The 100,763-nt window shown below is 65.8% G+C and carries 99 protein-coding genes and 1 tRNA gene; 50 read left to right on the plus strand and 50 right to left on the minus strand.

The window, feature by feature from the left end; all coding sequences use genetic code 11:
• Positions 1-112: 112 nt before the first annotated feature.
• From trhA to cyoA, 8 genes are all read right to left on the minus strand, one after another.
• On the minus strand, positions 113-799 hold the full coding sequence (gene trhA / locus J2X92_RS27205; RefSeq protein ID WP_307580789.1) for a PAQR family membrane homeostasis protein TrhA: 687 nt from the start codon (positions 797-799) through the stop codon (positions 113-115).
• An 81-nt stretch (positions 800-880) separates the two neighbouring features.
• The gene (locus J2X92_RS27210; protein ID WP_307580614.1) at positions 881-1,435 is read right to left on the minus strand and encodes a response regulator transcription factor; all 555 of its coding nucleotides are present in this window, start codon (positions 1,433-1,435) and stop codon (positions 881-883) included.
• Positions 1,419-2,828, minus strand: a complete 1,410-nt coding sequence (locus J2X92_RS27215; RefSeq protein ID WP_307580617.1) for an ATP-binding protein — start codon at positions 2,826-2,828, stop codon at positions 1,419-1,421. The genes J2X92_RS27210 and J2X92_RS27215 overlap by 17 nt, the downstream gene beginning before the upstream one ends.
• A complete protein-coding gene (locus J2X92_RS27220; RefSeq protein ID WP_307580619.1) occupies positions 2,812-3,657 on the minus strand; it encodes an SURF1 family protein in 846 nt (281 codons plus the stop codon). The genes J2X92_RS27215 and J2X92_RS27220 overlap by 17 nt, the downstream gene beginning before the upstream one ends.
• Positions 3,654-4,055, minus strand: a complete 402-nt coding sequence (gene cyoD / locus J2X92_RS27225; protein WP_307580620.1) for a cytochrome o ubiquinol oxidase subunit IV — start codon at positions 4,053-4,055, stop codon at positions 3,654-3,656. The genes J2X92_RS27220 and cyoD overlap by 4 nt, the downstream gene beginning before the upstream one ends.
• The gene (gene cyoC / locus J2X92_RS27230; RefSeq protein WP_028259420.1) at positions 4,052-4,717 is read right to left on the minus strand and encodes a cytochrome o ubiquinol oxidase subunit III; all 666 of its coding nucleotides are present in this window, start codon (positions 4,715-4,717) and stop codon (positions 4,052-4,054) included. The genes cyoD and cyoC overlap by 4 nt, the downstream gene beginning before the upstream one ends.
• Positions 4,710-6,722: a cytochrome o ubiquinol oxidase subunit I gene (cyoB, locus tag J2X92_RS27235; protein ID WP_370878367.1), complete on the minus strand. Its 2,013-nt coding sequence runs from the start codon at positions 6,720-6,722 to the stop codon at positions 4,710-4,712. The genes cyoC and cyoB overlap by 8 nt, the downstream gene beginning before the upstream one ends.
• The gene (cyoA, locus tag J2X92_RS27240) at positions 6,719-7,753 is read right to left on the minus strand and encodes a ubiquinol oxidase subunit II (RefSeq protein ID WP_307580625.1); all 1,035 of its coding nucleotides are present in this window, start codon (positions 7,751-7,753) and stop codon (positions 6,719-6,721) included. The genes cyoB and cyoA overlap by 4 nt, the downstream gene beginning before the upstream one ends.
• A 175-nt stretch (positions 7,754-7,928) precedes the next feature.
• Here cyoA and J2X92_RS27245 point away from each other — a divergent pair, with 175 nt between their 5' ends.
• From J2X92_RS27245 to J2X92_RS27255, 3 genes are all read left to right on the plus strand, one after another.
• Positions 7,929-9,269, plus strand: a complete 1,341-nt coding sequence (locus J2X92_RS27245) for an MFS transporter (RefSeq protein WP_307580627.1) — start codon at positions 7,929-7,931, stop codon at positions 9,267-9,269.
• 89 nt (positions 9,270-9,358) lie between these two features.
• Complete coding sequence (locus tag J2X92_RS27250; RefSeq protein ID WP_307580629.1) at positions 9,359-10,039, plus strand: HAD family hydrolase; 681 nt, start codon at positions 9,359-9,361, stop codon at positions 10,037-10,039.
• Positions 10,036-10,371: a hypothetical protein gene (locus tag J2X92_RS27255; protein ID WP_307580631.1), complete on the plus strand. Its 336-nt coding sequence runs from the start codon at positions 10,036-10,038 to the stop codon at positions 10,369-10,371. The genes J2X92_RS27250 and J2X92_RS27255 overlap by 4 nt, the downstream gene beginning before the upstream one ends.
• Here the strand turns inward: J2X92_RS27255 and J2X92_RS27260 are convergent.
• From J2X92_RS27260 to J2X92_RS27280, 5 genes are all read right to left on the minus strand, one after another.
• Positions 10,314-11,318 carry an isopenicillin N synthase family dioxygenase gene (locus J2X92_RS27260; protein WP_307580633.1) on the minus strand — a complete coding sequence of 335 codons (1,005 nt, stop codon included), beginning with the start codon at positions 11,316-11,318 and terminating at the stop codon, positions 10,314-10,316. The two genes, J2X92_RS27255 and J2X92_RS27260, sit on opposite strands and share 58 nt — an antisense overlap.
• Positions 11,319-11,334: 16 nt before the next feature.
• A complete protein-coding gene (locus J2X92_RS27265; protein WP_307580635.1) occupies positions 11,335-12,078 on the minus strand; it encodes an amino acid ABC transporter ATP-binding protein in 744 nt (247 codons plus the stop codon).
• Positions 12,075-12,797 carry an amino acid ABC transporter permease gene (locus J2X92_RS27270; protein WP_307580637.1) on the minus strand — a complete coding sequence of 241 codons (723 nt, stop codon included), beginning with the start codon at positions 12,795-12,797 and terminating at the stop codon, positions 12,075-12,077. Before J2X92_RS27270 ends, J2X92_RS27265 begins: the two co-directional genes overlap by 4 nt.
• A gap of 13 nt (positions 12,798-12,810) precedes the next feature.
• The gene (locus tag J2X92_RS27275; RefSeq protein ID WP_307580639.1) at positions 12,811-13,506 is read right to left on the minus strand and encodes an amino acid ABC transporter permease; all 696 of its coding nucleotides are present in this window, start codon (positions 13,504-13,506) and stop codon (positions 12,811-12,813) included.
• A gap of 161 nt (positions 13,507-13,667) precedes the next feature.
• Complete coding sequence (locus tag J2X92_RS27280) at positions 13,668-14,495, minus strand: ABC transporter substrate-binding protein (protein WP_307580641.1); 828 nt, start codon at positions 14,493-14,495, stop codon at positions 13,668-13,670.
• Between the two features lie 175 nt (positions 14,496-14,670).
• On the opposite strand from J2X92_RS27280, the gene J2X92_RS27285 reads away from it, so the two are divergent.
• Together J2X92_RS27285 and J2X92_RS27290 are read left to right on the plus strand one after the other, a co-directional pair.
• Positions 14,671-15,090, plus strand: coding sequence for a group II truncated hemoglobin (locus tag J2X92_RS27285; RefSeq protein WP_307580643.1), 420 nt, complete (start codon positions 14,671-14,673; stop codon positions 15,088-15,090).
• 139 nt (positions 15,091-15,229) lie between these two features.
• Positions 15,230-16,453, plus strand: a complete 1,224-nt coding sequence (locus J2X92_RS27290) for an NAD(P)/FAD-dependent oxidoreductase (protein ID WP_307580644.1) — start codon at positions 15,230-15,232, stop codon at positions 16,451-16,453.
• 214 nt (positions 16,454-16,667) lie between these two features.
• On the opposite strand, the gene J2X92_RS27295 is transcribed toward J2X92_RS27290, so the two are convergent.
• Together J2X92_RS27295 and radC are read right to left on the minus strand one after the other, a co-directional pair.
• Positions 16,668-17,324, minus strand: coding sequence for a Smr/MutS family protein (locus J2X92_RS27295; RefSeq protein ID WP_307580646.1), 657 nt, complete (start codon positions 17,322-17,324; stop codon positions 16,668-16,670).
• Positions 17,324-18,001: a RadC family protein gene (radC, locus tag J2X92_RS27300; protein WP_307580648.1), complete on the minus strand. Its 678-nt coding sequence runs from the start codon at positions 17,999-18,001 to the stop codon at positions 17,324-17,326. The genes J2X92_RS27295 and radC overlap by 1 nt, the downstream gene beginning before the upstream one ends.
• A 107-nt stretch (positions 18,002-18,108) precedes the next feature.
• Between radC and J2X92_RS27305 the strand changes: the two genes are divergently transcribed.
• The 3 genes from J2X92_RS27305 to J2X92_RS27315 are packed head-to-tail and all read left to right on the plus strand — an operon-like array spanning position 18,109 to position 20,476.
• Complete coding sequence (locus J2X92_RS27305) at positions 18,109-18,552, plus strand: FKBP-type peptidyl-prolyl cis-trans isomerase (RefSeq protein ID WP_307580650.1); 444 nt, start codon at positions 18,109-18,111, stop codon at positions 18,550-18,552.
• The gene (ispH, locus tag J2X92_RS27310; protein WP_307580652.1) at positions 18,549-19,517 is read left to right on the plus strand and encodes a 4-hydroxy-3-methylbut-2-enyl diphosphate reductase; all 969 of its coding nucleotides are present in this window, start codon (positions 18,549-18,551) and stop codon (positions 19,515-19,517) included. The genes J2X92_RS27305 and ispH overlap by 4 nt, the downstream gene beginning before the upstream one ends.
• The gene (locus J2X92_RS27315) at positions 19,514-20,476 is read left to right on the plus strand and encodes a threonine/serine dehydratase (RefSeq protein ID WP_307580654.1); all 963 of its coding nucleotides are present in this window, start codon (positions 19,514-19,516) and stop codon (positions 20,474-20,476) included. Before ispH ends, J2X92_RS27315 begins: the two co-directional genes overlap by 4 nt.
• 7 nt (positions 20,477-20,483) lie before the next feature.
• Here J2X92_RS27315 and J2X92_RS27320 read toward each other — a convergent pair whose 3' ends face one another.
• A complete protein-coding gene (locus J2X92_RS27320) occupies positions 20,484-20,885 on the minus strand; it encodes a VOC family protein (RefSeq protein ID WP_307580656.1) in 402 nt (133 codons plus the stop codon).
• A 61-nt stretch (positions 20,886-20,946) separates the two neighbouring features.
• Here J2X92_RS27320 and serS point away from each other — a divergent pair, with 61 nt between their 5' ends.
• The 3 genes from serS to shkS all read left to right on the plus strand — a co-directional run bounded on the left by serS (position 20,947) and on the right by shkS (position 24,101).
• Entirely contained in the window at positions 20,947-22,278 is a 1,332-nt protein-coding gene (gene serS / locus J2X92_RS27325; RefSeq protein WP_307580658.1) for a serine--tRNA ligase, read from the plus strand.
• 68 nt (positions 22,279-22,346) lie between these two features.
• Positions 22,347-22,436 (plus strand) — tRNA-Ser (locus tag J2X92_RS27330).
• A gap of 249 nt (positions 22,437-22,685) precedes the next feature.
• Positions 22,686-24,101 (plus strand): surface-behavior sensor histidine kinase ShkS, encoded by a 1,416-nt coding sequence (gene shkS, locus J2X92_RS27335; protein ID WP_307580660.1) that lies wholly within the window; start codon positions 22,686-22,688, stop codon positions 24,099-24,101.
• Between the two features lie 184 nt (positions 24,102-24,285).
• Here the strand turns inward: shkS and J2X92_RS27340 are convergent, their stop codons facing one another.
• From J2X92_RS27340 to J2X92_RS27370, 7 genes are all read right to left on the minus strand, one after another.
• Positions 24,286-24,888 (minus strand): response regulator transcription factor, encoded by a 603-nt coding sequence (locus tag J2X92_RS27340; RefSeq protein WP_055803034.1) that lies wholly within the window; start codon positions 24,886-24,888, stop codon positions 24,286-24,288.
• A 72-nt stretch (positions 24,889-24,960) separates the two neighbouring features.
• A complete protein-coding gene (locus J2X92_RS27345) occupies positions 24,961-26,289 on the minus strand; it encodes a tryptophan--tRNA ligase (RefSeq protein WP_307580662.1) in 1,329 nt (442 codons plus the stop codon).
• 12 nt (positions 26,290-26,301) lie between these two features.
• Complete coding sequence (locus J2X92_RS27350) at positions 26,302-26,973, minus strand: site-2 protease family protein (protein WP_307580664.1); 672 nt, start codon at positions 26,971-26,973, stop codon at positions 26,302-26,304.
• A 43-nt stretch (positions 26,974-27,016) separates the two neighbouring features.
• Positions 27,017-27,652 carry an L-threonylcarbamoyladenylate synthase gene (locus J2X92_RS27355; protein WP_307580666.1) on the minus strand — a complete coding sequence of 212 codons (636 nt, stop codon included), beginning with the start codon at positions 27,650-27,652 and terminating at the stop codon, positions 27,017-27,019.
• A gap of 18 nt (positions 27,653-27,670) precedes the next feature.
• Complete coding sequence (locus J2X92_RS27360; protein WP_307580668.1) at positions 27,671-28,648, minus strand: DMT family transporter; 978 nt, start codon at positions 28,646-28,648, stop codon at positions 27,671-27,673.
• Positions 28,645-29,502, minus strand: coding sequence for a 3',5'-nucleoside bisphosphate phosphatase (locus J2X92_RS27365; RefSeq protein WP_307580670.1), 858 nt, complete (start codon positions 29,500-29,502; stop codon positions 28,645-28,647). The genes J2X92_RS27360 and J2X92_RS27365 overlap by 4 nt, the downstream gene beginning before the upstream one ends.
• A 96-nt stretch (positions 29,503-29,598) precedes the next feature.
• Positions 29,599-30,660 (minus strand): transporter, encoded by a 1,062-nt coding sequence (locus tag J2X92_RS27370; RefSeq protein WP_307580672.1) that lies wholly within the window; start codon positions 30,658-30,660, stop codon positions 29,599-29,601.
• Positions 30,661-30,813: 153 nt separating this feature from the next.
• Between J2X92_RS27370 and ppk2 the strand changes: the two genes are divergently transcribed.
• Together ppk2 and J2X92_RS27380 are read left to right on the plus strand one after the other, a co-directional pair.
• The gene (gene ppk2, locus J2X92_RS27375) at positions 30,814-31,737 is read left to right on the plus strand and encodes a polyphosphate kinase 2 (RefSeq protein WP_307580674.1); all 924 of its coding nucleotides are present in this window, start codon (positions 30,814-30,816) and stop codon (positions 31,735-31,737) included.
• A gap of 49 nt (positions 31,738-31,786) precedes the next feature.
• A complete protein-coding gene (locus J2X92_RS27380; protein WP_307580675.1) occupies positions 31,787-32,830 on the plus strand; it encodes an extracellular catalytic domain type 1 short-chain-length polyhydroxyalkanoate depolymerase in 1,044 nt (347 codons plus the stop codon).
• A gap of 22 nt (positions 32,831-32,852) precedes the next feature.
• Here J2X92_RS27380 and J2X92_RS27385 read toward each other — a convergent pair whose 3' ends face one another.
• Positions 32,853-33,779 (minus strand): AraC family transcriptional regulator, encoded by a 927-nt coding sequence (locus J2X92_RS27385; protein WP_307580677.1) that lies wholly within the window; start codon positions 33,777-33,779, stop codon positions 32,853-32,855.
• 129 nt (positions 33,780-33,908) lie between these two features.
• Here J2X92_RS27385 and J2X92_RS27390 point away from each other — a divergent pair, with 129 nt between their 5' ends.
• A complete protein-coding gene (locus J2X92_RS27390) occupies positions 33,909-34,295 on the plus strand; it encodes a nuclear transport factor 2 family protein (protein WP_307580679.1) in 387 nt (128 codons plus the stop codon).
• Positions 34,296-34,359: 64 nt separating this feature from the next.
• Positions 34,360-35,832, plus strand: a complete 1,473-nt coding sequence (locus J2X92_RS27395; protein ID WP_307580681.1) for an MFS transporter — start codon at positions 34,360-34,362, stop codon at positions 35,830-35,832.
• A 22-nt stretch (positions 35,833-35,854) separates the two neighbouring features.
• Here J2X92_RS27395 and J2X92_RS27400 read toward each other — a convergent pair whose 3' ends face one another.
• Positions 35,855-36,283 (minus strand): hypothetical protein, encoded by a 429-nt coding sequence (locus J2X92_RS27400; protein ID WP_307580683.1) that lies wholly within the window; start codon positions 36,281-36,283, stop codon positions 35,855-35,857.
• On the minus strand, positions 36,267-36,881 hold the full coding sequence (locus J2X92_RS27405) for a nucleotidyltransferase domain-containing protein (protein ID WP_307580685.1): 615 nt from the start codon (positions 36,879-36,881) through the stop codon (positions 36,267-36,269). Before J2X92_RS27405 ends, J2X92_RS27400 begins: the two co-directional genes overlap by 17 nt.
• 224 nt (positions 36,882-37,105) lie before the next feature.
• On the opposite strand from J2X92_RS27405, the gene urtA reads away from it, so the two are divergent.
• The 11 genes from urtA (at position 37,106) to J2X92_RS27460 (ending at position 50,111) form a co-directional block, all read left to right on the plus strand.
• Positions 37,106-38,374, plus strand: a complete 1,269-nt coding sequence (gene urtA, locus J2X92_RS27410) for an urea ABC transporter substrate-binding protein (RefSeq protein ID WP_307580687.1) — start codon at positions 37,106-37,108, stop codon at positions 38,372-38,374.
• Positions 38,375-38,558: 184 nt separating this feature from the next.
• The gene (gene urtB, locus J2X92_RS27415) at positions 38,559-40,106 is read left to right on the plus strand and encodes an urea ABC transporter permease subunit UrtB (RefSeq protein WP_307580688.1); all 1,548 of its coding nucleotides are present in this window, start codon (positions 38,559-38,561) and stop codon (positions 40,104-40,106) included.
• A complete protein-coding gene (gene urtC, locus J2X92_RS27420) occupies positions 40,103-41,326 on the plus strand; it encodes an urea ABC transporter permease subunit UrtC (protein WP_307580690.1) in 1,224 nt (407 codons plus the stop codon). Before urtB ends, urtC begins: the two co-directional genes overlap by 4 nt.
• Positions 41,323-42,201: an urea ABC transporter ATP-binding protein UrtD gene (gene urtD, locus J2X92_RS27425; RefSeq protein WP_093015127.1), complete on the plus strand. Its 879-nt coding sequence runs from the start codon at positions 41,323-41,325 to the stop codon at positions 42,199-42,201. Before urtC ends, urtD begins: the two co-directional genes overlap by 4 nt.
• A gap of 12 nt (positions 42,202-42,213) precedes the next feature.
• Positions 42,214-42,906 (plus strand): urea ABC transporter ATP-binding subunit UrtE, encoded by a 693-nt coding sequence (urtE, locus tag J2X92_RS27430; RefSeq protein ID WP_093015129.1) that lies wholly within the window; start codon positions 42,214-42,216, stop codon positions 42,904-42,906.
• A gap of 120 nt (positions 42,907-43,026) precedes the next feature.
• Positions 43,027-44,283, plus strand: a complete 1,257-nt coding sequence (locus J2X92_RS27435) for an MFS transporter (protein ID WP_307580693.1) — start codon at positions 43,027-43,029, stop codon at positions 44,281-44,283.
• A 125-nt stretch (positions 44,284-44,408) separates the two neighbouring features.
• Complete coding sequence (locus tag J2X92_RS27440) at positions 44,409-45,965, plus strand: alkaline phosphatase D family protein (RefSeq protein ID WP_307580695.1); 1,557 nt, start codon at positions 44,409-44,411, stop codon at positions 45,963-45,965.
• 88 nt (positions 45,966-46,053) lie between these two features.
• Complete coding sequence (locus J2X92_RS27445) at positions 46,054-47,064, plus strand: aldo/keto reductase (protein WP_307580697.1); 1,011 nt, start codon at positions 46,054-46,056, stop codon at positions 47,062-47,064.
• 37 nt (positions 47,065-47,101) lie between these two features.
• On the plus strand, positions 47,102-48,040 hold the full coding sequence (locus J2X92_RS27450) for a VTT domain-containing protein (protein WP_093015137.1): 939 nt from the start codon (positions 47,102-47,104) through the stop codon (positions 48,038-48,040).
• Positions 48,041-48,097: 57 nt separating this feature from the next.
• Complete coding sequence (locus J2X92_RS27455; protein ID WP_093015139.1) at positions 48,098-49,462, plus strand: cache domain-containing protein; 1,365 nt, start codon at positions 48,098-48,100, stop codon at positions 49,460-49,462.
• Between the two features lie 4 nt (positions 49,463-49,466).
• Positions 49,467-50,111 (plus strand): response regulator transcription factor, encoded by a 645-nt coding sequence (locus J2X92_RS27460; RefSeq protein ID WP_307580700.1) that lies wholly within the window; start codon positions 49,467-49,469, stop codon positions 50,109-50,111.
• An 18-nt stretch (positions 50,112-50,129) separates the two neighbouring features.
• Here J2X92_RS27460 and J2X92_RS27465 read toward each other — a convergent pair whose 3' ends face one another.
• The gene (locus tag J2X92_RS27465; protein WP_307580701.1) at positions 50,130-51,110 is read right to left on the minus strand and encodes an MBL fold metallo-hydrolase; all 981 of its coding nucleotides are present in this window, start codon (positions 51,108-51,110) and stop codon (positions 50,130-50,132) included.
• Positions 51,111-51,202: 92 nt separating this feature from the next.
• Between J2X92_RS27465 and J2X92_RS27470 the strand changes: the two genes are divergently transcribed.
• The gene (locus tag J2X92_RS27470; protein ID WP_093015148.1) at positions 51,203-52,153 is read left to right on the plus strand and encodes a LysR family transcriptional regulator; all 951 of its coding nucleotides are present in this window, start codon (positions 51,203-51,205) and stop codon (positions 52,151-52,153) included.
• Here J2X92_RS27470 and J2X92_RS27475 read toward each other — a convergent pair.
• Entirely contained in the window at positions 52,137-54,281 is a 2,145-nt protein-coding gene (locus J2X92_RS27475) for a glycoside hydrolase family 3 N-terminal domain-containing protein (RefSeq protein WP_307580704.1), read from the minus strand. The genes J2X92_RS27470 and J2X92_RS27475 overlap by 17 nt on opposite strands.
• A 132-nt stretch (positions 54,282-54,413) precedes the next feature.
• Here J2X92_RS27475 and J2X92_RS27480 point away from each other — a divergent pair, with 132 nt between their 5' ends.
• The 4 genes from J2X92_RS27480 to J2X92_RS27495 are packed head-to-tail and all read left to right on the plus strand — an operon-like array spanning position 54,414 to position 61,154.
• A complete protein-coding gene (locus J2X92_RS27480; protein ID WP_307580706.1) occupies positions 54,414-55,709 on the plus strand; it encodes a glucoamylase family protein in 1,296 nt (431 codons plus the stop codon).
• Positions 55,706-57,124 carry a glycoside hydrolase family 15 protein gene (locus J2X92_RS27485; RefSeq protein ID WP_307580707.1) on the plus strand — a complete coding sequence of 473 codons (1,419 nt, stop codon included), beginning with the start codon at positions 55,706-55,708 and terminating at the stop codon, positions 57,122-57,124. The genes J2X92_RS27480 and J2X92_RS27485 overlap by 4 nt, the downstream gene beginning before the upstream one ends.
• A complete protein-coding gene (locus J2X92_RS27490; protein ID WP_307580710.1) occupies positions 57,121-58,881 on the plus strand; it encodes an ABC transporter ATP-binding protein/permease in 1,761 nt (586 codons plus the stop codon). Before J2X92_RS27485 ends, J2X92_RS27490 begins: the two co-directional genes overlap by 4 nt.
• Complete coding sequence (locus J2X92_RS27495; RefSeq protein WP_307580712.1) at positions 58,878-61,154, plus strand: CocE/NonD family hydrolase; 2,277 nt, start codon at positions 58,878-58,880, stop codon at positions 61,152-61,154. The genes J2X92_RS27490 and J2X92_RS27495 overlap by 4 nt, the downstream gene beginning before the upstream one ends.
• 4 nt (positions 61,155-61,158) lie before the next feature.
• Here the strand turns inward: J2X92_RS27495 and J2X92_RS27500 are convergent, their stop codons facing one another.
• Positions 61,159-62,796, minus strand: a complete 1,638-nt coding sequence (locus tag J2X92_RS27500) for an alpha-amylase family glycosyl hydrolase (RefSeq protein WP_307580713.1) — start codon at positions 62,794-62,796, stop codon at positions 61,159-61,161.
• A 205-nt stretch (positions 62,797-63,001) separates the two neighbouring features.
• Between J2X92_RS27500 and J2X92_RS27505 the strand changes: the two genes are divergently transcribed.
• Positions 63,002-63,622 (plus strand): DUF938 domain-containing protein, encoded by a 621-nt coding sequence (locus J2X92_RS27505; protein WP_307580714.1) that lies wholly within the window; start codon positions 63,002-63,004, stop codon positions 63,620-63,622.
• A 108-nt stretch (positions 63,623-63,730) separates the two neighbouring features.
• Positions 63,731-64,525, plus strand: coding sequence for an SDR family NAD(P)-dependent oxidoreductase (locus J2X92_RS27510; RefSeq protein ID WP_307580715.1), 795 nt, complete (start codon positions 63,731-63,733; stop codon positions 64,523-64,525).
• Between the two features lie 14 nt (positions 64,526-64,539).
• On the opposite strand, the gene J2X92_RS27515 is transcribed toward J2X92_RS27510, so the two are convergent.
• From J2X92_RS27515 to J2X92_RS27530, 4 genes are all read right to left on the minus strand, one after another.
• Positions 64,540-66,111: a serine hydrolase domain-containing protein gene (locus tag J2X92_RS27515; RefSeq protein ID WP_307580716.1), complete on the minus strand. Its 1,572-nt coding sequence runs from the start codon at positions 66,109-66,111 to the stop codon at positions 64,540-64,542.
• Between the two features lie 135 nt (positions 66,112-66,246).
• On the minus strand, positions 66,247-67,026 hold the full coding sequence (locus J2X92_RS27520) for an extensin-like domain-containing protein (protein ID WP_307580718.1): 780 nt from the start codon (positions 67,024-67,026) through the stop codon (positions 66,247-66,249).
• Between the two features lie 42 nt (positions 67,027-67,068).
• Positions 67,069-68,262, minus strand: a complete 1,194-nt coding sequence (locus tag J2X92_RS27525; RefSeq protein ID WP_307580719.1) for a PrsW family intramembrane metalloprotease — start codon at positions 68,260-68,262, stop codon at positions 67,069-67,071.
• A complete protein-coding gene (locus tag J2X92_RS27530; RefSeq protein WP_307580720.1) occupies positions 68,259-68,819 on the minus strand; it encodes a hypothetical protein in 561 nt (186 codons plus the stop codon). Before J2X92_RS27530 ends, J2X92_RS27525 begins: the two co-directional genes overlap by 4 nt.
• 101 nt (positions 68,820-68,920) lie before the next feature.
• On the opposite strand from J2X92_RS27530, the gene J2X92_RS27535 reads away from it, so the two are divergent.
• The 9 genes from J2X92_RS27535 (at position 68,921) to J2X92_RS27575 (ending at position 78,099) form a co-directional block, all read left to right on the plus strand.
• The gene (locus tag J2X92_RS27535; RefSeq protein WP_307580721.1) at positions 68,921-69,442 is read left to right on the plus strand and encodes a C40 family peptidase; all 522 of its coding nucleotides are present in this window, start codon (positions 68,921-68,923) and stop codon (positions 69,440-69,442) included.
• 130 nt (positions 69,443-69,572) lie between these two features.
• Positions 69,573-69,980 (plus strand): hypothetical protein, encoded by a 408-nt coding sequence (locus tag J2X92_RS27540; protein WP_307580723.1) that lies wholly within the window; start codon positions 69,573-69,575, stop codon positions 69,978-69,980.
• A gap of 153 nt (positions 69,981-70,133) precedes the next feature.
• The gene (locus J2X92_RS27545; RefSeq protein WP_307580724.1) at positions 70,134-72,200 is read left to right on the plus strand and encodes a carbon starvation CstA family protein; all 2,067 of its coding nucleotides are present in this window, start codon (positions 70,134-70,136) and stop codon (positions 72,198-72,200) included.
• Between the two features lie 8 nt (positions 72,201-72,208).
• On the plus strand, positions 72,209-72,415 hold the full coding sequence (locus tag J2X92_RS27550; RefSeq protein ID WP_198086834.1) for a YbdD/YjiX family protein: 207 nt from the start codon (positions 72,209-72,211) through the stop codon (positions 72,413-72,415).
• Positions 72,416-72,537: 122 nt separating this feature from the next.
• Entirely contained in the window at positions 72,538-73,803 is a 1,266-nt protein-coding gene (locus J2X92_RS27555; protein ID WP_307580733.1) for a glutamate carboxypeptidase, read from the plus strand.
• A 233-nt stretch (positions 73,804-74,036) separates the two neighbouring features.
• Positions 74,037-76,190, plus strand: a complete 2,154-nt coding sequence (locus tag J2X92_RS27560; RefSeq protein ID WP_307580735.1) for a TonB-dependent receptor — start codon at positions 74,037-74,039, stop codon at positions 76,188-76,190.
• 132 nt (positions 76,191-76,322) lie between these two features.
• On the plus strand, positions 76,323-76,742 hold the full coding sequence (locus J2X92_RS27565) for a sel1 repeat family protein (protein ID WP_307580737.1): 420 nt from the start codon (positions 76,323-76,325) through the stop codon (positions 76,740-76,742).
• Positions 76,743-76,872: 130 nt separating this feature from the next.
• Entirely contained in the window at positions 76,873-77,205 is a 333-nt protein-coding gene (locus tag J2X92_RS27570; protein WP_307580739.1) for a DUF1161 domain-containing protein, read from the plus strand.
• A gap of 39 nt (positions 77,206-77,244) precedes the next feature.
• Positions 77,245-78,099 (plus strand): alpha/beta hydrolase, encoded by an 855-nt coding sequence (locus J2X92_RS27575; protein WP_307580741.1) that lies wholly within the window; start codon positions 77,245-77,247, stop codon positions 78,097-78,099.
• A 17-nt stretch (positions 78,100-78,116) separates the two neighbouring features.
• On the opposite strand, the gene metC is transcribed toward J2X92_RS27575, so the two are convergent.
• The 4 genes from metC to J2X92_RS27595 all read right to left on the minus strand — a co-directional run bounded on the left by metC (position 78,117) and on the right by J2X92_RS27595 (position 82,709).
• A complete protein-coding gene (metC, locus tag J2X92_RS27580) occupies positions 78,117-79,322 on the minus strand; it encodes a cystathionine beta-lyase (RefSeq protein ID WP_307580743.1) in 1,206 nt (401 codons plus the stop codon).
• Positions 79,323-79,365: 43 nt separating this feature from the next.
• Complete coding sequence (locus tag J2X92_RS27585; RefSeq protein WP_307580745.1) at positions 79,366-80,376, minus strand: Bug family tripartite tricarboxylate transporter substrate binding protein; 1,011 nt, start codon at positions 80,374-80,376, stop codon at positions 79,366-79,368.
• 64 nt (positions 80,377-80,440) lie between these two features.
• The gene (locus tag J2X92_RS27590) at positions 80,441-82,021 is read right to left on the minus strand and encodes a rhodanese-like domain-containing protein (protein ID WP_307580747.1); all 1,581 of its coding nucleotides are present in this window, start codon (positions 82,019-82,021) and stop codon (positions 80,441-80,443) included.
• A 97-nt stretch (positions 82,022-82,118) separates the two neighbouring features.
• On the minus strand, positions 82,119-82,709 hold the full coding sequence (locus J2X92_RS27595; RefSeq protein ID WP_307580749.1) for a mercaptosuccinate dioxygenase: 591 nt from the start codon (positions 82,707-82,709) through the stop codon (positions 82,119-82,121).
• A 108-nt stretch (positions 82,710-82,817) separates the two neighbouring features.
• On the opposite strand from J2X92_RS27595, the gene J2X92_RS27600 reads away from it, so the two are divergent.
• On the plus strand, positions 82,818-83,690 hold the full coding sequence (locus J2X92_RS27600; RefSeq protein ID WP_307580750.1) for a LysR substrate-binding domain-containing protein: 873 nt from the start codon (positions 82,818-82,820) through the stop codon (positions 83,688-83,690).
• 11 nt (positions 83,691-83,701) lie between these two features.
• On the opposite strand, the gene J2X92_RS27605 is transcribed toward J2X92_RS27600, so the two are convergent.
• From J2X92_RS27605 to J2X92_RS27615, 3 genes are read right to left on the minus strand one after another with little or no spacing between them, the layout of a single operon-like run.
• Positions 83,702-84,532, minus strand: coding sequence for an urease accessory protein UreD (locus tag J2X92_RS27605; protein ID WP_307580752.1), 831 nt, complete (start codon positions 84,530-84,532; stop codon positions 83,702-83,704).
• A 39-nt stretch (positions 84,533-84,571) separates the two neighbouring features.
• Positions 84,572-85,096 carry a nucleoside deaminase gene (locus J2X92_RS27610; RefSeq protein WP_055803455.1) on the minus strand — a complete coding sequence of 175 codons (525 nt, stop codon included), beginning with the start codon at positions 85,094-85,096 and terminating at the stop codon, positions 84,572-84,574.
• 8 nt (positions 85,097-85,104) lie between these two features.
• Complete coding sequence (locus J2X92_RS27615) at positions 85,105-86,139, minus strand: ABC transporter substrate-binding protein (protein ID WP_307580755.1); 1,035 nt, start codon at positions 86,137-86,139, stop codon at positions 85,105-85,107.
• 331 nt (positions 86,140-86,470) lie between these two features.
• On the opposite strand from J2X92_RS27615, the gene J2X92_RS27620 reads away from it, so the two are divergent.
• Entirely contained in the window at positions 86,471-87,553 is a 1,083-nt protein-coding gene (locus J2X92_RS27620) for an aromatic ring-hydroxylating dioxygenase subunit alpha (protein WP_307580756.1), read from the plus strand.
• 12 nt (positions 87,554-87,565) lie between these two features.
• Here the strand turns inward: J2X92_RS27620 and J2X92_RS27625 are convergent, their stop codons facing one another.
• Positions 87,566-88,975: a D-amino acid dehydrogenase gene (locus J2X92_RS27625; protein ID WP_373424885.1), complete on the minus strand. Its 1,410-nt coding sequence runs from the start codon at positions 88,973-88,975 to the stop codon at positions 87,566-87,568.
• A gap of 21 nt (positions 88,976-88,996) precedes the next feature.
• On the opposite strand from J2X92_RS27625, the gene J2X92_RS27630 reads away from it, so the two are divergent.
• The 3 genes from J2X92_RS27630 (at position 88,997) to lpxO (ending at position 90,910) form a co-directional block, all read left to right on the plus strand.
• Positions 88,997-89,464 carry a winged helix-turn-helix transcriptional regulator gene (locus tag J2X92_RS27630; RefSeq protein ID WP_055803119.1) on the plus strand — a complete coding sequence of 156 codons (468 nt, stop codon included), beginning with the start codon at positions 88,997-88,999 and terminating at the stop codon, positions 89,462-89,464.
• 69 nt (positions 89,465-89,533) lie between these two features.
• Positions 89,534-89,932, plus strand: a complete 399-nt coding sequence (locus J2X92_RS27635; RefSeq protein WP_307580761.1) for an OsmC family protein — start codon at positions 89,534-89,536, stop codon at positions 89,930-89,932.
• Positions 89,933-90,013: 81 nt separating this feature from the next.
• Positions 90,014-90,910, plus strand: a complete 897-nt coding sequence (lpxO, locus tag J2X92_RS27640) for a lipid A hydroxylase LpxO (RefSeq protein ID WP_307580763.1) — start codon at positions 90,014-90,016, stop codon at positions 90,908-90,910.
• Positions 90,911-90,937: 27 nt separating this feature from the next.
• Here the strand turns inward: lpxO and J2X92_RS27645 are convergent, their stop codons facing one another.
• Positions 90,938-91,822 (minus strand): LysR family transcriptional regulator, encoded by an 885-nt coding sequence (locus tag J2X92_RS27645; protein WP_307580765.1) that lies wholly within the window; start codon positions 91,820-91,822, stop codon positions 90,938-90,940.
• A gap of 124 nt (positions 91,823-91,946) precedes the next feature.
• On the opposite strand from J2X92_RS27645, the gene J2X92_RS27650 reads away from it, so the two are divergent.
• From J2X92_RS27650 to J2X92_RS27660, 3 genes are read left to right on the plus strand one after another with little or no spacing between them, the layout of a single operon-like run.
• On the plus strand, positions 91,947-92,939 hold the full coding sequence (locus tag J2X92_RS27650; RefSeq protein ID WP_307580767.1) for a Bug family tripartite tricarboxylate transporter substrate binding protein: 993 nt from the start codon (positions 91,947-91,949) through the stop codon (positions 92,937-92,939).
• Entirely contained in the window at positions 92,936-94,012 is a 1,077-nt protein-coding gene (locus J2X92_RS27655) for a threonine aldolase family protein (protein ID WP_307580768.1), read from the plus strand. The genes J2X92_RS27650 and J2X92_RS27655 overlap by 4 nt, the downstream gene beginning before the upstream one ends.
• A gap of 45 nt (positions 94,013-94,057) precedes the next feature.
• Positions 94,058-94,282 carry an oxidoreductase-like domain-containing protein gene (locus J2X92_RS27660; RefSeq protein WP_307580771.1) on the plus strand — a complete coding sequence of 75 codons (225 nt, stop codon included), beginning with the start codon at positions 94,058-94,060 and terminating at the stop codon, positions 94,280-94,282.
• On the opposite strand, the gene J2X92_RS27665 is transcribed toward J2X92_RS27660, so the two are convergent.
• From J2X92_RS27665 to J2X92_RS27700, 8 genes are all read right to left on the minus strand, one after another.
• Positions 94,279-94,755 (minus strand): nucleoside deaminase, encoded by a 477-nt coding sequence (locus tag J2X92_RS27665; RefSeq protein ID WP_307580773.1) that lies wholly within the window; start codon positions 94,753-94,755, stop codon positions 94,279-94,281. The two genes, J2X92_RS27660 and J2X92_RS27665, sit on opposite strands and share 4 nt — an antisense overlap.
• 10 nt (positions 94,756-94,765) lie before the next feature.
• On the minus strand, positions 94,766-95,536 hold the full coding sequence (locus tag J2X92_RS27670; protein ID WP_307580775.1) for an ABC transporter permease: 771 nt from the start codon (positions 95,534-95,536) through the stop codon (positions 94,766-94,768).
• Between the two features lie 7 nt (positions 95,537-95,543).
• Entirely contained in the window at positions 95,544-96,404 is an 861-nt protein-coding gene (locus tag J2X92_RS27675; RefSeq protein WP_307580777.1) for an ABC transporter ATP-binding protein, read from the minus strand.
• Positions 96,404-97,438 carry an ABC transporter substrate-binding protein gene (locus tag J2X92_RS27680; RefSeq protein WP_307580779.1) on the minus strand — a complete coding sequence of 345 codons (1,035 nt, stop codon included), beginning with the start codon at positions 97,436-97,438 and terminating at the stop codon, positions 96,404-96,406. Before J2X92_RS27680 ends, J2X92_RS27675 begins: the two co-directional genes overlap by 1 nt.
• A gap of 97 nt (positions 97,439-97,535) precedes the next feature.
• A complete protein-coding gene (locus J2X92_RS27685) occupies positions 97,536-98,537 on the minus strand; it encodes a TRAP transporter substrate-binding protein (protein WP_307580781.1) in 1,002 nt (333 codons plus the stop codon).
• A 43-nt stretch (positions 98,538-98,580) separates the two neighbouring features.
• Complete coding sequence (locus J2X92_RS27690) at positions 98,581-99,846, minus strand: TRAP transporter large permease (protein ID WP_307580783.1); 1,266 nt, start codon at positions 99,844-99,846, stop codon at positions 98,581-98,583.
• Position 99,847: 1 nt separating this feature from the next.
• Positions 99,848-100,462 carry a TRAP transporter small permease gene (locus J2X92_RS27695; protein ID WP_307580785.1) on the minus strand — a complete coding sequence of 205 codons (615 nt, stop codon included), beginning with the start codon at positions 100,460-100,462 and terminating at the stop codon, positions 99,848-99,850.
• Between the two features lie 34 nt (positions 100,463-100,496).
• Positions 100,497-100,763: dihydrodipicolinate synthase family protein (locus J2X92_RS27700; protein ID WP_307580787.1), on the minus strand; the 267-nt coding region annotated here is incomplete at its 5' end.

Below are 100,763 nucleotides of genomic sequence, written 5' to 3' on the forward strand. Positions count from 1 at the left end.
CCGGGTGCTCCCCGCAGCGAAATAAAGGAGGAGCCGAAGGCGGGGGACATTCGCGGAGGGGAGTACCCGGTGGCCTGTGCACGCGCCCTGAACAGTCCTGACCTATAAAAGATCACCCGTGCGAGTGCCAGAGCACCGCAAAGAAATGGCACGCACTGCCCGCCAGGACGAACAGGTGCCAGACTAAGTGCGCAAACCGTACCTTGTTGTCGAACAGGAAGACCACCGCACCCGCTGTGTAGAAGAGCCCACCGGCCACGAGCCAGCCCAGCCCCGCAGGCGACATGCGCTCATACAGCGGCACGGCCGCCATCAACGCCATCCATCCCATCGCCACGTAGAGGCCGGTCGACCACAGCGGATGCTGCAGCTTGTTGAACAGCTTGGCGCCCACGCCCAGCGCTGCCGCGGCGCAGATGGCGCCGAAAAGCGTCCAGCCCCACGGCCCTCGCAGCACCCCGAACAGGAATGGCATGTAGCTGCCCGCAATGAAAAGGTAGATGGCGGCGTGATCGAGCCGGTTGAACCACGCCTTGGCCCGGCCCATCGGCAGCGCGTGGTACAGCGTCGAAATCAGGTACAGCACGATGGCCGTGCCCGCAAAGAGAGATGCGCCGACGATGCTCGCGGCCTGGCCCTTCTGGGCAGCGCTGTAGACCAGGATCGGCAGCGAAGCAATGGCGAGCAGAAGGCCGAGGCCGTGGCTCAACGCGTTGAAGATTTCTTCCAGCGTGGTCTGGTCGCGGCCCAGGGGCGGGCGCTTGTCTGCGCGAACTGGAATGGCTTGGTGCAATTGCATCGGCTGTCGATTCGTCATTGGGAACAGAATCTCCTGGGTCAAAATTGGTTCCACCGAATTTCGTGAAACCGGCAAGTCATGTTACTTGACCTGCTGTTTGCCCAATTTACGCGCCAATGTGCGCCGATGCATGCCAAGCCGCCGCGCAGTCTCGGAAATGTTGAAGCCCGTTTCGGCCAGCGTCTCGTGGATGCGTTCCCATTCGAGCGTCTTGATCGAGGTCGAGCGGTTCGTCAGTTCCACCTCGGTAGTGCCGGTGGCGCGGCCGAACGCGGCCTCGATGTCGTCGGTGTTCGAGGGCTTGGCCAGGTAGTGGCAGGCGCCGAGCTTGATCGCCTCGACGGCCGTGGCGATGCTCGCAAAGCCCGTCAGCACCACGATCAGCATCTTGGGGTTGTGCCGGTGCAGCATCTGCACGCACGCCAGACCGGAGGCCTCGCCGTTGAGCTTCAGATCGACCACCGCATAGCCGTAGCCGGGCGCATGCGTCTGCAGCAGGCGCTCCACCTCTTCGGCATTGCTTGCGTGCGTGACCGCATAGCTGCGGCGCTCGAACGACTTGCCGAGCGTGCGCGCAAAGGCCGCGTCGTCTTCGACGATCAGCAACTGGCGCTCGGCTTCAGCGGTTTCCATCATGGGCTTTCGTTTCGATGAGGTCGATGGCCGTAGCTTCCTCGCCGGTGCCTTCGTCGTCGTCTTCCTCTTCCAGCACGATGGCCGCAAGGGGCAGCGTGATTGCCACGATGGCACCGCCTTCAGGCCGGTTGTGCACCGCGACACGGCCGCCCAGCGTGCGCGCCACGTTGACCACCAGAAACAGCCCGAGCCCGCCGCCCGGCCGTCCCTTGCTCGACTGGTAGGGCTTGCCGAACTCCTTCAGGATGGAGGGCAGGAACCCGGGGCCGGCATCGGTCACGGTGAGGGTCAGCGCGTCGGCGTCGTGCGCCACCTCGAAGCGCAGCCAGTGCGGCGAGGCTTCCAGGGCATTGTCGAGCACGTTGCAGATCATCTGCTTCAGGGCCGAGTCTGAAACCATGGGCAGGTCTTGGCCAAAGCGGTTGTCGTAGTCGAATTCTTCCACCGGCCGCGTGGTGCGCCATTCCTCGACCAGCTCGTCCAGGAAAGTGCTCACCGTGGTTTCTTCCGATGACTCGCCGCGCGCTTCGCCTGCGGACAGCAGGATGCCGCTCACGATGCTCTTGCAGCGCTGGATCTGCAGCTCCATCTCGGCAACTTCGGTCAGCAGTTCGGGGTCGGAGCTGAAATGCGGCAGCCGGCGCCAGTCGCCAAGGATGACGGCCAGCGTGGCAAGTGGCGTGCCCAGCTCGTGTGCGGCGCCCGAGGCGAGCAGGCCCATGCGCACGATGTGCTCTTCTTCGGACGCGCGCTGGCGCAGGTCGGCCAGCCGCGCATCGCGTGCGCGCAGGTTGCGGCTGATGCGCGTGATGAACACCACCAGCAGCGCCGCGTTGAGTGCAAAGCAGATCAGCATGCCCTGCACGTACGGGCTCCAGAGCCCGCGGTCGTGGTCGAGCGGCAGCTCGAGCGGACGCGAGAAAAGCGCCAGCCCCGCGAAGCAGAGGCTGGTGACCACCACGATGGTCCACGTCGACCATGCCTTGAGCAGCACCGCGCCCAGAATGACCTGCAGCAGGTACAAAAAGACGAACGGGTTGGTGGCGCCGCCGCTCAGGTAGAGCTGCGCGGTGAGCGTGGCCACATCAACCAAGAGCGCGAGAAAGAGCTCGCCGTTGGTCACGCGGCGAAGGCTGCGCGAGCGCAGCAGGCTCACGCCGTTGAAGAGCGCAAGGCAGGTCAGCACCTGCAGCATGTGGTCGAGCGGCAGCCGGATGCCGAAGCCGTAGTGCACCACCAGGATGGTGGCCACCTGCCCGACCACCGCGAACCAGCGCAGCTGGATCAGCTGCTGCATGTTCTTGTGCCCGGTGGCATTGTCCAGGCTCGCCACGCCCGCACGCGGCGCGTGCAGTTCCCCCGCGACGGCAAGTGGCTCAGTCGCGGTGGACATCGGGGCGGAAGCGGGCTTGGGCATCGGCGCTGGTATTTTCGCCGCTGCGGCGCTTGCGCCCCTCGCGCCAAGCGTATACGGCTGCGGCCAGGACCATCAGCGCCAAGCCGTACCAGGTGAAGGCGTAGACGAGATGACTGTTGGGAAAGGCAATGACCGTGAGGCCACCTGCAGGCCAGGCGGGCGCTGCGCCGGATGAGGAGGGGGCAGCGTCCGCATCGACGAAATAAGGCGCCACGTTGCCGAGGCCGCGCGCCGCGGCAATGGCCTGCACGTCGCGCGAGAACCAGCGCCCTGTGGCCGGCTCGTTCTTGCGCAGGAAGCCGCCATTGGGCTCCGTGATGCGCAGCAGGCCGGTCACCGTGGTTTCGCCCTGCGGCTCGGTGGCCTTGCGCGACGGGCGCTCCTGCGCTTCGAACGGCACGAAGCCGCGGTTGACCAGCACGATGCTGCCGTCGGTGGCTTGCAGCGGCGTCAACACCCAGAAGCCTGCACCCAGACGGGTGCTGGCCTGAACAAGGGTTTCCTTGTCGTGGAGAAAGATGCCGGCGAGGCGCACGCGCCGGTATTCGTCGGCGGCCGCGTTGATCTGCGGCCAGCGCTCGGGGCCGGGGGCCTCGGCGGCCGGGGCATGCACGCGCTGTTCGACGCGGGCGATGAGATCGAGCTTCCAGGCCCGGCGCTCGACCTGCCAGGTTCCGAGCGCAAAGAAGCCGGCAAAGGCCAGTGCCGCGCAGACCGCCAGCGCCGCCCGGGCCGCCGCGGAGCGTTGGCGGCCGGCCGGTGTGTCGAGGCTTGGAGTGCTGTGGTCTGGCGGCCGGAGCGTCAAGGCATGTTCTTCATGTCGTGCACCGACATCGGCATCATGTTGGTGTTCATGTGGTACATGACCCAGAGCGACCCGGCCAGCGTGATTACGACAAGCACGATCGTGAAGATCAGCGCCAGCATGTTCCAGCCGCTCTCCGACTTCGCGTCCATGTGCAGGAAATAGATCATGTGGACCACGATCTGCACCGCGGCAAAGCCGAGGATCACGAGCGAGGTGGTGTGCGTGCTGACGAGCACCTTGCCCATCACCAGCCAGAACGGAATTGCGGTGAGGATCACGGCCAGCACGAAGCCGGTCATGTAGCCCTTGAAGGTGCTATGGCTGACGGGGCCGTCGTCGTGATGGTCGTCGTGCGCATCATGGCCGTGCGCGGAGTGGGTGGTGGGGGCGCTCATTGCATCGATCCCATCAGGTAGACGAAGGTGAAGACGCCGATCCAGACCACGTCCAGGAAGTGCCAGAACATCGACAGGCACATCACGCGGCGGCGGTTGGCGGCGGTGAAGCCGTGCTTGGGCAGTTGGATCATCAACACGATGAGCCAGACGATGCCGAAGGTCACGTGCAGCCCGTGCGTGCCGACCAGCGCGAAGAACGACGACAGGAAGGCGCTGCGCTGCGGGCCCGCGCCTTCATGGATGAGGTGCGCGAATTCGTACAGTTCCAGGCCGATGAAGCCTGCGCCCAGGAGGCCGGTGACGACCAGCCACGCCAGCGTGCCGCCCATGCGCTTGCGTTGCATCTCGAGCACCGCGAAGCCATAGGTGATGGACGAGAAGAGCAGCAGCGAGGTGTTGATCGCCACCAGCGGCAGGTCGAACAGGTCGGCGCCCGAGGGGCCGGCCGCATAGCTGCGGCCCAGCACGCCGTAGGTCGCGAACAGGCAGGCGAAGACCAGGCAGTCGCTCATCAGGTAGAGCCAGAAGCCCAGCAGCGTGCCGTTCTCGGGATGGTGATCGTTGCCGACGTGGAACAGCTCGAACACGGGCGGCTTGCCCGTCTTGTCGCTGTGGGCGTGGCCGGCCGCGGGGGAGTGGAGGACGGAGGTATCAGACATGGGCTGCTGCCAGGAGTCGCGTGCGGGCGTCTTCGGTGCGGACGACTTCATCCGCGGGGATGTGGTAGTCGCGCTTGTAGTTGAAGGTATGGATGATCACGGCCGCCAGCATGGCGAAGAAGCCCACGCCCGCCACCAGCCACATCTGCCAGATCAGTGCGAAGCCGCAGGTCGCCGCCAGGGCCGCGATGATGAAGCCGGCCGCCGTGTTCTTGGGCATGTGGATGGGTGTGAAGCCTTCGAGCGGGCGGGCATAGCCGCGGCGCTTCATGTCGGTCCACGCGTCGTTGTCGTGGATGCGCGGCGTGAACGCGAAGTTGTAAGCCGGCGGCGGCGACGAGGTCGACCACTCGAGCGTGCGGCCGTTCCACGGATCGCCCGTGGTGTCGCGCAGCGAATCGCGGCGGATGTAGCTCACCACCAGCTGGATCAGGAACGACGCGATGCCCAGCGCGATCAGCACCGCGCCGAAGGCGGCGACCTGGAACCAGATCTGCAGCGACATGTCCTGGAAGTGGCTCATGCGGCGCGTGACGCCCATCAAGCCCAGGATGTACAGCGGCATGAAGGCGAACCAGAAGCCGACGATCCAGAACCAGAACGAGCACTTGCCCCAGAACGGATCGAGCTTGTAGCCAAAGGCCTTGGGGAACCAGTAGGTGATGCCGGCCAGCATGCCGAACAGCACGCCGCCGATGATCACGTTGTGGAAGTGGGCGATCAGGAACAGGCTGTTGTGCAGTACGAAGTCGGCCGGGGGCACCGCGAGCAGCACGCCCGTCATGCCGCCGATCACGAAGGTGATCATGAAACCGATGGTCCACATCATGGGCAGCTCGAAGCGGATGCGGCCGCGGTACATGGTGAAGAGCCAGTTGAAGATCTTCGCGCCCGTCGGGATCGAGATGATCATCGTCGTGATGCCGAAGAACGAATTCACGCTGGCACCGGAGCCCATGGTGAAGAAGTGGTGCAGCCACACGAGGTACGACAGGATCGTGATCACGACGGTGGCGTAGACCATCGACGCGTAGCCGAAGAGGCGCTTGCCCGAGAAGGTGGAGACCACTTCGGAGAAGATGCCGAAGGCCGGCAGGATCAGGATGTACACCTCGGGGTGGCCCCAGATCCAGATCAGGTTCACGTACATCATGGCGTTGCCGCCGAGGTCGTTCGTGAAGAAGTTGGTGCCGACGTAGCGGTCGAGCGACAGCAGGGCCAGCACGGCCGTGAGCACCGGGAAGGCAGCCACGATCAGCACGTTGGTGCAGAGCGCGGTCCACGTGAACACCGGCATCTTCATCATGGTCATGCCGGGCGCGCGCATCTTCACGATGGTGGCCAGCAGGTTGACGCCGGAGAGCAGGGTTCCGACCCCCGCTATCTGCAATGACCAGATGTAGTAGTCGACCCCCACGTCGGGGCTGAAGAGAATGCCCGACAGCGGCGGATAGGCCAGCCAGCCGGTCTTGGCGAACTCGCCGACGAAGAGCGACGCCATCACCAGGCCCGCGCCGAAGGTGGTCATCCAGAAGCTGAAGTTGTTCAGGAACGGAAAGGCCACGTCGCGCGCGCCGATCTGCAGCGGCACCACGAAGTTCATGAGGCCCGTGACCAGCGGCATGGCCACGAAGAAGATCATGATCACGCCGTGGGCGGTGAAGATCTGGTCGTAATGGTGCGGCGGCAAAAAGCCGGCGTTGTCCCCGAAGGCGATGGCCTGCTGGGCCCGCATCATGATTGCGTCGGCAAAGCCGCGCAGCAGCATCACCAGCCCGAGGATGATGTACATGATGCCGATCTTCTTGTGGTCGATGCTGGTGATCCAGTCGTGCCACAGGGTGCCCCAGAGCTTGAAGTAGGTGAGGGCGCCCAGCACGGCAAGGCCGCCCAGCACCACCGCCGCAAAGGTCGCAAGCAGGATGGGCTCGTGGTAGGGAATCGCCTCCCACGTGAGGCGGCCGAAGATGAGCTTCGTCAGGTCAAGGTTCTCGAACATCGTCATTCTTCGGTGGTGCACATCGCGGTGACGTACTTGCGCGTCGGCGAACTGGAATTGATGCTGTCGGGCTGCCAGGCGGTTGCCTTGGCGGCCACGTTGAAGGCGCCCGGCTTGCCCAGGCCGCCTTCGGCGTCGATGGCCATCATCTGCTTCATGCACATCTTGTTGCGGTCGACGCAGCGGTTGAGAATGGCGTCGTACAGGTCGGGCGCCACGCTGGCGTAATGGCGCACGGGGTCGCGCTCGCTCGGCGCTTCGAGCTTCACGTAGGTTTCGCGGGAGAGTTCGCCGTCCTTGCCGGCCTTGGCCTTCTTGACCCACTCGTCGAAGCCTTCGTTGCTGAGGCCGTGGAACTTGAAGCGCATGCCCGAGAAGCCCGCGCCGCTGTAGTTGGCCGAGAAGCCCTCGAACTCACCCGGCTTGTTGATGACCGCGTGCAGCTTGGTTTCCATGCCCGGCATGGCGTAGATCTGGCCGGCCAGCGCGGGAATGAAGAAGGAGTTCATCACCGAGGTGGCCGTGATCTTGAACGTGATCGGCCGGTCGACCGGCGCGGCCATTTCGTTCACCGTGGCAAAGCCCTGCTCGGGGTAGATGAAGAGCCATTTCCAGTCGAGTGCCACCACTTCGACCACCAGCGGCTTGGCTTCGGCGGGAACCGGGCGCTCGGCGTCCAGGCGGCTCAGCGGCCGGTACGGGTCGAGCGTGTGGGTGCTGATCCAGGTGATGGCGCCGAGCGCGATGATGATCAGGAGCGGCGCTGCCCAGATCGCGAGTTCGAGCTGGGTGGAGTGGTCCCAGTCGGGGCTGTAGTCGGCCTCCTTGTTCGACTGGCGGTAGCGCCAGGCGAAAAAGATGGTCAGCGCGATCACCGGGATGATGATGATCAGCATCAGCACGGTGGAGACGACGATGAGTCGTCCCTGCTGATTGGCGATGTCGCCGGAAGGGTTCATGAGCACCGTGTTGCAGCCTGCGAGCAAGGCAAGCGGGAGCAACAGGGGCCATCGGCGAAGAGATTTGAGGGTGGGCATGCCGAAAGAAAGAAGTGCGTGGGCTGCGCAAAGACTCCACAATCTACGACCAAAGGCCCCCGCCGCCTATTGGACGTTTTGTCCTATGGCGGGAAACTCAGTTCGGTGAGACGCTTGGACCCCTGTTCAATGGTCTACCTTTGTCACTGCCGGTGACACCGAATTAAAAAACGCAATGACGACGACGTCCAGCATCAGTCCGCAAGGCGCACAGCCTGTGCCGAACACGTCCGGAAACGACGCCCGGCAGGGCGACGAACACTCGCACATCGCACCCGGTGAGATCGCCGTGGGCGTGATCATCGGCCGCGCCTCGGAATATTTCGATTTCTTCGTCTACGGCATTGCCTCAGTGCTGGTGTTCCCGGCGGTATTCTTTCCGTTCGAGGCGCGTCTGGAGGGAACCCTCTACGCCTTCGTGGTTTTCTCCTTCGCATTCATCGCGCGGCCGTTCGGAACTGTCATTTCAATGGCCATCCAGCGACGGTTCGGGCGAGAGGCCAAGCTGACCATTGCGCTGTTCGTGCTCGGCACTTCCACCGCGGGCATCGCCTTCTTGCCGGGCTACGCGAGCATCGGGTTCACGTCGATCGTGCTGTTGTCGGTGTTCCGCTTTGCCCAGGGCCTGGCGCTCGGCGGCTCATGGGACGGCCTGCCATCGCTGCTGGCGCTCAATGCGCCGCAGAACCGCCGCGGCTGGTACGCCATGCTGGGCCAGCTGGGTGCGCCGCTCGGCTTCTTCGTGGCCAGCGCTCTGTTCGCCTACCTGTATGCCAACCTGCCCCTCAAGGATTTCCTCGACTGGGGCTGGCGCTACACCTTCTATGTTGCGTTTGCGATCAACGTTGTGGCGCTGTTTGCGCGCCTGCGGCTGGTAGCCACCGAAGAATATTCGCGCCTGCTGGAAGAGCGCGAACTGCAGCCCACCAGCGTGGTCGAGCTGGCGCGTTCGCAAGGCGCCAACTTGCTCATTGGCGCGTTCGCGGCGCTGGCCAGCTATGCGCTGTTCCACCTGATTACGGTGTTTCCGCTGTCGTGGATCACGCTGTACTCCGACCAATCGATCACCGAGTTTTTGGTGGTGCAGATGATCGGCGCGGTGCTCTGCGCCGGCGGCATCGTGGCCTCGGGCCTGATTGCCGACCGCGTGGGCCGCCGCTTCACGCTGGGCGGCCTGGCCGCGATGATCGCGGTCTTCAGCGGTTTTGCGCCCACGCTGCTCGATGGCGGCCGCGTCGGCCAGGACATTTTCATTTTGCTGGGCTTCGTGCTGCTGGGGCTCTCCTACGGCCAGGCGGCCGGCGCGGTGACCTCGAACTTCGAGCCCAAATACCGCTATACGGGCGCTGCGCTCACGGCCGACCTGGCGTGGCTTATCGGTGCGGCTTTTGCCCCGCTGGTGGCACTGGGCCTGTCGGCGAATTTCGGGCTGGCCTATGTGAGCGTCTACCTGCTGTCGGGTGCGGTCGGCACGCTGGCGGCGCTGGGGCTGAACCGGGCGCTCGTGCGCGACTGAGCGACGGATCCGAGCTGCTTCTCAGTTTCTTCAAAAGGGGCCGGTCGGCCCCTTTTTTGTTTTCCGGCGCGCAGGCTTAGGATCGCTCCATGTTCTCTGCCGCCATCTTTGACATGGACGGGCTGCTCATCGATTCGGAGCGGCCGATCATGGCTGCCTGGATCGAAGCCGCTCGCACGCTCGACATCGAGCTTTCGCACAGCCAGTACCTGCAGGTGGTGGGCCTCGCCACTGCGGAGTCGGAGCTGATCCTCGGCGCGCTGCTGGGCGGCCCTGAGGCCTACAGGCATGCCATCGACCATGTCCGCAAACTGCTGCAACTCCAGCGCGCGGACGGGCTTCCGATGTTTCCCATCAAGCCCGGCGCGACCGAGTTCCTGGGTGCGCTGCGGCAGCGCGGAACACGTTGCGCGGTGGCATCGTCATCGACGAGCGGGCAGATACAGGCTTGCCTTGGCAGCCTCGACGTGCTTCACCATTTCGAGGCATTCGCGGGCGGTGACGAGGTGGCGCGCGCCAAGCCCGATCCTGCGCTCTACCTGCTGGCGGCGGAGCGCCTGGGCGTCGACCCGGCCGAATGCGTGGCCTTCGAGGACAGCGAGAACGGCGCCAAGGCCGCGCTGGCGGCAGGCCTCCGTGTCGTGATCGTGCCGGACCTCAAGCACCCGCCCGCATCGATCGTCGAGCGGGCGTTCCATGTGCTCGACTCCCTGCACGAAGCCGTGGCCCATGTGCCGCGGTGGTTTCCCGGCCAGGTGATACGCACATGATCAAGATCGGGACCCTCTGCCACGTGCTCGACAGCTGCCTTGCGTCGCCGATGACCGAGCGCGCCGTTGGACGCATCGTGGAGGTGGTCTCCGCGCCTTACGAGGCGCCCAGCGAGCGCTACCTGCCCGGCACCTACTACGACGTGCTGTTCGAGGGCTGGACCTTCTATTGCCGCAGCGACAAGCTCGTGCCCATTTCCGATCCCGATGCGGATGTCGGCAATTGGGAAGACGAATTCATCGACGCCGCTGACAGCCTTCCTTCGAGGGCACCTCAGAGCACTTCGTCGCGCAACTGCGGGAACACCTTCGACACCTTGGCGAGCAGGTAGTCGCCGTAGCGGCCGTTGAAGGCATGCACGTTGGCGCGGTCCCAGCGCTCGGAGCTGTCGTCGCGCGCCTCGGCACCCGCGAGGCCTTCGATGCGCTGTACGCGCGCTTCGAAATTCGGATCGAAGAACAGCGGAAACGAGAGCCGGTCGCGCCCCGAGGTGTTGCGCCTCACGCGGTGCGGCGTCGACTTGTAGAGCCCACCGGTCATGCGGTCGAGCATGTCGCCGATGTTGCAGACGAAGGAGCCGGCAATCGGCGGCGCGTCGATCCAGCCGCCAGGCGTGTGCACCGAAAGGCCACCCACGTCGTCCTGGTGCAGGATGGTGAGAAGGCCGTAGTCCGTGTGCTCGCCCACGCCCCATTGCACGTCCAGGCCTTCGGGCACGGGCTGCGAGGGGTAGTTGAAGAGACGGAACAGGATCAGCGGATCAGCGGTGTAACGCTCGGCGAAATACGTGGCCGGCAGGCCGAGGCTCAGTGCAATGCCTTCCATCAGTCGGTGGCCCAGCTGTGTGACGGCCGCCATGTAGTCGAGGATGGCTTCGCGCAAGCCCGGTACCTCGGGGAAGAGGTTGGGCCCGTGCACCGGCGTCTTCGCCTGCACCAGCGGATGGGAGGCGGGCAGCTCGGTGCCCAGGTAGAGGCCTTCCTTCCAGTCGGGCCGGCCCGAGGTGAGTTCGCCGCCGAGCGGAAAGTAGCCGCGCCAGGCGCGCCCGCCCAAGGCCATGCGCCATCGCATCTTGGTTTCTTCAGGCAGTTCGAAGAAGCGGCGGCTCAGGTCTTCGAGCCGCTGCACCAGCGCCGCGTAGACGCCATGGCCCGTGACGTAGAAAAAACCGTGCGCGCGACAGGCCGCGCCGATCTGCGCGGCCACGCGGTTGCGTTCGGGCGCGCCCGAAATGAGCGGCGCGATATCGATCACTGGAAGCGTCTGTGTGTCGGTCATGGGCATGAAGAGCATGTCATGGGCCGCGCGCGAAGGGCGAGCGGATGTCCGAAAGAAACTGCTGCGCGCGCGGGTGTTGCGGCCGATTGAAGAAGTCGTCGGGCGTGGCGCGCTCGAGCACCTTGCCCTCGTCCATGAAGATCACGCGATCGGCCACTTCGCTCGCGAAGCCCATCTCGTGCGTGACGCAGACCATCGTCATGCCGTCGCGCGTGAGGTCGCGCATCACGAGCAGCACCTCACCCACCATCTCGGGATCGAGCGCACTGGTGGGCTCGTCGAACAGCATGAGCGGCGGCTGCATGGCGAGCGCGCGCGCAATCGCCACGCGCTGCTGCTGGCCGCCCGAGAGTTCGCTGGGCCATGCGTTGGCCTTGTTCGCAAGACCGACGCGCTGCAGCAGCGCCATCGCGCGCTCTTCGGCCTCCTTGCGCGTGAGGCCGCGCAACTGCATCGGCGCCATCGTGCAGTTCCGCAGCACCGTGAGATGCGGGAACAGGTTGAACTGCTGGAACACGAAGCCGATGCGCGAGCGGAACGCGTTCACGTCGGTGCCTGGCGCGTGGATGTCCTTGCCGTCGAAAAGAATGCGGCCCGACTGGATCGGCTCCAGCCGGTTGAAGGTGCGAATCAGCGTCGACTTGCCCGAGCCCGATGGCCCGCACACCACGACAACTTCGCCCTTGTGGATGGTCTCGTTGATGTCGACCAGGGCCTGGTAGCTGCCGTACCACTTGTTGACGTTCTGCAGTTCGATCATGCGGACACCTTGGGGGCCGAAGTGGGATTGGCGATGGACATGCCGCGCCGCGCGAGACGGCGCTCGAGCCAGTAGGCGAATCGCGACAGCCCGAAGCAGAGAATGAAATAGGTGAGGCCCAGGATCAAATAGATCTGCGCCGGCTTTGTGAACACCTGCGTGTTGATCTGCGTCGCGATGAACGACACCTCGGCCAGCCCGATGATGTAGCCCAGCGAGGTTTCCTTGATGGTCGAGACGAACTGGTTCACCAGAGAGGGCAGCATGCTGCGCAGCGCCTGCGGCAGCACCACGAGGCGCATCGCGCGGCCATAGTCCAGGCCCAGCGCGCGGGCGGTTTCCATCTGGCCGCGCGGCAGGCCCTGGATGCCGGCGCGCACGATCTCGGCGAGGTACGCCGCATCGAACACCACGAGCGCGATCAGCATGGTGGTGAACTGGTCGGTTTTCACGCCCGTCACGCTGGGCAGGAAGAAGTAGGCCCAGAAAATCACCATCAGCAAGGGAAGGCCGCGCACCACGAAGACGAAACCCGTGACCGGCCAGCGCAGCCACCGCCACGGGCTCACGCGTGCAAGGCCAAGCACGATACCCAGCGGCAGCGCGAGCACGAGGCCGCAAGAGGCGAGCAGCAACGTGAGCACCAGCCCGCCGAGCGGCCCGTTCGGATACTGCCCGATGAGAAAGTAGACCCAGTAGTCGTTGATGATCTCTAGCATCAAATCAACTTTTCTAGATGGTTCGCACCGGATAGCGGTGGTGGTACCAGGTGGCAAGGCCGGTGATCGCGAGCGACACCGTCAGGTACGCTGCGCTCGCGAACGCGAACGACTCGAAGCTGCGGAAGGTCGCACTCTCGACCTGCCCGGCCTGGTACATCAGCTCGGCCACGCCGATCACGGTGGCGATCGAGGTGTTCTTCCAGAGGCTCAGCGTCTGCGAGATGAGCGGCGGCACCGTGACGCGCAGCGCCTGCGGCAGCACCACGCGGCGCATGGTGTCCAGAAAGCCGAAGCCCAGCGCGCGGCCGGCCTCGAACTGCACAGTGGGAATCGCGCGGATGCCGCTGCGGATGTCTTCCGCCATGAACGCGGCCGTATAGAGAGAAAGCGCGATGATGGCGCTGTAGGCCTCGATGTGCCCGGCATACAGCCATTGCTTGATGCCCTCGGGCAGCAGCTCGGGCGCGCCGAAGTACCAGAACAGCATGTGCGCGAGCAGCGGCACATTGCGTATGACTTCGATATACGCAAAGCCGAGCCAGCGCAGCGGTGCGAGCGGTGCAAGGCGCAGCAGCGCCACCACCAGCGCGATGGGCAGCGCCAGCACCAGCGAGGCCGCCAGCAGTTGCAGCGACAGCAGCAGGCCTGCGACCAGCATGTCGTGGTACTTGCCGGTGAGTAGCAACGAATAGTCGAACAGGGGCATGGGGGGCGACAGTATCACCGCGTCGCAGGGAATTTGGCTCCCTCCCCCGCTGGGGGAGGGTTGGGGTGGGGGCGCGGCGGCGCTCAGCACATCGCGGCCTGTGCAAAGGCCGCTTGCCCCCATCCCTGCCTTCCCCCAGAGGGGGAAGGAGAAATACCGGATCAGTCGATCTTGTCGCTCTCGAGCTTGAAGTCGCGCGTCTGGAAGCCCGATGCCGTGTTCGGGCCATACCACTTGACGAAGATCTTCTGCGCCTCGCCCGACTTCTCGAGCTCGCGCAGGGTCTCGTCCACCACGGCCTTCAACCCGCTCTCGCCCTTCTTGATGCCGATGGCCAGCGCCTCGGTGCTCAGGTTCTGCTTGAGCACCACGTACTGGGCCTTCTGCGGGCCCAGCTTGGCATAGCTGCGCAGCAGAGCGGCCTCGTCGTCCACATAGCCCACGCCCTTGCCCTGCTGCAGCGCCTGGAAGGCCTGCTGGCTGGTGTCGAAGGTCACGACCTCGGCCGTGGGCACGGCCTTGCGGATGTTGGGCTCTTGCGTGCCGCCGCGGATGGTCAGCACCTTCTTGCCGGCGAGCTGGGGCACGTCGGTGATGCCGCTGTCCTTCTTCACGATGGCCTTCTGGCCGGTGACGAAGGTGGTGAGCGAGAAATCGATCTGCGCCTCGCGCTCCTTGTTGTGCGTGAGGCCGGCGGCCACCAGGTCGACATGGCCCTGCTGCAGCTCGGGAATGCGCGCGGCCACCGCGATCTGCTTGAGCACCGGCTTCACGCCGATCTTCTTTGCAATGGCATTCACCAAGTCGACTTCGTAGCCCACAATCTGGCGCGTCTTCGGATCGATGAAAGTGGCGGGCTCATCGGTGCCCAGCACGCCGACCACGAGTTCGCCTTTTTTCTTGATGTCGGCGAGCTGGTCTGCATGGGCGGCGATGCCCGTCAGCAGGGCGGAGGCCGCGAGGGCCGCGGCAATGATGTTCAAGCGCATGTTCTTCTCCTTCTGGGATAGCAGGGACGGCACCATATCAATAAAACCGTGGATTATTAAATCCTCAATCGACATATGCATATGGGCGCCCGAATGGTCCTGACGCGGGTGCTGGGATTCGCGGGAATTCGAACCTCGCGCAGCCCACGGCGGCGGCTGGAGAGATACTCCCGCCATGCAGATTCACGAAAAGCCACCCGTCGACACGCCCTTCGAATGGATCGGCGGCGAACCCAAGGTGCAGGCGCTGGTCGACCGCTTCTACGACCTGATGGAGCTCGAGCCTGCCTATGCGCAACTGCGCGCGGTGCACGGCACCAGCCTCGAGAATGCGCGCCAGCGGCTCTTCTGGTTCCTGTGCGGCTGGCTCGGCGGACCGCAGCACTACACCGACCGCTTCGGCCATCCGATGCTGCGCGCGCGCCATCTGCCGCAAAGCATCGGCGGGCACAGCATCGGCATCAAGGAGCGCGACCAATGGCTGGCCTGCATGGACCAGGCGATGGGCGAGACCGGCGTGCCCGAGGCGCTCCGCGCGCGGCTGCGCGATTCGTTTTTCCAGACGGCGGACTGGATGCGCAATCGCGGCGAATGAGGCTCGCCCCCAGTCTGCGCGCACTTCGTGTCGCCACGCCAACCCCCTACCGGGGGCAACACCAGAGGCCCGGCGAAACCGGTTCCTCGGTGTTCCACGAAGGATGCAGAACAATCTACGACTAGAAAGACCTGTCTACATGAATTCGATCGTCATCATCGGCGGCGGCCATGCCGCGGCCCAGCTTTGCGCCGGATTGGCCCAGGCGGGGCTGGGCGCCAACGTGCACCTCGTCTGCGAGGAGGCCTGCGAGCCCTACCATCGCCCGCCCTTGTCCAAGGCGTTTCTCAAGAGCGCCGAGGAAACCACGCAGCCGCACAAGGCCGCCGACTGGTACCGCGAGGCGGGCATCACTCTGCACCTGGGCGACGCAGCAGTCGCCATCGACCGCGAGGCGCACACCGTCACGCTGTGCTCCGGCGCCGTCCTGCCCTGGGAGCGGCTGGTGCTGGCGACCGGCACGCGTGCGCGCCAGATGCCCGACCTGAAGCCAGGGCTGGAGAACGTCGCCAGCCTGCGCGCCGCCGATGAAGCGCATCGCCTGCGTTCGCGGCTTGCCGATACGCAGCAAGTCACGGTGCTGGGCGGTGGCTTCATCGGACTCGAAGTGGCAGCCACGGCCAAGGCGCTCGGCAAGAGCGTGCAGGTGATCGAAAGCGCGCCGCGCCTGCTGGGTCGTGCCGTGTCGCCGGAGCTTTCGGCCCATGTGCTGGCCACGCATCGCGCGGCGGGCATCGACGTGGTGCTTGGCGCGCGCACCGGCGCGTTCGAGGTCGAAGGGGAGCGGCTGATTTCGCTCCAGGTCAACGGCGTGAAGCAACCGGTGGACCTGCTGCTGCTCGGCATTGGCGCCGTGCCCGAAACCGCGCTGGCGCAGGCCGCCGGCATCGAATGCGCCGACGGCATCGTGGTCGATGGCCACATGCAGACCAGCGCGGCCGACGTGCTCGCTGTAGGCGATTGCACGCGCTTTCCCGATCGGCGCGCCGGGCGCGCACTGCGGCTCGAATCGGTGCAGAACGCGAGCGACCAGGCGCGAACCGCGGTCGCCACGCTGACCGGCGCTGCACGGCCGCACGACGCCGTGCCATGGTTCTGGTCCGACCAGGGCAGCCTGCGCCTGCAGATGGTCGGACTGGTGCCCGCCGAAGGCACGCCGGGCTCAACCAGCGTGCGCCGGCCGGGCCCCAAGCCCGATGCGTTCTCGCTGTTCCACTATGTCGATGGGCAGCTGGTGTGCGTTGAATCGGTCAACGCGCCGGTCGATCACATGATGAGCCGCAAGCTGCTCGAAGCGGGGCGCAGTCCCACGCCCGAAGCGGTAGCCGACGCGGCCGTTCCGCTCAAGAATCACCTGGCATAGCCGCTACCGGGGTGGCGCGGAACACCGCGGAACCGGCTTTGCCGGGCCGCTGGTGTTGCCCCCGGTAGGGGGTTGGCGTAGCGACACGAAGTGCGCGAAGACTGGGGGCGAGCCAAGTGCAACCGCGGAACCGGCTTTGCCGGGCCGCTGGTGTTGCCCCCGGTAGGGGGGAGTCGAGCTACACGAAGTGAGCGAGGGACGGGGGTGGGCCCGTTCAGCGTCGCGCCGGCGCCAGCAGCACCACCAGGGCGCCCGCGCCGCCCTCGGCGGGCTTGGCCTGCACGAAGGCGATCACCTCGTTCTTCTGGATCAGCCAGCGCTGCGTTTTGGTCTTGAGCACCGGCTGCCTGCCGGGCGAGCCGAGGCCCTTGCCGTGCACCACCCGAACGCAGCGCAAGCCTTGCTTGTACGCGTTGCGTATGAAGCCGCCGAGCGCCTCGCGCGCCTCGTCGCTGCGCAGGCCGTGCAAGTCGATTTGCGCCTGGATGCTCCAGTCGCCCTTGCGCAGCCGCGCGGTCACGTCGGTGCCGATGCCGGGGCGGCGAAAGCTCATGGCGTCGTCGACGTCCAGCAGGGTCGTCACGTCGAATTCGTCGGACAGCGATTCGCGCAGCACACGCTGTTCGTCGAGCTGGTGCTGCACGGGAATGGGCGCTGGCGGCTCGGGCGCGAGCGGCACTGCCGCCTTTCGGCGAAGCGGCTCGGTGGCGCCGATGGCGCGGGTGAACAGGTCTTTTTCGGCGGCGCGCTTGCGTTCCGCCGCGGCCTTGGCGGCGGCGGCGGCCGCTTCGCGCTCGCGGGTTTCGGCCAGCGCGCGCTGCACCTGCTTCAGGTCCGCCAGGTTCTTGATGGGCGGCGTGCGGGAAGCCATCAGAGCAGCCCTTTCTCGGCCATGGAAAAAGCCTGGCCGGCGCTGACGATCACGTGGTCGAGCACGCGCACGTCGATCAATGAAAGCGCGGCGCTGAGCGTTTGCGTCAGCGTCTCGTCGGCCCGGGAGGGTTCGATGTTGCCGCTCGGATGATTGTGTGACAGCACCACGGCCGCCGCGTGGTTTTGCAGCGCGCGCGTGACCACTTCACGCGGGTAGACGCTGGTCTGGGTGAGCGTTCCGCGGAACAACTCTTCGAGCACGATGAGCCGGTGCTGCGCGTCCAGAAACAGCACCGCGAACACCTCATAAGGGCGCGATCCGATGTGCAGCTGCAGGTACTGCTTGACGGCCCCGGGGGAGTCGAACACCGCTCGCTCCTTGAGGCGCTCGGCCATGGCACGTCGCGCCAGCTCGAGAACCGCGATGAGTTCGGCGCGCTTGGCGTCGCCGCCCATGCCCTTGATCACCTTCAGATCCTCGGCGCTGGTCTGCAGCAGGCCCGATAGGCCTCCAAAGTGTTCGAGCAGTTCCTCGGCCAGCTGCAGCACGTTTTTTCCGGCCACGCCAGTGCGCAGCAACAACGCCAGCAGTTCTGCGTCGGCCAGCGCGCCGGCGCCTCGTGCGATGAGCTTTTCGCGCGGACGGGCGTGAGCGGGGAGATCCTTGAATGCCATCGAAAACCTGGTGAAACCTTGAAAGAGCGGGTGGAAGCCCCTGCTCCTTAAAATGCAGTCCAGTTTATCGGGACACCCCCTTGTCTTTGCCTACCTCCCCTGCACCCATGTCCCACGTCGTGACTTCCGGCTCGTTCCTGACCCTGCATTACCGGCTCGCTGGTCCGGCGGGAGACATCATCAATACTTTCGACGACAAGCCCGCGACCCTGTCGCTGGGCACGGGCGAGCTTTCGCCCGCCATGGAGCAGCGGCTCATGGGCCTGGAAGAGGGCACCCACGCCACCTTCGAGCTGCCTGCCGGCGAGGCTTTTGGCGAGCGCAACCCCGAGATGCAGCAATGGGTGGCAAGGAAGCTGCTGGCGCAGATGGGCGACCCCGACGAGCAATACGCAGTGGGCGACGTGGTGCAATTCCCCACGCCCGACGGCTCGGGCAGCTACGCGGGCGCGGTGGTCGAATCGAACGAGACCGCCGTGCGCTTCGACTTCAACCATCCGCTGGCCGGACAGCCGGTGACCTTCGAGGTGCGCCTGATCGGAGTTCTATGAATCGGAGCCTTGAAGAAGTCCTCCTCGCCGAGCCGCGCGGCTTCTGCGCCGGTGTGGACCGCGCCATCGAGATTGTCGAGCGCGCCCTTGCCAAGTTCGGTGCGCCCATCTATGTGCGCCATGAGATCGTGCACAACACCTATGTGGTGAACGAGCTCAAGGCCAAGGGTGCGATCTTCATCGAAGACCTCGCCGATGTGCCGCCCGGCGCCACGCTGGTCTTCAGCGCGCATGGCGTGAGCAAGGCGGTGCAGCAGGAGGCGCGCGACCGCGGCTTCGACGTTTTCGACGCCACCTGCCCGCTGGTGACCAAGGTGCACGTCGAGGTCGCCAAGCTCGCCAAGGAAGGCTACGAGTTCATCATGATCGGCCACAAGGGACACCCGGAGGTCGAAGGCACCATGGGCCAGCTCTCGAGCGGCATTCACCTGGTGGAAGACGTGGAAGACGTCGCCAAGGTGGCGCCCGCGCAGACTGAGAAGCTCGCGGTCGTCACGCAGACCACGCTCAGCGTGGACGACGCAGCCGAAATCGCGGCGGCGGTGCGTGCGCGGTTTCCGAAGGTGCGCGAGCCCAAGCAGCAGGACATCTGCTACGCCACGCAGAACCGACAGGACGCGGTCAAGATCATGAGCCCGCAAGTCGACTTGGTGATCGTCGTCGGCAGCCCCACCAGCTCCAACAGCAACCGGCTGCGCGAACTGGCGCAGCGCTTGGGCACCGAAAGCTACATGGTCGATTCGGCCGACGAGCTCAAGCCCGAGTGGTTCGAGGGCAAGGGCCGCATCGGCCTCACGGCCGGTGCCTCGGCGCCCGAAGTGCTGGTGCGCGAGGTGATCGAGCGGGTAAGGGCGCTCGGCGCGGTGTCGGTCCGCAAGATGGACGGCATTGAGGAAACCATCAAGTTTCCACTCCCCAAGGGCCTCAAGCTCGACGACATTCCTCCCCCGGGACACATCTCTTGACCAACGAAAACACCGACTGGCGCTCTGAAATTGACAGCGCCGCCCGCAGGCTGCGCGAGGGTGCTGGCGGCTTCCTGCGCCAGACGCCGCTCTGGAAATTGCCGGCTTCCGCTTTCGGCATCGAGGTGCCCGGCGTGGAGTTGTGGCTCAAACTCGAGCACATGCAGGTGAGCGGCAGCTTCAAGGCGCGCGGCATGATGAACCGCCTGCTGGCCAACGACATTCCCGAGAGCGGCGTGGTCGTGGCCTCCGGTGGCAATGCGGGCATCGCCACCGCAGCGGCCGCCAAGGCCCTGGGCGTGCGCTGCCAGGTGTTCCTGCCTGGCGTTTCGCCCGAAGCCAAGCGCGAAAGGTTGCGGGCGCTGGGCGCCGAGGTGATCGTCGTCGGCGAGTTGTACCCCGACGCGCTGGCCGCCTGCCTCACGCGCCAGAAGGAAACCGGCGCCTTGCTGACCCATGCCTACGACCAACCCGAAGTCGTGGCCGGCGCGGGCACGCTCGGTGTCGAGATCGAAGCCGAGAGCGGCTTGCCCGATTCGGTGCTCGTGAGCGTCGGCGGCGGCGGCCTGATCGGCGGCCTTGCCGGCTGGTTTCAGAAGCGCGCCCGCGTGGTGGCGCTCGAGCCCGAGAAGGCGCCCACGCTGTTCCGTGCCCGAGAGGCCGGCGAACCGGTCGACGTCGATGTGGGCGGCATCGCCGCCGATTCGCTCGGCGCGCGCCGCATCGGCGCCATCTCGTGGGAAATTACCCAGCAATACGTGCAGGACGCGCTGTTGCTGTCCGACGAATCCATCCGTGCCGCGCAGCAGTGGCTGTGGAAGGAGCTCAAGCTCGCCGTGGAGCCGGCCGCGGCGCTGCCGCTCGCGGCTTTGCAAACCGGGGCTTATGTGCCGCGCGAAGGCGAGAAGGTGTGCCTGATCGTCTGCGGAGCGAATGTCGACCCGGCCACGGTCGCCTGAAGTCCTTTTATTTCTCGCAGTTCACCATCCACGGCACGCCGAACTTGTCGGTCAGCATGCCGAAGCCGACGGCCCAAAACTGCGGGCCGTAGGGCATCGTGATCTGGCCGCCCTGGGCCAGTGCGTCGAAGAGCTTTTTGCCTTCTTCCACGCTGTTGGCCTGCACGGAGAGCGAGAAGCCCTTGTGGCCCTCAAAGGGCATGCCGGGCGGCATGTCGGAGGCCATCAGCTTGTGGCCCCGGGCTTCCAGCGCGGCGTGCATGATCTTGTTCTTGTGTTCGGCGGGCGTTTCGGCACCCATGGGACTTTCGCCGAAGGTCATGCTGAAGATGACCTTGCCGTCCAGCGCCTTGGCGTAGAAGGCCATGGCCTCGGCCGCATTGCCGTTGAATGTCAAATAGGCTTGCATCGCTTTTTCCCTTCGGTTGAGGTGTGGGAAGCAAGATGCTACGCCCACCTAAAATCCCCCCATGCTTGACATCACCCTGCTCCGCAAAGACCTGGCCTCCGCTGTCGCCGGCCTCGAAAAACGCAAGAAGAACCAGCCCTACCTCGACGTGGCGGCGTTCACCGCGCTCGAGGCCGAGCGCAAGACACTGCAAACCCGCACCGAGGAAATCCAGGCCCGCCGCAATACGCTGAACAAGCAGATCGGCCCGCTCAAGGCCAAGGGCGAATCGACCGATGCGCTGATGGCCGAAGTCAACGCGCTCAAGGCCGAGCAGGAGTCGCAATCCAGCCGGCTGGAACAAATCCAGCCCGAGCTGCAGGCGCTGCTGCTGGCGGTGCCCAACCTGCCGCATGCCAGCGTGCCGCTCGGCGAGGACGAAACCGGCAACGTCGAAATGCGCCGCTGGAGCCCGCAGGGCGGCGCCGGCGCCAACGCCACGCCGCTGGCCTTCACGGCAAAAGACCACGTGGATCTGGGCGCGCCACTGGGGCTCGACTTCGAAATGGGCGCCAAGCTATCCGGCTCGCGCTTCAGCGTCATGAAGGGGCCGATTGCCCGGCTTCACCGCGCGCTCGCGCAGTTCATGCTCGACATCCAGACCGAGAAGCACGGCTACACCGAGTGCTACGTACCCTACATCGTCAACGCCGCCACCCTGAGCGGCACCGGCCAGCTGCCCAAGTTCGAAGGCGACCTGTTTGCCGCCAAGAAGGGCGGCCAGGACGGCGAGCCCGCGCCCGACCATTCGGCGCTCTACCTCATTCCCACCAGCGAAGTGCCGCTGACCAACTTCGTGCGCGACGAGGTCGTGCCTGAGGCGCAGCTGCCGATCAAGCTCACGGCCCACACGCCGTGCTTCCGCTCCGAAGCCGGCAGCGCGGGCCGCGATACGCGAGGCATGATCCGCCAGCACCAGTTCGACAAGGTCGAGATGGTGCAGATCGTCCACCCCGAGAAGAGCTACGACGCGCTGGAACAGATGACCGGCCACGCCGAAGCCGTGCTGCAGGCCCTGGAGCTGCCGTACCGCGTGGTGCTGCTGTGCACCGGCGACATGGGCTTTGGTTCGACCAAGACCTACGACCTCGAAGTCTGGCTGCCGGCGCAGAACACCTACCGCGAGATCAGCTCGGTGTCCAACTGCGAAGCCTTCCAGGCGCGCCGCCTGCAGGCCAGGTTCAAGAACGCGCAAGGGAAGAACGAACTCGTCCATACGCTCAACGGCTCCGGCCTGGCGGTCGGCCGCACCCTCGTCGCGGTGCTCGAAAACCACCAGAACGAAGACGGCTCGATCAACGTCCCCGCCGCGCTGCGGCCCTACCTGGGTGGGCTGGAACTGCTGCGCGGCTGATCGGGCAGGGCGGATCGGGCTTCAAAAACCCCGTTTTTGTCTGCTAGAATCAGAGGCTCGACAGCACCGGAGAGGTGGCAGAGTGGTCGAATGTACCTGACTCGAAATCAGGCGTACTAGCGATAGTACCGAGGGTTCGAATCCCTCCCTCTCCTCCATAAATGGCCCCGCAAAGGGGCTATTTTTTTGCCTGTTTCGCGCTGCTTCTCCATCTTTGATGGCTGTCCGCGAGGGCGAAACGGGACCTTTCGTATCCGGCCCTAGCGCTTCGTTCGTGGGTGCCGCATCACGGCGCTGCGCCATCGTCCAAAGTGGCCGCAACCGCCCGTTAAGATCGCCACCTCTTCATTCCCGCAACCTGCGGGCGGTTTCTGTAGTCGAAAACTAAAAAGAGGGCTCAGCGCCACATGGCCAATGCGTCGATCGCAAGCGTGACACCGGTCCCGGCTTCGGCCGATGAAGCCGAATCGTGGGTACGCGGCGAGCTGATCCGCAGCCTGATGCGCTCCGCGCGAGGGTCCTACATGGTCTCGGCAGCGCTGATGCCGTTGATGGTCGGCCTGAACTGGAGCTATATCCCGCACTGGGAACTGCTCACGTGGCTGGCGGCAGGGTTCATTGCCACCGCCTGCCGTGCCTGGGGCGCCAAGGTCTATGCGGTGCGCTATGCCGGCCGAAGCGCCGCCGCACAGCAGCAGTTCACCGAGCGCTATGGCTTCATCTGGAGCACCAGCGCGGTCGTGTGGGGTGCGTCGGTGCTGCTGTTCTTCGAGCGCACGCCGCAGGTCAACCAGTTCATGAGCTGGCTCATCGTGGCAGGGGTCGGCACCTTTCCGCTCAACGGGCTGGCGCTGCATCCACCGCTGCTCAAGCGCTATGTCAATACGCTGTTCATCACGATGCTGGGGGCGGTGCTGATACGGCTCGTGAGCATCAACATCGCGGAGCCGCACTTCCAGTACGGCTTCCTGATGCCGATCCTGCCCATCCTCCATTGGTTCTTGCTGCTGCGCGCGGGGCGCAACATCCACGAGTCGGCGCGCAACAGCCTGGAACTGCTGTTCCACAACCACATCCTGATCAAGTCGCTCACGCAGCAGCGTCAAGCCGCGGTGGCGGCCGTGGCCATGAAGAATCGCTTCCTGGCCAGCGCCGCGCATGACATGCGCCAACCCGTGCTGGCCTTGTCGCTGTACGCCGACTGGCTGCGCAACGAGCCCGAGCTGGTGCTGGAACTCGCGCCCAAGATCGTTCGCGCGACGCACGCGGTGAACGCGCTGTTCGACTCCATGTTCGACCTGGCGCGTATCGACTCCGGCCAGGTGCGGCTGCACATCGAGCGCGTGGATGTGGCCGAGTTGCTGCACGACCTCGAGCTTCAATACCGCCCGGTGGCCGAAAGCCGAGGCCTGGATTTTCGCGTGCACGTGACCGAGGGCAGCTTTTTAACCGACCCGATCCGCGTGCGCCGCATGATCGGCAACCTGCTGGCCAACGCCATCAAGTACACCACCGACGGCGGCGTGCTGCTGGCCTCCCGGCAATCGCGCGACGGCCTGCGCATCGAGGTGTGGGACACCGGCATCGGCATTGCGCCCGAAAACCTGCGCGACGTGTTCCTGGAGTTCTACAAGGTGGCCGACCACGCCGGCACCTCAGACGGCTTCGGCCTGGGCCTCGCCATCGTCGCCCGCCTCTCCCACGTGCTCGGCCACCCCGTCAGCGTGCGCTCCCGCCTCGGCAGCGGCAGCGTCTTCCGCGTCGCAATGCACGACGCCGACGAAGCCGTCGCCCAAGCTCGCGTCAGCGCCTCCGGGGGCTGAGCCTCAGAAGCCCTCAACGAAAAACCGCGCCGGAGCGCGGTTTTCAGCAGCCTAAACGGGCCGCACCTGTCCCTTCCAGAAACACCGAGGAACCGGCTTTGCCGGGCCTCTGGTGTTGCCCCCGGTAGGGGGAGGGAGAAGCGCACGAAGTGCGCGGAGCCTGGGGGCGAGCCTAGTCTCGAGCTTAGTTACTCGAAATCAACCCATTGGTACGCGCATAGTGCAGCGCCTGCGTGCGGCTCTTCACGCCCAGCCGGCGGAACAGGCGCCACAAGTGCACCTTCACCGTGTGCTCGCTGATCTCCAGGTCGGTGGCGATGTCGCGGTTGCTCATGCCCTTGTCCAGCATGGCAATCAGCTGCGTCTGGCGCTTGGAAAGCTTGCTGTTGCTGGCCAGCGCAGGCTCGTCCGCCTCTTCGGAGCCAGCCATCAGCAGGCCGCGCAGGGCCGCGGCCAGTTCGGCCGAGCTGGCCGACTTCTCGATGTACGTGTCGGCGCCCGCTTCGATGCATGCGTCTTCCATGTCCCCAGCTGGCGCTGCCGAATAAACGGCGATTGGCACGTTGGGATACACCTGCTTGACCGCGACCACGCCCGAAACGCCGTTGGTGTCGGGCAGCTTCAGGTCCAGGCAGAAAAGGGTGGGCGCACCGCGCTGCTGGACCGAACTCGCGAGCTTGTCGAGACGCTCGAGCTCGACGATGTTCTCGGCCGGCCGCAGGCGCCGCAACACCATCACGATCGCGTCGCGCATCAGGGGGTGGTCGTCGATGACATAAATGCTCATGTTTTCTTCCTTAGTGTTCGCACCGTCTTCTTTCGTCTTTCCTCGGCGGGTAAGCCGACGGATGTTGCCGGATCAACTCCCGTTGGTAGGGGCCGTTGCTTCCGCCAGTGCCTCCAGCGCCTCGTTCGCGGCGCGTAATTCTTCCGGCCCGGCCGGCTCGAGCCGGTCGGCCAGCGTGGCCAATGCCGCGCCGCGCTGCTGCTGCAGGGCGGCAATGGCACGGCCGGCTTCCTGCGGCGAGGCGAAGCCGCGGCTTTGCAGCAGGGCAGCGCCGCTTGCATCGAGCAGCTTGAAATAGAACAGGCCGTCGCGCTCGCGGTACTGCTTGAAGCTCGGCTTGGCCACCTTGGCCTTGCGGGCGCCTCCCTTGCCGGCGCCTGCTGCGAGGTTGCGCAGGCCCACGGCATGGCGCAGCTCGGCCATGAAGGGGCGCGCCAGCTTGCGGGCCTTTTCAGCGCCGATGAGCAGGATGCGCTCGATCTCCGCCGGGTCGTTCATCAGCGCTTCGTAGCGCGCGCGCAGTGGCGCCACTTCCAGGTCGATGCGCTCGAACAGCATCTGCTTGGCATCGCCCCAGCCGATGCCTTCGGCATAAGCCTTGCGCAGCGCCTCGGTTTCTTCGGCGCTGGCAAAGGCCTGGTAGATCTGGAACAGCGCCGAGCCTTCGGTGTCCTTGGGCTCGCCGGGCGCACGCGAGTCGGTCACGATGCTGGCAATCTGCTTTTGCAGCTGCGCGCGCGGCGCGAACATGGCAATGGTGTTGCCGTAGCTCTTGCTCATCTTGCGGCCGTCGAGGCCGGGAAGGGTGGCCACCGCATCGTCGATCTCGGCTTCGGGCAGGGTGAAGTGCTCGCCGTACTGGTGGTTGAAACGCTGCGCCATGTCGCGCGCCATTTCGATGTGCTGCACCTGGTCGCGCCCCACGGGCACCTTGTGCGCGTTGAACATCAGAATATCGGCGCCCATCAGCACCGGATACATGAAGAGGCCGGCCGTCACGTCGGCATCCGGGTCTTCGCCCTTGGCGATGTTCTTGTCGAGCTGTGCCTTGTAGGCATGGGCGCGGTTGAGCACGCCCTTGCCGGTCACGCAGGTGAGGAACCAAGTGAGCTCGGGAATCTCGACGATGTCCGACTGGCGGTAGAAGGTGACGCGTTCCGGGTCGAGTCCGCAGGCCAGCCAACTGGCGGCAATCTCGAGCGTGGAGCGCTGGATGAGGGCCGGCTCCTGCACCTTGATGAGCGCGTGGTAGTCGGCCAGGAAGAAAAAGCTCTCCACGCCCGGCGCGACGCTCTGCCGCACCGAATGGCGGATCGAGCCGACGTAGTTGCCGAGATGCGGCGTGCCCGACGGCGTGATGCCGGTCAGGACGCGCAGGGGAGCGGAAGGAGACGTAGCCATGGGGAAGAGAACTTAACGCAGCAAAGCCGTGAGCGGTGAGATAAGCAGGTTGATGACGGTGTAGCCAACGTCCATCAGTGGACGAAGCCAGAAGGTGCTGACGACGCCCGCGAGCACCAGGGCCATCACGATGAAGAAGCCGAAGGGCTCGATGCGCGCGAGGAAGTTCTGCGCCGCTCCGTTGGGAAGCAGGCCCGCGAGCACGCGGCCGCCGTCCAGCGGAGGCAGCGGAAATAAGTTGAAAGCCCACATCACGAGGTTGACCAGCACACCGCCCTGCGCCATCTTGATGAAAAAGGTTTCATTCACGCCGGCCGCGATGAGCCCGACCAGCACCAGCGCCCAAAGAATCGCCTGCACGAAGTTCGACGCCGGCCCCGCCAGCGCCACCCAGATCATGTCGCGCTTCGGATGACGCAGGCGCCCGAAGTTCACAGGCACCGGCTTGGCGTAGCCGAAGAGAAAGGCTCCAGAAGTGGCAAAGTACAGCATCAGCGGCATCAGAATGGTCCCGATGGGGTCGATGTGCTTCATGGGGTTGAGCGTGACGCGACCCATCACCTCGGCCGTGTTGTCGCCAAAATGGCGCGCCACATAGCCGTGCGCCGCCTCATGCACCGTGATCGCGAAGACCACGGGCAGTGCGTAAATAAGTACCGTCTGTATCAGGTTGGAAATATCCACTGTGCGATTGTGTCAGACAGAGTTAAAGCTTCAGTGCCGCTTGTCAGAGACCCAGCACCGCCAGCGCACCGCGGCCTTGCCGCACCACGACAGGATCGTCGCCCGTTCCCATCGGCGTGAGATCGACCACGGTGGTGGGCTGCGATGGGCACGCGCCCGCATCGATGACCGCGCCGATCTGTTTCTCGAAGCGCTCGCGGATGGTTTGCGCGTCATTCAGCGCCTCCGTTTCTCCCGGCGCGATCAGAGTGGTCGCCAAAAGCGGCGCGCCGTGCAGCATCAGCAGTTCGAGCAGCACCTTGTGGTCGGGCACGCGCAGGCCAATGGTCTTGCGCTGTGGATGGCTCACGCGCCGTGGCACTTCCTTGGTGGCTTCGAGCAAAAAGGTGTAGGGGCCTGGCGTGGCGGCCTTCAGCAGCCGGTATTGCTTGTTGTCGACGCGCGCGTAGTTGGCCAGTTCGCTCAGGTCGCGGCAAATCAGCGTGAGGTGGTGCTTCTCGTCGACCTGGCGGATGCGGCGCAATTGGTCGACCGCGTCCTTGTCGTCGAGATGGCAGGCCAGCGCGTAGCTCGAATCGGTGGGCACAGCCACGATCTCTCCGCGCTGCAGCAGCGCCGCGGCCTGCTTCAGGAGGCGTTGCTGGGGATTGTCGGGATGGACTTCGAAGTACTGGGCCATGAAGAAAAAAGCTCCTGATCAGGATTCCGCCGGTTCGATGGGCACGCGGCGCTCGCGCACGGTGAGCCAGGCTCCGGCCGCGCCGCAAACCGCGATCATCGCCATGCCGATGAGCGAGAAGTGGTCCGGCACGTGCGAAAAAACAAGCCAGCCGCCCAGCATGGCAAAGCCGATCTGCGCGTAGAGGTACGGCGTGAGCGTCGAGGCCGGCGCGCGCTGGTAGGCGAGGATGAGAAAGAAGTGCCCCACGGTTCCCATGAAGCCCATCAGGCACAGCAAGGCCCACCAGTGCCACGAGGGCAGTGCAGTCCACACGAAGGGCAGCGTGAGCGAGGCGATCAGCGCGCCGACCCAGCCGGTATAGAAATGCATGGTGAGCGGATTCTCGGTTTGCGCCAGCTTGCTCGTGAGCACCTGGAACCATGCATTAGTCAGCACCAGCCCAACCGGCAGCAGCACGGCCCAGCTGAATGCACTGCCGCCCGGCCGCAGGATGACCAGCGTGCCGATGAAGCCGCCGGCCACCAGCACCCAGCGCAGCGGCGAGACATACTCCTTGAGCGCGGTGGCTGCGAGCAGCGTAATGACGAGCGGCGCCACCAGCACGATTGACGTGAACTCGGCCAGCGGCATGTAGCGCAGGCTCAGGAAGGCCAGCGTGCTCGACACCAGCAAGAGCGCGCCGCGCAGCAGTTGATAGCGCGGATGCTGCGTGCGCAGCAGCGCGGTGCCGTGCCGCGGCAGCAGCACCGCCGTGGTGGCCACCGCCTGGAAGGCATAGCGGAACCACACGCCCATGAGAATGGGCACGGCGGCGGTGGACGTCTTGGTGGCGGTGTCGAGCGTGGCAAAGCAGGCTACGGCCACCAGCACGAGGCCGATGCCCGCGAGGATGCGCTCGGATTCGGTTTCGCGCGCCCGGCGCGACGCGGCGCGGGCATTCGCCAGTGCCGCCGTTGCCGCGCTGTCGGTGCCGGGCCCGTGGCTCTGGCTCACTGCTGGATGCGGTCGCTGAGCAATTCCCACACCGGCGTGAGCGCACCGGGCAACGGTGGCAGCTTGCCGAGATCGCAGTGGCTTTCGTCGGGACTGTGGAAATCGCTGCCGCGCGAAGCGGCGAAATCGAACTCGAGCGCCTTGTCGGCGTACTCGACGTATTCGGCCGTCGTATGGCTGCCGGTGACGACCTCGATCGCCTGCCCGCCATGCGCCTTGAATTCGAGGAACAGCGCGTATTCCTCGTTTGCCGTGAACTTGTAGCGTCCCGGGTGCGCAATGACGGCCATGCCTTTGGCGGCGGTAATCCACTGCACCGCATCCTTGAGCGAGGCCCAGCGGTGCGGCACGTAGCCGGGCTTGCCTTCGGTCAGGTATTTGCGGAACACCTCGGAGGTGTCGCGGCAGTGGCCCTGCTCGACCAGGAAGCGCGCGAAGTGGGTGCGCGAGATCAGCTCGGGGTTGCCGACGAACTTGAGCGCGCCTTCATAGGCCCCCTGGATGCCGACCTTGGCCAGCCCTTCGGACATTTCTTGCGCGCGCTTGCCGCGGCCGCCGCGCGTGTCGTAGAGGCCCTGCGTCATCGCGGCGTCTTCGGGGTCGAAGCCCAGGCCGACGATGTGCACCGTCTCGTTGGCGAAGGTCACCGAGATCTCGGTGCCGGTGAGATAGCGGATGCCGTTGGCGCGCGCCGCGGCGGCTGCGCGGTGCTGGCCGCCGACCTCGTCGTGATCGGTGAGCGCCCACAGCTCGACCCCGTTGGCGGCCGCGCGCGCGGCCAGTTCTTCGGGCGTCAGGGTGCCGTCAGAGACCACGGAATGGCAGTGCAGATCGGCGTTGAGGATGGTGGACACATCGTCATTCTATTGGGTCTGGAAATCGATGCAGGCGCATGGATGCTATTGTGCTTGCTATTAAATAAATAGCACTACTGCAACTGCCGATGCGGTTCAGCGCTTCTTGCGGAAAGCCGCCCAGGCCGCCACTGCGGTAAAGCTCGCGACGATTGCCACGACGATCCAGAACCCGTGCTTGTGTTCGGCCAGCGGAATGCCGCCGACGTTCATTCCGAACAGGCCCGCGAGGATGTTGATCGGCAGTGCGAGCACGGTCACCACCGTCAGCACGAACAGGCTGCGGTTGTTGTCCTCGTTCACGTTGGCTGCAATTTCTTCCTGCAGCAGCTTGATGCGCTCCTGCAGTGCCTGCATGTCGCGCAGCACCACCGAGAACTCCTCGGTCGAACCACGCAGCTCCTGCACGTCTGGCTCTGCCATCCAGCCTGGCGGCCCTTGCAGCAGGCGGAAGAGGGCGGCGGGTTCAGGCGCCAGCAGGCGCTGCAGGCGCACCAGCAGCCGGCGCAGCACGCCCAGGCGCGCGCGCTTGTGGTCGAGCCGGCCGGCCAGTAGTTCGTCCTCGATGCGGTCGATGCGCGAAGTGACGCCGCGCACGATCTTCACCAGCACGTCGGCCTGCGCGCGCAGCAGGTGCTCGAGCAGCTCGGTGCTGGAGCGCGGCGCGTCGCCGGCTTTGACGGCGGTGCGCAGCGCATCGACCGAGCGCAGCGGCTTGGCGCGCGCCGTGACCACCAGCCGCGGTCCCACGCTGATCCAGAGGGTGGAAATATCGGACGGCTCGAAGCTGAATTCGAAGTGAACGTCGTTGATGACCGCGATCAACGAATCGTCGGCGCGCTCGATGCGCGTGGAGGGCAGGCCCTCGTGCAGCGTTTCGTAGAAGGTGTCGGAGAGCTGCGCATGGCGCAACAGCCAGCGCTCGGCCTGAGCGTGGCTCAGGTTGAAGTGCAGCCAGAGGAATGCGGGGGAATTCGCACGGCCCGGCGCGGCGATCGGGCCGTCTTGTATCGCACCCGTATCCAGCCAGGCCGCGGCCTGCGCCGAATCGATGGCCCGCACAGGCTCCGGCGCATCGGCGTCGAACAGGTAGCCGCAGATCAGCCCGGCTTCGTCGCCGCCGTACGAATTGGCGGCCAGGTCATGGAGTGCCGGCAAGGTGCGTGTGGATCAGGGAAGACGAGCGAAAGGTTGGCCCGATGGTGTTCGCGCCATATGACAACTTCGTGTCCATGCGATTCAGCGCGTCACGCAACGGTCATATGCGGCGGGCAGTATGCCTTGTTCCCACCCCTTCTTCCCTTCCTTGCCATGATGCTGACGAGCGCACTTCCAGACCACGAAGACCTGATGCAACGCATCGCCCGCGACCTGATCGACAGCTATGACGAAGAGCTCGAGTTGGAGATCGAGGACCGCAACATCGACGGGCTCGACCCCGCGGCGCAGCACACGACCGACAAGGCCGCCCGCCAGGCCTACTTCAAGGAACTGTTCCGGCTGCAGGGCGAACTCGTGAAGCTGCAGGACTGGGTGCAGCACAGCAAGCAGAAGGTGGTCATTCTTTTCGAGGGCCGCGACGCGGCGGGCAAGGGCGGCGTCATCAAGCGCATCACCCAGCGTCTGAACCCGCGCGTGGCTCGCGTGGCCGCGCTGCCCGCGCCCAACGACCGCGAGCGCACGCAGTGGTACTTCCAGCGCTACGCGGCGCACCTGCCGGCCGCCGGCGAAATGGTGCTGTTCGACCGCAGCTGGTACAACCGCGCCGGCGTCGAACGTGTGATGGGCTTTTGCAGCGATGACGAATACGAAGAGTTTTTCCGCACCGTGCCGGAGTTCGAGAAGATGCTGGTGCGCTCCGGCATCAAGCTCATCAAGTACTGGTTCTCCATCACCGACGACGAGCAGCACATGCGCTTCCTCGGCCGCATTCACGATCCGCTCAAGCAATGGAAGCTGAGCCCGATGGATCTCGAAAGCCGCCGCCGCTGGGAGGAATACACCAAGGCCAAGGAGATCATGCTGGAGCGCACGCACATTCCCGAGGCGCCCTGGTGGGTGGTGCAGGCGGTCGACAAGAAGAAGGCGCGGCTCAACTGCATCAGCCACCTGCTGGGCCAGCTGCCCTACCGGGAGGTGCCGCATCCGCCAGTGGACCTGCCCGCGCGTGAACGCCATGCCGACTACCTGCGCCAGCCCGTTCCAGCCAACATGATCGTGCCGGAAATCTACTAGGCTTCGCGGCAGTTTGGCCGGCCGGCGCTTTGCCCTCACACTGCGCCCCATGGTCCGTCGTTCCACCGCATCCCTGTTCGCCCGCGCTTACGAGCGCAACCTGAAGGCACTCACCAAGCTCACCCTCAGCAACAGCAAGCGAGTGACCGGCCAGGTGCAGCGCGCCACTGCCAAGCGCCTCAAGCCGCCGCCGGGCAGGGGCGACTGGCTCAGCGGCATGGCGCTGGGCCCAGGCGGTGCGCGCGGCTATCACCTGTTCCGTCCCGCCGACCTGAAGCTGAAACCAGGCGAGAAGCTGCCGCTCATGGTCATGCTGCACGGCTGCGGCCAGACGGGGCGCGACTTCGCGGCCAGCACCCGCATGAATACGCTGGCGGTGCGGCAGCGCTTCCTGGTGCTGTACCTGGAGCAAGACAGGCTGGCCCATCCGCAAGGCTGCTGGAACTGGTATGAGCGCCGATCGGGCAAGGCAGACGCCGAGGCTGCCACGTTGATGGCGGCCATCGACCAGGCCTGCGTGCTGTATCCGGTCGACCGCGAGCGCATTGCGCTGGCCGGCCTCTCGGCCGGCGCCAGCATGGCGGCGCTGCTGGCCACACGCTACCCGCTGCGCTTTCGCGCAGTGATCATGCATTCGGGCGTGGCGCCGGGCGCCGCAAAATCCTCGGCCACTGCCCTGGGTGCGATGCGTGGGCAGCATACGCCGCCCATGCCCTCCACCGCGGTCGGCAAGGCGATGGGCGCGGCCGCCGTTTTCGCGACCCTGCCGCCGATGCTGGTGCTGCATGGCACCGCCGATGCCGTGGTGGCGCCCAGCAATGCCGTCAACAGCGCGGCCGTATGGGCCACGGCGCTGGGCGCCAAGCCGGGCAAACCGCGCACGCTCCAGCGCGGCAAGCGGCATCCCATGCAGGTCACCGAGTTCCGGCGCAAAGGCCGCGCGGTGGTCACGCTGTGCGAGATCGCGCGCCTCGGGCATGCGTGGAGCGGCGGCACGGCCCGGCTGCTTTTCAGCGACCCGGAAGGGCCCGATGCCACGCGCATGACCTGGGCGTTTGCGGCGGCACGGTTCAAGCTTGTGGCCAAGGCCTGAAGCGACGCTTTTCAGAAAGTGCCTAAGCCATGGCGCTGTCGCGCGCCGCCGCACGCCAGGCGCCCGGCGCCATGCCCATCGTGCGCTTGAAGGCCTTGCTGAACGCCGCTTCCGATTCATAGCCCACCGCGCCGGCAATGGTGCCGACCGCGGCATGGCCCTGGCCGAGCATGTTGCCGGCCTTGAACATGCGCCACTGCGTGAGGTACTCCAGCGGCGCCTGGCCCACCCGCTCGCGGAAGCGTTGCGCAAACGCCGAGCGCGAAAGGCTCGCAGCCGAGGCCAGCGTTTCCACCGTCCACTCGCGCGCCATGTCCTTGTGCATGGCGCGCAGCGCGGGCCCGATGCGCGCGTCGGCCAGTGCGCCCAGCCACCCTGTTTGCTGCCGGCCCTCTGCCTCGACATGCGCGCGCACGGCCTGCACGAACACGATGTCGGCCAGCCGGCTCACGAGCAGCCCCGAGCCCAGGCCCGGCTCGCCCGTTTCCATCGCAAGCAGCTGCAAGGTGCCTTGCAGCGCAATGGCGCGTGCCTGCTCCATCTTCACGTGCAGCAGCACCGGCAGCAGATCGAGCAGCGGCCGGGCCGCGCGCTGGTCGAAGTGAAACCAGCCACAGATCACCGACGCCGCGGTACCCGTGCCGCCCAATTCCACGACACCGCCGATGCGGTCGCGCACCACCGAGGCGCAACTCACGGCCGGCGTGTCCGGATGGTCGCGAAGCACATAGGGCGTGCCGTGCGCGAGCACGTAGCAATCGCCCGCGGCCAGCGCCACTGGCTGCGCCACGCCCGGCACCTCGAGCAGGCAGCTGCCGCGCACCACCAGACCGAAGCGCGCGCTCTCGCCGCCCGCCAGGCTCACGCCCCAGGGCGTGCGCGCCTCGAGCCGCGCATAAAGCGCGCTGCGCACGCGCATGGCGGCGAACACGTCGTCGAGCGGGTCCATGAAAGCTCCTGTCGCGGTGGACGAATGGACAAGATTGTCGGCTTTGCAGGCATTCACTGTCCACCCGCTGCGCCACAAACTGCGGTCTCGCACTTTGGCTCCGTCGAGTCGAACCCAAGGACCCAGCTCATGACCACCCGCACCTCTTTTGCCGAACTCGCCGACCGCTATGTCGCCGTCTGGAACGAGCCCGACCCCGCCACGCGCCGCGCCGCCATTGCCCAGCTCTGGGTGCCTGACGGCGAGCACTTCGTGCGCACTCAGCAGGTCAAGGGCTACGAGGCGCTCGAGCAGCGCATCAGCGGCTCGCACGAGAAGAACGTGCGCGATGGTGGTTTTCGTTTTGCCTCGTCGGGCGATGCACAGCGGTTGCATCACGCCGTGATGTTCCATTGGCACATGGCTCCGGCCGAGGGTGGACCCATTGCCGCGCTCGGCCTCGAGTTTCTCGTGCTCGCGGCCGACGGGCGCATCGCGGCGGACTACCAGTTCATCCTGCCTACGCCCGCTGCCTGAGTGTCCGCCATGACCTCCGAGGTCATTGCGCCAGCGCCGCTCCATCTCAACACTCGAAACCATCATGTCCCAGTCATCGAACATCGCTGCATCGGCAGCCGCATCGCTCAACTCCACTGCGGCCGGCGGCGTAGTGCAGCCCGGCCGATGGGCCCTGTGGGTCATGCTCAGCGGCACCTTCCTGGTGGTGCTGGACTTCTTCATCGTCAACGTGGCGCTGCCTTCGATGCAGCGCGAACTCCACGCCTCGGCGGGCACCTTGCAGCTGGTAGTGGCCGGCTACGGCCTGGCCACGGCCGCGGGCTTGATCACCGGCGGCCGGCTCGGCGACCTGTTCGGCCGCCGCCGCATGTTCATGCTGGGCCTGCTGCTGTTCACGCTGGCCTCGGCGGCGTGCGGCCTGGCACCGAATGCCGAGCTGCTCGTGGCGGCCCGTGTTCTGCAGGGCCTGGCCGGCGCGCTGCTGCAGCCGCAGGTGCTGGCGATGATCGGCCTCGCCTACACGGGTGAAAGCCGTGCGCGTGCCTTCGCGGCCTACGGGCTCACGCTGGGCTTGGGTGCCACGCTCGGCCAACTGGTCGGTGGACTGCTGATCCATGCCGACCTCGGCGGACTCGGGTGGCGCAGCTGCTTTCTCATCAACCTGCCGATCGGCTTCTTGGCGCTGCTGCTCGCGCCGCGCGTCATTCCGCCGCTGGCGAACAGCGGCAACGGCGCCGGGAGCCGACTCGACATCGCCGGCATGCTGCTGGCCGCCGCTGGTTCGGTGGCCGTGGTGCTGCCGCTGGTCGAAGGCCGCGAGCAAGGCTGGCCGCTGTGGAGCTGGCTGTGCCTTGCGGCTGCCGTGCCGCTGCTGGCCGTGTTCGCGTATCAGCAGCGCCGCCTCGCGGCGCGCGGCGGCGTACCGCTGGTGGCGCCCGCGCTGCTGGCCAACAGTCGCTTCGTCACGGGGCTACTCACCACCTTGGCCTTCTACGTGGGCAATGCATCGCTCTATTTCGTGCTGGCCCTGTACCTGCAGCAAGGCCTCGCATTGGATCCGCTCACCTCGGGCCTTATCTTCACGGCACTGGCAATAGGCTTCTTCGCCACCTCGATGGCCGGCGCGCGCCTGGCACGCCGCTTTGGCGGCAAGCCGCCCATCGCGCTCGGTGCCATGGTACTGGCCGCGGGTCATGCGCTGCAACTCGTCAACGTGTCGGGATGGCTGGGCCATTCGCACGTGGCCGCGTGGATGGTGCCGCTGCTCGTGGTCGAGGGCGCCGGTCTCGGCATGGTGATGGCGCCGCTGGTGTCCACCGTGCTGGCCGGTCTGCCGCCGCAGCACGCGGGCGTGGCCTCGGGCGTGCTGGCGATGGTGCAGCAAGCGAGCAACGCGCTGGGCGTGGCGTTGATCGGCATCCTGTTCTATGGACGGCTGGGCAGCACGGCCGATGCGGCCGGCCATGGCGCAGCGTTTGCGGTGGCGCTGGGCTATCTGGTGGTGTCGGCCTTGCTGGTGGCAGTGCTGTATCGCAAAGTGGCGCAGCAGCATTGACAGGGCTTGACGCTGCAGATGTTCAGGCCTCGTCTGGCGGCGGCAGTTCAGAGAGCTTCGAAGCCACGCGAAGGCACGCGGCGATCAGATCGCGAACGATGCGTTCATCCACATTCATGTCGCCTTCATACTCGCCGAGGTTTCGTATTTCGTGGCTCTTCGCCAATACCCTCCACACCTCCGGTCCTAACTCCAACGTATGGGGCAATACTTGGAAGACGATGAACCGGTTGCTCGACCGATAGCCATGCCAACGCAGCGCTGCGAGGCACATGGCATGTGCTGCGTTGTAGGCGAGATCGAACCGGCCCTCGACGGAGAGTTGCATCACTTGGGCATCCGCCAGGCGTGCGAGGCCTGAACGCAGCAGGCCCGCGAATTCGCGAGCATCCGGGGGTTCTGCGGCGAGTGGCTTGGCCGGACCGCAAAGGTTTTCAAGCGGGGAGGGCATGCGCGTCGCCGATGATCCAGAGCTTGGGCTGTTCCAAGACGCGCTTAACGAACGACTCGCCGTCCTTGTGCTTTCGCATCAGTTCTTTTCTAGTGAACATGGTCGGGTTCACTGTACGGCCAAGACGTGCCGACACTGCATCGAGGGCAAGAAACACGTCCGAATACGCAAGTTCTTCACTGATCAGCAGCAGGTCGATGTCGCTGGAGGCGGTGTCTTTGTTCTTGGCTACCGAGCCGAACACGAATGCGGCTTCGATTTTTGCGGCGAGCGGTTCCAAGGCTTCGCGCAGCGGACCTGCGAGGCCGAAGGTCTTGCGAACAATGCTGCTCAACTCGTCGTAGATCGGCGCCGCGGTGTTGGCTTGATAGTGCTTCTGGTTGCCCACGCGCGATGTGATGAGCAAGCCACTGTCGGTCAACTGCTTGAGTTCGCGCTGCACTGCGCCGGAGCCCGCGCCGGTGAGCTTGATCAATTCTGTAGAAAAGAAACTGCGGTCCGGCTGCCCGAAGAGATAGCCCAGCACGCGTTGCTGGGTGGTCGTGAACAGAGCGTCCGCCAAGCTGGCGTGTCTCACGATCTGCATGGCTGGCGACAAGGACTTACCCATTTTGGGCATTTTAAAGCCCAAAATGGGTTTTTGGAGTTAAGTTTCCTTCAGGCAAGCGCCTGGACGCGAGCCGGGCTGCGGACCCGTCACCTGAGTACCTCCGTGTACGCCACCCGGCGTATTTCTCGCCGCCGGGCGAATCCGCAGACTCCCCTCCATCGTCCGGCAGGCCCGGCGACAAAGGTTTCAACCACCCTGGAGCAGGAGTCCACATGCAACGTCGTTTCACACTCAAGGCGCTCACCGCCGCCGTCGCCCTGGCCAGCATCTCCGCTGCGCCGGCCTTTGCCGCCGACACCATCAAGGTCGGCGTGCTGCACTCGCTGTCGGGCACGATGGCCATCTCGGAAACCGTGTTGAAAGACACGGTGCTGATGGCTATCGAGGACATCAACAAGAAGGGCGGCGTGCTGGGCAAGCAGCTCGAGCCCGTGGTGGTCGACCCGGCTTCCAACTGGCCGCTGTTCGCCGAAAAGACGAAGCAGCTGCTCGGCCAGGACAAGGTCTCGGTGATTTTCGGCTGCTGGACCTCGGTGTCGCGCAAGTCGGTGCTGCCGGTGGTCGAGGAAATGAACGGCCTCCTGTTCTACCCCGTGCAATACGAAGGTGAAGAACTGTCGAAGAACGTGTTCTACACGGGCGCCGCGCCTAACCAGCAAGCCATTCCGGCCGTCGACTACCTGATGAGCAAAGAAGGCGGCGGCGCCAAGCGCTGGGTGCTGCTGGGCACCGACTACGTGTACCCCCGCACCACCAACAAGATCCTGCGCGCCTACCTGAAGAGCAAGGGCGTGAAGGACACCGACATCGACGAGAAGTACACCCCCTTCGGCCACAGCGACTACCAGACCATCGTCGCCGACATCAAGAAGTTCTCGGCCGGCGGCAAGACGGCCGTGGTGTCGACCATCAACGGCGACTCCAACGTGCCGTTCTACAAGGAACTGGGCAACGCCGGCCTCAAGGCCAAGGACGTGCCAGTGGTGGCCTTCTCGGTGGGTGAAGAAGAACTGCGCGGCGTGGACACCAAGCCGCTGGTCGGCCACCTGGCCGCATGGAACTACTTCATGTCGATCAAGAACCCGACCAACACGGCGTTCATCAAGCAGTGGAGCGACTACGCCAAGGCAAAGAACATCGCCGGCCACAAGGACAAGCCGCTCACCAACGACCCGATGGAAGCCACCTGGATTGGCATCCACATGTGGAAGCAGGCCGTCGAGAAGGCCAAGAGCACCGACACCGACAAGGTGATCGCGGCGATGGCCGGCCAGACCTTCACGGCGCCCTCGGGCATCGTCTCGAAGATGGACGAGAAGAACCATCACCTGCACAAGAGCGTGTTCATCGGCGAGATCAAGGCCGACGGCCAGTTCAGCGTGGTGTGGAAGACGCCGGGCCCGGTCAAGGCCAAGCCGTGGAGCCCGTACATCGAAGGCAACGACAAGAAGCCTGACCAGCCAGCTGGCAAGTCGCTGTAAAGCGTGTTTCTCCCTCCCCTCACGGGGGAGGGCAGGGGTGGGGGCTGACGGCGGTCGATTCGAGCACCGCGCTTGTTCGGGCGCTGCGTGCCCCCACCCCAACCCTCCCCCGGAAGGGGAGGGAGCCTTACCAACTTCCATCCTCATGATGCTTCGACGATCCCTTCACTGTGCACTCGCCGCCATGCTCCTCATGGCATCGGCCGTCCACGCGCTGACCGCCGACGAAGCCAAGGCCATCGCCTCCGGCGAATCCGAATCGCGCATCACTGCGCTCAACAAGGCCGTGCTCACGGCCGACGAGAAAACCGCCGCATTCATTCAGGCCATGTCCGAGGACGCGGTCAAGTACACCGAAGACAAGGTCTTCGTGATGAAGGACGACAAAGGCTACGACCCCGTGACCGGCGCCGAAGTGAAGGTGCCCGATACGGCCGAGGACGTGGTCAACAACAACCTCATGCGCGGCGCCCTCGATGCCGCGCAGGCTGCGCTCAAGCTCACGAGCAAGGACGACACGGTGCGCGCCGAAGCCGCGCAGGCGCTCTTCAAGGAGCCCGACGAATCGCGCATCCCGATGGTCGAGAAGGCGCTGGCCGCCGAGACCAATCCCGCCATCAAGGCGCAGCTCCAGCTAGTGCGCGCGGCCAGCATGCTCACCAGCGCCGACAAGGCCAAGCGCCTTGCCGCGGCCAAGGAGCTTGGCGCCAACAGCAGCCCCGACACCAAGCTGCTGCTCAACCAACGCCTGGCCGACGAGACCGAAGCGGACGTCAAGGCCGCCATCATTGCTTCCATTGCCAGCATCGACGGCTCGCTGGTGTGGGGCGACCGCATCAACGCGGTGTTCAGCGGCATCAGCCTGGGCTCGGTGTTGCTGCTTGCTGCGCTGGGCTTGGCCATCACCTACGGCCTGATGGGCGTCATCAACATGGCGCACGGCGAGCTAATGATGATCGGCGCCTACGCCACCTACGTGATGCAGGGCATCTTCCAGCGCTACATGCCCGAGGCGGCCTTCGGCTGGTACCTGGTGGCGGCTATTCCGGTGGCATTCCTGAGTTCGGCGCTGGTAGGCGCGGTGCTCGAACGCGGCGTGATCCGTTTTCTTTACGGCCGGCCGCTCGAAACACTGCTCGCCACCTGGGGCATCAGCCTGATGCTGCAGCAGCTCGTGCGCTCGCTGTTCGGCGCGCAGAACGTCGGCGTGGAAAATCCCGGCTGGATGAGCGGCGGCTTCACCATGCTGAGCAACGTTACGCTGCCGTGGAACCGCATCTGCATCATCATCTTCGCGGTGCTGGTACTGCTTGCGATGGGCTGGCTCATCGGCCGCACGCGGCTCGGCCTCTTCGTGCGCGGCGTCACACAGAACCGCCCGATCGCCGCGTGCATGGGCGTGAACACGGCACGCATCGACACCTATGCCTTCGCGCTCGGCTCCGGCATTGCCGGCCTCGCGGGCTGCGCACTGAGCCAGATCGGCAACGTGGGCCCTGACCTCGGCCAGAGCTATATCGTGGACAGCTTCATGGTGGTCGTGATGGGCGGCGTGGGCCAGCTCGCGGGCACGGTGTATGCGGCCATGGGGCTCGGCATCCTCAACAAGTTCATCGAAGGCTGGGCGGGCGCGGTGCTCGCGAAGATCGCGGTGCTTGTCTTCATCATCATCTTCATTCAAAAGAGACCTCAGGGCATCTTCGCCATGAAGGGCCGGAGCGCAGAAGCATGAGCAGCAAGGTCGTACTTCCAACCAAAGGGCCGCTCTTGAGCGGCAAGGGCTGGACAGCCTTCTTCGTCACGCTCATCGTGGTGTGCGCCGTGGCGCCGGTGCTCAACATGGTGGTGCCGGCCGGAAGCCCGCTGCACATGAGCGACTACGCGGTGGCGCTGGTCGGCAAGATCATGTGCTACGCCATCTGCGCGCTGGCCATGGACCTGATCTGGGGCTACACCGGCATTCTCTCGCTGGGCCATGGTCTCTTCTTTGCGCTGGGCGGCTACATGATGGGCATGTACCTCATGCGCCAGATCGGCCGCGACGGCAACTACAAGAGCGACCTGCCGGACTTCATGGTGTTTCTCGACTGGAAGACGCTGCCCTGGCACTGGACCTTCAGCGACAGCTTCATTGCCACGCTCGTCCTCATCGTTGCGGTGCCGGGCCTCATTGCCTTCGTATTCGGCTTCTTCGCGTTCCGCTCGCGCATCAAGGGCGTGTATTTCTCGATCATCACACAGGCCATGACTTTCGCGGCGATGCTGCTGTTCTTCCGCAACGAGACGGGCTTTGGCGGCAACAACGGTTTTACCGACTTCAAGCGCATCCTTGGCATTCCGATTGCCACCCAAGAGATGCGCATGACGCTGTTTGCACTCACGGGCTTGACGCTGCTCGGCTTCTTCCTGTTTGCCAAGTGGCTCGTCGGCAGCAAGTTCGGCCGCGTGCTGCAGGCGATCCGCGATGCCGAAACGCGCGTGATGTTCTCGGGCTACAACCCGCTGCCCTACAAGCTCACGATCTGGGTCATCTCCGCCATCATGTGCGGCGTGGCCGGCGCGCTGTATGTGCCGCAGGTCGGCATCATCAACCCGGGCGAGATGAGCGCGGCCAACTCCATCGAGATCGCGATCTGGGCCGCGGTGGGTGGGCGTGCCACGCTCATCGGGCCGATCATCGGCGCCTTCATCGTCAACGGCGCGAAGAGCTGGCTCACTGTGGCGTACCCCGAGTATTGGCTGTACTTTTTGGGGGCGTTGTTCATTGCTGTCACGCTGTTCCTGCCGAACGGCATCGTGGGCCTGGTGAAGAAATGGCTGTCGCGCGAAAAGGCCGTGCCAAGCGCTGGCCGCGAAGAAGCGCAGCGCGCCATGGCCGCCGCGCAAGGCATGGAGCCTGAGGCGCTGCACGCGCCGCTGGTGGTGCCCGAAGTGAAGGGAGCGCGCGCATGACGCCCGACCTGATGGAAGCCGGCGCCGAGCGCGCCGCACGCGCCAAAGGCATTCCCTATGTGAGCAGCAGCACCGAATCGGGCGGCCGTTCCGCCGACTTCGGCCGCATCGCAACGCCGGGCGAGGTCGACGTGACGCACGGCCGCATCCTCTATCTCGAAGACGTGAGCGTGAGCTTCGACGGCTTCAAGGCCATCAACAAGCTGTCGCTCGACATTGCGCCGGGCGAGCTGCGCTGCATCATCGGCCCCAACGGTGCGGGCAAGACCACGATGATGGACATCATCACCGGCAAGACGCGGCCCGACTCGGGCACGGTGTTTTTCGGCAGCACCATCGACCTGCTGCGCCACCGCGAAGCCGACATTGCGCAGCTGGGCATCGGCCGCAAGTTCCAGAAGCCGACGGTGTTCGAGCATCTCACCGTGTTCGAGAACCTCGAACTCGCGCTCAAGACCAACAAGGGCGTACGCGCATCGATGCTGTTCAAGCTCGACTCGGCGCAGAGCGACCGGCTCGCCGAAGTGCTGCAGACCATTCACCTGGCCGACAGCGTCTCTCGCCTGGCCGGCAACCTGAGCCATGGCCAGAAGCAGTGGCTCGAAATCGGCATGCTGCTGATGCAGGACCCGAAGCTGCTTTTGCTCGACGAGCCTGTGGCCGGCATGACGGACGAAGAAACGGCCCGCACCGCCGAGCTGTTCCTCACGCTCAAGGGCAAGCATTCGCTGATGGTGGTGGAGCACGACATGAGCTTCATCCGCACGATCTCCGAGATCGTGACGGTGCTGTGCGATGGGTCGGTGCTCGCTCAAGGCACGCTGGACGAAGTGCAGGCCGACGAGCGCGTGATCGAGGTTTACCTGGGCCGCTGAGGAATCGATTTCATGCTGACAGTCAAGAACATCCACCAGTACTACGGCGGCTCCCACATTCTTCGCGACGTGAGCTTCGAGGCCACGCTCGGCAAGGTCACCGTGCTGCTCGGCCGCAACGGCGTGGGCAAGACCACGCTGCTCAAGTCGCTGATGGGTCTCGTCCCCATCAAGAGCGGCAGCATCGAGCTTGAAGGCAAGCCGATCCACAAGTCCACGCCGTATGAAAGAGCAAGAGCGGGCATCGGCTTTGTCCCCCAAGGCCGAGAGATCTTTGCCCGCCTCACGGTCGAAGAAAACCTGCGCATGGGCCTGGCCTACAAGAGCGGCAGCACGCCCATTCCGGCGGAACTGTTCGAGCTGTTCCCCGTGCTCAAGCAGATGATCAACCGCCGCGGCGGCGATCTTTCGGGCGGGCAGCAGCAGCAGTTGGCCATCGCGCGTGCGCTGGCCCCCAAGCCCAAGCTGCTGATCCTGGACGAGCCGACCGAAGGCATCCAGCCCAGCATCATCAAGGACATCGGCCGCGTCATCCGCATGCTGGCCGACCGAGGCGACATGGCCATCGTGCTGTGCGAGCAGTACTACGACTTTGCTCAAGAGCTTGCCGACGACTACCTCGTGATGGAACGCGGCGAAGTGATTGCGCGCGGGCTCGGCAAGGACATGGAAGCGCAGGGCGTGCGCCAGCTCGTCGCGATTTAAGCAGCCGGGGCGGCACGGCAGTACCAGCCGGCCAGCATCGCCGTATCGGCAGAAATTCAGGGTTTACCCTAAAATCGGGCCTCTGCCCGTCACCGCCGGGCACCTCCCAGGAGCCTGGCCTTGAACGCCTCCCCACCCGCGCTGGACAGCGCGGATACCGACATTTCCGTTTCCTCATCCGCATCGCGCGTCGACTTCCTGCGGGCCGTGCTGGCGCTCGGCGTGGGCGGCTTTGCCATCGGCACCGGCGAATTCGTGATCATGGGCTTGCTGCCCGAGGTGGCGAAAGACATCGCGGTCACCATCCCGCAGGCGGGCCACGTCATCAGCGCCTATGCGCTCGGCGTGGTGATCGGCGCGCCAGTGCTCGCGGTGCTTGCCGCGGGGTGGGGCCGCCGCGCATTGCTGATTGCGCTCATGGCCGTGTTTGCCGCCGGCAACTTCGCCAGCGCCATGGCGCCGGGCTACCTGTCGCTCAACCTGCTGCGCTTTGCGACCGGGCTGCCGCATGGCACCTACTTCGGCGTTGCCGCGCTCGTGGCGGCCACGCTCGCGCCACCGGGGCGCCGCGCGCGGGCCGTCGGCCTCGTGATGCTGGGGCTCACCGGCGCCACGCTCGTCGGCGTGCCCATTGCCGCGTGGCTCGGCCAGCTTTTCGGATGGCGCGCGGCCTTCGTGTTCGTGGGCGTCATCGCACTCATCGCCGTGGTGCTGCTGCGCCGGGACATCCCCGACCTTGCGGCACCCGCGGGTGCGAGCCCGTGGCGCGAGCTCGGCGCGCTGAAACGCAAACAGGTGTGGTTCACGCTCGGCATCGGCGCCATCGGCTTCGGCGGCATGTTCTCGGTGTTCAGCTACATCAAGCCCACGCTGATCGAGGTGGCGGGCCTGCCGCTCGGTGGCGTGCCGTTCGTGCTCGCGCTGTTCGGCCTGGGCATGGTCGCCGGCAACCTCGTCGGTTCGCGCCTGGCCGACAAGTCGCTCATGCGCACCATTGGCGGCCTGCTCGTCTATGCAGCGCTGGTGCTCGCCGTGTTCACCTTCGCGGCGCACAACGTTTACACAGCGGCGTTCAACGTGTTCCTCATCGGCACTACTGTCGCCATCGGCCCGGCCCTGCAGATCCGCCTGATGGACGTGGCCGGCGACGCGCAGACGCTCGCCGCCGCGCTCAACCACTCGGCCTTCAACATGGCCAATGCGCTCGGCGCATGGCTCGGCGGCGTGGCCATTGCCGCGGGCCTGGGCTGGACCTCGACCGGCTGGGTCGGCGCCTTACTGGCGCTGGCCGGCATGGGCGTGTTTTGGTGGGCGGTGACGAGTGCACGTGCCAGCGAGCGGCCTGGCGCGACTCAGCGCGCGCCGAGCGCTTCGTAGATCGAACGCGCGGTGAGCGCCTGGGTCATCGACCCGCGCGAAGACATTGCACAATGGCTCACCATGCCCGTGCGCCAGATCACCATCGACGGATCCGACTTCGCTCCGGCGGCGCGCGCAAAGACATGAGCGCGGCCCGGCCTGTCTTGCAGCGCCGCCGCCTGCTGCTCGGCGGGATGGCCGCCGCATCGCTGGGCCATCCGTTCCTGCAGCTGAACGCGCAACAACAAAGCGCACGCGAACTCTTCACACTCGGCGTGGCATCGGGCAGCCCAAGGCCCGACGGCGTGGTGCTGTGGACTCGCCTCGCGCCCGATCCGACGCAAGGCGGCGGCATGGGCGATGCATCGGTCGACGTGCGATGGGAAGTGGCGCACGACGAAAACTTTGCGCGCGTTGCCGCGGAGGGCAGGGCCACCGCCGTCGCAGCGCTTGCGCATTCGGTGCACGCCGAAGTTCGCGGCCTCGCGCCAAGCCGGCCCTATTGGTATCGCTTCACGGCCGAAGGCGTGCGAAGCCCCGTCGGACGCACCCGCACCGCGCCGGCCGACAACGATGCAGCGCCGCAGCCATCGCGCTTTGCCTTCGCCTCGTGCCAACAGTACGAACAGGGCTACTACGCAGCCTACCGCGACATGGCCGCGCAGCCTTTCGACTTCGTCGTGCACCTGGGCGACTACATCTATGAAAGCTCATGGGGTTCGCGCCATGTGCGCCACCACCAGGGCGGCATTCCCACGCAGCTGGGCGAGTTTCGCGACCGCTATGCGCTCTACAAGACCGACCCGCACCTGCAGGCCGCGCATGCCGCCTTCCCCTGGCTCGTGACCTGGGACGACCATGAGGTGGCCAACGACTACACCGACGACGTGTCGCCGCGCACCATCGACCCCGCGCAGTTTCTTGCCATCCGCGCCGCGGCTTACCAAGCGTGGTACGAGCACATGCCCGTGCCCGCCAGCATGCGGCCGACCGGTGCCGCAGCCACCATCTATGGCCGGCATCGCTTCGGCCGCATGCTCGATGTGTTCCTGCTCGATGGGCGGCAGTACCGCTCGCACCACGCCTGCCTGGCGGGACGCAGTGCGTCGCCATTGGCCGACTGCGCAGACCGGCTTTCGCCGGAGCGCAGCTTCCTGGGCAAGAAGCAGGAAGCGTGGCTTGCGAACGAACTGGCCGCGCCGCCCGCGCGCTGGACGGTCATTGCGCAACCCACACTGCTGGCCGAGGCCGACCGCAAGCGCGGCCCCGAGCACGGCTACTGGATGGACGGCTGGGACGGCTACGCCGCGTCCCGCGCGCGCCTGCTCGACAGCCTGGCCGCCAACAAGGCGCGCGGCGGCGATGCGTTGGTTATCAGCGGCGACGTGCACGCCTTCTGGGCCGCCGACCTGCGCCGCGAGCCGCAGGGCCCGGCGGTGGCAACCGAATTCGTCGGCGGAGCCATCACCTCCGAAGGGCCCAGTGCCGCCAACGTGGCCAACCTGCTCGCCAAGAACGACCACCTGCGCTACGGCCGAGGCGACAAGCGCGGCTATGCGCACATGGCGCTCGATGCGCGCGGCTGCACCGTCGAGTTTCGCGCCGTGGAAGACGAGAAATCCGCAGACAGCGCCGTCGCCCCGATGGCCCGTTTTGCGGTGGAGCGCGGCGCGCCCGGCGTGCACCTGGAAGCCACCTGAAATATCGGGGGTGCCAGCAGGTTTGCGCGGCCGTGTCTATGATGGCCGCCGCCCTTCCTCTCCGTCATCTCCCTCGATCGAGACCACCATGAGCATTCCCACCACCCGCCTCGGCCGCACGGGCCTTACCGTGTCGCGGCTTGCGCTCGGCACCATGACCTTCGGCCTGCAGACCGACGAGGCGGTGTCGCACCGCATTCTGGACAAGGCTGCGGAGGGCGGCATCAACTTTCTCGATACCGCCGACGTGTACCCGCTTGGCGGCACCGTCGAGACCACCGGCCGCACTGAAGAAATCATCGGCCGCTGGTTGCAGAAGCAGGGCCCCACGGGTCGCCGCCGCTTCGTGGTGGCGACCAAGGCGGTGGGCAAGGTCGGCCCCAACAGCTGGGACCAGGGCGCATCGCGCAAGCACCTGCTCGACGCCATCGATGCCTCGCTCAAGCGGCTGCAGACCGACCACGTCGACCTGTACCAGCTGCACAGCGACGACCGCGAGACGCCGCTCGAGGAGAGCCTGGAGGCGCTCGACGTCATCGTCAAGTCGGGCCGCGCGCGCTACATCGGCGTGTCCAACTTCCTGGCCTACCGGCTGGCCCGCGCGCTTGGCAAGGCCGAGCTGCACAAGCTCACGCGCTACGTGTCGGTGCAGCCGCGCTACAGCCTGCTGTTCCGCGAGATCGAGCGCGAGCTGCTGCCGCTGGCGGGCGAAGAGGGCCTGGGCGTGATTCCTTACAACCCGCTGGCCGGCGGCTTGCTCACCGGCAAGTACAAGCCGGGTGCCAAGCCCGAGGAGAACACCCGCTTCACCCTCGGCACCGCCGGCGGCATGTATCAAGACCGCTACTGGAACGATCGCAGCTTCAACACTGTGACGCAGCTGCACAAGCTGGCCGACGAAGCCGGCGTGCCGCTGGCCACGCTGGCGGTGGCCTGGGTCATGGCCAACCCGCTCATCACGGCGCCACTGCTCGGCGCCAGCCGGCCCGAACAGCTCGACGCCACGCTGGCCGCGGCCGCATACAAGCTGGACCCTGCGCTGAAGCAGAAGCTCGACGAGCTCACGGCTGAATACCGCAAGGGCGACGCGCCCCGCTAGGCCCCGAAGGAGTGAACCCCAACCCCGCGTTGCTGCCATGGCACAGCTGATGTCGCTGCTGGTGCAGAACGCGATCGCGATCGTCTTCGCGGCAAGCTTTGCCGCGCGCCTCGGATTGCCGGTGCCCGCGGCCGCCGTGCTGGTGGTGTCGGGCGCACTGCTGGCGGCCGGCAACGTCTCGGTGGCGGGCGTGGTGCTGGCCGCGGTGCTGGCCAACCTGCTGGGCGACGGCGCCTGGTTCTATGCCGGGCGTCGCTTCGGCTACCGCTTCATGCGCCTTCTGTGCCGCATCTCGCTGTCGCCCGACTCCTGCGTGCGGCGCGGCGAATCGCTCATCGGCCGCTGGGGCGGGCTCTCGCTGGTGGCTGCCAAGTTTGTGCCGGGCGTCTCGGTGGTGGCGCCGCCCATGGCTGGTGCACTGGGCATGCCGGTGTGGCGCTTCATCGTCTTCGACATTGGCGCCGCGCTGGTGTGGACCGGCCTTTTCCTCGGGCTGGGCTGGATCTTTCGCGATCAGATCCAGGACGTGCTGGCCATGCTGGCCCAGGCCGGCGGCATTGCCACCCTGGCGCTGGTGGTGGTGCTGGCAGTGACGCTGGCGGTGCGCTACTGGCGCCGCCGCGCCTTCATGCGGCTCACCGGCATGCCGCGCATCAACGTGGACGAGCTGCACGATCTGCTCGCCAGCGAGACGCCGCCGCTGGTGATCGACGTGCGCGGCGAGGCGGGCGTGCAGGTCGACCCGCGCCGCATTCCCGGTGCGCTGCCGTACACGCTCAAGTCGCTGCAGCAGCGGCACCCCGAGCTGCCGCTCGTCGGCGGGCGCGACGTGGTCGTCTACTGCAACTGCCCCAACGAGGTGTCGGCGGCATTGGCCGCGCGCGTGCTGCTGGCGCGTGGTGCGCGGCGGGCCCTGCCGCTGACCGGGGGGCTCGACGCCTGGGTGGCCTCGGGCCGGCCCACCAGCGTGCATTGAGTGTGCGCCGTCAGGCGACCGGCTCATGGCCGCGCCCGGTGGTAGTCTTGCCCCCCGATGAACCTCCGCACCAAGATCGTCGCGCTGGCTGTGGCACCGCTGCTGGTTGCGCTGGTGCTGGTGGCCCTGGCGGTGCGCCACCAGGAGCATGACCTGGCGCGGCGCGAACGCGCGCTCATCGAGAAAAGCTACATGGACCAGCGGCGTAGCGAACTGCGCAGCTATGTCGACCTGGCCGTGAGCACCGTGCGCCCGCTGTACGACGCGGGCCTGGACGACGACGAAACCCGCACCGAAGCCCTGCGCCGCCTGGCCGCGCTGGACTATGGCGACGACGGCTACTTCTTCGTCTACGACATGCAGGGCCGCTCGCTCATGCATTCGCGCCAGCCTGACCTCGTCGGCAAGAACCTTTGGGACCTGCGCGACGCCCACGGCCGCTTCACCATCCAGGACCTGATTGCCGGTGCGCGCGCCGGCGGCGGTTTTGTCGAATACGAATGGCGCAAGCCCTCCAGCGAGCAGATGGCGCCCAAGCTCGGCTACGTCACGGCGCTGCCGCGCTGGAATTGGATGGTCGGCACCGGCCTTTACCTGGACGACATCGAAACGACGATGCAGGCGCTCGATCGCCAGATGAGCACCAACGTCACCACCACGCTGCTCTGGATTGCAGGCATTGCGGCGCTGTGCCTCGCAGTGGTGAGCGCCACCGGCCTGCTGCTCAACCTGAGCGAGCATCGCGTGGCCGAAGCCAAGCTGCGGCTGCTGGCTCGCCGCGTGGTGCAGTCGCAGGAAGAAGAGCGCGGCCACCTCGCGCGCGAACTGCACGACGGCACCAGCCAAACGCTGGTGTCGGCCAAGCTGCTCATCGAATCCGCCGTGGAAGCGCTCGACCGCGAAAGCCAGACCGCGCCACCTGCACTGGCCAAGGCACTGCAACGGCTCAACGATTCGCTGCTCGAAGTGCGCCGGATCTCGCATCGCCTGCGACCGGCTCTGCTCGACACCCTTGGCCTGCCCGCCGCGCTCCAGCGCCTGGGCGACGAGTTTGCCGAAGAGGGCACCATCGACGCGTCGATCATGATCGAAGGCGAAGCTTACGAACTTTCGCAAGAAGCCAAGACCGCACTTTTCCGCGTCACGCAAGAGGCGCTCACCAACGTGCGCAAGCACGCCAAGGCGCACCGCGTGCACATCGACCTGGGCTTCTTCGACGACGAAGGTGTGCGGCTCGAGATTGGCGACGACGGCATCGGCTTTGACGTCGACGCCATGCAGCTCGACCCGCGGCGCGGCATCGGCCTGCGCAACATGCGCGAACGCATGGAGTCCATCGGCGGGCGCCTCCGCGTGACATCCGGCGAAGGCGGAACCACCATCGTGGCCGAAGTGCCGACCCGCAGCGCCAAGCCTGAGTAGCCAGATGACGGATAAAGACGCCGCCCCCATTCGCCTCTTTCTGGTCGACGACCATCCGCTGGTGCGCGACGGCCTGCGCGCAAGGCTCGGCGCCATGCCCAACCTCGAGATTGTCGGTGAAGCCGGCAGCGCAGCCGAAGCGCTGGCCTTGATCGAATCACTCAAGCCCGACTTGCTGCTGATGGACGTCGGCATGAAAGAAATGAACGGCATCGACCTGGCCGCCTTGGTGCTGCAACGCCAGCCCGCGCCGCACGTGGTGATGCTCAGCATGTACGACAACCCCGAGTACGTGCAGAAGGCCCTGCAGGTGGGCGCGCGCGGCTATGTGCTGAAAGACGCGCCAGCGGCTGAGATCGTTGCGGCCATCGAAGCCGTGTCGGGTGGCGGCACATTCCTGAGCCCGGCCGTGTCGAAGAAACTGTTTCGCAACCAGGCGCCAAGGCCGCTGCTCACGCCGCGTGAGAGCGAAATACTCACTGCGCTAGGCAGGGGCGAATCGAGCAAGCAGATTGCGCGGGATTTGGGATTGAGCGTGCGCACTGTGGAGGCGCATCGACAGAGTATCAAAAGGCGGCTTGGGATCGAAGGGCAGGCGGAACTCATCAAGTATGCGGTGGAGCATGCGCGGGAGTTCGGGGGCGGGTGAGCTGTTGCTGTCGGATGTTCACTTCGCCTCGTAGTGGTCGTTCACGTAGGTCATGGGGATCCACCGGTAGCCCGAGCCGTCGCGGCGCAGATGGCCGACGCCGGGGAACGAGATGTGGTCGGCCGCGACCCAGTACCGGCCCTTGACCGCGTCGGCGAACGCCTTCTTGCGGGTTGCTGCGGCGGCCTTGGGATCGACGTCGAAGACGATCGTCACGCCCGGGTTGGGCATCTGAACTTCCGCCACGTGAACCAGGTCGCCCCAGAACACCAGCTTCTCGCCCTTGCTCTCGAGCGCGTAGAACGTATGGCCCGGTGTGTGGCCCGGAGCGGGGATGGAACGGATGCCGGCGAACAGCTCGGTGGCGCCGGAGAACGTCTTCACCTTGCCGGCATCGACATAGGGCTGCACCTTGGCCGAAGCCTCGTCAAAGTACTTCTTCGCCGCCTCGGGTGCCCGGGCGCGATTTTCGGGATTCAGCCAGTACGCGACCTCCTTCTGCTCGATGTGGACTGTGGCGTTGGGAAACACGAGGCGCTTGCCATCCATCAAGCCACCGGTGTGGTCGGTGTGGATGTGCGTGATCAGGATGTCGGTGATCTGCTCGGGCGTGACGCCCACCGCCTTGAGACTGGCCTCGAGCTTGTTCAACGTCGGGCCGTAAAGCTCGCCGGTGCCGGCGTCCATCAGGATCAGGCGGTCGCCCGCCCGGATCAGGTAGGCGTTGACCGAGGCATCGACCTCGGTCGTCTGATACGTGTCCGCCAGGCGCGTCTTCACCTCGCCGGGCTGAGCGTTGGTCAGCAGCTTCAGCGTCGGGATCGGCAGCGTGCCGTCGGAGAGCGCCGCGACCTCGAAGTCGCCGAGCTTGAAGTGGTAGTAGCCGGCTTGATAGCGACTCACCTTGGTCGGAGGCGCCTCGGCCGCGAATGAGACCGGGGCGACCAGGCTGGTGGCGACAGCGGCGGCCATGAAGGCCGCAAGGAATGTGCGTTTCATCGTGGGGCTCTTGTTAAGTAAGTGGTGAAAGGCAGTATATTTATCTCCATATGATTGATAAATATTGAGTTTGTGATTTCACAATCAACGATATGGAAACAATGATTGACAATCTGGTCGAGCTGACGATCTTCGACAAGGTCGCCAGTGCCGGCAGTCTCACGGGGGCCGCGAACGAGCTGGGCCTGTCTCTGGCAGTAGTCAGCAAGCGCTTGGCAACCCTCGAGGCGCGCATGGGCGTGCGCCTGCTCAATCGGACCACACGGCGGCAATCAATGACGCAGGAAGGCGAACGCTTCCACCTGCATTGCGTACGCATCCTTGCGGAGGTGCAGCAGGCCGAGGCGGTGATGCAGCACAGCCGCACCGACATCGAAGGACACCTGCGGGTGACGGCACCGCGCATGCTGGGCACACGCTATCTCGCAGCGCTGGCGGCGCAGTTCCAGGCCATGCATCCGGCGTTGAGGATCGAGCTCGTTTTGAGCGACGACGTCGTGGATCTCGTGGAGCAAGGCATTGACCTGGCGCTGCGCTTCGGGGTGCTCGACGACTCGACGATGACGGCACGCCACATCGCCGACAGCGAGCTCGTCCTGTGCGCCGCGCCGGACTATTTGCGGCGCTTCGGCTCTCCCGACACGCCCGCTGCGCTCTCAGCGCACAACTGCATCCTCTACGGCACGCGAAGCACGCGGCACTGGCTCTTTCAGCACGAAGGCAAACCGGTCTCGGCCGAGGTGAACGCGACCTTCCTGTGCAATGACGGCAACGCGGCCAAAGCGCTCGCGCTGGCCGGCGGCGGGATCTTTCTCAAGTCAATATGGGATGTAGGCTCGGAGCTGAGGGATGGAACGCTGGTGCGCGTGCTGGGGCGATACGGCATCCCCAGCGCACCGCTGCATGTCGTGTACCCGCATGCATTGCATCTGGCCCCTCGTGTACGCCACTTTGCCGACTACGCTCTTAAGAGCCTTCGCGGCGAATGGGAACTGCTTACCGACAAGGCCTCCGGGCGGGATCGTTTCAACACAGTTCAATAGTCTGGCGCAGCAACCCTGATTCCTCGGCACTTGGCCCGACGAAGATCTCGACTTCGCCCGCCTCGAACAAGGGCTGCAGGTCCGGCCCGAGGTAGCGCAGCTCTGCCGCCGGCAACTCCAGGTTCACCGAGCCGGCTTCGCCAGGCATCAATCGCAGCTTCGCGTAGCCCTTGAGTTCCAGCAACGGCCGGGTGACGCGGCTTCGCTTGCTGCGGACGAACAGGAAGACAGTCTCTTCAGCCTCGCGCGCGCCAACGTTGCGGAGTTTGACGCTGATCTTCAGCGCGTCCTGCTCGCGCACGCGCCGAGGCTCGACTTGAAGTTCGTCGTAGATGAACCGGCCGTAGGTCAAGCCGTGACCGAATGCATACAGCGGCGTGTTTTCGACGTCCTGGTACTTGCTCGTGAAGTAGTCGGCGGGATTGATCGGCCGGCCGGTGGGGCGCTGGCCGAAGAAGATCGGCACCTGCCCGACGGCGCGCGGCCAGCTCATCGGCGTGCGACCGCTGGGCGTTGCCTGGCCCGTGACCACGTCGGCGATCGCATGGCCGGCTTCGATGCCGAGGAACCACGCAGCCAGCAGCGCATCGGCGTGTTCGGCCAGCCAGGGAACGACGAGCGGGCGTCCCGAGAACAAGATCGCGATGACGGGGATGCCGAGCGCACGTGCACGTGCCGTCACCGCTTCGGCCAGAGCCTGTTGTCGGCCGGGAAGCGCGGGAGTGGCGCGGCTCGCCGCCTCGCCACTCATCCTGGCACGCTCGCCCAGGCACAGCAGGACGGCGTCGGCGCCGTCGCACAGCGCAATGGCAGCTTCGATGCCGCTGTCGTCGGTGCTCTCGATGGCGACGCCGGGTGCATGGCGTATGTCGGTCTGCGGCAGCGCGGCGCGCAAGCCGGCAAGCACGCTGACGGCCGGCTCGTGTTCGCCGGCACCCCACCACGGGCCTTTCATCTCGGTGCTTGCGTCGGCCAGCGGGCCGATGACACACAGTGCCTTCGGTGAAGCAGGCAAGGGCAGGGTGTCGCGCTCGTTCTTCAGCATGACGATGGCCTTGCGCGCGGCGTCGCGCGACAGTGTGTGCCGCTCGGCGACAACCGTTGCGGACTCCGGTGTCGCGCCGCGACGGTAAGGGTCGTCGAACAGGCCGAGCTGCTCCTTGAGCCGCAACACGCGGCGCACGCTCGCGTCGATCTCTTCGATCGTCACCCGTCCCTGCTCGAGCGCAATCGGCAGACCCTTGCGATACGCGTCGGCCATCATGTCGATGTCGACGCCAGCCTTCAGCGCCAGTACCGCGGCATCGGCGAGATCGGCCGCGACGCCGTGCTTGATCAACTCCGCGATCGCGTTGTAGTCGCTGACGATGACGCCATCCCAGGCCATCTCGCCCCGCAGCCAGTCGCGAAGCAAGGGGATGTGCGCCGTCATCGGCACACCGTTGAGGTCGGTAAAAGCCGGCATCAGCGTCGCGACGCCGGCGCGGACCGCTGCTGCGAAGGCCGGCAGATGCACCTCGCGCAAGGTGCGCTCGGAGATGTCCACGGCGGCGTATTCCCGCCCCGCGTTGACTGCGCCATACGCGACGAAATGCTTCGCACAGGCGGCCAGCGAATCAGCCGATGACAGGTCGGCCCCCTGGAAACCACGCACCTTGGCCTCTGCGATGCGTGCGTTCAGCCAGGGGTCTTCGCCGGGTCCTTCCGCAGTGCGGCCCCAGCGGGGATCGCGCGATACATCGAGCATCGGCGCGAAAGTCATCGCCAGGCCGTCGGCAGCGCCTTCTCGCGCGGCCTCCCGCGCCGTGCGCTCCCAAACGTCTTCGTCGAAGGCGCCGGCCTCCGCAAGCGGGATCGGAAAGAGCGTGCGATGGCCATGAATGATGTCCAGGCCAATCAAGAGCGGAATGCCAAGCCGTGACTTTTCGACGGCCAGCCGCTGCATCTCGTGCGTAGGGCCGGCGCCGACCATGTTCAGCAGATTGCCGACGGTGCCGTCGATGATCGACTGCGTGGAGTCTCCCGCGAGCACCGGCCCGGTGACCGTATAGCTGGAGGCAGTCATCGTCAGTTGACCCAGCTTTTCGGCTAGCGTCATCCGGGCCATGAGGGTGTCGATGCGGCTCATCAGGGATTTCGAATAGAACCCAAGGGCCTTAATGATGGCATGCTGCGAGCGGTGAGCCCTCGGCCGCGTTGCGCCGCCGACAATTCGGTGAAACCAAACGTTTTACCAAGACGACAACGAAAGGAGCCGTTCGTGCTGAAGGATGACAGGAACCCAAGGGCACTGGCAGCCCTGTCCGATGAGGCCTTGATCGACGCCGTACAGCGGCAGACCTTCCGCTATTTCTGGGACGGTGCAGATGCCGCCAGCGGCCTGGCGCTCGACCGCCGTACGCTCGTCGGCGCCACGGGCGAAGACCTGGCCGACGAGAGGGTGGCGATCGGCGGCACGGGCTTCGGCATCATGGCCTTGATAGTCGCGGTGGAGCGCGGCTGGGTCACGCGGGACGCAGCGCTGGAGCGCCTGGGGCGGATGCGGGACGCGCTCATGCGCGCCAGGCGCTACCACGGCGCCTTCCCGCACTTCATGGATGGCGCGAGCGGCGTGACGATCCCGATGAGCCCCAAGGACGACGCGGGCGATCTGGTCGAGACTTCGTTCCTCTGCATGGGCCTGCTCTGTGCGCGCCAGTATTTCAGCGAGGACACAGCCATGGCGCGCCGGTTGCGCGCGGACTTCGACACGCTGTGGCACGAGGTCGAATGGAACTGGTTCACTCAGGGCGGGCAGGACGTGCTGTACTGGCACTGGAGCCCGAAACACGGCTGGGCAATGAACCATGAAGTGCGCGGCTGGAACGAGTGCCTCATCACCTACGTGCTGGCCGCGGCCGCGCCCCGCCATGCGATCGATCCGCGGGTGTACCACCGCGGCTTCGCGGCGGGCGAAGGCTTCCTCAACGGCCAGTCGTACTACGGCATCGAGATTCCGCTTGGCATGCCTTACGGCGGCCCGCTGTTCTTCACGCATTACTCGTTCTGCGGCCTCGATCCGCGCGGCTTGAAGGATCGCTACGCCGAGTATTGGGATCTGAACTGCCGCCACGTCCAGATCAACCGTGCCCACTGCCTCGCCAACCCCCAGGGCCACGCGGGCTACGGCGAATCGTGCTGGGGCCTGACCGCCAGCGACGACCCCTACGGCTACCTCGCGCACGCTCCGGACATCGACAACGGCACCATCTCGCCGACGGCCGCACTGGCCAGCCTGCCGTACGCGCCGGCCGAGGTGATGAAGGTGGTGCGGCATTTCCTCACCGTGCATGGCGAGCGGTTGTGGAGAGACTACGGCTTCGTCGATGCGTTCTGCGAGCAGCGAGACTGGTTCGCAGACACCTATCTTGCGATCGATCAAGGCCCCATCGTCGTGATGATGGAGAACCATCGCACGGGCCTTCTGTGGAAACTGTTCATGAGCGTGCCCGAAGTGCAGGCCGGGCTGCGGCGCCTGGACTTCAGCAGCCCGCATCTCGTGCCACCGGAAGCATGAAGTCCAGCGTGGCGAGCCTGCAAGACCCGGCGTTCGAGTCCTGGCTCGAAACACAGCTGCGCCATTCGGCGACGGCGATGCTGTCCAGCATCTCGCCGGTGTCGATCGTCAAGCAGCGGCCCGGCTTCGGCCAGACCATACGGCCGCTAGCCGGCGCCATCGTCGCCTCGCCCGTCCTCGCCGACTACAACCCCGACCCGGACTACTTCTTTCATTGGTTTCGCGATTCCGCCGTCGTCATCGATGCACTGCGCCTGCTCTACGCTGAAGGGCGCGTCGGCGACGAAGCCCTGCAGCACCTGCACGACTTCGTTCGCTTCAGCCTGGATCTGAACCGCCTCGACGGCCGTGCGGCTGCCGCGGTGGAGGACCGCAGCGCGTGCGTGGCCCCCGAGCTCCTGCAGTACCTGCGCGAGGACCACGATCTTGCGAAGGCTTTCGGCGACCTGGTGGCTGCCGAGACACGGGTGAACCCCGACGGCACGCTCGATGTCTGCCGATGGAATCGCCCTCAGCACGACGGCGCGCCGCTGCGCGCACTGGCGCTGCTGCGCTGGGCGGCCGGCGGGCACCTCGACGCGCCGTTGCTGGCGCAAGTTTCCGAGCTGATCCGCTTCGATCTCGACTTCACGCTGCGTCGCTGGCGCGAGCCGTCATACGACATCTGGGAGGAAGAACTCGGCCACCACTACTACACGCTGCGCGTCGCAGGGGCCGCTCTGGCCGAAGGCGCGGCATGGCTGGAGAGCGTGGGCGACACGGCGCAGGCGCGGCGCTGCCAGGAGGAGTCACGGGCCGTGCTGCGCCTGCTCGACGACTACTGGGTAGATGAACGACACGAACGACGCGAACGACACGAACGGTCAGACGATAGCGACGCGATATGTGGCTACTACCGTTCACGCGCGCTGGCGAACGGCCGACCCGGCCCGAAGGCATTGGACATCGCGGTGATCCTGTCGGCGATCCACAGCCTCGGCACCGACACTGCGCATGGGCCGGCCGATCCGCGCATGCAGGCCACGCTAGAGCGCCTCGATGCGCTGTTCGATGCGGCCTATCCAATCAACCATGGCCGCGGCGCAGGCCATGGCGCGGCGATGGGCCGGTACGCTGGCGACGTCTACTACTCGGGCGGCGCCTACTACTTCTCGACGCTCGGCGCCGCCGAGTTCTGTTTCCGCGCCGCGGCGATGGGCGACGACGCACGCCATTGGCTCGAACGCGGCGACGCCTATCTCGCCACCGTACGCGCGTACACGCCGGCCGGTGGCGATCTGTCGGAACAGTTCGACCAGCGCAGCGGCGCGCAGACCTCTGCCAAGCAACTGGCCTGGAGCCACGCCGCGTTCATTTCGTGTGTCTGGGCGCGCCGCATCGCGGCCGCCGCTTGTCAGGCGCCGCGGGGGCGATGAGCGCAAGGCCAGAGAACCGTGCCGAGCCGGCTGCAAAGACCGGTTTCTTCCGTCAGGTCAGCGAGTTGCTCGGCGCCTTGCGCGTGTCCCCAGTCGCTAAAACGCTTGTCGCGCTGATGGGCGCAATCGTCGTGGTCGTCGCGCTCACGGCGTATGGGCAGATCGAACTCAATAGCTGGAACAAGCCGTTCTACGATGCGATCTCGCGTCGCGATCTGAACGAATTCGTCGTGCAGGTAGGCGTCTTTGCGGTCATTGCGGGCGTGCTGCTGGTCTTGAACGTCGCGCAGCGGTGGCTGGGCGAAACCTTGCAGCTGAAACTGCGCGAGGCTGTGGTCAATGACCTCGTGGGGCTGTGGCTGCAGCCGCGCCGGGCGTTCTGGCTCCAGGCCAGCGGCCCGATGGGGGCCCATCCGGACCAGCGCATGCACGACGACGCGCTGAAGCTGTGCGATCTGTCGGTCGCCCTCGGCGTGGGTCTGTTGCAGGCAGCGATGCTGTTCGGCAGCTTTGCGAGCGTGCTGTGGGTCATCTCCAAGGACTTCAGTCTCTTCTTCGACGGCAAGGACCATGTGCTGCCGGGTTTCATGTTGTGGGCAGCCATTGCCTATGCGGTCGCCGGTTCGCTGGTCACCTACTGGGTCGGCAGCGGCCTGATCTCGCGCAACGCAGAGCGCTACGCGCGTGAAGGCGAATTGCGCTTCTCGCTGACGCGCATCAACGAGCATCTCGACGGTATCTCACTGGCTGCTGGCGAGGCCGATGAGAAGCGCCGCGTTGCAATGCATCTAGGCGACGTCTTGCGCGCCACGTCGCGCGTGGTGCTCGGGCTCACCAACCTGACCTGGGTCACCGCGGGCTTCGGCTGGATCACCATCATCGCGCCAACGCTGGTGGCCGCACCCCTGTACTTCTCGGGGAAGGTTTCTTTCGGTGGCTTGATGATGGCCGCCGCGGCCTTCACGCAGGCACAGTCTTCGCTACGCTGGTTCGTGGACAACTTCAGCATCATTGCCGACTGGCGCGCCACGCTGCTGCGCGTTGCCGACCTGCGCCGGATGCTGGCCTCCGATCTGGAGGCGCAAGCAGGCGGCAGCCGCATCGCCTATGAGGAGGGCGAAGCCGGGGCGCTCGCGATCGAAGCGCTCGAGGTTCGTTCCTGGAGCGGCCACGATCGGCTGGACACCCCAAGTCTCGTCGTGCACCGCGGTCAGCGCGTCTTGATCCTCGGCACGCCGGGCACCGAGAAGACCTTGCTGTTCCGGGCGCTCGCGGGCCTCTGGCCCTGGGGCTCCGGCACCGTGCGCCGGCCCGACGGCGAGACGATCCACTACATGCCGCGCGGCACGCCCTACATTCCCCGCGGCACGCTGGCCGAAGTGCTGTCGTACGCAATGGAACCGTCGAGCTACCCGAGAGAAGCCATGGTGGCCGCGCTGGCGAGTGTGGGCCTCCAGCGCCTGGAGCCATTGCTGAACAAGACGGGACGCTGGGAGAGCGAGCTCAGCATGGACGAGCAGTTGCGCCTGGGCTTCGCCCGCGTGGTGCTGCAGGCGCCGCCCTGGCTGGTGATGGACGAAGCCTTCGGCGCGTTCGACGACGACACGCTCGAACTCATCATCGACGCGCTGGGCAAGCTCACGCACACGGGCATTGTCCACATAGGCTCGGCCGGAGAAGCGCACGACCGGCTGTTCACGCAGGTGGTGCATCTGGTCAAAGCGCCAAACGCCGTGCCCGAGGAGCAGCGACCATGAGACACCCCAAGTCGACCGTCAGTCGTGTGCGTCGCGCCTTCACGCGGGTGATTCTTGCGCTGCCCGCGTGGGCCTGGGGAGCGGATTTTGGCTTCCGGCCACCGCGCGATCCCGACGATGCCACGGCGGCGGAGCTGATGCGCGATCTGGCCCAGCGCATCTTGCCGGTGTACCAGGAGGCGGACACCGATGTTTTCCTGGCCAACCTGACCGCTCTGCAGATCGTCAGCGGCGCTTACCGCGCAGCCTCGGACAGCAGCGGTTCACTGCGCAGCCGCCGCAAAGGCAAGCCGTTCGACGACCTGGTCCAGCGTGCGATCCTCGATGGCATTTATGCGCGTGCGCGCGCACTCGAAGCGGACGCACGCCTCGGCTTCGCAGAGGCCTATGTGCGCGCGTTCCAGGAACTGGTGTCGCCACTCGACAACGCGCAAGCCCAGGCCATCATGGCGCGGCTCGAGATCCCAGCGGCCGTGTACAGAGAGCCGCTGCGCCAAGCTTTCGATTTGTGGCGCGCGAAGGGCAGCCTTCCGGAGGCCGATGCGCTGGCGCTCGTGCGAACCTGGCATTCGTACCAGTCGCGTCGCAGCTTCGCTGCGCTGCTGCCTGAGTTGTTCGCGGCGGAAAACCGCGCGCGCTACGTGGCGGAGGCCGACGTCCAGATTCCCGTGCGCGGAGGTGTCATCTTCGCGAGCATGGTTCGTCCCGGCCGCACGAGTGACGCACTGCCGACGCTGCTGCGATTCACGCTCGATCCCGGCGAGGACGACGCCCAGCGCACCGCCGTCAAAGGCTATGTCGGCGTCACGGCGTACGTGCGCGGACGCACGCCCGATGGCAAGGGCGCCGTCTGGCCGTTCATCCGCGACGGCGAAGATGCCGCCGCCGTCATCGACTGGATTGCCCAACAGGCGTGGAGCGACGGCCGGGTCTGCATGCTCGGGGATGGCTACTCCGGCTACGCCGCCTGGGCCGCCGCGCGCTTGAAACCGGCAGCACTCAAGGCCATCGCCACCATCGCGCCGATGGCGCCGGGCATCGACTTTCCGATGGCCGGACAGATCTTCCGCAACGCCATGGTCCGCTGGGCACAGGAGCATACGAATGCCGAGCCGCTGCGGGCCGGCGCAGACGCCGACCCGGATGCGGCATGGCACGCGCTAGATGCGCGCTGGTATCGAGGCAATCGCCCTTACTGGGACATCGACCGCGTTTTTATCGGCAAGCGCAGCAAACTGATCCGCACCTGGCTGACGCACCCCAGCCACGATCGCTACTGGCAGAAGTTCTTGCCGTCGGCGCAGCAGTTTGCGCGCATCGACATCCCGGTGCTCAGCTTTGCCGGCTACTACGGCGCCGACGCCGGCGCGCTCTACTTCCACCAAGAGCATCTTCGCAACCAGCCGCAGGCCGATACGACGCTGTTGCTCGGCCCCTACGACGCGGCCTCGATCCGGCTCGGCACGGCGGCAACGCTGCGCGGCTACACGCTCGACCCCGTCGCACGCGTCGACCTGCCCGAGCTACGCTTGCAATGGTTCGACCACATCCTGAAGGGCGCGAACAAGCCTTCTCTGTTGATGGATCGCGTCAACTACCAGGTGATGGGCGCGGACCAGTGGCGCCATGTGCCGACGCTGGACGCGCCACAGCGCACTCGGCTGCGCCTTTACCTCGACACCCGCGAGCGCGACGAACCGCACCGCCTGTTGCCGTCGCCGTCCGAAGGCGGTGGCAGCGCGCGGCTCTCGGTCGATCTCGCCGATCGACGCGACGTGCGCATCCCGTGGCCGGACGCGCTGCGCGTGAAGCAACTGCCCACGCGCAACAGCATCAGCTTTGTCAGTGATCCGCTCTCGGAAGACACTGAGATCTTCGGCAGCCTGCACGGCGTGTTCGACATCACGCCCTCGCGGCAGGACGTGGACTTCAACATCTCGCTCTACGAGCAGACGGAAAGCGGCGAATACCAACTGCTGTTCGATCCCTACGACTTCCGCGCCAGCTACGCGGGCCATCGCGTGCGTCGCCGGCTTCTGCGGGCCGGCGAGCGCCAGCTGCTTGCGTTCACCGCCGAACGCGTGACCGCTTGCAGGCTTGCGGCGGGCAGCCGCATCGTGCTGCTGATCGGCCTCAACAGGCGCCCCGACCGGCAGATCAACTACGGCAGCGGCAAGGACGTGAATTCGGAAACCATCGCCGACGCGAAGTGGCCCGTGCGCGTGCGCTGGCATGCGCGCAGCTACGTCGAGATCCAGACCGGCAAGTCTTGATTGCTCATCGTGTCGTCGGACCCTTGTCGTTCACGGTGCCGATAACGACGCCTTCGTGAGGCGCCAGCACCAGGGGCCCCTTGATGAACTCGGCGCGCGCAGGATCGGTCGATGCCAGCAGGATCGGCTGGCGCGGCATCAATGCCGGCGAAATCGGCGCCGGGGTAGCGCCGAAGTTGAGGAGCACCACCAGCCGCTGTCCCTCGCAATTGCGCGCATAGGCGAGCACATCGCCCTCGGTGTCAAGCGCTTCATAGTTGCCCCGGTTCAGCGCAGGCTGCGCGCGGCGCAACGCGATGAGGCGCCGGTAAAGCGCCAGCATCGACCCCGCGTCGCGTGATTGCGCTTCCACGTTGTGCATGGGCCAGTCGGCTGCCAGGCGCAGCCACGGCGTACCGGTCGTGAAGCCCGCGTGCTCTCTGGCGCTCCACTGCATGGGTGTTCGCTCCGGGTCGCGACCCAGGCCCATGCCAGGCTTGTTCTTCTCGAACGGGTCCTGCACTTCATCGGCGGGAATGGGGACGTCCGTCATGCCGATCTCGTCGCCGTAGTAGAGCGTCGGCGTGCCGCGCAGCGTAAGCAGCAGCATGGCCGCGAGCCGCGCCATCTGTGGCCCGACGCGGCTCGCAATGCGGGATCTGTCGTGGTTGCCCAGCACCCAATTCGGCTGGGCGCCGGCGGGCAAGGCGGATTCGTAGTCGCGCACAAAGCGGTCGATGCGTGCCGCCTGCCACTCGGTCGCGATCAGCTGAAAGTTGAAAGGCAGTTGCACGCCTTCGAGCACACCTTCGGCGTTGAGTCCGTAGTAGGCGACCAGGCGCGTGAGCGGCAGGTAGAGCTCGCCGATCAGCACGCGCGACGAGCGTGTGTCGCTGAACGCGTCGACCACGCGGCGCATCTCGGCCACGATCGGTTGCACCTCCGGCAGGTCGGTGTTGTAGAGCATCAACCAGCGAAAAAATGGGTCCTGGCCCGGGGCGAAGTCCGGATTCGGCGGGTTGTCGCGGAACTGCGCGTCCTTGATGATTTGTGAGAGCACGTCGACGCGGAATCCGTCGACGCCGCGCCGAAGCCAGAAGCGCAGCACCTCGTACATCGCGGCTCGCACCTCGGGGTTGCGCCAGTTGAGGTCGGGCTGCTCCTTCAGGAACGAATGGCCGTAGTACTGGCCGGTGGCCGGATCGAAGGCCCAGGCCGGCCCGCCGAAATTGCTGAGCCAGTTGTTGGGCGGCCCGCCGCCCGGCGCCGGGTCGCGCCAGATGTACCAGTCGCGCCGCGGATCGCTGCGTGCGCTGCGGCTCTGCACGAACCACGAATGACGGTCCGACGTGTGGTTGGGCACGAAGTCCAGGATGATCTTGAGCCCTCTCGCGTGGGCCTCTTGCACCAGCGCATCGAATCCGTCCAGCGTGCCAAAGCGCGGATCAATGTCGCAAAAATCGGAGATGTCGTAGCCGAAGTCGGCCATTGGCGAGGGATAGATCGGCGAGATCCAGATGGCGTCGACACCGAGCGAGACCAGATGATCCAGCCGGGCGCGGATTCCGCCCAAGTCTCCAATGCCATCGCCGTTGCTGTCCTGGAACGAACGCGGGTAGACCTGATAGACGATTCCGCATTTCCACCAGTCGTCGGCTGACATCTTGATCCCTTCATGCTAGGTTTCGAGTGGGTTCATTTTCTCTAGAAAGCGTGCAGGGCATCACCACGGTGTGGCCAATACCTTTCCAAGCACCGGCCAGAACCTGCTTACATTGCTCTCAGCGGAAAACGGTCACTCGCGATCGACAAGCGCCTCGCCGTCGGGCCCTGGTACCCTCCAAACCGACCATCCAAGCCCAAAACCGATGTCCGACCTTCCGCACAGCCCCGCCGCCGATCGCAACAAGCAGCCCATCTTCGATGCACTGACCCGCATCCTCGGTGAGCGCGGCACCGCACTGGAGATCGCATCCGGCACAGGTCAGCACGCCGCCTGGTTCGCAGCAGCAATGCCGCAATGGACTTGGCAGCCCACCGACGCGGACGCGCGCATGATTCCCGCGCTGGCAAGCCGCGTTGCAGAAGCTGCGCTTTCCAATCTCCGCGCGCCACTTCTGCTCGACGTGATGGCGCCTCAATGGCCGTCGCAGGGCGCCGCATTCGCCGAAGAAGAAAAGTTCGACGCGATCTACTGCGCCAACATGCTGCACATCGCGCCTTGGGCCACGTGCGCCGCGCTGATGCAAGGGGCGGCGCGGCATCTGCTTCCTGGCGGGTTGCTGATCACTTACGGACCGTACTTCGAAGAAGAAGTCCCACCAGCGCCGAGCAACCTGGCGTTTGACGAAGAATTGCGCGCCCGCAATTCCGCCTGGGGCATCCGGCGCCTGGAGGACGTAGCGGCAGAGGCGCGGCGCGCAGGCCTTGCATTGCGAGAGCGGCACGTGATGCCCGCGAACAACTTGCTGTTGGTCTTTGGCTTCTAGATCCGCTGGTGGGCGGCAGAAGTTCCGTGTGTGTCATTTTTGTAGTCACTCTGGAAGAATGACTGCATCGCTCGCAACTGAATCCGTCCATTGCGGAAACTCCCATCCATGACCGATCTCTCCACCCCCTCCCGCGTCGCAGTCGTCACCGGCGGCGCGCGCGGCATCGGCCTGGCCATTGGCCGTTGGTTTCTGGCGCACGGCTACAACGTTGCGCTGCTCGATATCGATGCGCCCACGCTCGATCAGGCGGTGGCCGATCTGGCCGAGCCGGAGCGGGTGCTTGGCTTGCACTGCGACGTTTCGGATCCGACGCAAGTCAGCAGCGCCACACAGGCCGTGGTCGCGCGCTTCGGGCATGTCGATGCGCTGGTCAATAACGCGGGCGTGGCGGTGTTCAAGCCCGTCCTGCAGACCTCGTTCGAAGAGTGGCGCGCCGTGCTGGGTACGAACCTCGACGGCGCATTCTTGTGCACGCAAGCATTCGGTGCGCTGATGGTCGAACGTGGGCAGGGCGCGGTGGTCAACGTCGCTTCCATCTCAGGCCTGCGCGCGAGCACGCTGCGCGTGGCCTATGGCACCAGCAAGGCGGCGCTCATCCACTTGACCAAGCAGTACGCGGTCGAGCTGGGCAATGCTGGTGTACGCGTGAACGTGATCGCGCCGGGCCCGGTGGAAACCGAGATGGCCAAGCTCGTCCACACCGTGGCGATCCGCTCAGACTACTACGACACCATTCCGCAGGGCCGCTACGGCACGCCGGAAGAGATGGCCAACGCGGTGGGCTTTTTGTGCAGCGACGAGGCCAGCTTCATCAATGGCCAGGTGCTTGCCGTGGACGGTGGCTTCGATGCAGCGGGGGTCGGCTTGCCGACCTTGCGCAAAGGCCCGCCCGCGTCCTGAAACTTGCTCGCCTGTCAGCGCACGCGCGGCACCGCAGCCGTCAGCAGCCCAAGCGCCTGGTTCAGCGTCGAGGTCGCGAAGCGCTCTCCCTTCGAATGCCCAATGCGCACGACGATGAGATCGTGTGACGGAATCACCAGCACAAACTGGCCTCCGGCGCCGAGCATGTAGTAGGTCGATGTCGGCACGGCCAGTGAGCCCATGCCATTGATCCAGAAGAAGCCGCCGTAGATGGGGCGCTTGTCCGCTGCCCAGGCCGGTGCAACGCTGCTCACAAAATTGACGAAGCCCTCGGGAAGAAGACGCTCGCCGTTCCACACGCCGTCTTGCAGGTAGAGATTGCCGAGGCGGGCCCAGTCTCGGGCCGACATGAAGTCGTAGCCTTGCGTGAGAAAGTTTCCGTAGGGGTCGGTCTCGATCACCATCGAGCGGATGCCGATCTTGTCAAAGAGCGCGCGCTGCGGAAACGAGAGGTATTCCTCGCCGCGCTTTTCTACCGCGAGGCGAACCAGGTAGTTGGCAAGCACCGGATCGGTGTTGCGGTAGCGGCCCACGGCGCCGGGCGGCCATTGCTGCGGACGAGTGGCGGCGTAGTTGAACGCATTGATGCGGCCCGTGTAGTAGTAGATGTGATCGGGGTAGGTGCCATTGGGATCAAAGTCCGGGTCGTCCGGCGCCTTGATCCGCAGTCCGCTCGACATCTGCAGGATGTCCGAGATCTTGATCTTCTGCCGCTCATCGCCAGTGGCTTGCCACTCGGGAATGGGCGCCGGCTGGTCGAGCTCGTACACGCCTTGCTTGATCAGCAAGCCCATCATCGTGGCGACGACGCTCTTGCCCATGGACCACGATTCGAGCGGCGTCGTTGCACCGATGCCGTTCATGTAGCGCTCGGCAATGATGCGTCCCTTGTGCGTGACCACGAAGGCCGATGTGTAGGCCTCCGAAACGCCGAATGCGGCGTCCACGGCCTCGTTCACCTTGGCCATGTTGACTTCGGCCGGCGGCGGGTCGCCTGGCAGCGCGTCGCCCATCGGCCAGGGTTGGGTGGCGGGGTCGGGCAGCGTGCTCGTGACCGAGACCGGCGTGAAGAAAACATCGTCCCTGCCGGCCGGCAGCGTGACGCAGCCTTGCGAGCCGAAGTGCCGCGCCACCAGCGTCGGACCATTGGGAATCGAGATGCGAACTTCCTTCTTCACGCGGTCGATCACCGGCTTGCCCACGTTTTTGCGCTGGTCATACGGTCCTACGAAGTAGCCGAGGCTTTCAGCGGCCACGTCGGGATCGATGCCGGTGATGAACACTGCGGAGCACATTGTCTTGGCATAGCCGGAGGTGTTGTGCTCCAGCACGTTGCCGGGCGGCGGCACGTAAGGCGTGTTCAGTTCGAGCGCTCGTGCGCGGGCAATGAGCGCATCGCGTTCCGGCAACTGTGCCGTGGTGTTCGGTGCGGCCGCCACTGGAGCGCCGAAGCCGACTCCCCCGCCACCGCCACCACCTCCGCCGCCACCGCAAGAGGCGAGGGCGGCCGCGATGCTCAAGGCCGCGGCGGTCGTGGTAACTGAACGGCGAATCGAGAACTTCATTGAGGTCCTTGCTGGCATGCGTCAACACCGGCGGCATTCTGAGTGAATACCGTATGGCCGCCTAGCTCTTTCAACGGCAGCGCACGCGGTGTAGCTCCAAGGTTCTCCTTTGAGGGCGGGGGAAGCAGAACATCGCTAGCGGCACATGTCGTACCCGCCGGTCTCCAGGTGAAAGTGGTCGTTGTGCACGGCGTTGTAGTCGGGGCCCAGCACACCATTGAAGAAACGGCAGGCACCGCGGTGCACGTCGAGCAAGAGCATTGCGGCAGGGTCGTCCACGCTCGATGCAACATCGCGCGGCCAGGATTGCCGCACCGAGATCCGGCGGCCATCGGCCAGCGTCAAGGCCGCCACGTCCAGCGCATCGGCAGTTGCATGCCGGCTGCGCGAAGCGCCGGGCACTGCCCCTTCACCGCGGTTCACGTTGCGGCAGGCATAGCTGCCGAGGTGCTCGATGGCCACCACTTTTTGGCCGAAGCGCTGCTCGGCGGCGGGTTGCAGCGCGTGGTGCTCCCACATGAAGAAGGACAGCGCCATCGGGCAACTGAGCGACGGCGCGGTGCCCAGGCGAACGCCGGCGGAGCGCAGCCTGACGGCGTTCTGAAAGCCGCAGCCGACTCCCGTCACGCGATCGGGCAGCAGGTCGTATTGCATGCCGGTTTGCGCCAACGCCGCAAGGCAGCGCGCCGGGTCGCGTCGAGCCCGCGAAAGCTTGAAGCCGGTCAGCCAGTCGGGCTCGGCCACCACGTCGAGCGGAGCCCACGGATTGAAGCGCTCCGGAATCTCGACTCTGCCGGTGGCGATGGCCCATGCCCCCGCGGCGAGCACGGCACAACACACGGCAGCCACGGCGAGCCAGCGCTGGCGGCGCGAAGGCGTCGGCTTGATCGGTTGGTCATCATCATGAGGCGCCATGCAGCAGACCTCGCGTGTCGTGTCTTTTAGCGGCTCGTTGCGTCAGAGCTGCACCGCAACCAGCGGATCCAGCTCGGCCCGTATGCGCCGTATCGCCACTTCATGCCGCAGCGTCTGCGCGCCGCGTCCGTAGGTCATTGCCTTGCGGATGAGGCGCAGCTGCTCGCGCTGCAGTTGCGTCCTCAGCCGCCTGGCGCGCAGGCCGAAGGTCCAGCCGATTTGCCTGCGAACGTTGTATCGCGACAGAGGCGCACCCAGCCGCAGCCATTCGTCGTCGCGGATCAAATCACGCTCCGGCACAAAGTAGGCTGCAAGCGCATGAAGGTACGCGCCGTTCTCGCGGGCGGCTTCGCGCCAGAAGAGCCAGGCAGCGGCCATTGCAGGAATGCCCTTGATGACGAGCAAGATGGCCATCTCGCCATAGCCGCCATCGAAAAGATCTTCGAGCCACGGCGAGTTCCAGATGAAGTGCATGGCCCACGCGAGCGCAAAGCACAGCAGGGCGCAGGCAATCCTCACCACCATCGGCCGTTCGGGATGCAGCAGAAACCACGCAACGCCGAACGAGGCAATCGCCGTGTAGGCCGCGTGGCTCCAAAGCCCGCTCAGCAGCCCGCGCGTCAACAGATTGATGAGCACCGGATACACCTGGTTCTCGAGCGGAAAGTGCATTGATGCATTGACGGTATACGTGAGGTTCTCGACCACCTGGAATCCCAGCCCCGTCATGGCTCCGACGATCAACACTGAAAGATAAGTCTGGAACTGGTTGCGCGCCACCAGCACGAGCAGCACGACGCCTGCAAGCTTCAAGAACTCCTCGGTGATCGGCCCCGCGATGGCCGGTCCCCAGGCCGCGACAAAATCCGGCGACACCAGCTTGGCGCACAGGCTTTGAATGGCAATGTTCGCGGGTGCGGCAAAGTAAACGGCGCCCAGTCCACCCCATGCAAACGCCAGCGCAAAGGCCTCCGGCGGATGCTGTTCGAGCAAGTCCAACGCGCGAAAAACGAGCAGAAAAACCAGTGTGTAGATCGCCCACACCAGGATGCCGAGCAAGGCGGTGATGGGGACCACGCGAAACCCCATCGAGAACATGTTGACCGTGTAGAACAGGCCATTGACGATCAGCGCCGCAAGCACCCAGAAGGCTGCGCGATGGGGCTGAAAGAACGAGTCGGTGCCAATCGGCCATTCGCCCTTGTCCTGCTGCTCGGCGACGTGGAGAAGGTTCACAGCGGCGCCTCCAGGTCCATCGACTCGAGCATGCTCCGCGCCTCGGCCATTGCTTCGTTCAGGCCGTCGGTGGCGCCGTAGAAGTCGATCTGCACCAGCGACCTGCGCCGCAGGTCGACCACCTGCCAGAAGCGACCCGCCAGCTTCGATCCATAGTAGGCAAAGGTCTTACCCTGTAGGCCCCAGGTCGTGACGAAGTCCGACGGGTCGCCGTCGATCCGCAAGCGCTGGCCGCGCTCCATGAGCCGTTGCTGCCGCACCAACGGGCCATCGGGGCCACCGGCCCATTGGCCGGTGGTCACCAGAAACTTGTGGCCGCCCTTGAACAGCATCAGCGACCGGCCGGCCTTCGAGCGCGACACGTCCATCTCCCACCCGCTGGCGGGAACGAACCTCGCACGGCCGACCTCGACCATTTCGCCCGCGGGCAGCGGCCGGTTGGCGGGCGTGTGCCTGTCCCAGAAAACGAGGCCGCCCACGTAGCTTGCAATGGCCAGCAGCACGGCGATCGCACCTGGCCAGGTGCGGTACGGGATTCGGCGTGAGGGCTCGGGCATGTTTTGATCGTGCCATATCCATCTGTTGCGCGGGCTCCTTGCCTTGGCCGGATCGGTCGCTCGCGTTAGAGTCCGGCCACGTCCACAAGACCGCCAACCACATGCCCGACGCACTCGCAGTACCCACGCCACGTCCCCGCATGCCACTGCTGCTGCTCCGTCTGCTTTCCATCGGCGCCTGTCTCCTCGCGCTGGGTTGCGCGAGCCCGCGGGCGCCGCCGCCGTCGGCCGGCTACAGCAGTTCGCCGCTCAGCTCCGAAGAATCGAACAGCGTCGCGATCCATGCGCTGGGCCTGGTGGGCACGCCATACCGCTATGGCGGCAATACGCCCGAGGGCGGCTTCGACTGCAGCGGGCTGATCGGCTACGTGTACAAGAGCAGCGCGGGCCAGGCCACGCCGCGCACGGTGGCGCGCATGGCGGCGTTCGGCCGGCCGGTGCCCGCGTCGGACATCCGCTCGGGCGATTTGGTGCTCTTTGGCGCGTCCACGCCCACGCACGCGGGCATCTACGTGGGGGCAGGGCAGTTCGTGCATGCGCCATCGACCGGCGGTGAGGTGCGGCTCGACAGGCTGGACGGCGTTTACTGGTCGCGCCAACCCATGCAGGCGCGGCGGCTCTAAGCCCCCGAAAACGCCAGTCAATCCAACTTAACGGATGGGCGTAGTCATTGGTCTACAGGGATGCCTGCCTTGGGGCCGCCCGATCGGTGTGGCATGCTGTGCCGATGTCACCGAACCTCGGAGAGGTCCCATGAAAAAACTCATCGTACTGGCCATCTTGGGCCTTGCCACCGCGCTCCCGGCCCTTGCACAACGCGATCCCGACACCTACGAGCACGACCGGCGCTACTGCGCCAGCGGTCGCTCCGGCGTCGACTTCAACACCTGCATGTGGCGCGTCCAGCGCGACCGCGAGGAGCGCTATGAACGCCGCGAGCAGCGCGCCTATGAGAGGGAGCAGCGCCGCGATTACGAGCGCCGCGAGCGCTGGGCCGAGCAGCCACCCCCGCCGCCGGTCTATCGCCAGTGGGACACCCCGCCTCCCGGCGAACAGCCGAGGCTGAGCGACATGCAGCAGCGCGCGCTGGACAACTGCAACCTGCTGGCCCCGCGCGACCAGCCCCGGTGCCGCGCGACGGTGATGTCGACCGTCCGCTAAGCACCGCGCTGCACTGACGTCGCCACGTGCGCGTGGCCGAGGCTAGGGTTTTCCATTAAGAATTGCCACGCATAGCGCCCGCGCGGTCCGACGGATGCGGCTTCGCGGCTGGCGGGGAACACTCCCGGTTCCAATACCGAGGAGACATTCCCAATGCACAGCATCCGCCGCCACCTGGTGTGGCTCGTCGTGGCCGTGGTCGGCGCATTCGCGCTGGGCACCGTCGCCCTGACGCGTGGTGAAAGCGTCAACGCCCTCTGGGTGGTGACCGCCGCGATCTGCACCTATCTGATCGCCTACCGCTACTACAGCCTTTTCATCGCCGAGAAGGTGCTGAGTCTGGATGGCAACCGCAAGACGCCGGCGCACCGCCACAACGACGGGCTCGACTACGTTCCCACCGACAAGAACGTGCTGTTCGGCCACCACTTCGCGGCCATTGCCGGTGCCGGCCCGCTGGTGGGCCCGGTGCTCGCCGCGCAGATGGGCTACCTGCCCGGGCTCTTGTGGGTGCTGGCGGGTGTCGTGTTCGCGGGCGCGGTGCAAGACTTCATCATCCTGTTCATCTCCACGCGCCGCGACGGCCGCTCGCTCGGCGACCTCGTCAAGCAGGAGATGGGCACCGTGCCCGGCATGATCGCGCTGTTCGGCACCTTCATGATCATGATCATCATCCTCGCGGTGCTGGCGCTGATCGTGGTGAAGGCGCTGGCCGAATCGCCATGGGGCACCTTCACGGTGGCGGCCACCATTCCGGTGGCGCTCTTCATGGGCGTGTACCTGCGCTTCATTCGCCCTGGGCGCATCGGCGAGGTGTCGCTGATCGGCTTCGTGCTGCTGATGCTTGCCATCTTCGGCGGCCAGGCCGTGAGCCAGAACCCCGCGTGGGCGCCGCTCTTTACCTTCGACGGCAAGGCGCTCACGTGGATGCTGGTGGGCTACGGCTTCATTGCCGCCAGCCTCCCTGTGTGGCTGCTGCTGGCGCCGCGCGACTACCTGTCGACCTTCCTGAAGATCGGCACCATCATCGCGCTGGCCCTTGGCATTGTGTTCGTCATGCCGACGCTGCAAATGCCCGCGCTCACGCAGTTTGCGCAAGGCGGCGGGCCGGTGTGGGCGGGCAGCATGTTCCCGTTCCTGTTCATCACCATTGCCTGCGGCGCGGTGTCGGGCTTTCATGCGCTGATCTCCTCGGGCACCACGCCCAAGATGCTCGACAACGAGCGCCATGCGCGCTTCATCGGCTACGGCGGCATGCTGGCCGAATCGTTCGTGGCGGTGATGGCACTGGTGGCGGCCTCGTGCATCGAACCCGGCATCTACTTTGCAATGAACAGCCCGGCCGCGCTGGTGGGCAGCACCGCGCAGCAGGCCGCGCAAACCATCTCGAGCTGGGGCTTCGTGGTCACGCCCGAGATGCTGGTGCAAACCGCCAAGGACGTGGGCGAAAGCACCATCCTCGGCCGCGCGGGCGGTGCGCCCACGCTCGCGGTGGGCATGGCCCACATCCTTCACCAGGTGATCGGCGGACAGGCCATGATGGCCTTCTGGTACCACTTCGCGATTCTGTTCGAGGCGCTCTTCATTCTCACGGCGGTGGATGCCGGCACCCGTGCGGGCCGCTTCATGCTGCAAGACCTGCTGGGCAGCTTCGTGCCCGCGCTCAAGCGCACCGATTCGCTGCCGGCTAACCTGATTGCCACGGCACTCTGCGTGGCGGCCTGGGGTTACTTTCTCTACCAGGGCGTGGTCGATCCGCTGGGCGGCATCAACACGCTGTGGCCGCTCTTCGGCATCTCCAACCAGATGCTGGCCGCGGTGGCGCTGCTGCTCGGCGTGGTGGTGCTGTTCCGCATGAAGCGCGAGCGCTATGCCTGGGTGACCATTGCGCCGGCCGCATGGCTCTTGGCCTGCACGCTCACGGCAGGCTGGCAGAAGATCTTCTCGCCCGACCCGAAGATCGGCTTCCTCTCGCACGCGGCAAGGTACACCGAGGGCCTTGCCAACGGCGTGCTGGTGGCGCCGGCCAAGACGACCGAGGCCATGTCGCGCATCGTCTTCAACGACCGGCTCGACGCGGCACTCTGCGCGCTCTTCATGTTCGTGGTGCTGAGCGTGCTGGTGTATGCCGTTAAGGCATGCCTTGCGGCGCGCGCGGCCAACCGCCCGACCGCGCAAGAGACGCCTTTTGAACCGCTGGCCGCATCGGCGGCGCGCTGAGCGAAGCCATGGGTCTCGCATTGCCGGAGGCCGGGCGCTACTTTGCCCGCTCCCTCAAGCAGTCGCTGCGGCTCATGGTCGGCATGCCCGACTACGACGCCTACCTGACGCACATGGCGGCCACCCACCCGGACCAGCCGCCGATGAGCTACGAGGCGTTTTTTCGGGAGCGGCTCGAGGCGCGCTACGGCGCCGGCAAGGGCCGCTGCTGCTAAGGCGCAGGGCCCGTTTGTTGCTTGTTCTCTTGACCCGCGCGGAACGCGGGTGATAGCCTGCGATCGCCCGCGAGAAGCGGGCTTTCTTTCGCCCAAGCTCGAACGAACAACAGAACGGACCTATGACTTTTCAGAAGCACCACTCCTTCTTCACCCAACCCGCGCCGCTGCGCACCGCCTGTCACGGCGTGGTGCTGGCATGCGCACTGTTGGCCGGCAACGCCATGGCCCAGAAGCCGCACCAGGCGGCGCTGGACGCGGCCACGCAGCAGAAGGACGAGGCGCTCAAGCTGCTGGAGCGCATGGTCAACATCGACTCCGGCTCTGCCAGCACCGAGGGCCTGGACAAGGTGCGCGGGATGGCCGTCGACGAACTGCGCAAGCTCGGCGCGCGCATCGAGACCTTTCCGGCGGAGCCGCATCCCGGCACCAACGTGGTTGCCACGCTCACCGGCCAGGGCAAGAAGAAGATCCTGATCCTCGCCCACATCGACACCGTGTTCAAGGAAGGCACGGCCGCAGCCAAGCCGTTCTACATCAAGGACGGGCGCGCCTACGGCCCCGGCGTGATGGACAACAAGGGCGGCGTGGTCGCCGGGCTCCAGGCGCTGAAGATTCTGCAGAAGATCGGCTTCAAGGACTATGGGCAGATCACCTTCCTCATCGACACCAACGAAGAAGTGGGCTCGGTCGGCACCAGTGCGCTCATTGAGCGTGTGGCCAAACAGCACGACGTGGCGCTGAACCTGGAGCCGGGCCGTCCGGCCGATGGTCTCGTGGTGGAGCGCAAGGGCTCCGCCACGGCTCTCATCGAGGTGAAGGGCCTGGCCTCGCATGCCGGCGTCGCGCCCGAGGCCGGCCGCAACGCAGCCATGGAAGTGGCGCACCAGGTGCTGCAGCTTTCCAAGACGGGGGATGCCGCAAAGAAGACCACCGTGAACTTCACGGTGCTCACGGCCAACGGGCCGACCAACGTGATTCCCGCGAGCGCCAGCGCCAAGGGCGACGTGCGCGCCGCCACGCCCGAAGAGCTCGACCGCGTCGAGAAAGACCTGGCCCGCATCTCGCAGAACAAGCTGATCCCCGACACCGAAGTGCGCGTGCGCCTCATCCGCGGCCTGCCGCCGATGCCGCGCTCGCCTGCATCGGACAAGCTGGTCACCATGGCCGAAGGCATCTACGGCGAGATCGGCAAGAAGCTCACCATCGAGAGCAGCGGCGGCGCGGCCGACGCCAGCCTGGTGGCGGGCGTGGGCGTGCCGGTGCTCGACGGCTTTGGTATCGTGGGTGGCGGCATCCACACGCCGGAGGAATACGCCGAGGTCGAGAGCGTGGTGCCGCGGCTCTATCTGCTGTCGCGCATGCTGATGGACTTGAGCGCCAACTGAGCTTTGCGCCGGGCAACTGCCTGGCGACCCTTCGGGCGGATCGACGTTTAGAATCCGCCGGTTCGCGCGATGCGATCTCCTTCTGCTGACCCCCTGGCCACCGCGCCAGCACAGGGTCGGCGAGGGCACCCAACCCAGATTTTCAAGGCAGGGCACATGCGTTTCTCCATCCGACAGATGGCGAGGCGGCATGTCGCTTCGCGATCTTGTTGTTGCCTTGAAGGAAATTTGTCATGCCCGTTCGATCGCGTGCGCCGCGCCTGCGCCACCAGCCCCTGTGTCTTGCCGTCTTGGCCGTTCTGGGCTCTGCCGCCCACGCGCAGGGCAGCACCGACACGCTCAAGGAGATCACCGTCACCTCCGAGCAGGAGACCGGCTATGCGCCATCGGTGAGCAGCACGGCCACCAAGGGCAGTGCGCCTCTGCGCGACATTCCTCAGGCAGTCAACGTGCTGCCGGCGCAGCTGCTGCGCGATCAGGGCGCCACGTCCATGCAAGACGCGCTGCGCAATGCGCCCGGCGTTTCGTTCAATGCCGGCGATGGGCAGCGCGACCAGGTGGTCATTCGCGGATTCACGGCCATTGCCGACTGGTTCGTGGACGGCGTGCGCGACGACGCGCTCTACTTTCGTGACCTGTCGGACACCGAGCGCATCGAAGTGCTCAAGGGCCCGGCCGCGGTGCTCTACGGCCGCGGATCGTCGGGCGGCCTGGTCAACCGCGTCACCAAGAAGCCGATTTTCGAGCGCCCCTTCGGCGAGGTATCGCTCGGCCTGGGCAGCCACGACTTCAAGCGGCTCACGGCCGATCTGAACCAGCCCATCGGCGAGAACATGGCCTTTCGCCTCAACGTGGCGCGCGAAAAATCGGGCAGCTACCGCGACCAGCAGTTCATCGACCGCTACAACGTCGCGCCCTCGCTGGCGATGAAGTTCAGCCCGCAGACCGACCTGCTGCTGCAGTACACCAGCGCCTACGACCAGCGGCTGACTGACTTCGGCATTCCCGCGCTCAACGGCCGCCCGGTCAACGTGCCCATCGGCACCTACTACGGCTCCGCCTTCGCGAAGCGCGACGACACCACCACCACGCGCGTGCAGTCTTTCACAGCCACGCTCAACCATCGCTTCAGCGACACGCTGAGCCTGCGCAACACCACCCGCTACTACAGCTACAAGCTGGACCGCTTCAACACCTTGCCCAGCGGCACCACCGACCCGGTGCGCATGATCGTGGGCCGCACGCGCGGCTTTGTCGATCGCGACGAGAGCGGCTGGTTCAACCAGACCGACCTGACCTGGCGCAACGAGCTTGCCGGCTTCAAGCAGGAATGGCTGGTCGGTGCCGAGTTGGGCAAGCAGGACAAGCGTCTGTATTCGGTGTCTTCTCCCACCGGCTTCGAGCGCGTGAGCATTCTCAACCCGGTGTCCGCACCGCCGCCCATCCCGCTTGCAAGCTACCTGGCCAGCAGCGCGATTCCGAGCAACTCCACCTTCAAGACGACCGCGCTGTATGCGCAGGACCAGATCACGCTGGCGCCGCAGTGGAAGGCGCTGATCGGTGGGCGCTACGACGTGTTCGATCAGGAGACTTCGTTCGAGCGCTCGCTGGCGCCCATGTCGCGCACCGATCGCAAGTTCAGCCCGCGCGCAGGAGTGGTCTGGCAGCCGACGGAAGCGCAGTCTTACTACGTGTCGTACAGCCGCTCGTTCCAGCCTTCGGCCGAGACCTTTGCACTGTCAGCCAACAACGCGGCCAACGACCCCGAGATCACCGTCAACAAGGAGATCGGCGCCAAGCTCGACTTCATGGACGGCGCGCTCAACCTCACGGCGGCGCTCTTCAACCTCGAACGCTCCGGCATCAAGAACACCGATCCCGCCAACCCGGCGCGGCAGATCAACGTCGGCACGCAGCGCACCAACGGCATGGAGCTGGCGCTGGCCGGCAAGCTGCCGGGGCGCTGGGACGTCAGCGCGGGCTACGCCTACCTGGACGGCCGCATGGTCAAGTCGTTGGCCACGGTGAGTTCGCTGCAGCTGCCCATTGGTGCGGCCATGCCGGTGCAGGGCAAGGTGGCGCCGCTCACACCACGGCATTCGGCCTTCGTGTGGCTCATGAAGGACCTTGGCAATGGCCTGAGCGCGGGCGGTGGCGTCAACTACGTGGCGGCGCGCTATGCCTCGCTCAGCAACCTGGTGACGCTGCCTTCGTATGTGACGGCCGACCTGGCCGCAAGCTACAGGACCGCGAAGTACGAGCTCTCCGTGAACCTGAAGAACATCACGGGCCGGAAGTACTACGTGTCGGCACACGGCAGTGTCGACAACTTGATCATGCCCGGGCCTGGACGCGAGCTGCAGGTGGCATTGACCGCGAAGTTCTGATCGGCGCAACGCAGCGGGAAATCCGGCACAGGCTCAGGCACGCACTGAGTCTGCCTGCGCGAATTCCAGTTTCTTTTTGCAAGCGCTTGCTGCCACGATGGCCTCCACACAACTCAATGGTGGAGAACATCGATGGCATCCGACCTGAATCAGATCAAGAGCTGGTCGCTGCGCTGGCGGATCTTTCTTGCGGGCGCGCTGTGCCTTGCGGCGGCGCTCTCCGCGGCGCAGCCGCCCGACGCGAACGTCTTGCTGCATGCCGAGCAGCGCTTCCAGCTGGCATTGGAAGCACAAGCGGCCCGCGACTACCGCGCGATGCTCGAGGAGCTTCGGCGGGCGGCTGCCGAGGACAACGCCGAGGCGCAAGAGATGCTCGGCATGGTGCTGCTGGCCGGACCGACGCTTTACGGTACAGCGGTGAAGGCCGACCGCTGCGAAGCCCGCAGGTGGATGCTGCGAGCCGCGTCGCAGGGCAGCGATACGGCCAAGGTCCAGCTCACTTTCCTGAACAGGCTGCGCCATTCCCCGGCCGGGACAAAACCCTGCGAGTGAGCCTGCGAGTGAGCCCGCAAATCGAGCGGCGGTCACGTGCGGTTACCAGGGTGTGCGCGAGGACGTCTCATCAGTGATTGCGGGGCTAGACTGTTGGTCTACGCAAACCTCGGCATGAGCCGACTCATCAATGAAACTCTGGTCGATTTCCATGGCGCTCGCTTTTGCCGGCGCCGCCCACGGCGCTGAAAACTGCGAAGCCCTGCGCAGCCAGATCGAATCGAAGATCGCCGCGTCGGGCGTGACGCGTTTCAGCGTCACCACCATCGACGCCAATGCACAGGCCAATGGCCAGGTGGTGGGCAGCTGCGATCTCGGCAGCAAGAAGATCATCTATCAGCGCGAAGGCGCCCCCCCGGCGGAAGGCGCAACGGCGCGTCCCGCACCGGCGCCCGCGGGCGAACGCATCCTGACGGAATGCAAGGACGGCACGGTGACCGTCGGCGGCAGCTGCAAGCAGTAAGCGGCACCCCTGGCATCGCACTTTTTTCCGGAGCTCACCTTGTCACGCAAAGTCTCTCGTATCGCACTCTCGGTTTCGGCCGCTGCCATTGGCAGCATCGCGGCGTACTGGACCATCCTGGCCGCCCGCCAGGGGCACATCTTGTTCAACGTCAGAAAGCATCCGGTCGTTCATCTGTCCGACGACTTTTCCACATACTCGCACACGGTGCCGGGCGGCATGGTCCGCGGCTACGTCTATCACCCGCAGGGCGAAGACTCGCTGCAAGACCTGTTCATCTATTTCGCGGGCCGCGGCGAGGACGTGCGCGCCACTGCGCAGGCGCTGCACTGGCTGCCCGATGGCTTCGGATTTGCAGCGATCAACTATCGCGGCGTAGCCGATTCGCAGGGCCATCCTTCCGAGATCGCCTCGGTGGCGGACGCGATCCAGTTTGCCAGCCACTTGCGCAAGGCTTTTCCCAAGGCACGCCTGCACGTGGTGGGGCGCAGCCTGGGAACGGGCGTGGCCATCCAGCTGGTGGCGCAGCAGCATTTCTCCAGCCTGCAACTGGTCACGCCCTACGACTCGATGCTGGAGGTTGCAAAGCGGCGCTTCCCGCTGGTTCCGCTGTCGCTGCTGTTGCGGCATCGGTTCGATTCGCTGATGCACTGCAAGGAGGTGGCCGCGAAAACCCAGGTGCTGCTGGCCGAGCACGACACCGTGGTGCTGCCCGAGCGCTCGCAGAAGCTCATCGCGGCCTGGCCAACGCCCGTCAACGTGCAGACCATTCCTGGCTCCGACCACCACAGCATCATGGGCCTTGAATCGACCTGGCTTCACCTGGTCGACTTTGCGCTGACCGCGATTCTTCCGGAACCCGAACCTGAACCAGCGGAGCCCGTGGCCGCCTGACCGGCGAAAAGGCCCGCTCAGCCCTCGTTCAAGGCGGTAAATCCGCGCTCCAGATCGGCCAGCAGGTCCGAAGGCGCCTCGAGCCCCACGTGCAGCCGCACCACGGCGCCGCGCGCGCTCCAGTCGGTCACGCTGCGTGCCGCGCGCATGTTGGCCCAGGCCACGAGGCTTTCATAGCCACCCCACGATGAACCCCGACCGAACAGCGAGAGGGCATCGACCATCCGTTCGACTGCGGCGTTTCCGATGCCGGGTTGCAGCTCGAACGAGACCAGCCCGTTGGTGCCGCGGCAATCGCGCTTCCAGAGTGCATGGCCCGCGTGCTGCGGCAGCGCGGGGCAGAACACCGCCGCCACTTCGCTCCGCGCCTCGAGCCAGCGTGCCACTGCCAGCGCATGCCGCTCGTGCATCTGCAGCCGGGCCGACAGGGTGCGAATGCCGCGCAGCACCAGCCATGCGTCGTCGGGGCTCACCGTCATGCCAAAGGCGTCGCAACGCTCGTTGAGCGGCTGCCAGGCTTCGCGCGTTGTGGAGACCGTACCCATCATCACGTCGGAATGGCCCGAGAGGTATTTGGTCGCGGCCATCAGCGAGATGTCGGCGCCCAGCGCTAGCGGCCGGTACTGGACGCCCGAACCCCAGGTGTTGTCCGCGGCCAGGAGTGCGCCGCGTGCATGGGCCAGCTCGGCCAGGCGGGGCAGGTCGCACATCTCGTACACCAGCGAGCCTGGGCATTCGGCATACACGAGCTGCGTGTTCGGCTCGAAGCGTTCTTCCACGCCGCTGCCGTCCGCCGCAAAGAAGGTGCAGCGGATGCCGTACGGGTCGAGAAAGGAATGCACGAGATTGCGCGCCGGCTCGTACACGCTGTCGGACATCAGCACGTGGTCGCCCGGCTTCAGGTAGGACAGCAGCACCATTCCGATGGCCGCAAGCCCGGTGGGAAAGAGGCGCGTGCGAAAGCCGCCTTCGAGTTCGCTCACCGCATCTTCGAGCGCGAAGGTGGTGGGCGTGCCGCGTGCGCCGTAACTGAAAACGCGCTCGTCGCCGCGCCGTGCGCGGGCATCGCGCATGGCGGCCACGCTGTCGAACACCACGGTGCTCGCGCGCACCAGCGGCGGGTTGACGGGCTTGCCGCCGGCATGGAGGGACGACTTGCCGGTGTGGGCGAGGCGCGTTTCCAGCGCCTGCGCGGCGGGATCGGTGTGCGAAGAAGCGGTCATGGTGGTGAACGAAGGGCGTTGTTCGCAAGGCCTCTATGGTGCGTCAATCGGCCTTGGCGCCGGAGAGCTTGACGACGCGCGACCAGCGATCGATGTCCTGGCGCAACTGCGCGGCAAAGGCTTCGGGCGTGTTGGCCACCACTTCGCTGCCGCCGTCGGTCACGAGCTTGGTCACTTCGGGCAGGCGCAGCGTGCGCACGATGGCTTCGTTCAAATAGGCCACGCGCTCGGGCGGCGTGCCGGCGGGCGCGAAGAAGCCGTACCAGTCTTCGAACCTCGCATTCGCATAGCCCAGCTCCTCGAGCGTTGGCACCTTGGCGAACACGCCGATGCGGCGCGGGCTGGTGACTGCCAGCGCGCGCAGCTTGCCGCTTTGCACCATGCCGGCGACCGAGGCGGTGGAGGTCACGAGCACGTCGACCTGGCCGCCGAGCAGATCGGTGAGCGCGGGGCCGGCGCCCTTGTAGGGCACGTGGGTCATGTCCACGCCGCTGTCCTTCTGCAGCACCACGCCGACCAGGTGCGAGAGCGTGCCGTTGCCGGGCGTGGCGTAGGTGACCTTGCCGGGGCTGGCCTTGGCGCGCGTGGCGAGATCGGCAAAGGTCTTGTAGGGTGAATTGGCTTCCACCACCAGGGCGAGCGGCGCCGCGTTGACCTGCGTGATGGGCATGAAGTTCTTTAGCGGATCGAATCCGGGCGCCGAGTAGAGCGAAGGGTTCACCGCCATGATCGACACCTGCGAGGTGAGCACCGTGTAGCCGTCGGGCTTGGCCTCGGCCACCGACCTGGCGCCGATGTTGCCGCCCGCGCCGCCGCGGTTGTCCACTACCGCGGCCTGGCCCATGATTTCCGGCAGGCGCGTGGTCACCAGCCGGGCCGTGGCGTCGTTGCCGCCGCCCGGAGGAAACGGCGAGACGAACTTCACCGTTTGCGATGGAAAGCCGTTGCGCGCCGGCAGCGGCTGGGCCGCGGCAGGCTGCAAGGCCATGGCCGCCAGCCATGCGGCGACGACGGAGAGACGGGCAAGGCCCGGAAGGCGATCGGCAGACGACATGGCAGGACTCCTGGAATAGGAACAGACAGCGGCGAAGGAATGGAAGAAGCGATGCGAAACCGGTTCAGGCGTGCGGCGCGGCGGGCAGCCTGAAAGCCGCGCGCTCCGCCGCGTCAAGCTGCGCGACCAGCCCGGTTTCCCAAGCCAGGTAGCGGCGCGCCGCTTCCTTGTTGCCGTCGTGGCGGTCGTGCACGAAGAACAGATAGTCGATGCATTCCGCATCGACGGGGAACTCGGGCGTGGCTTCCACCGGCAGTCCGGCACCGCGCCATGCGGCCATGCCGCCTTCGAGCAGCAGCGGGGCGGGCGAGCGGCCGGCGAGCTCGGAGCTTGCGGCCCAGGCCGCCAGCGCGGCGTCATCGGCCACTAGCACGAGCTGGCGCGTTTCGCTTTTCACGTCGTCGGCGAGGCGCGGGCGAATGGACCAGCGTGCCTGCGGAATGTGGCCGGCGCGGAACTGCATGCTCGTGCGCAAGTCGATCAGCGCCACGTCGCCTCGATCCAGGCGGGTGGACAGTGTTTGCGCATCGATGGTCTGCAGCGCGGGAGCCTCAGGGACGGCCGCAGGCGCAAGTGCAAGGCCGCTCGCAAGCCCGCCTTCGAGCACGCTCGCGTCGTGCCCCATCTGCCGCAGCCAGCTCGCAATCGTCGGCGCGCGCACGCCGTCGCTGTCGAACAGCACGAGCCGCGCGCCGCGCACGCCGACGTACTGGTCTCCGGCTTGCATCAGCTGGCCACCGGGCGTGTGCTGTGCGCCCGGCAGGCTGCCGGCCGCGAATTCTTCGGGCGCGCGCACGTCGCAGAGAAACAGGGTGCGGCCCATATCGCCGGCCCATTGCTGCACGGTTTGCGCGGTGACCGTGGACACGCCGAAGCGGTCGGCCAAAGCTTGCGCGGCGGGCCGAAGATCGGTGTTGCCGCTTTCCGCCGGATAGCGCCGCGTGCCGCCGTGCTCCAGCGTGTGGTCGTTCAGGTACCAGCCCTGCGTGCCGTTCTCCAGCGCGTAGACGGGATTGGGCAGGCCGAGGTTGATGAGCGTCTGCGCACCGATGATGCTGCGCGTGCGGCCCGCGCAATTGATGACGATGGGCGTGGTGGTGTCGGGCACCAGATGGCGCACGCGGTATGCGAGTTCGCCGTTGGGGCAGCAGGTGGCCGTGGGGATGTTCATCTTGTGGAACTCGCTCACGGGCCGACCGTCGAGCACCACCACCTTTTCGTTGCGCGCCAGCATGCCGGCCAGTTGGTCGGCGCTGATGCGGGGCGTGTGATAGACCTCTTCAGCCAGCTCGCCGAAGGTCTTCGACGGCAGGTTGACGCCCGCGAAGAGCACGTGCCCCGCGGCCTTCCAGGCGCGGGTGCCGCCTTGCAGCACATGCACGTCGGTGTAGCCCAGCACCTCGAGCCGCTGGGCGGCGCGTTCGGCAACGTCGGGATCGCCATCGTCATACGCAACCACCCGCACGCCGCGGCGCGGCACCAGGCGCGGCGCATCGAGTTCGAGCCGACTGAAGGGCAGGGGGGTGCCGTAGAACAGATGCGCCTCGCCGTACTGGCCGTGCTCGCGCACGTCGAGCAGCGCGATCTCGCCGCCGTCGTGCAGCCAGGATTTGAGGGTCTTCGGATCGATGAAGGAGGTCGTCATGGGCGGGAGAGAATCGATGAGGCAAAAGCGGCTAGGCGAGCGACGTCGTGCGGCGCCGGATCCCGGACCGCATCGAAAAATCTAAAAAGGAGAAGGCTTAGCGCCGCGTCTGCACGCCGATGCCCATCGTCTGGTACGTACCCGCGGCCAGGTCGTACGCGGTGCGCTGGTTCAGCGTTTCGAGCGCGCGGCCGTACATGTGCAGGTGGCGGATGACCTGCTCGCCCTGGATCTCCACCGAGTGAATGTCTTCGGGCATCAGCGCGATGCCATTGCCGGGCTCGACCACCACCAGAGCGGTTTCCTCGAGCTTGCCGACGCCGGGCACGGAGCCGTCGTCGCGCCGCTCGTACACGCGGTTGTGTTCGGTGCCTTCGACCGCGGCAATGCAGGCCCAGGTGGTGTGGTTGTGCGGCACGATCTTCTTGCCTGGCCGCATCACGTTGAGGTAGAGCGCGTAGCTCTGGTCCGGGTCTTCGGCAATCAGGTAGCGGGCCTGGTGCTCGCCGGCTTCGGGCGCCGGAAAGTCGGCAGGGCCCCAGTAGTCAGTGCGCGCGGCCAGTTCGACTAGCTCATCGAGCACCGCATCGAGCTTTTCGCGGGTGGGTTCAGCACCGCCAATGGCTTTCTTCATCTGGTCGATGGACGCGGCAACCGCCTTGCGGCGCTGGTCGGACAGGGTGCTCATGCAGGTTTCTCCAGTGGGAATGCTTGTCTAGGTGTGCATTCACTTTAGTGACGAGGGCATGACTCGACAATCCAGCCGGCGCACGAAATACATCAATAAAATTAATGTATGCCCACACTCGATCTCGACCTGCTGCGCTCCTTCGTGGCGGTTGTCAGCCACCGCAGCTTTGCGGCCGCGGCCGTGCACCTGGGCCGCACGCAGTCGGCCATCACGCAGCAGATGCAGCGGCTCGAAGAGCAGGCAGGTCACCCTCTGTTCGCTAGGCAGGGCCGGCAAAAGCGGCTCACCGAACATGGCGAGCGGCTTCTCACCTATGCGCACCATCTGCTCGCGCTCAACGACGAGGCGCTGCGCAGCCTCCGGCAGGGCGAGCTCGAGGGCAACTTGCGCATCGGCGCGCCGCACGACGTGGCCGAGACCATGTTGCCGCTCTTGCTGACCGAGGTGGCGCGCACCTCGCCGCTGCTGCAGCTCGACATCCACATCGGCCGCAGCCCCTATCTCATGACCTCATTGAAGAGCGGCGAGGTCGACATGATCATCTCGAACCGCGCCGATCCGCAGTTCGACGGCGTGGTGCTGCGCAATTCACCCACCGTGTGGCTCTGCGCGGCCAGTTACGTGCACGACCCGGCCAAGCCGGTACCGCTGATCATGGCCGATGGGCCAAGCATCTTTCGCCGCATCGGCCACGAGGCGCTCGATGCCGCGGGCGTGGCATGGACGCCGCGCTACACCTCGTCGAGCCTGATCGGCATCAAGGCGGCATTGCGCGCGGGCCTGGGTGTGACAGCCCGCGGCGTGGAGCAGCTCGACGCGGGCCTGCGCGTGCTCGGCGCCGGCGACGGCATGCCGCGCCTGCCCGACCTTGCCTACTACCTGTACGTGCGCAGCCACGTGGTGAACCCGGTCACGCGGCAGGTGTTCGAGACGCTGAAGAAGCACCTGCGGCTGCCGCGCACCGACATGCCGGCCTGAAGCGTGGCGAGCTACGTTGCCCAGATGCGCGGAGAACTCGCTGGCAGCTTCCACAGCTCGGCGCGCCACGCCTGCCACACCTGCCGCAGCAACTGCATTGCGGGCTCGACCACTGGCGCGAGCACGCGCAGCACGACGATCTCGGCATGCGGGCTCGTCGCACCCGCGCTCTCCTGCAGGCCATGCGCATCGATGGCCGTGCGCGCGAGCGCAAGCAGCGCCTCGCGCCGCGCCTTCGTGGCCGGCGTACCCGCCACGAAGAACAGCGATGCAATGCAGCGGTGCCCGCCGAAGCCCAGCGGACTTTGCAGCAGCCGATGGTCCGCCGCATCGATGCGTCCGCGTTCGAGCCACACGCCGGGCACTTCGATGTGCTGCAGATAGGTGCCGCGCTCGAATGGCTGGTTGGCATTGGGCAGGCCAAGGGCAGTCACGTCCCAGCCGATCATCTCGGCGCCGGCCTCGGCCTCGATGGTGAGCCGGTTCTCGGCCCGGCAGCCGCTGTAGCAGATGGCCTCCAGCGGCAGCCATTCGAGCCGCGCGCCCTTGGCAAGGCGGATGCGCGTTCGCTGCAACGCCAGCTCGCCCTCGGAGCGGTAGAAGCGCGACGCACCGGGGGTGGTGATCAGTCCATGGCTGCCGTCGGCCGCCTCGATGTCGATGTCCAGCGTGTCGCCGCCCACCAGTCCACCCGGCGGATGCACCAGCACGTTGTGGCAGATCGCATCGCCTTCGGGATAGAGGCTCTGAAGAATTCGAAGCGGCCCGTCATGGCGAAAGCGCGCGACGCTGCGAGCGGATTCGTGCCGGTAATCGAGATGGAGACGTGCGTGCCAAGACATCCAACGAGTCTATTCGCCCCGCAGCGTTCTCTTGTGGACCTAGCTGGCCCACGCTCCATCGTGGGCGGCGCTGGCTTCATGAAGCAGTGCAGGCCCGATGCATTCGATCGGATGCGGAGAGGCGCGGAACACGTCTCGGCACGACAGCTCCGCGTCGCGCTGATCCTGCCGCTCGCCGCGGAACACGCGCAGCCGCTCGGCGTCGATGCCGTACACCACGCGGCCGATGTTCGACCAGAAGATGGCGCCCGCGCACATCACGCACGGCTCGCCCGATGCATAAAGGGTGGCGCTGGCAAGCTCCTCGCGCGTGAGGCCGCGCCCCGCGAGCGCGCGCAGGGCGTTCACCTCCGCGTGCGCGGTGCAGTCGCCGGTTTCGGCATTGCTGTTGCCCGCTTCGGCCAGCACTTCGCCGTCGGCCGAGACGATGAGCGAGCCAAAGGGTCGGTTGCCTCGTCGCCGGGCCGCATGCGACCAGACGATGGCTTTGCGAAGGTAGCGCTCATCGCGCTCGTCGAGCGTGGTTTCTTCAGGGAATGCGATATGGCTGCCAGCGGAATTCATGTCTTCAATCATGTCTTGAGTGGGGTTCGTTCGCTGCGCAATGGCAGCATCGAAGTATTGAAGATCGCGTCAGACGCAGGCTTGACCTTGAGGCCGAAAACTTCGACGACCTCGTCGACCTGCAGCTCTAGCGTGAGCTTGTTGATGTCGCCCAGGCCGTGGCTTCGCGTATCGGCGGCGCCCACATATTGCGCCGTGACGCCCCAGCGTTCAAGCTCCATCCTTTCGTCGAGGATGGGTTCGCGCTGGCGCAGGGCCGCAATGCTGGGCGCGGGGTTGGCAAAGGTCTCGACGATGGCGCGGTTGGTGGCGCGCAGAAAGGCCGCAACCAGCCTGGGGTTCTGCGCGATCAGGTTGCTGCTCGCGAGAATGGCGTTGCCGTACAGGTTGACACCCGCATCCGCATACTTGAGCACAGAAAGCTCCTCGGGCTTCATGCGCGCAAAGAGAGAAATGGCCGAGTCATGAAAGTAAGTGGCGGCATCGACGTCGCCGCGCACCATCACATTGTCGCGCGCGCTGAAGTCGGTGGTCTGCCACTGGAAGGCGTCGCTGCGCATGCCCTGCTTGCGCGCCACCATCGGCCAGGCGCGGCGTGTCGATTCGACCGCCGCGGCCGCCACCTTCTTGCCGGCCAGGCTCTTGAAGTCGGTCGTCACGCCGCGGTCCTTGCGGCCGATGATCACGAAGGGCGCGCGGTTGTAGTACTGGTACACCGCCTGGACCATCGGGGTGCCGGGGTTCTGCGCATTGAACTCCACCAGCGAGCTGATGTCGCCCAGGCCCATCTGGTAGACGCCGCTCGCAATGCGTGTGATTGAGGCAACCGATCCGGCGCCGGTGTCGATGGTCACATCGAGCCCCTCATCCCTGTAGTAGCCCTTGCTGTGCGCAAGAAAGAACGGCGCGGTCTGCCCGTTGATGCGGAAGTCGAGCGTGAACTTGAGTGGGGTCAGCTTGCTGCCGCCCTGGGCGAACACGGCAGGGGCGGCGAGAGGGAGCAGGGTGGCTGCGCTGGCGCCAAGAAAAAGTCGACGTTGCATGTGGGGCCTCGGAATCTATTGAGTCTTGAATCCCCTGCACAAGACAGAGGCACTTCAAGAGCAATTTCCGGGCGGGCGCACAACGGTGGTGCGTGCGCTGCTGAACGCTTCTACTCTTGCGGGCGCTGATGCACGAGCCATGCCAAGCCGCATGCCGCGGTCTTTTGCTCGGGCATTGCACACGGAGCTTTGAAGAGGCGCGGCCCCGCGCCACAATGCGGGCGCGCAATTTGCAAGTCAGATGGCGCAGAGTAGAAGCGTTCAGCCCCCGCGGCAGGAAATTGCTCTTTCAAGTTCGTACGTACCCACGCGCAACAGAAGGAGTCCACGCATGCTCGTCACCCAACAACCCGTCTTCCGCAAGTTCTGGCATGCCGTCATGCCGCTCACCGACCTGGCCAAGGGCCCGAAGCCTTTCAGGCTGCTGGGCGAAGACATCGTTCTCTTCATCGACGCCGACGGCCAGCCGGCCGCATTGCGCGACCGCTGCTGCCATCGCACCGCCAAGCTGTCGAAAGGCTGGTGCGTCGATGCCGAAGGCCAGGCCTGCGGGCAGGGCGCCATTCAGTGCGGCTACCACGGCTGGACCTACGATCGCAGCGGGCAGGTGATCCGCATCCCGCAGTACGAGGCTGACCGCAAGATTTCGCCGGAGTACAAGACGACGGCCTATCGCTGCACCGCGCGCTACGGCTACGCATGGGTGGCGCTCGAAGAACCGATTGCCGACATTCCCGCCATTCCGGAGTTCGACGATGCGGGCTACCGCACCATCTTCCAGTTTTATGAAGAGTGGCAGACCAGCCCGATGCGTGCGCTCGAAAATTCTTTCGACAACTCGCACTTCAGCTTTGTGCACCGCGCCACCTTCGGCGTGGCCGCGAGCCCGAAGCCGAGCAAGTACGAGCTGGTGGAAAACGAAGGCGGCTTCTACGCTGAGACGGTGATCGAGGCGGTCAACCCCGTCAAGTTTCACGCCATCAGCGGCGTGACCGATCCAATCACCACGCGCCACATGCGCAACGCCTACTTCCTGCCGTTCTCGCGCCGGCTCGACATCGAGTATCCGAGCGGCGTGCGCCACATCATCATCAACTGCTTCACGCCCATCGACGACGGCCGCATGCAGCTGTGCCAATGGCTGTTCCGCAACGACACCGAGGCGGATTGCACCGCGCAGATGCTGATCGACTTCGACGAGGCGGTGACGCGCGAGGACAAGGACATCCTCGAATCGACCGACCCTGATGCATTGGTCGACACGCGCAGGCGGGGTGTCGAGTATTCGATGGAATCGGACCGGCCCGGCATGCTGATCCGCAAGCACCTGATGCAGCTGCTGGCGAAGCACGGCGAGGCGGAGATCTACCGCGGCATGACGAGCGCGACCATTCCGATTGCAAAAGCCGCTTGAGCGGCCGCTGCATCAAGCGTGTGCCGTTGCCGGGTTCGGGCGTGTTGCGCGCGGCGAGCCCTGCGCGTAGCGGTCCATCGCCAATCCGTCGGTGCGGATTTCCGGGCGCTGGCCTGTCACGAGGTCGGAGATGAGCTTGCCCGAGCCGCAAGCCATGGTCCAGCCCAGCGTGCCGTGGCCGGTATTCAGGAACAGGTTCGCATAGCGCGTGGCGCCGACGATCGGCGTGCTGTCGGGTGTCATCGGCCGCAGGCCGGTCCAGAAGGTGGCGCGCGGGAGGTCGCCGCCTGGGAACAGATCGCTCACCACTTTTTCGAGCGTGGCTCGGCGGTGCGGGTTCAGCCGCAGATCGAAGCCGCCAAGCTCGGCCATGCCGCCCACGCGGATGCGGTTGTCGAAGCGTGTCACGGCCACCTTGTAGGTCTCGTCGAGCACGGTCGATTGCGGCGCCAGCGATTCGTCGAGCAGGGGCACGGTGAGCGAGTAGCCCTTGACGGGGTAGACCGGGATGTCGAGGCCAAGCGATGTGATGGCGGCGCGCGAATAGCTGCCGAAGGCCATCACATAGCGGTCGGCCGTGAGGATCTTGCCGGCGCTGGTGCGCACGCCCGTGATGCGGTCGCCCGCCATCTCCAGGCCTTCGATCGCCTGGCCGAAGCGGAAGTCCACGCCCATGCCGCGTGCGATATCAGCCAGGCCGCGCGTGAACAGGTGGCAGTCGCCAGTCTCGTCGTTCGGCAGGCGCAGGCCGCCCGTGAGGCGATCACGTGCGCCGGCCAGCGCGGGTTCGACACGCGCCAGCGCATCGCGGTCGAGCAGCTCGTAGGGCACGCCGCATTCTTCGAGCACCGCAATGTCGCGTTGCACCGCGTCGAGCTGCGCCTGGGTGCGGAACAACTGCAGCGTGCCGCCGGTGCGGTGCTCGTAGTTGAGGCCGGTTTCCGCTCGCAGCTGCTGCAGGCAGCCGCGGCTGTATTCGGCCACGCGCATCATGCGTTCCTTGTTGACCGCGTAGCGCTCTGGCGAGCAGTTGCGCAGCATCGCCGCCATCCATCGCAGCTGGAACAGCGTGCCGTCAGGCCGGATCGACAGCGGCGCGTGCTTCTGGAACATCCACTTGATGGCCTTGAGCGGAATGCCGGGCGCGGCCCATGGCGTCGAGTAGCCCGGCGACACCTGCCCGGCGTTGCCGAAGCTGGTTTCTTCCGCGGGGCCGGACTGCCGGTCGAGCAGCGTCACGTCGGCGCCGGAGCGCGCAAGGTAGTAGGCCGTCGTGGTGCCGATCACGCCGCCGCCGAGAACGATGACTTTCATGGGTATTTCCGCGAATGAAGGTGAATAGATGGACTCTAAAGTGCACAATGCAGTGGATTTCATTGTTCTTATTGGTTTTGCAGTGAAATCCGCTGCGAGAAATCGCATTCATGCCACCTCCGAAGTGAAATGCCCGAACTCGACCGCATCGACCGCAAAATCCTCGACCTGCTGCAGCGCCAGGGCCGCATTTCCATGACCGAATTGGCCGAGCGCATCGGCCTCTCAGCATCGCCTTGCGCCGAGCGCGTGAAGCGCATGGAGCGCGAAGGCGTCATCAGCGGCTACCACGCACATGTGTCGCCCGAGGCGCTGGGCAAGACGCTGCTGGTGTTCGTCGAGATCAAGCTGTCGGCCAAGTCCGGCGACGTGTTCGACAAGGTGCGCAAGGAGTTGCTGCACATGCCCGAGGTGCTCGAGTGCCACCTGGTGTCGGGCAGCTTCGACTATCTGGTGAAAGCGCGCCTCAGCGGCATGAGCGAGTACCGACACCTCTTGGGCGACATCCTCAAGAAACTGCCCGTGGCGGCGGAATCGCACAGCTACGTGGTGATGGAGGAGATCAAGGAAACGCTGATGCTCGCGGTGGACCGCTGACAGGCCGCTCACAAGCAGCTGCTGCGGGCTACGATGGCGCCGCATTCACACCTCCACAAGGACATCGGCATGAGCATCACGGTCCGGCGCGACGGCACCACGGGTACGCGTCACATCCTCAAGATCCGCAACCATGAAATCGCCATCGACGCCTCCCCGGCCGGCGGCGGCAGCGACGCTGGCCCGGAGCCCCATGACCTTTACGACGCCTCGCTGGCTGCCTGCAAAGCGCTCACCGTGCTCATCTACGCGCGCCGAAAGGGCATGCCGGTCGAAGACATCGAGGTGATCGTCGACCGCGACGACAGCGAGGAGCGTAAGGGCGTCTACCGCCTGAAGTCGAGCCTGCGCCTGACCGGCGAATTGACCGAGGCGCAGCGCGACGAGCTGCTGCGCGTGGCGGGCAAGTGCCCGGTGCACCGGCTCATGACCGAGGTGAAGACCGAGATCGAGACCGGTTGGGCCTGAAACCCGTGGTCAGGTCCGATTTGGGGGGACGATTTACACTACCCGGTTCCCCCCGGCGCCGTCCACAGGACACTTTCAACAATGAAGTGGGTCATTCTTGCGATCTTCGCGCTCAGCGCGCTTTACGTTCATTTCCGCGGCCAGGTGCGGCATCGCTTCTTCAGGCAGCTGTCTGATCACTCGACCTTCCTGGCGCCGCTGAACGCCTTCATGTACATCTTCTCGAAGGTGCCGAGCACGCCGTACCTGTCGCCCGCGCAGTTTCCCGAAATGCGCGTGCTCGAGGACAACTGGCAGGTCATCCGCGAAGAGGCGCTTGCCATGCGCAACGGCGGCAGCATCAAGGCTTCGAGCCAGTTCAACGACGTGGGCTTCAACTCCTTTTTCAAGAGCGGCTGGAAGCGGTTCTACCTCAAGTGGTACGACGAGGCGCATCCCTCGGCGGCCGTGCTTTGCCCGCGCACCACAGAGCTGCTCAAGGGCATCGGAACCATCAAGGCGGCCATGTTCGCCGAGTTGCCGCCGGGTAGCCGCCTCGTGCGCCACCGCGATCCCTTCGCCGGTTCGCTGCGCTACCACCTGGGCCTGTGGACGCCGGGCGTCGAGGGCTGCTACATCGACGTGGACGGCCAGCGCTATCACTGGCGCGACGGCGAGGCCGTGGTGTTCGACGAGACTTACATCCACTATGCCGAGAACACGACCGAACACGACCGCGTGATCTTGTTCTGCGACATCGAGCGGCCACTGAAGTACCGCTGGGCCAGCGCCGTGAACCGCTGGTTCGCCAAGAACCTGCTCGCCGCCGCCAGTTCGCCCAACGAGGCCGGCGACAAGACGGGCGGCATCAACCGCGCGTTCAAGTACATCTACCAGATCCGCGTCATCGGCAAGCGCCTCAAGGCCTGGGACAAGCGGGCCTACTACCTCGTGAAGTGGTCGATCTTCGGCGGCCTTGCGCTCTGGATCTTCTGGTAGAGCGCAAGCCTTCCGCGCGAACGCGCCTCACCGATGCGGCCGCATGCCGAAGGCCGCGGCAAAAGCTTCAGCTACGGCTTCGACATTGCGATTGCCAGCGTCCGAGCTGCGCCAGACCAAGGAGAGCTTGCGGAACGGGGCACGGCTTCCGAGGCTCACTTCTCGCACCGCATAGGCCTCGACCAGCGGCCGCCTGGGTTGGGGAACGACGGAAACCCCCAGGCCCTGGGCGACCATCGCCACGATCGCGTCCATCGAGCGCAGTTCCATGGCGCAGCGTGCATTCGGAATCTGGCTGCGCACGTAGCGCGCGGCCACGCGTCCTCCCGCAAGAGACAGGTCGTAGCCGATCCAGTCATGGGCCTCCAGCAATTGCCTGGCCGTTTTGCCGGAGGCATTCGGCGGCGCCAGCAGCACATAGGGCTGGCGGTGCAACTCCCGCCAGACGAGCCGGCGCGAACCGCCGGATTCCGGCCTGACAAGCAATGCAAGGTCGAGCCGCGCCGCCTTCAGTTCTGAAATCAGCTCGCCGCTGTCATTCAGCGGCGGCACCACGATCTCCAGCGATGGATGCCGCTGGCGAAGCGCATGGAGCGCCTGCGGCAGCACGTCGCTCTGCATGCTGGTGATCACGCCCACCTTGACGCGGCCCGCCACTTCCACGACCGGGCGGAAGCGCAGCATCTGGAGCCTGTGGGAAAAATCGCCCACGGCGTCCACCACCTCGCGGGCAAAGGCCGTGGGCATCACCACGCGGGTCGAGCGATCGAACAACGGTTTGCCGAAATACTGCTCCAGTTGCTTGACCTGCAGGCTCACCGCGCTCGGACTGCAGCCCACCACGCCGGCCGCCGCGGTGAAGCTGCCCTGTTCGAGGATGGTTCTCAACGTGACGAGCATCGCGAGATTCATGAAAAAACCTCACAGTTGATATTTGGACATATCGCTTTACTCATTGTAGGGAGTGCTTAGGATCGAACGGCGTTTGCTCCAGCTCTGTCCCGATCCCTCAACCTGCACGACCGACACCTTCACCATGAACGACACCCGACACCACTCTTTCGCGCGCGCCAAGCGGCTGGCATGCATGCTGGGGCTCGCACTCGCCGCGTGGCAGGCGCACGCGGCCGATGCGTGGGTACCCGAGCGCGCCATCCACCTGGTCTCGCCGAGTCCGCCGGGCGGCGGCACCGACGCCGTCTGCCGCCTGCTTGCGGCCAAGCTCGGCGAGCAGGCCGGATGGCAGGTCGTCGTCGATACGAAGCCAGGCGCGGGCAACAACATCGGCCTGGATTTCGGCGCGAAAGCGCCGCCCGACGGCTACACCGCCGTACTGGGAGAAACCAGCAACCTCGCGGTCAACCAGTTTCTCTACAAGAAGCTCAGCTTCGATCCGGTCAAGGATCTCGCGCCGGTGGCGCTGGTGGGCACCGGCGTTTCGGTGCTGGTCGTGCGGGCCGACAGCTCGTTCGACAACCTGGCCTCGTTGCTGGCGGGCTCGAAGAAGAAGCCGCTCGCCTATGCCTCGTCCGGCAACGGAACTGTCGGGCACCTGGTGTCCGAGAACCTGCGCGTTACCGTGGGCGCAGATCTTTTGCACGTGCCCTACAAGGGCGGCGGCCCCGCCATGGCGGACATGCTGGGAGGACAGGTCGACTTCTACGTCTCGTCGCTGGTTTCGGCACTGCCGCTGATCAAGAGCGGCAAGCTGCGGGCGCTCGCGGTGACCTCGGGCACCCGGGACGTGTCGCTGCCCGATGTTCCCACCTTCGTCGAGAGCGGCTTCAAGGGATTCGAGTACTACACCCTCTATGGCGTCGTGGTGCCTGCGAAGACGCCGGAGCACATCGTGCGGACCATGAACAAGGAAATCAATCGCGTGCTCGACACGGCGGAGGTCCGGGCCAATCTGGCGGCGCGCGGCATCTATGTGCGTACCGGCACGCCCGAAAGTTTCGATGCGTTCCTGAAGAGCGAAAGAAAAAAGTGGGCAGCGCTCGTGAAGGCCACCGGAGCGACCGCCGAATGACGCAGGCCGCAACAACGATGGCGGACGGGGCGGAACAACCGCCGGTGGACCTTCGCAGCGACACGGTGACGCGGCCCACGCCGCAGATGTACGAGCGCATGGCCTCGGCACCACTGGGCGACGACGGGCTCGACGGCGACCCGACCGCGCAAGAGCTGGAGGCAACGGCCGCGGGTTTGCTCGGGAAAGAGGCCGCGCTGTATGCGCCGAGCGCCACGATGGCCAACCTCCTGGCCATCCTCGCGCAAGCCCAGCGCCAGGAACTCGTGCTTGCCGAAGCGGCATCGCACATCTACGTGGCCGAGCGGGGCGCCGCGGCGCTGACCGGCGCGTTCTATCAGGGCATTGCGGGCGTCGATGGCGCCATGGACCTGGACCTGCTCCAGGAGGCCCTCGCGCCGGGCCGCAACAAGCTGCCAACCGGCGTCGTGTGCCTGGAAACTTCCCACAACAACGCCGGCGGGGCGGTGCTGCCGCTTGCGCACATGCAGGCCATGTTCGAGGCGTCCAGGCAAGCGGGAGCCGCCGTCCACCTCGACGGTGCGCGGCTGATGAATGCGGCCGTGGCCCTGGATGTGCCGGCGGCGCGTATTGCAGCTTTCGCCGACACAGTTTCGCTCTGCCTGTCCAAGGGCCTGAGTGCGCCCATGGGTGCCGTGCTCGCGGGGCCTGCCGCCACCATCGAACGTGCCCGCTGGCTCAGGAAATTGCTCGGGGGCGGCCAGCGTCAAGTGGGCATTGCCGCGGCCGCAGGGCTGGTGGCCGTTACCACCATGGTGGAACGGCTTGCACAGGACCACGCCAACGCGAGCCGGCTCGCCCGCGGAACAAGCCGGATTCCAGGCCTCACTGTCAATGCGCCCCAGACCAATATCGTGCAGGTCGACGTGAAGGCCACGGGGCTCGATGTCGTTCAATGGGAGGCCGCGCTCAAGAGGCTGGGCGTCTTGGTCCGTCCGTGGGGCAGGCATCGGCTGCGCTGCGTCACCCATCGCCACATCGGCGAGCATGAGGTCGACCTTGCCCTGGAGGCTTTCGCCGCGGTTGCCGCATCGGCACCGGCCGCGGCTTGATCCCGACAGGCCTGCCGAAGCGCCGACAATCGGTCGGTGCCTGCCATGTTTCTTTCTGAACAAGACCTCGCTCCTCCGACCGATCTCGCCAGCGCCCAGGCGCTGATTGCGAGCGTCCAGTCGCTTCTCCGGGCTCGAGGCCTTGCCTTGCGCATGCCGCCACCGGAGCCCACCACCTGCTGCGGGCGCGGCTGCAATGGCTGCGTGTGGGAAGGCTGGCTCGCGGCCATCGCGTACTGGCGCGACGAGGCGTCGCTGCTGCTGGCCTAGCGGGATTCCCAGAAGCCGCGGTGCGTGGCGATCATTTCTTCCGCCACTTCGGGCACCGGGCCGATGACCTCGATCTTCTTCTGCCCGCGCGCGAATACTTCGCGGCAGGGCAGGCTCAGTGTGGGGTTCTCGGGGTGGTCGCCCGTGAGCGTGAGCAAGGCGCTTTCTTCTGCGCCGTAGACGATGTGGCCGATGTGGGCCCAGTAGCTGGTTCCCGCGCACATCGCGCAAGGCTCGAAGGTCGTGACCAGCGTGCATTGCCACAAATAGTCCGGCGGCCAGTTCTGCGCGGCATGGCGCGCCAGCGTGGCTTCGGCGTGGTTCACCGTGTCGATGTTCCCTTGCTCGGCCAGGATGGTTTCGCCGTCGGGCGCGACGAGCACGGCGCCGAAGGGGTGGCGGCCCATCGCCATGGCGCGGCGGGCCACTTCGTCGGCATGGCGCAGTGCTCGGATGATCTGGTCGCGTGTCATCCGCGGTGCCTTATTGGTTTTGCGATCCGCGGTGCGCCCAGCCGGTGGTGTGCTTCTCGATCACGCTGAAGAGTTCGTACATCAGCATGGCCATGGCGCCGACCACCATCAGGCCCGCGAACGCCAGGCCCATCTGCATGGCCGAGCCGGCCGAGATGAGAAGGTAGCCGATGCCTTCGTTGGCGGCGGTCATTTCGCTCACCGTGGTGCCGACAAAGGCCAGCGTGATCGCGACCTTCAGCGAGCCGAAGAAGTAGGGCATGGAGCGCGGCAGGCCGATCTTCATCAGCACGTCCCAGCGCTTGGCGCCGAGCACGCGCAGCACGTCTTCCAGCTCGGGCTCCAGCGTGGCAAGGCCGGTGGCGATGTTGACCATGATCGGGAAGAAGCTGATCAGGAACGCCGTGAGAATCGCCGGGCCCACGCCGATGCCGAACCACACCACGAGGATGGGCACGAAGGCCGCCTTTGGGAGCGCGTTGAATGCCGTCATGAGCGGATAGATCGCCGCATACGCGATGCGCGAGCTGCCGATGACGAAGCCCAGCAGCACGCCCACCACGATGGCCAGCCCGAAGCCCGCCATCGTGACCCAGAAGGTGCGCCACGCATGGCCCGCGATGATTTCCTTGAACTCCCAGAACTGGTTCCAGATGCGCAGCGGGCTCGGAAAGATGAAGTCCGACACGCCGAAGCCCGCGCAGATCACCTGCCACAGCAGGATGACAGCGATGAGCAGCAGCCAGGGCGACCAGCGTTCGAGTTGCTTGGTGTTCTTCATGGCGCCCTCAGTGAGACACGGCGGCAGCGGCGGTTTGCGCCGCGCTGATGCCGGTGTTGCGAATGGCGCCAATGTGCCCGCGAAGCTCCAGCACGATGTCGGTGAACTCCTTGGTGTAGGTGAGCTCCAGCTCGCGCGGACGCGGCAGCTCGATCTCGCGCTTGACCACAAAGCGGCCCGGGCTCTTGCTCATCACGTACACCGTGTCGGCCAGGAACACCGATTCGCGCAGGTCGTGCGTCACCAGGATCACGTTGAACTGCTGCTCGGTCCAGAGGTCGCGCAGGATGCACCAGAGCTCCTCGCGCGTGAAGGCGTCGAGCGCGCCGAAGGGCTCGTCGAGCAGCAGCATCTTGGGTTCGTGGATGAGTGCGCGGCAAATGCTTGCACGCTGCTGCATGCCACCCGAGAGCTGCCACGGAAACTTGTCTTCGTAGCCCGCGAGGCCCACCTTCTGCAGCAGCTTGCGCGCGCGCTCGACGTATTCCTTGCGCTTGGCCTTGAAGTTGGAGCGGTAAGGTTCGACGATTTCAAGAGGCAGCAGCACGTTGTCGACCGTGGTGCGCCACGGCAGCAGCGAAGGCGCCTGAAAAGCCATGCCCGAGATCTTGAGCGGCCCGGTCACGGGCTGACCGTCGATGCGGATCTTGCCCATCGACGGCATCTTGAGGCCCGTGGTGAGTTTCATGAAGGTCGACTTGCCGCAGCCCGAGGGACCGACGATGGCGATGAATTCGCCGCGCTTCACCTTCAGGTCGATGGCTTCGACCGCGAAGTGGTTGGCGCGCAGCAGCTCTTCGTTGTAGGCGAGCCAGACGTCCTGGAAATCGACGAAAGGAGCAGCGGCTGCGCCCGATGCGTCCGCCATCACTTGCGCAGCACGCCGTTGAGCTCGGCTGCCGGCGGCAGCAGTGCAGCGGTCCACACGGCGTCGGGGCTCACGCGGGTCTTGGTGTTGAACGCGTCCGACACCTGCGAGGCCATCAGCGACATGCGGCCCGCGTTCACCGCACCGAAGCCTTCGCTGCGCGCGTCGGCGCTGTTGATCACGGTGTCGATGGCCAGCTGCAGGCGGCGGGTTTCGAGCTTGCTGTCGATGATGCCGTCGCGCGCCTTCACCGATTCGATGGCCACCGCCGGGTTGGCGATGACTTCCTTCGCGCCCTTGGCAAAGGCCGAGAGGAATTTCTTCACCGCCTCGGGGTTCTCCTTGATGAGCTTGGGCGACGCGATGATCACGTTGCCGTAGAGCTTCACGCCGTAGTCGGGGTAGGGCAGCACGACGATGTCGGCGGCCTTGGCGCCGCGCGCCTCCAGGTTCAAGAGCGAGGTGAAAGTGAAGCCGGTGATCGCGTCGATGTCGCCGCGGATCAGCATGGTTTCGCGCAGGGTCGGGTCCATGGCGGTCCAGTTCACTGCGCCGATGTTGTTGGCCTTCGCAAAGATCGGGAACGCGCGGCGGCCGGCGTCGAACACCGGTGCGCCCATCTTCTTGCCGGCCAGGTCGGCCGGCTTGGCAATGCCGCTCTTCTTGAGCGCCATGACCGAGGCCGGCGTGTTGTTGTAGACCATCATCACCGCTACCGGCTTGTTCGGGCTGTCGGGGTTGTTGGCGTGGAATTCCATCAGCGCCGCCAAGTCGGCAAAGCCCATGTCGTAGGCGCCGGAGGCCACGCGCGTGACCGTGCCGCCCGAGCCGTTGCCTGCGTCGATGGTCACGTCGAGGCCAGCGGCCTTGAAGTAGCCCTTGGCCGCGGGATGCAGGAACAGGGCGGCCGGTCCTTCGAAGCGCCAGTCGAGCTGGAACTTGATCGGCGTCGTGGTCTGGGCAAAGGCCGAAGAAAGGCCGAAGCTGAGGGCCGAGGCGGCGAGGAAGGACTGGAGAAGTTGGCGCTTGTTCATGCGGGATCCGTAAAGGTGAATGCTTCAGCATTCAAGCAAAAACGGTGCCCGCACGCGATTGGTGCGAACCCTTCCGCCGGCCCCGCGCCTGGCTGGCTCAGAGTGCCGCGCCAATCTTGCGCAGTTCGGCGATCTGCGGCGCCTTGGGCAGCCAGATCTTGTCGAACTCCGCAATGATCGGCGCAGGGTTGTAGCCTGCGTCGCTCTTGATGGTGATGCCGCTGGCCTTGAACTTGTCGACCAAGCCGAGCTCGGTGGTAACGATGTCCTTGATTTGCGCGTCGAGCGACTGCTTCACCAGGTCGGTGATGAGCGCCTTGTCCTTGGCGTCGAGCGTCTGCCAGATGCGGCCCGACACCAGCGGCGCAAAAGGCATGAACAGCGCGTTCATCGGCAGCATCGTCTTGGCCACGCGGTCGAAGCGCTGGTTCCACGAGAACTCGATGTCCGCCTCGAGCCCGTCGACCTGCCCGTTCGACATGGCATCGAATACGCCGGGCGTCGGAATCGGCGTGGGCGCGGCGCCCAGCAGCTGGTAGAAGTCGCGGTACACCGGCGTCGGGTTGATGCGCAGCTTCATGCCCTTGAGATCGGTGGGCGCCGAGATGGGCTTGGTGGAAAACACCACGCGCATGCCGGTGATGCCCCAGCCGAGGCCAATGGTGCCGGTTTCGCGCGGCAGCACGTCGAGCAGCTTCAGCGCGGCGGGCGTGCGCACCAGCGAGGCCACGTTGGTAGTCGAGCGCACGAGGTAGGGCGCGTTGATGGCCGCCACGCTGGACACGCGCGAACCGAGTTCGGCGGCCTGGATCCAGCCCATGTCCAGCGCGCCGGACTGCAGCTGCTGCATCATGGCCGACTCGTTGCCCAACTGACCCGAATGGAACACGGTGGCGCTCAAGCGTCCGTCGGTCGCCTTCTTTAGCGCCTCGCCGAAGCCCACGGCAGCGCGGTTCCACGAGTGGCCGGCCGGCGTGATGAGGCCGAGCCGGAATTCCTTGGCGGCCGCTGCGCGCGACACGGTGGTGAAGAGAGCGGACGACGCTGCGGCGGTTCCGGCGGCGGCCTGGACGACGAATTTGCGGCGGGAAAGGGACATGCGAGGCTCCGGTTGAATGAAGGGGAAGGAAGAAGGGCGGGACTTACTTGATGAGCGCGAGCGACAGGCTCGGGAACAGCGACAGCAACACCAGCGCCGCGCAGCAGATCAGGAAGAACGGCAGCGTGACGATGAACATCTTTCCGGGCTTGGCGCCGGTCACGGCGGAAGCCACGAAGAAGCTCAGTCCTACGGGCGGCGTCATCAGCCCCAGCACGAGGTTGATCACCACCACCACGCCGAAATGGCGCGGATCGATGCCGTAGATTTCGGTGGCAATGGGCAGCAGGATGGGCACCGTCATGATCAGCCCCGGAATGCCGTCGATCACCGTTCCGATCACCAGCAGGATGAGGTTCACCAGCAGCAGGAACGTGATCGGGTCTTTCGCCACGGTCTGGATCCACGTGGCCGTCGCCTGCGGCACCTTGCCGTAGATCAGGAGCCACGAGAACACGGCGGCCGCAGCCACCAGGAACAGCACCACCGCCGAGTAGATTGCCGACTTCAGCAGGATCTGCGGAATCATCGCGAAGCGGAATTCCTTGGTGACGTAGCGGCCCACCAGCACCGCGGCCACTGCGCCCACCGCCGCCGACTCGGTCGGATTGGCGACGCCGCCCAGGATCGAGCCGACGATGACGATGGGAATCAACAGCGTGGGGCAGGCCGTGAGCATCGTGTGCAGGCGCTGCCTGATGGTCCGCTTCGCCGTGCGTGGGTAGTCGTAGATGAACCCCATGCACGCAATCACGATGAAGAACAGCACCGTGAGAATCACGCCCGGAATGATGCCGGCAATGAGCATGTCGCCCACCGCCACCTGCGCAAGCACGCTGTACACCACGAACATCACCGAGGGCGGAATGATCGGCCCCAGCATGCCGCCGTACACCGTGATGCCGGCCGCGAAGGTCTTGTCGTAGCCCTGCTTCTCCATCTCGGGCACCATGATCTGGCTCATGATCGCCACCTGCGCGGTGGCCGATCCGATGATCGACGACACCAGCATGTTGGCCAGGATGTTCACGTAGGCAAGGCCGCCCTTCACCGAGCCGATGAAGGCCAGCGCGAGGTCGACCAGGCGCTTTGTGATGCCGCCGCCGTTCATGATTTCGCCGATCAGGATGAACAGCGGAATCGCGATGAGGCTGTAGCTGTCGACGCCGCCGAACATCTGCACCGGGAACGACTGGAACAGCACCGTGTCGCCGGAGTCGAGGATGTAGACGATGCCCGCAAGGCACAGGCAGGCGCCGATCGGCACGCCCACCAGCATGATCAATAGAAAGAATGCGGAAGTCAGCATGTCAGTTCACCGCGTCTGCGTTGGTCACGTGAAACTCGGTGTGCGTGCGCCGGGGCTGCAGGCCGAGGTCTTCGATGAGATTCGAGAGGGCATGCAGGCTGAGAGTGGCCGAGAAGATCGGCAGGATCAGCTGGATGGCCCAGACTGGCCAGTTCAGCGTCTGCGTGCGCTCGGTATAGAGAAAGTTGAAGGACTCGGCGGCATATTCCTTGGCATCGAAGCCCCAGCGCACGATGCCCACAGGGTCCATGTAGAGCCAGCACATCGCCAGCAGCGCAAGACCGAGCAGCAGCACGCCGCCAGAGGCACTGGCCTTGGCGACGCGCACGGCTTTTGCGCCCATCTTGTCGGTGAGCAGCGTCACCGCAAAGTCGAGCCGCAGCCGCGTCATCGCGGAAGCGCCGATGAAGGTGAGCCACACCACGCAGTACACCGAGGCCTCATCGACCCAGTAGAGCGGAAAGCCGCCATAGCGCGTGACCACGTTCAGCAGCACCAGCACGATGAGCAAACCCATCAAGCCCGAGAGAAGGCGGCGCTCGAAGCCCAGGACGAAGTCCGACGCGTCGAGCACCCAGCGGGAGAAGCCCCCGCGTTTCAAGGCATGTTCTTCCATGGTGTTATGGCCTTGCGGTGAGAGGTGCGCGGGATCAGGGAACCGACTGGTACTGCACAGGCCGCGTGGCCAGCGCCTTCTTCACGATCGCTTCCACGGCCGCGCGCTCCTCGCCGATGAGCGGCAGCCGCGGACGGCGCATGTGCTCGCTGCCCACGCCCACCAGCGCGTCGATCAGCTTCAGGTTCTGCACCAGCTTGTTCGACACATCCAGGTGCAGCATCGGCGTCATCCACTGGTACAGCTTCAGCGCCTCGGCAAACTGGCCGGCCTTCATCAGGTCGTACAGCGCCACCGTCTC

This window comes from Variovorax paradoxus, from assembly GCF_030811855.1.
In the GTDB taxonomy this organism is placed as follows: domain Bacteria; phylum Pseudomonadota; class Gammaproteobacteria; order Burkholderiales; family Burkholderiaceae_C; genus Variovorax; species Variovorax paradoxus_L.

Coding starts and splice junctions, on each gene's coding strand:
- trhA (WP_307580789.1), bottom strand. CDS start 799: ATGCAATTGCACCAAGCCATTCCAGTTCGCGCAGACAAGCGCCCGCCC.
- J2X92_RS27210 (WP_307580614.1), bottom strand. CDS start 1,435: ATGATGGAAACCGCTGAAGCCGAGCGCCAGTTGCTGATCGTCGAAGAC.
- J2X92_RS27215 (WP_307580617.1), bottom strand. CDS start 2,828: ATGTCCACCGCGACTGAGCCACTTGCCGTCGCGGGGGAACTGCACGCG.
- cyoD (WP_307580620.1), bottom strand. CDS start 4,055: ATGAGCGCCCCCACCACCCACTCCGCGCACGGCCATGATGCGCACGAC.
- cyoC (WP_028259420.1), bottom strand. CDS start 4,717: ATGTCTGATACCTCCGTCCTCCACTCCCCCGCGGCCGGCCACGCCCAC.
- cyoB (WP_370878367.1), bottom strand. CDS start 6,722: ATGACGATGTTCGAGAACCTTGACCTGACGAAGCTCATCTTCGGCCGC.
- cyoA (WP_307580625.1), bottom strand. CDS start 7,753: ATGCCCACCCTCAAATCTCTTCGCCGATGGCCCCTGTTGCTCCCGCTT.
- J2X92_RS27245 (WP_307580627.1), top strand. CDS start 7,929: ATGACGACGACGTCCAGCATCAGTCCGCAAGGCGCACAGCCTGTGCCG.
- J2X92_RS27250 (WP_307580629.1), top strand. CDS start 9,359: ATGTTCTCTGCCGCCATCTTTGACATGGACGGGCTGCTCATCGATTCG.
- J2X92_RS27255 (WP_307580631.1), top strand. CDS start 10,036: ATGATCAAGATCGGGACCCTCTGCCACGTGCTCGACAGCTGCCTTGCG.
- J2X92_RS27260 (WP_307580633.1), bottom strand. CDS start 11,318: ATGACCGACACACAGACGCTTCCAGTGATCGATATCGCGCCGCTCATT.
- J2X92_RS27265 (WP_307580635.1), bottom strand. CDS start 12,078: ATGATCGAACTGCAGAACGTCAACAAGTGGTACGGCAGCTACCAGGCC.
- J2X92_RS27270 (WP_307580637.1), bottom strand. CDS start 12,797: ATGCTAGAGATCATCAACGACTACTGGGTCTACTTTCTCATCGGGCAG.
- J2X92_RS27275 (WP_307580639.1), bottom strand. CDS start 13,506: ATGCCCCTGTTCGACTATTCGTTGCTACTCACCGGCAAGTACCACGAC.
- J2X92_RS27280 (WP_307580641.1), bottom strand. CDS start 14,495: ATGCGCTTGAACATCATTGCCGCGGCCCTCGCGGCCTCCGCCCTGCTG.
- J2X92_RS27285 (WP_307580643.1), top strand. CDS start 14,671: ATGCAGATTCACGAAAAGCCACCCGTCGACACGCCCTTCGAATGGATC.
- J2X92_RS27290 (WP_307580644.1), top strand. CDS start 15,230: ATGAATTCGATCGTCATCATCGGCGGCGGCCATGCCGCGGCCCAGCTT.
- J2X92_RS27295 (WP_307580646.1), bottom strand. CDS start 17,324: ATGGCTTCCCGCACGCCGCCCATCAAGAACCTGGCGGACCTGAAGCAG.
- radC (WP_307580648.1), bottom strand. CDS start 18,001: ATGGCATTCAAGGATCTCCCCGCTCACGCCCGTCCGCGCGAAAAGCTC.
- J2X92_RS27305 (WP_307580650.1), top strand. CDS start 18,109: ATGTCCCACGTCGTGACTTCCGGCTCGTTCCTGACCCTGCATTACCGG.
- ispH (WP_307580652.1), top strand. CDS start 18,549: ATGAATCGGAGCCTTGAAGAAGTCCTCCTCGCCGAGCCGCGCGGCTTC.
- J2X92_RS27320 (WP_307580656.1), bottom strand. CDS start 20,885: ATGCAAGCCTATTTGACATTCAACGGCAATGCGGCCGAGGCCATGGCC.
- serS (WP_307580658.1), top strand. CDS start 20,947: ATGCTTGACATCACCCTGCTCCGCAAAGACCTGGCCTCCGCTGTCGCC.
- shkS (WP_307580660.1), top strand. CDS start 22,686: ATGGCCAATGCGTCGATCGCAAGCGTGACACCGGTCCCGGCTTCGGCC.
- J2X92_RS27340 (WP_055803034.1), bottom strand. CDS start 24,888: ATGAGCATTTATGTCATCGACGACCACCCCCTGATGCGCGACGCGATC.
- J2X92_RS27345 (WP_307580662.1), bottom strand. CDS start 26,289: ATGGCTACGTCTCCTTCCGCTCCCCTGCGCGTCCTGACCGGCATCACG.
- J2X92_RS27355 (WP_307580666.1), bottom strand. CDS start 27,652: ATGGCCCAGTACTTCGAAGTCCATCCCGACAATCCCCAGCAACGCCTC.
- ppk2 (WP_307580674.1), top strand. CDS start 30,814: ATGATGCTGACGAGCGCACTTCCAGACCACGAAGACCTGATGCAACGC.
- J2X92_RS27380 (WP_307580675.1), top strand. CDS start 31,787: ATGGTCCGTCGTTCCACCGCATCCCTGTTCGCCCGCGCTTACGAGCGC.
- J2X92_RS27385 (WP_307580677.1), bottom strand. CDS start 33,779: ATGGACCCGCTCGACGACGTGTTCGCCGCCATGCGCGTGCGCAGCGCG.
- J2X92_RS27390 (WP_307580679.1), top strand. CDS start 33,909: ATGACCACCCGCACCTCTTTTGCCGAACTCGCCGACCGCTATGTCGCC.
- J2X92_RS27395 (WP_307580681.1), top strand. CDS start 34,360: ATGTCCCAGTCATCGAACATCGCTGCATCGGCAGCCGCATCGCTCAAC.
- J2X92_RS27400 (WP_307580683.1), bottom strand. CDS start 36,283: ATGCCCTCCCCGCTTGAAAACCTTTGCGGTCCGGCCAAGCCACTCGCC.
- urtA (WP_307580687.1), top strand. CDS start 37,106: ATGCAACGTCGTTTCACACTCAAGGCGCTCACCGCCGCCGTCGCCCTG.
- urtB (WP_307580688.1), top strand. CDS start 38,559: ATGCTCCTCATGGCATCGGCCGTCCACGCGCTGACCGCCGACGAAGCC.
- urtC (WP_307580690.1), top strand. CDS start 40,103: ATGAGCAGCAAGGTCGTACTTCCAACCAAAGGGCCGCTCTTGAGCGGC.
- urtD (WP_093015127.1), top strand. CDS start 41,323: ATGACGCCCGACCTGATGGAAGCCGGCGCCGAGCGCGCCGCACGCGCC.
- urtE (WP_093015129.1), top strand. CDS start 42,214: ATGCTGACAGTCAAGAACATCCACCAGTACTACGGCGGCTCCCACATT.
- J2X92_RS27440 (WP_307580695.1), top strand. CDS start 44,409: ATGAGCGCGGCCCGGCCTGTCTTGCAGCGCCGCCGCCTGCTGCTCGGC.
- J2X92_RS27445 (WP_307580697.1), top strand. CDS start 46,054: ATGAGCATTCCCACCACCCGCCTCGGCCGCACGGGCCTTACCGTGTCG.
- J2X92_RS27450 (WP_093015137.1), top strand. CDS start 47,102: ATGGCACAGCTGATGTCGCTGCTGGTGCAGAACGCGATCGCGATCGTC.
- J2X92_RS27455 (WP_093015139.1), top strand. CDS start 48,098: ATGAACCTCCGCACCAAGATCGTCGCGCTGGCTGTGGCACCGCTGCTG.
- J2X92_RS27460 (WP_307580700.1), top strand. CDS start 49,467: ATGACGGATAAAGACGCCGCCCCCATTCGCCTCTTTCTGGTCGACGAC.
- J2X92_RS27465 (WP_307580701.1), bottom strand. CDS start 51,110: ATGAAACGCACATTCCTTGCGGCCTTCATGGCCGCCGCTGTCGCCACC.
- J2X92_RS27470 (WP_093015148.1), top strand. CDS start 51,203: ATGGAAACAATGATTGACAATCTGGTCGAGCTGACGATCTTCGACAAG.
- J2X92_RS27475 (WP_307580704.1), bottom strand. CDS start 54,281: ATGAGCCGCATCGACACCCTCATGGCCCGGATGACGCTAGCCGAAAAG.
- J2X92_RS27485 (WP_307580707.1), top strand. CDS start 55,706: ATGAAGTCCAGCGTGGCGAGCCTGCAAGACCCGGCGTTCGAGTCCTGG.
- J2X92_RS27490 (WP_307580710.1), top strand. CDS start 57,121: ATGAGCGCAAGGCCAGAGAACCGTGCCGAGCCGGCTGCAAAGACCGGT.
- J2X92_RS27495 (WP_307580712.1), top strand. CDS start 58,878: ATGAGACACCCCAAGTCGACCGTCAGTCGTGTGCGTCGCGCCTTCACG.
- J2X92_RS27500 (WP_307580713.1), bottom strand. CDS start 62,796: ATGTCAGCCGACGACTGGTGGAAATGCGGAATCGTCTATCAGGTCTAC.
- J2X92_RS27505 (WP_307580714.1), top strand. CDS start 63,002: ATGTCCGACCTTCCGCACAGCCCCGCCGCCGATCGCAACAAGCAGCCC.
- J2X92_RS27510 (WP_307580715.1), top strand. CDS start 63,731: ATGACCGATCTCTCCACCCCCTCCCGCGTCGCAGTCGTCACCGGCGGC.
- J2X92_RS27515 (WP_307580716.1), bottom strand. CDS start 66,111: ATGAAGTTCTCGATTCGCCGTTCAGTTACCACGACCGCCGCGGCCTTG.
- J2X92_RS27520 (WP_307580718.1), bottom strand. CDS start 67,026: ATGGCGCCTCATGATGATGACCAACCGATCAAGCCGACGCCTTCGCGC.
- J2X92_RS27530 (WP_307580720.1), bottom strand. CDS start 68,819: ATGCCCGAGCCCTCACGCCGAATCCCGTACCGCACCTGGCCAGGTGCG.
- J2X92_RS27535 (WP_307580721.1), top strand. CDS start 68,921: ATGCCCGACGCACTCGCAGTACCCACGCCACGTCCCCGCATGCCACTG.
- J2X92_RS27540 (WP_307580723.1), top strand. CDS start 69,573: ATGAAAAAACTCATCGTACTGGCCATCTTGGGCCTTGCCACCGCGCTC.
- J2X92_RS27545 (WP_307580724.1), top strand. CDS start 70,134: ATGCACAGCATCCGCCGCCACCTGGTGTGGCTCGTCGTGGCCGTGGTC.
- J2X92_RS27550 (WP_198086834.1), top strand. CDS start 72,209: ATGGGTCTCGCATTGCCGGAGGCCGGGCGCTACTTTGCCCGCTCCCTC.
- J2X92_RS27555 (WP_307580733.1), top strand. CDS start 72,538: ATGACTTTTCAGAAGCACCACTCCTTCTTCACCCAACCCGCGCCGCTG.
- J2X92_RS27560 (WP_307580735.1), top strand. CDS start 74,037: ATGCCCGTTCGATCGCGTGCGCCGCGCCTGCGCCACCAGCCCCTGTGT.
- J2X92_RS27565 (WP_307580737.1), top strand. CDS start 76,323: ATGGCATCCGACCTGAATCAGATCAAGAGCTGGTCGCTGCGCTGGCGG.
- J2X92_RS27570 (WP_307580739.1), top strand. CDS start 76,873: ATGAAACTCTGGTCGATTTCCATGGCGCTCGCTTTTGCCGGCGCCGCC.
- metC (WP_307580743.1), bottom strand. CDS start 79,322: ATGACCGCTTCTTCGCACACCGATCCCGCCGCGCAGGCGCTGGAAACG.
- J2X92_RS27585 (WP_307580745.1), bottom strand. CDS start 80,376: ATGTCGTCTGCCGATCGCCTTCCGGGCCTTGCCCGTCTCTCCGTCGTC.
- J2X92_RS27590 (WP_307580747.1), bottom strand. CDS start 82,021: ATGACGACCTCCTTCATCGATCCGAAGACCCTCAAATCCTGGCTGCAC.
- J2X92_RS27595 (WP_307580749.1), bottom strand. CDS start 82,709: ATGAGCACCCTGTCCGACCAGCGCCGCAAGGCGGTTGCCGCGTCCATC.
- J2X92_RS27600 (WP_307580750.1), top strand. CDS start 82,818: ATGCCCACACTCGATCTCGACCTGCTGCGCTCCTTCGTGGCGGTTGTC.
- J2X92_RS27605 (WP_307580752.1), bottom strand. CDS start 84,532: ATGTCTTGGCACGCACGTCTCCATCTCGATTACCGGCACGAATCCGCT.
- J2X92_RS27610 (WP_055803455.1), bottom strand. CDS start 85,096: ATGAATTCCGCTGGCAGCCATATCGCATTCCCTGAAGAAACCACGCTC.
- J2X92_RS27615 (WP_307580755.1), bottom strand. CDS start 86,139: ATGCAACGTCGACTTTTTCTTGGCGCCAGCGCAGCCACCCTGCTCCCT.
- J2X92_RS27620 (WP_307580756.1), top strand. CDS start 86,471: ATGCTCGTCACCCAACAACCCGTCTTCCGCAAGTTCTGGCATGCCGTC.
- J2X92_RS27625 (WP_373424885.1), bottom strand. CDS start 88,975: ATGCGATTTCTCGCAGCGGATTTCACTGCAAAACCAATAAGAACAATG.
- J2X92_RS27630 (WP_055803119.1), top strand. CDS start 88,997: ATGCCCGAACTCGACCGCATCGACCGCAAAATCCTCGACCTGCTGCAG.
- J2X92_RS27635 (WP_307580761.1), top strand. CDS start 89,534: ATGAGCATCACGGTCCGGCGCGACGGCACCACGGGTACGCGTCACATC.
- lpxO (WP_307580763.1), top strand. CDS start 90,014: ATGAAGTGGGTCATTCTTGCGATCTTCGCGCTCAGCGCGCTTTACGTT.
- J2X92_RS27645 (WP_307580765.1), bottom strand. CDS start 91,822: ATGAATCTCGCGATGCTCGTCACGTTGAGAACCATCCTCGAACAGGGC.
- J2X92_RS27650 (WP_307580767.1), top strand. CDS start 91,947: ATGAACGACACCCGACACCACTCTTTCGCGCGCGCCAAGCGGCTGGCA.
- J2X92_RS27655 (WP_307580768.1), top strand. CDS start 92,936: ATGACGCAGGCCGCAACAACGATGGCGGACGGGGCGGAACAACCGCCG.
- J2X92_RS27660 (WP_307580771.1), top strand. CDS start 94,058: ATGTTTCTTTCTGAACAAGACCTCGCTCCTCCGACCGATCTCGCCAGC.
- J2X92_RS27665 (WP_307580773.1), bottom strand. CDS start 94,755: ATGACACGCGACCAGATCATCCGAGCACTGCGCCATGCCGACGAAGTG.
- J2X92_RS27670 (WP_307580775.1), bottom strand. CDS start 95,536: ATGAAGAACACCAAGCAACTCGAACGCTGGTCGCCCTGGCTGCTGCTC.
- J2X92_RS27675 (WP_307580777.1), bottom strand. CDS start 96,404: ATGGCGGACGCATCGGGCGCAGCCGCTGCTCCTTTCGTCGATTTCCAG.
- J2X92_RS27680 (WP_307580779.1), bottom strand. CDS start 97,438: ATGAACAAGCGCCAACTTCTCCAGTCCTTCCTCGCCGCCTCGGCCCTC.
- J2X92_RS27685 (WP_307580781.1), bottom strand. CDS start 98,537: ATGTCCCTTTCCCGCCGCAAATTCGTCGTCCAGGCCGCCGCCGGAACC.
- J2X92_RS27690 (WP_307580783.1), bottom strand. CDS start 99,846: ATGCTGACTTCCGCATTCTTTCTATTGATCATGCTGGTGGGCGTGCCG.
- J2X92_RS27695 (WP_307580785.1), bottom strand. CDS start 100,462: ATGGAAGAACATGCCTTGAAACGCGGGGGCTTCTCCCGCTGGGTGCTC.